Raw genomic sequence first — 113,391 nt, 5'->3', positions numbered from 1 at the left:
GTGCAGGGCCTCGATGTCCCCGTAGGCGACCCGCAGATCCTGAACCTGCAGCATCACACCACCCCCTTGCCCAGGTAGGCTTCCAGCACCCGGGGGTGCTGCTGAATCTCGGCCGGCGCGCCCCGGGCGATGACCTCGCCGAAGTCCAGGACCACCAGCCGCTGGCAGAGGTTCATCACCAGCCCCATCTGGTGTTCGATGAGGAGGACGGTGAGCCCGAAGTCCGCCGCCACGCCCCGGATCAACTCGACCAGGGCGTCCACCTCCGCGGGGTTCATGCCTGCGGCGGGCTCATCCAGCAGCAGCACCTTCGGATGCGTGGCCAGGGCCCGGGCGATCTCCAGCCGCCGCTGGGCGCCGTACGGCAGCGACCCGGCCTGATCCTGCACCCGGTCGGCCAGGTTCATCCGGACCAGCAGGGCCAGCGCTTCCTCCCGCATCTCCCGCTCCCGCCGCCCGAACCGCGGCGTGCGGAAGAGGGCATCCGCCAGGCGGTAGCCGCAGCGGGGGTGCATGGCCGTCAGCACGTTGTCCAGCACCGACATCTCCCGGAACAGCCGGATGTTCTGGAAGGTGCGCGCGATGCCCAGCTGGTTGATGCGGTACGGCGGAAGGCCGTTCAGCACCCGGCCCTCCAGCACGACCTCGCCCTCGGTGGGCGGGAACACCCCGGTGATGACGTTGAAGACCGTGGTCTTCCCGGCTCCGTTGGGGCCGATCAGCCCCACCACCTCACCCCGCTCCAGAGCCAGATCGAGGCCGCTCAGGGCCCGCAGGCCGCCGAAGTGGCGGGAGACCCGCCGGCACTCAAGCAGCGCCATGTCCCGCACCTCCCCGCGAAGCGGCTGCCCGGAACAGCCGGTCCAGGCTGAACTCCCGGCCGCCCATAATTCCCCGGGGCCGGGCGATCATCACCGCGATCAGGATCAGGGCGTAGACGACGCCCCGCAGGTCCAGGAACTGCTGGCCCAGCACGTCGCGCAGCCCCTCCAGCAGGAAGACCCAGCCCACCGCGGTGACCACGGTGCCGGTAAGCGAGCCCAGCCCGCCCAGCACCACCACCAGCAGCACGTCAAACGACTTCAGGAAGTCGAAGCTGCTGGGGTGCAGGAAGCTGTACAGGTGGGCGTAGAGCCCGCCGGCCAGCCCGGCCATGGCACAGCCCAGCACGAAAACCAGTGTCTTGAAGTGCGTCGTGTGAATGCCCATGATGTCGGCGGCCACCTCGTCCTCCCGCACGGCGATGCAGCTCCGTCCGTGGCTGGAGGTGATGAGGTTGCGTGCCGCCAGGATGCTCAGCACGGCCAGCCAGAAGACCCAGTGGAAGGTGGTGAGGCGCGGGATGCCGGCCATTCCCCTCGCGCCGCCCAGCACCGGAGAGAGCTTGTCCGCGTTGTCGAGCACGACCTTCACGATGATGCCGAAGCCCAGCGTCGCGATGCCCAGGTAGTCGGAGCGCAGCCGCAGGATCGGCAGGCCGATGGCGAGGGCCACGAGTCCGGCCGCAGCCGCGCCCGCGGCCAGCGCCAGGGCGAACGTAAGCGGCGTTCCCCCCAGCGTGCGGGTGATGTACGCCGCCACGTAGGCGCCCAGCCCGTAGAAGCCCGCGTGGCCCAGGGAGAACTGGCCGGCGAAGCCGTAGATCAGGCTCAGCCCCACCGCCTGAATCGCCGTGATCAGGGCAAGGTCCATGATCTGGCCCCAGTAGATCCCGATGACGCCCGCCTGCCTCAGCAGGGCCAGCGCCAGGTAGAGCAGCGTCACCGCGGCGGCGGGGATCAGCGTCTGTTTCCGCATCGGTGCCACCTCCCTATACCTTTTCCGGGGCGGTCCTGCCCAGCAGGCCGGTGGGCCGGAAGAGCAGGACCAGGATCAGCAGCGCGAAGGCGATGGCGTCCCGGAAGTCGGTGGTGAGGTAGGCGGCGGTGAGCACCTCGACCTGCCCCATGACCAGCGCGCCCAGCAGCGCACCGGGAATGGACCCGATGCCGCCGAGGACCGCGGCGGTGAACGCCTTCAGGCCGGGCATGATGCCCATGAACGGGTGAATCTGCGGGTACGCCATGGCGAAGAGGGCGCCGGCTGCCGCCGCGAGGGCTGAGCCCAGCGCGAAGGTGAAGCCGATGATGCGGTCGACATCGATGCCCATCAGCCGGGCAGCGTCCATGTCCAGCGAGACCGCCCGCATGGCCTTCCCGGTCTTCGTGCGGTACACCACCACCTGGAGCAAGGCCACCAGCACCAGCACGGTGACCAGGACCAGGACCTGCACGTTGCTCACGCCGACGCCGGCGATCTCCCAGCGCCGCTCCGGCAGAACCCGGGGCACGTTGCGGTAGTCGGAGCCGAAGACGAAACCGAGACTCGTGAAGTACTCGATGAACAGGGACACGCCGATGGCGGTGATGAGCGCCGCGATGCGGGGCGCCCCCTTGGCCCGCAGCGGCCGGTAGGCCAGCCGCTCGATGCCCATGCCCAGCAGCGCGCAGACGAGCATGGCCACCAGGATGGCGACGGGCCAGGGCAGCCCCCAGGACGTGAATCCGAAGTAGGCGACGAACGCGCCGACCATGAACACGTCGCCATGCGCGAAGTTGATCAGCTTGATGATGCCGTAGACCATCGTGTACCCGACCGCGATGAGCGCGTAGACGAAGCCCAGCTGCAGTCCGTTCAGCGTCTGTTCCAAAAGGTGTTCCATCTGCTCGCCCCGTTCTCCTGAAACGCATCCAGGGCCAGCCCGCTCAGACTGGCCCTGGTCCTCTGCGAAGCCTAGTCCACGTTGGTGATGTACTTGTAGCTCCCGTCCGCCTGCACCTGCAGCAGCACCGCGGACTTGATCGGGTTGCCCCACTCGTCGAAGGCCAGCTGTCCGCCCACGGCGGGGAAGTTCTGCGTGGACTGCAGGGCGGCACGGATGGCCTCGCCGTCGGTGCTGCCCGCACGCTCGATGGCGCCCAGGAGCAGCTTGGCCGCATCGTAGCCCAGCGCAGCGAAGGAGTCAGGCTTCTCCCCGTAGCGCTCCTGGAACTTGGTGGCGAAGTTCTGCACGGCCTCACGCTGGTCCTGATCGGAGTAATGGGCGGTGAAGTACCCGCCGGCCAGCGTCTCGAAGTCGAGGTCGGGCGAGTCCCACCCGTCGCCGCCGAGCATGGGCACGTCGATGCCCTTGTCCTGCGCCGCCTTGGCGATCAGCGAGACCCGGCCGTAGTAGTCCGGCAGGTAGAGCACGTCAGGATTGAGCGCGGCGACGTTGGTCATGATGGCCGAGAAGTCGGTGTCGTCGGTGCTGTACGACTGCCAGGCGATGACCTCGCCGCCGCCCGCCTCAAAGGTCTCGCGGAACGCCTCGGCCAGGCCGATGGTGTAGTCGTTGCCCTTATCGTAGAACACCGCGGCCCGCTTCACGCCCAGCTGCTCCACGGCGAAGTTCGCAGCCGCCTGCCCCTGGAACGGGTCGATGAAGCAGGCCCGGAACACGAACGGCTTGCGCGTGCCGTCGTCGTTCACAGTCACCTTGGGCGCCGTGGCCGTGGCCGTGATCATGGGGATCTTGTAGGTGTCGGTGAGCGCGCTCACCGCGATGGCCGGGCCGGAAGTCACCGGGCCGATGATGGCCGCCACGCCGTCCTGCGTCATCATCTTGGTGGCCAGGTTGACCGCCTCGGTTGCGTCGCTGCGGTCGTCACCGGCGATGAGCTCCACGGTCAGGTCACCGACCTTGTAGCCCGCCTCCTCCAACGCCAGTTCCACACCCCGCTTCGCCGACTCGCCGTAGGTCTTGTTGGCACCCGACAGGGGGCCGATCCAGCCGATCTTCACCTTCCTGCTGCCGCCCCCGGAACCGCCGGAAGGGGCACCACCACCGCAAGCCGCAAGCGCAAACAGAGACACCGCCAGGAAACCCGCCAGAATCCGTTTCACGTGTGCTGCCCCTCCTTCTGCTTACGTCGGGTGGTCGATTGTTAATGTTCCTTACATTTCGCCACCCTGACTGTTGGGTATTGAGGAACCCATATTCTCCGGTGGAAGGCGAATTCCTTTCGGCTGGTACAAAAGAATTGCGGTAAAGCATGGGCCGCGCGCTCTTGGCCGCGCGAAAAGCGGTACGCCGCCCGCATCCGCGGGGCGTACCGCCTCAGGTAAGACGATGTTGCGGTCAGCGGCTCTCCCGGGTCCCGGCCGCCTCGAGCAGCTCGGCGATCACCGGCGGCAGCTGGAAGGCCGCGCGGTGAATGGCCGGCGTATACCACCGGGTCGGCCAGGGAGGCGTGCGGAGCCCCTCCCGCAGCGGGTTGTGCTGCTTGGAGCCCAGCATGAAGCAGTGCAGTCCGCTGGGGTACGTGGGGACCACCGCCAGGTAGGGCATGGTGATCGGGAAGATCGTGGAGACCACGCCGTACACATCGCGGATGAGCGCCTTGTGGAAGAACGGCGAGAGCACCTGGGCCACAAACAGCCCGTCTGCCTTCAGGGCGCGGAAGACGTTCTCATAGAACGCCCGGTTGAACAGCCCCGTCGCGGGCCCCACCGGGTCCGACGAATCCACGATGATGACGTCGTACTCGTCGGCGCGGTCGGCGACCCAGGCCAGGCCGTCGCCCACCACCAGGTTGACCTTGGGGTGATCCATGCCGCAGGCGGTCTCGGGCAGGTACTTCCTGCACGCCTCGATGACCGCCCGGTCGATCTCCACCATGTCCACCTTCTGCACCGAATCGTGCCGGCAGACCTCGCGCGCGGTGCCGCCGTCGCCGCCCCCGATGATCAGGACGCGCTCGGGGTTCGGGTGCGTGAACAGCGGGACGTGCGCGATCATCTCGTGGTAGATGAACTCATCGCCGACGGTCGTCTGGACCGCGTCGTCCAGCACCAGGGCGCGGCCGAAGTCTTCCATCTCGACCAGGCGCATCATCTGGTACGGTGTCTGCTCCTCGTGGAGCACCTCCTTCACCCGCCACCGGGTCTGGTAACTGGGGGTCTGCTCCTCGATCAGCCAATCTCCACGGTTCATTCCCATCCTCCTCGTGTGCCACCAACCAGCGGGTTGGCTCCCGTTTCGGCTGCTGTGATTCATGCACTCATATATTGTACCGAAACGAATCAACCCTGTCACGTTCTCCACCAACCCGCACAGACAGGCAAGGTTGGCGGCGCGAACCTGCGCTCAACGTTTGCGGATGTGGCTGATGAGGTGGCGGATCTCCGGCACGATCAGCCGCTCCGCAGCCAGCCGCACCGCACCCCGGGAGCCCGGCACGCAGAAGAGCATCACACGGCCCAGGGCGCCCGCGGCCGCCCGGGACATGACGGCGGCCGAGCCGATCTCCTCATAAGAGAGCATGCGGAACAGTTCGCCGAAGCCCTCCAGCTCCTTGGTGAAGAGCGGGCGGCAGGCCTCGATGGTGACGTCGCGCGGCGTCATGCCCGTACCGCCGTTCACGACGATGAAATCCACCCGCTCGGCAAACTGCAGGACGGTCCGCCGGATGGCTTCCGTTTCGTCCGGCACCAGTGCGTATGCCTCCACGCGGTGACCGGCGCCTGTCAGCAGCTCCCGCAGCAGCTTGCCCGACTCGTCCGTCTCCTCGGTGCGCGTGTCGCTCACGGTGAGGATGCCGGCGGAGAGCTGGGCGACCTCTCTGGCCGCGGCCTCCTTGTGGTCATGAACGCCCACAGCCGTCAACTCCTTCACGTCGGCGGGGCTTTTCCCGTCCGACTTCTTTTGCTAAAGTGATAATGTCAACCTGTTTATCTGCAAACGCACGGGAGGTATGCGCCGATGGCATCGCTTGTCCGCCAGGCCCTGGACCTCGCCCGTTTCACGGGATCGAGCCCGAAAGGGCTCTACTGGGCCTTCCGCCATCCGAACCCCAATGCTCCGCCCCAGACCTATCACCTCTGCCGCCGCTCCGGCAACGGTTGGAAACTTCTCCTGGCAGCCAGCGCGGCCACCGGCGAGGTCCTCTCCTTCTACGTGGAGACGCAGGAGGACCAGCAGGCGGTGGCGGATGCCCTGCGCTGGCTGGGCATCCGGGGCGAGATCGCGCCCGGCGAACCGCCGGTGCTGCGGCTGGCCGCCGGGCAGGAGCTGCCGTCCACGCTGGTCGGCGGGGAGAAGCCCAGAAAGCGGGGCGCCTGAGGCGGGCTCGGGGTCCCTACGCGCCCTCCTGCGCCCAGCGCCGCACCAGGTGGAGCCCCACCTCCACGGCCTTCTCCATCCACTGGGCCGACGCCCACTCCGTGCGGCTGTGGTAGTTCATGCCGCCGGTGAAAAGGTTCGGGCACGGCAGCCCCATCTCCGTCAGCACGGCGCCGTCCGTGCCGCCGCGGATCGGCTTGAGCACCGGCTCCAGGCCCGCGTCCCGCACGGCCCGCAGGGCCAGTTCCAGCACACGGGGGTCCCTGGCGACCCCCGTCTTCATGTTCCGGTAGCCGCCGGTCTGCTTGAGGGCGGTGCGGGCCCCGGGGTACCGCTGCTCCAGTCCGGCCAGCAGCCCCTCCACGATGGCCTGCTTGTGTGCCAGCCCCTCATCGGTGAAGTCGCGCAGCAGGAGCTTCAGCGTGACCTCCTCCACGGACCCGCTGATGCTGTTCACGTGGATGAAGCCCTCATACCCCTGGGTGGTCTCGGGGCGCATCGTCGGCGGAATGGCCATGCAGAACTCCGCGGCCAGGCTGACCGCGTTGATCATGAGGCCCCTGGCCGTGCCGGTATGCGCGTTCCGCCCGCCGATGGTGATCTCCAGGTTCCGGGCGTTGAAGTTCTCGCTCTCCACCTCGCCCAGCGCGCTGCCGTCGAACGTGTAGGCGGCCGTGGCGTTGAACGCGGCCACGTCGAAGCGGCGCACGCCCTTGCCGGTCTCCTCGTCGGGGGTAAAGCCGATGCGGATCGGCCCGCGGGGGAGGTCCGGATCCCGGATGAGCCGGCTGACGATCTCCATGATGATCGCCACCCCGGCCTTGTCGTCCGCGCCCAACAGCGTGGAGCCGTCCGAGGTGATGATGTCGTGGCCGATGCAGCGTGCAAGCGCCGGGTGGTCTTCCGGCCGGATCACCGGCCCCGCGGGCAGGCGGATCTCACCGCCGTCGTAATTCCGGTGCACCAGCGGCTTCACGCCCCGGCCGGGCGTGCCCGGGTACGTGTCGAAGTGGGCCAGGAACCCGATGGCGGGCGCCCCCGGCCGGTTGCCGGGCAGCGTCGCGGTGACGATGGCGTGCTCGTCAACCTTCACGTCCGAGAGCCCCAGCGCCTTCAGCTCCCGCTCCAGCAGCCGGGCCATGTCCCACTGCTCCGGGGTGCTGGGCACCCCCTCCCCGTCGCCTGACGGCGAGTCCACCTGAACGTACCGCAGGAACTTCGCAACCACACCTTCGCTCAGCAGCTGACCCTGGTCTGGAAGATCCATTGCGGAAGCCTCCTTCAGTATCGCGTCTCGTTCATGATTCGCCTTCGTGACCGTTCCATCCCTGCCTGCAGGGGTGCCGGCCTGCGCCCCCGCTGCCGGGAGTCCGGCCGGGGTGCGGGGGTTAGGCCGGCTGTTCGAGCACCTTCCTGAGCGCCTTCAGCACGCGGTTGGGCAGCACCCGGGTGATGAGGTTCGTCCCCTCACGGACCAGCGCCAGCACATCGCCCTCGCCCGGCCACGCCTCCTGCACGACCTCGCGGGGCACGACCTTGGCGATCTGCTCGACCGCCAGCAGCGCGAGCCCCAGGTCGTCGATCTCACCGATCAGCGGAATCGGATCGGGGATCAGGTCGATGGGCGAGACGAAGTACGCGACGGTGGCGCCGGCGATGATCTTGGCCGGGGCCGGCACCCGGGGATCGCGGGCGAGCCGGACCAGCATCACGAAGAAATCGGGCACCGCCAGGAGCCACGGGATGAGCGGCTGGGCCCACTGGGGGGCCTTGGCGGCCGCATACCGCCGCACCTGTTCGCGCAGCTTCTGGTAGAAGCCCTGGTGTTCGGGGATCGACTGCTCCTCATCGCTGGCGACCGGCACCAGCGCCCCGGGCGGGAGGGCCCCCAGCCCGGTGGTGTCGATAGGGAAAGCCATCACGTCGGCCAGCTCCACCACGATTCCGTCCCGGTCCACGTGCAGGCCCTTCAGGCGGAAGCTGACCGGCACGTGCTCCAGTACTTCGCCGAGGTCCAGCCGGTACACGCCGTCCCGGTACTCCCCGGGCAGCGCCTCGAAGGCCTTCTGCAGGGCCTTCTCCTTGACGAAGGCGGGCAGGAGCCCCAGGTTCGTCCAGCTTACCCCCAGCTTTACCAGGCTGCCCGCGGCGGCGAGCACGCTGAACCGCAGGTCGACCGGCACCGCCATCCGCACGGCGTCGACCGGCACCTTCAGCCGCACCAGAATGGCGCCGCTCTCCAGCTCCACCCGCAGGTCCTGAACGGCCCCGGCGGCGAATCCCGCGAGGGCCTCCTCCACGTCGGTCACGCTCAGCGTCAGAGTCACCCCAGTGGCCCGCAGCACGTCAATCCCTCCACTCCCCCAGGCCGTCTCTGGTCGTCAGTGCCCAGGAGGTCCGCTCACCCGCGCCGTCCCGCCACTGCACCTTCCAGGCCCACCATCCCCGGCCCGTGTCCCGGAAGGGGCTGCCCCGCCTCACCCGGGTGAGCTGCACCACCTCGCCGCCGCGGCGGCGCACCTCGTCGGCCAGCAGCTCCCGGTCCCTCCGGGTGCGGATGGTGGTGACGACCAGGATGGCGGTCAGGGCCAGCAGAATTACGACCAGGTAGTTCATTATGCGTCACTCCAGACTGTTAGATTCGCCCGCGCCGACAATGGTTCGGCAGGCCAGGGAGCGCCGTCCAGCGAAATGGGCAATGAAAAGGCTCGACAGGGAGAGAGGAACGTGCACACGCAGCCTTCGCCGCTGAACGGGGTCGCGCTGGTGCTCTACCAGCCGCAGGACGTGGTCAATGTGGCGGCCATCATCCGGGTCATGTCCAACTTCGGCCTCTCCGACCTGCGGCTCGTGGAGCCCGCCGCCTTCGATCCCTACCGCATCGCCGGCATCGCCCATCACACCGAGCCGCTGATCCAGCGCACCCGCCGGTTCCCCACGCTGGAGGCCGCCCTCGCCGACTGCGGCCTGACGCTGGGGACCACCGGAAGGCCCCGGGAGACCGAGCGGCGGGTGTACGCTCCCCGCGAGGCGGCGCCGGAGGTGCTGGAGCGCGCCCGCGCCCAGCGGGTCGCCATCCTCTTCGGTCCGGAGCAGGACGGGCTCCCCAACGCGGCCCTGGACCGGTGCCACGGGGTCATCACGATCCCGACGCACCCCTTCAACCGTTCCCTGAACCTGGCGCAGGCCGCCCTGGTGATCGCCTACGAGCTGTGGATGGCCGCTGTGCAGTTGGACGCTCCCGGACCCGCCGCCCCCGTCACGGCCGGGTCGGCCGGCCAGCCCGCCCCGGCCGGCCCGGCTGTCCCGCTGGCCACCGGGGCGGAGCGGGAGGCGCTGTTCGGCGCCATCGACGGGCTGCTGCAGTCCCTCTACCCCGGCAGCAGCGGTGCCCGCCGCGCACAGGCGGCCGCCCGCCTGCGCGCCCTGCTCATGCGCGCCCAGCCCACGGGCGAGGAGGCGCGGGCCCTCACCAACCTGCTGCGCCACGCGGCCCGGGCCGGCAGGCGCTCCTAGAACATGTTCCCGCTCCGCCCCCGGTCCCCCTGCCTGCCGGGGGGAGGCATGTGCGGGCCCGGGATGGACATACCCTCCTACCAGGGGAGGGTTCTTGCATGTCCACGCTTTCAGTCAGGGTGAGGAACCCGTTCGTGCTGAGGGGATCGCTGGAGGTCGTGCTGGAAGTGGCCCGCATGGACCTGGCCAACGCCGAGATCGAGCAGATCCGGGGCCTGCTGCTCTCGATCCCCAACTCCGTGCGCCCCACGGAGCTGGAGATCCCCCTGCCCGGCGCCCGCGCCGCCCTCCTGGCGGTCCGCTACTTCAACCAGTCCCGCACCCGGCACTGGCTGCGGGAGGAGATGGTAAGCGCCCTCATGGACCTGGAGCGGGCCCTGGAACGCCACCTGCGGGACACGGCCGAAGGGGTGTGACGGCCGGCGCAGGCGCATGCGGCCATGACCCCGGCGGGCCCGGGCACGCGCGGACATACCCTCCCGGCATGAGGAGGGTATGTCCGCACGCATATCGGCCGGGGGCCGGGCTACTGCTCCCGTTGCGCGAGCAGCGCCAGAATCCGCTCCAGGGTCTGTTTCCGCACCCGCTCCATGCCCTCGAAGTCCATGTGGGGAACGTAGCAGCGCTCCAGCTCGTCGTGCCAGGCCTTGGCCTGCCCCAGGAGGTACATCTCCCGCTGGACGGCCGCCTTGTAGGCCGCCTCCGCGCCGGCGGCCGCCTCCGCGTAGGCCGACAGCCTGCCCCGGTCCAGGAAATCTCCGGTGTCGATCACCTGGTCGCCGGGCTGCGGGGCGTATTCGTGGGGCCAGAACGAGGTGATCACCCCCGTGCTCCGGGCCCGCAGGCGCAGGTGGTCGACCCGCTCGGGGTACATGGTGCAGTGGAAGACGTCCAGGTCGACGCCCCGGGCCACCGCGGCGTCGGCCACCCGCTCCGCGATCGTCTTCTTCCCGGTGCCCGGCGGCCCCGTGAGGATGACACGCCGCTGCAGGCCGTCGAACAGCGAACCGAGGAACGTGCGCGCCCCGGCGTACGTGATGGCGGAGGCGAAGAGCCGCCGTGCTCGCCCGAGACGGGCGGGGGGCGCTGCGCCCCCCTCGCCGCCGTCCGCGGGCCCCGCCGCGAGCACCTGCGCGATGAGGGCCTCGGCGGCAGCGTAGACCCGCGTCCGGTCCAGGCACTCCCGGTGGTAGGCCGACCACTCCTCCAGCCAGGCCAGTGCGGCCCGGCGGGCGTCGGCCGCCCGCTGGAACCAGAGCTTGTAGCCCCGGGTCAGGCGGATGATCTCCGCCTTCACAGCGGGCGAGCGCAGCGCCGCCTCGTTCCAGAACTGCCCCAGGTTGATGATCTCCTCCACGGCGCCGGGGAACTGGGGGTCCATCACGTGCGGGGCGGTACCGTCCATCACTGCCGCATCGGCAGCGGGGACGTAGATGGCGTCGATGCCGTCGTTGTCCGCGGAGCAGTGGAAGTACTCCACGTCGTATCCGCGGGACACCAGGTCCGCGGCGATGCGCCGCATGAACGTGGACTTGCCGGTGCCCGGACCGCCCTTCAGGATGAACACCTTGTCGGCGTCGGCCGGCGCGATCTGGTCGTACCGGGAGTAGAACCCCCGCGGGGTGTTGGCCCCGGCGAAGTAGTGAGTCACGGAGCCCGGCTGCGTCATGGTCTCCACACTCCTCTCAGCCACAGGCTGATTCGTAACGGCCTAGCCTATGCGGAAAATGCGACCGCCAGACCTGCCGCTGCAGATCTGGCGGTTGGTTTTCCGCGCCGCTACCGGACGGCCGCTGCGACCTCCTCGATCATCTGGGAGACCGAGACGAGCCCGCCGCCGGAGAGGTACCAGTAGTTGGGGTCGAGGTAGATGATCCTCCCGTTCTGGGCGGCGTTGGTCTGCCGGATCAGGTCGTTGTCCAGCGTGTCCTTGGCCGACTGGCCGCCGCCGGAGACGACCGCAGCCCGGTCGATGACGAAGATGTAGTCGGGGTTCTTCTCCTTCACGTACTCAAAGGAGACCTGCTGGCCGTGCGTGCTCACCTCGATGGTCGGGTCGGCGGCGGGAAAGCCCAGCACGTCGTGGATCAGGGCGTAGCGGGAACCCGGGCCGTAGGCGCTGATGGACTTGTCGTTGGACAGCAGGATCAGCGCCTTCTCGCTGCCGCCGGCGACCTTGGCGCGGACCGCGGCGATCTGGTCTTCGATCTTCTTCAGCTCGGCCGCCACCTGCTCCTCCTTCTGGAAGATGGCGCCGATGCGCTCCATGTTCTGCTTGAAGGACTCCATGTACTGGCTCGTGTCCACGGCCAGGTAGATGGTGGGCGCCAGCTCCGACAGCGCCTCGTAGTGGGTGGAGGTACGGGCCGAGATGATGATCAGGTCGGGGTCGAGGGCGCTCAGGGCCTCGAAGTCGGGCTCCTGGAGCGTGCCGACGTTGGTGTACCGGCTGTGGGTGTACTGGCTGAGATAAGGAGGAACGTTCCCCTGGGGCAGGCCCGCGACTTCGACGCCCAACAGGTCCAGCGTGTCCAGGATGCCGAAGTCGAAGACGACGACCTTCTCGGGGTTCACCGGAACGGGGGTCTCACCCAGCTGGTGGGTGATCAAGATCGTGTCCTGGGTCTCGGGGCGCGGCTCGGCCGTCTGGACGGGGCTGGTGCTGCCGCCGGCGCTGCCGTTGGCATCCGTGCTTGCGACGCCGGCGCACCCGGCCACAGCAAGGGTCAGGGCGAGCAGCGTGCTGACCAGGGAAACCGTGCGCTTCATCAGAGACCACCTCATGCGTTGTTGTAGGGATTTCGGTTCTGCGTTCTGGTGCCTAGAGCCCCGCGGCCTGCTCCCCGGTGAAGTAGATGCACACCCGGCAGCCGCCCACGGTCTCGATGGGGATCTCCATCTCGTAGATCTCGCCCAGCACGTCGGAACGGATCAGTTCGTCGGGCGTGCCCGCGGCCGCCACCCGGCCGTCCTTCAGGGCGACGATCTGGTCGGAGTACGCCGAGGCGAAGTTGACGTCGTGCAGCACCAGCACGACCGTCTTGCCCAGGTCGTCCGCCATCCCGCGCATGATGCGCATGATCTGCACCGCGTGCTTCATGTCCAGGTTGTTCAGGGGCTCATCCAGCAGGACGTACTCCGTGTCCTGCGCGAGCACCATGGCGATGAACGCCCGCTGCCGCTGGCCGCCGCTCAGCTGATCCAGGTACTTGCCGGCGATGTCGTGAAGCTCCAGGTAATTCAGCGCTTCGTCGACGATCTCCCGGTCCTCCCGGGTCAGCCGCCCGTGGCTGTACGGGAACCGGCCGAACTCCACCAGCTCGCGCACCGTCAGCCGGATGTTCAGGTGGTGGGTCTGCTTCAGGATCGCCAGCCGGCGGGCCAGCTCGTCGGAGCGCCACTGGCCGATCTCCCGCCCGTCGATCAGGATCTGCCCGCTGTCCTTGGGCAGCAGCCGCGACATCAGCGAAAGCAGGGTGCTCTTGCCCGCGCCGTTGGGGCCGATGAGCGTGGTCACCTGGCCCTTGGCGATGTCCAGCGAGACGTCCCGGAGAACCTGCTTGGGCCCGAAGGACTTGGAAACGCCACGCACCTTTACCATGCCGTTCTCTCCTTCAATACCAGGTAGAGGAAATAGATGCCGCCGATGAAGTTCACGATCACGCTGACCGGTGTGGTGTAGACGAACACCCGCTCCATGATGAGCTGGGCGCCGACCAGAAACACCACGCTCACCGAAACCGCCGCGGCGATCAGCGGGCCGCGCCGGTAGGTGTCGAGCATGTGGTAGCTCACGTTGGCCACCAGCAGCCCCAGGAAGGTGATCGGGCCTACCAGCGCCGTGGATGCCGCCACCAGGACGGCCACCAGCACCAGCATCCGCCTGATCACGGGCCCGTAGTCCACGCCGAGGTTGACGGCGTGATCGCGGCCCAGCGCGATGGCGTCCAGCGTGCGCACGTACCGCAGACCGTAGAGCATCGCCGGGATCATCAGCCCGCCGCCCAGGAAGAGCAGGTTCGTGTTGACCCGGCTCACGCTGGCAAACAGGCGGGCCTGCAGGCCGCTGTACTCGTTGGGGTCGATGAGCACCTGCAGGAAGGTCGTGAGGCTCCCAAACAGCGTGCCCATCACGATCCCCATCAGCAGCAGGAAGTGGAGGTTGGTGCCATCTTTGCGGAACAGCACCTGGTAGAGCAGGAGGGCAAAGCCGATCATCAGCGTCACGGTGATGAGGAAGTTGATCTGCTGGTCGACGAACTGCAGCGTCGTGGACCCCCAGAAGAAGACCATGATGGTCTGGAACAGCTGGTACACCGAGTCCATGCCGATGATCGACGGGGTCAGGATCCGATTGTTGGTGATGGTCTGGAAGACCACCGTGGAGTAGGCGATGGCCGCGCCGGTGAGCGCGATGGCCAGCACCTTGTGGGTCCGGAGCCGGAGGATGTAGGCGATGTTGCCCCGCAGCGGGACGAACAGGTAGAGGCAGACCACCGTCAGCGCCAGCAGGAAGAGAATGCCGAGGATGATGAGGTTCCGCTTATGCTTCACTGGCTCGCTGTCCCTTCCATAGCAAGTAGAGGAACATCCCGCTGCCGATGACCCCCACCGTCAGCCCGATCGGCACCTCGTACGGGTAGATGAGCAGCCTTCCCACGATGTCGCAGGCCAGCAGGAAGACCGCCCCCACCAGAGCCGTGAGCGGCAGGTTGCGCCGCAGGTGGTCGCCCTGGAAGATGGAGACGAGATTGGGGATGATCAGGCCCAGGAAGGGCAGCATCCCTACGGTGAGAATGACCAGCGCGGACACCAGGGAGACGAGGGCCAGGCCGATGTTGACCACCTGCCGGTAGTTCACCCCGAGGTTGGTGGCGAAGTCCTCCCCCATGCCGGCGATGGTGAACCGGTTGGCGTAGACGTAGGCGGCGATCACCGCCGGCACGGCCAGGTAGAGGAGCTCGTACCGCCCCTTGATCACCAGGGCAAAGTTCCCCTGGAGCCACGTGGTGACGGCCTGGAGCAGGTCGTACCGGTACGCGAAGAACGTCGTGACGGAGCTCACAATACTGCCGAACATCAGGCCCACCAGCGGGATGAAGACGGCGTCCTTCAGCTTCACCCGCTCGAGGATCGTCATGAAGACGTACGTGCCGAGCAGGGCGAAGACCAGGGCGAGGAGCATCTTCTGCATCATCGTGGCCGACCCGAAGAGAATCATCGCCACGAGGATGCCCAGCCGGGCCGAGTCGTCGGTCCCCGCGGTGGTGGGCGACACGAACTTGTTGCGGGAGAGCTGCTGCATGATCAGCCCCGAAACGCCCATGCCGACCCCGGCGAGGATGATTGCCACCGTACGGGGCACCCGGCTGGTCCAGAGGACCATCCACTGGTCGTCGGTCAGCGTGAAGAGCTGAAGGAGGCTGAGCTCCGACACGCCGATGAACAGCGAGGCGATGACGAGCACGACGAGCAATACGGTGAGCAGCGGAATCAGCAGCGATCGCTTCACGGTGTACCCACATCCATCCCGGCTTCGTCCCCTTGCGTGATAGCGAGAATCATTCTCACCGACCCGATGATACCCCATCCCGGCCGGCGGTGAAATGGACCTTCCTGAAAACGACATGGAACTTTCTCATCCCCACGTATCCCCGGCGAGGGCCGGCTCCAGAAGCAGCAGCGTCAGCTGTTCGGCCAGCTCTTCGTAGGCCGACGCATCGTCCTTCCCGGACCACGGGACGGCGAGGCACCTGACCTCCTCCGGCCCCTCCGTCGCGGCGGCCGCGCGGCTCCCCCGCACGGCCTCCGCCCACGCGGCCGCCAGGCCGCTCCGGTCCCCCTCCTCCACCAGGAAGAGGGCCGTGGCGCTCCCATAACCGGTCACTTCTGCCAGCGAGCGCGCGTGAACCTCGCTGAGGCCGCGCACCCCCGCGGCGGGCGTGAACCCGGCCGCGATGTAGAGCAGGTCGCCGAGGCCCGGATGGCGGGAGCCCAGCACCCGGTAGCCGTGAGGAGACACCCCCACCACCACGAACGGCCGGCCCGGGAACCGGTTGTGCACCAGGGACTTCAGGTGGCACAGCCTGCGCTCCATGAGGGTCACCCAGTGGTCCGCCACGGTCTCCAGGCCGAGCGCCTGCCCCAGCGCGCGCACCCCCCGGCTCCAGGAGGTTCCCGGAAGACCGCCGTCCTCGCCTTCCGGGCCCGCAGCGCCGCCCCGGGGGACCGCGCACTGCACGGGCCGGCCGGGTTCATCCGCAGGCGCCGAGAGCCCGAAAATCGCGAGGTCGCCGGCCGGCGCGTCCAGGCGCGGACGGCCCTGCACCTGCCGGACGAAGGCGCTGGGCGCGAGCCCCAGCTCCCGCTTGAACACCCGGCTGAAGTAGAACTCGTCGGCGTAGCCCACCGCGTGGGCTACTTCGGCCACTGACCGGAAGTCGCCGGCCAGGAGCCGCAGGGCTCTGCGCAGCCGCAGCGCCGACAGGTACTTGTGCGGCGTCAGGCCCGTGAGCAGCCGGAACGCCTGGTAGAACCGGTGCGGGCTGACACCCGACGTCCGGGCGATCACCTCGATGCTGTATTCCCGCTCACAGTGGGCGGTCATCTGCCTGCGCACCTGCTCGGCGTAGCTGAGCAGCGAGCCCGGCCCGCGCCGCTGCTGGGCGCCGCTCAGATAGGCGGCCATCAGCTCGTACAGGTGTGCCTGGGCGCGGAAGAACCGGATGAGGGCAGCCGGGCCCGATTCCCGGGCGGACGCGGAACCGGGGGCCCCGTTTGCGCCGGCGGCGGCCAGCGCCTGCAGGGCCAGCTCGACCCCGGGCACGCGCACGGGAACCGGCGGGACCGACCGCGCCAGGCCGCCAGTCCGCCCCTCGCCCTTCGCCTGGAAGTGAAGCAGGCGCACCTCTGCCGCGTGATCGCCGAGGCTGGTGACCCACACCTGCTCGGCCGGGCAGAGCAGCAGCACTTCACCCGGCCCGAGCCTGCAGTTCCACCGGCCGCGCACGCCGTCACCCACCGCCAGCAGGCTGCCGGTCTCGCACCACAGGAACCGGCCGCTCTGGGCCGACGGCACCTCAACCGTGCGCCGTGCACCCAGCGCCAGCCGCTGCTCGCCCAGGTAGCGCAGGCCGGGGGGCCCGAGGGCATCCGCCACCCCGCATCTCCCCTCATCGGGTAAACGTCATACACATTATACGTGATAACGGTTATCATTATCAAGCGAGCCGCGCGGAGCCGCAACGGCAGGCAAAGGCCCGGGCGAGCCTTGCACTCGCCCGGGCCGGCGTCTCTTATGCCCGTTACAGTTGTACAGCGATGGCCGCTACATCCCCGCCAGGGCCACCCGCAGCAGTTCGGTCACCGGTCCGGGCAGGACGCCCGTCACCAGGGTGCCCACGGTGGCGATCACCAGCACGACCTGGGCCGCGGTGCGGGTCGGCGGATGCGGCTCCGCCCCCTCCTCGGGCTGCGGCGCCTCCTTCGTGCGGGTGAAGGCGGTGCCGATGACCTTCAGATAGACGTAGGCGGAAATCCCGGTGGAGAGGATGAGACCGGTCAGCACGATCCAGGCGCTGCCCCGCACGGCGGCAATCGCCAGCAGGAACTTGCCGACGAAGCCGCCGGCGGGCGGGATGCCCACCAGGCCGAAGAAGAGCAGGGCCAGGCAGGCGCCGACCCAGGGGTTCCGGTAGAAGAGCCCCTTCAGATTGGCAATCTGCGAGCCGTCCACCCCGTCCGCCTCCAGGATGCGTACCACGGCGAAGATGCCCATGGTGGCGAAGCCGTAAGCGGCCAGGTAGTACGCGGCGGCGGAGAGCCCGTCGAGCCCCAGGCCCGGGATGGCCATGATCAGGTAGCCGGCGTTGGCGATGCCCGAATAGGCCATCAGCCGCTTCAGATCGCTCTGCCAGATGCCCGCGGTCGCGCCCAGCATCATCGAGGCGAAGGCCAGGATGGAGACGGGCAGCAGGAAGGACGGCTGGTAGGCCTCGGGCACGGCGGCGACCAGGAGGCGGGCCATGGCGGCGAAGGCGGCCGCCTTGGTGCCGATGGACATGAACGCCGTCACGGGCGTGGGCGCGCCCTGGTAGACGTCAGGCGCCCAGATGTGGAACGGCACCAGCGCCATCTTGAAGGCGAGGCCGACGATGGACAGCCCCACGCCCACCTTGTAGTACAGGCCCACCGACCAGGCGCCCTCGCTGGTGAAGGATCGGGCGGCCTCGGCGATGCCGGCCAGCGACATGGTGCCGGTGGCGCCGTAGATCAGGGCGAAGCCGAAGATCAGGAAGGCGGCCGCCACCGAACCCAGGATGAAGTACTTGAAGGCCGCCTCCCGGGCCGCCATGCGCTTCGGCGCGAACGCGATCATCACGTACAGCGCCAGCGACAGCAGTTCGATGCCCAGGAAGATGACCATCAGGTTGCCGGCGCCGCCCAGCATCACCATGCCCATGGCCGCCCAGAGCAGCAGGGCCAGGTATCCGGACTTGTCCTCCTGCGCCCGGCCGTAGGAGAGCAGGACCGCCAGCAGGGCTGCGGTGAGCAGCACCCCGCCGTAGACGGCGGCGAACCGGTCCATCACCAGCATGCCGGCGAACCCCGCCGGGGCGTCGACCCCGGTCCAGAGCGGCACCAGGTACCAGCCGGCCACCAGCACGGCGGCGGCGGCGAAGCCATGCATCGCCCCGTGAATGGTCTCGTACTTGAACAGCAGGTCGAACAGCAGGACCAGCAGCGCCCCGGCGGCCAGCGCCAGGAGCGGCGCCGCTATCGTGAAGTTGAGATCGACAGGCACGCGAGCCCCTCCTTACATGACCACCGGGTGCTTAGACGTAGAGCACGTAGTAGACGACCAGCAGCAGGACGCCGGTGAAGACCGTCAGCGCGTACGAGCGGATCAGCCCGTTCTGCCAGCGGCGCAGCACGTCGCCCAGCCCCCGGGCCGCCGCGCCCAGGCCGTTGACCACGCCGTCGATGCCCCGCGGGTCGAACAGGTTGCCGACGAACTCCGCCAGCGCCCGGGCGGGCTGCACGAAGAGGACGTCGTACAGCGTGTCCACGTAGAACATGTGGTACAGGATGCCCGGCTTGTGCAGCGGATCCAGCTCGACCGCCCGCCGCGCCCCGTCAGGCCGGTAGAGGTACCACGAGACCAGGGCGCCCACCACGGCCACGGCCACCGAGAGGCCCGCCACCACGGGGTTGATGGACTCGTGGTGCAGCTGCAGCGTCGGGAAGGCGGGCTCGAGCGCGGAGAACTGGTAGTGGCCGAAGAAGAGCCAGCCGGAGACCACCGACAGCACGGCCAGGATGCCCACCGTCCACTTCATCGCAGCCGGCGTGGCGTGCTCGTGCCCGTGCCCGTGGGCGTGCGCCTCCTGGGCGGCGGCTGCCGCCTGCTGCGCCCGGCTCCGCTTCTTGCCGACCGGCTTCACCTGCGGCGCGTAGGCGTCGCCCAGGAAGACCAGGCTGAAGAGCCGCACGTTGTAGAACGCCGTCAGCCCGGCAGCCAGAACGGCGATGATGAACAGGGCCCACTGCCCCTGCGCGTACGCCGCGAGCAGGATCTCGTCCTTCGAGAAGAATCCGGCGAACGGCGGGATGCCGATCAGGGCCAGGGCGGCCGCACCGAAGGCGAGGCCGGCGAACTTGTCGCGGTACCAGAGGCCGCCCATGTGCCGGATGTCCTGGTCGCCGTTGAAGTGGTGCACCACGATGCCGGCGGCGAGGAACAGGCACGCCTTGAAGAAGGCATGGGTGAAGAAGTGGAAGTCAGCGGCCACATAGGCGCCGAGGCCGTTGGCCAGGAACATGTAGCCGATCTGCGAGAGGGTCGAGAACGCCAGCACCCGCTTGATGTCGAACTGCCCGGCCGCGACCAGGGCGCCGAACAGGGCGCCGAGGCCGCCGATCCACGCGACGGTCATGGCCGCGCCGCTGGCCACCTCGTAGATCGGGTGGGCACGGGAGACCAGGTAGACGCCGGCCGTCACCATGGTGGCGGCGTGGATCAGGGCAGACACAGGCGTCGGGCCCTCCATGGCGTAGGGCAGCCAGGTGTGCAGCGGCAGCTGCGCGGACTTGGCCACCGCGCCGATCAGCAGCAGGAGGCCGATCAGATTCAGGGCCGCGACGCTGTACTGGCCCCCGGCGATGGCGCCGAACACATCATCGAACTTGAACGAGCCGAAGTTGGCGTAGATGAAGGCGATGCCCGCGAACAGCCCCGCCTCGCCGATGATGTTCATGACGAACGCCTTGATGGAGGCGTGCTGGGCGCCGGGGCGGGTGAAGTAGAAGCCGATCAGCATGTACGAGGCCAGGCCCACGCAGCCCCAGCCGATGGCCATGCCGACGAAGTTGTCCGAGAGCACCAGCAGCGTCATGGCGAAGATGAAGAAGTTCATCTTGGCCATGAAGCGGCCGTAGGACTCATCCTCCCCCATGTACGCGGTGGAGTAGATGTGGATCAGGAGGCCGGCGCCGGTCACCACGAGGGCCCACCAGAGCGACAGCCCGTCGGCCACGAGTCCCAGGTCGAGCAGGCTGCCCCAGGAGGTCAGGCCGGAGCGGATCGGTTCGGCGCCGCCGGCGCCCCAATACTGCAGGGCAACGGCCACCACCATCGCAAAGGAGACGGCGACGGAGCCACAGGCCACCCAGGACACCGCGGTCTTGGACCAGGTGTTCCGGAAGTAGCCCACGATCGCCGCGCTCAGGAGCGGGACGACGACGATGGCCGGCAGCATCCAGGCGAGGTCCATGGTCACACTTCCTTCCCGGGTGGATTAGAGCTTCAGTTCGTTCACTTGGTCCACGTCTGCCTCTGCGCGGCGCCGGAACAGCAGGACGGTCAACGCCAGGCCAATCGCCACCTCCGCCGCCGCCACGGTGATCACGAGGAAGGCCATGATCTGTCCCTCGTAGCCGCCGTGCGCCCGTCCGAAGGCGACGAACAGCAGGTTGGCGGCGTTGAGCATCAGCTCGATCGACATGAGCATGGCCAGCGGGCTGCGCCGCACCAACACGCCGATGCCGCCGAGGGCGAACAGGACGGCGGAGAGGGCGACGTACGCACTCAACGAGAACGCAGGCATGTCCGGCTCTCCCCCTCCCTTACGCCCGGTGGCGGCCGACGAGGATCGTGACCCCGATCACGGCCACCATCAGGATGAATGCCAGCACTTCAAACGGGAACACGTTCGCGGTGAGCAGCTCGTGGCCGAAGGCCTTCACCTGGCCGAAATCCGCGGGCACCTGCGCCCACTCCACCCGGCCCTCGCCGCCGAAGAGGCCGACGATCGCCAGCATGAGCAGCAGGCCGCCGCCGACCGCGAACCCGAGCAGCTTCGCCGAGGTCAGTTGGCCCAGATCCTTCTCCACGGGGTCCCTGCGGACGGTAAGCAGCGCGATGACGAACAGGAACAGGATCATGATGGCGCCGCCGTAGACGATGAGCTGGATCACGGCCAGGAACTCGCTCTGCAGGCTGAGGTACAGGGCCGCCAGCCCCAGGAAGCTGAAGATCGTCGAGACCACCTGGTAGACGGGGGGCTTGGCCAGAATCACCCCGAGGACGCCGGCGATGGCCATGAGCCCTGCGATCACAAACAGCACGTTCATGTGTTCACCGCCTTCCGCCGGAAGGGGGGATAGACGTTCAGGGGCACCTTGAAGCCGGACGGATTCCGGTTCACCAGCTGCTCCTTCTGCAGGATCAGCGACTCACGGGTGAAGTCGGCCAGCTCAAACTCCTGCGTCAGGTGCAGGCACTCGGTCGGGCAGGCTTCCTCGCACATGCCGCAGAAGATGCAGCGCAGAAGGTCCACCTGGTACTTGTACCCGTAGCGCTCGCCGGGGCTGTGCGGGTTGTCGGGGTCGTTCTCCGCCGCCAGCACGGTGATGGCCGCAGCCGGGCAGGCCACCTGGCAGAGCTCGCAGCCCACGCACATCTCGAGGCCATTCTCGTAGGTGCGGAGCTCGTGCCGGCCCCGGAAGCGCGGCGCCCGGGGCCGCTTCACGTACGGATAGTCGATGGTGACCGGCTTGCGGAAGAGGACCTTCAGGGTCGTCGCCATGCCCTTGGCGATCGCCGCAATTCCGTTCAAAGCAGAACACCTCCCCTGCCTGCGGGCTACGCCCGCAGGGCGACGTAGATGGCCGTGCCCACCAGGTTGAGGGCGGCCACCGGGAGCAGCACCTTCCAGCCGAAGACCATCAGCCGGTCGTACCGGAAGCGCGGGAAGGTGCACTTGATCCAGTACAGCACAAACAGCAGGAAGCAGACCTTGATCAGGAACCACACGAAGCCCGGGATCATCGTCAGGCCGAACCACGGGTTGTACCCGCCGAGGAAGAAGGTCGTGGTCAGCACGGCGGAGTTCACCGCGTGGGTCAGCTCGGTCAGGAAGAAGAGGCCGAACCGCATGCCGCCGTAGTCGGTGTGGTAGCCGGCCACCAGCTCCGTCTCGCTCTCGGGCAGGTCGAACGGGGTCCAGCCCGCCTCGGCCAGGCTTGCGATATAGAAGACGATGAAGCCCAGGAACTGCGGGAAGAGGTTGATCATGTTCCGCTGGGCGTCGACGATGTCGAACATGCTCACCGAGCCCGTCCACAGGATGACGCCCAGGAGCGACATCGCCATCGCCAGCTCGTAGGAGATCATCTGCGCGGTGGCCCGCATGGAGCCCAGCAGGCCGTACTTGTTCTGCGAGGCCCAGCCACCCAGGGCGGTGCCGTACACGCCCATGGCCGCGATGGCCAGGATCACCAGCACGCCGGCGTTCGGATCGGCCATCGACGCCCACCACGAGCCGCGGGGCGCCCAGGGGATGACCACCCACACGCCCAGGGCGCAGAAGAAGGCGATGATCGGCGCCAGCCGGTAGATGATCGGGTCGGCCTGCTCGGGGACGATGTCCTCCTTGAAGAGCATCTTGATCACGTCGGCGATGGGCTGCAGCACGCCCCACGGGCCGACCTTGACCGGACCGACCCGGTAGGCGAAGTAGGCCAGGAACTTCCGCATGAACAGCAGGAAGACGGCGACGGTCAGGGTCACGGCGAGTGCGAGGACGACCGCCTTCACGACCAGCACGAGCAGTTCCATCCAGATGTTCATGTCAGTCCGCCACCTCCACGGCCAGCTTCGCCACGGTCACGGCCACCGGGGCGGAGCCTGCGGTGAGCCGGTTGACCGGCGCCTCGCTCAGGCCCCGGATCGCCTGCACCGTGCCGGCGACCACCCGCTTGCTGATCTCCACCGGCAGGGCCAGCTTCTCGTCGCCGGCCGCCAGCTCCACCATATCGCCCTTGGCCAGCCCCAGGCGGGCAGCGTCGTCGGGGTTGAAGAGCGCCGCGGGCTTGGGCTGCACGTGGTTGAACTCGTCGTCAAACCGGGCCGTGGAGCCGCCGGCGTACAGCCGGTCGACCGGCACCAGCCACAGGGCGCTTTCGCCGGCCGCCCCGGCAGGCGCCTCCGGCACCGCCGCGTTCTGGATCAGCGAGACGGGCGCGCCCTTCAGCACGGTCCCGTCCTCCATCTTCGCGACCACCCGGGCGATCTCGGCCGCGGTCTGCGCGGGCGAGGCCGCCAGCTTGATGCCCAGCGCCGCCGCCAGGCCGACCAGGATGTCGCCGTCGGGCTGCGCCTGCCCCTCGGGGCGCTTGGAGATCTTGAAGGTCTGCACCGTGCCGTCCAGCGCGGTGAAGGAACCGGTCTTCTCGCCGAGGGCCGCCGCGGGCAGCACGACGTCGGCGAGGGCCACGGTGTCGTTCAGGAACAGGTCGGTGGCGACCACGAAGGCCTTCTGCAGGGCCGCCTCGACCAGCTTGCGGTCCGGGTAGGTGTTCATCAGGTTGGCGCCGGCCAGGTAGAGGGCGGCAATCCGGCCCTCGGCCGCGGCCCGCAGGATGCCCTCGGTGTCAAGGCCCGCCTCGGTGGGCAGCTGCTTGGCGCCCCACGCCTGGGCCACGGCCTCCCGGCTCCGCTTCTCGGAGACGCTGGCGAAGCCCGGCAGGTACCCGGGCAGGACGCCCATGGCCTCGGCGCCCCGGCTGTTGTGCTGTGCGCCCGGGACCAGCACGGAGACCAGGCTGCCGGCGGACTTCATGGCCCCCAGCAGCTCCAGCAGCGCCTGGCCGGTCCCGGCATGCTCGCCGCCCCAGACCACGGCGACCCGCCTGCCGCTCCTGATCAGGTGGGCCAGCTGCCTGACGGCCTCGGGATCCGCCGCGGACGCGGGGACCTTCTGGCCAGCCACGGCTGCCGCCAAGGCCCGCAGCACGCCTGCGGTCTCACCCGGCCGGAGCTGGATGCGGGCGTGCCGGCCGCGGTAAGTGGGCATGACGGCGCCGATCAGCGCGATCTTCGCCTCCTTGCGGTCGGCCTTCCGCCGGATGCGCAGGTCCATGACCGGCGCGGTCTCGGCCGGGTCAGTGTCGACGATGAGGATCACATCGGCCGCCGAGAGGTCGGTCTGCCGGCCGGTATACGCCCCGACGGAGGCGGCGATCCGGCCGTCGACCCGGTGGTCGATGTTGTTGGTCTTCAGGACGAGCCGAGCGAACTTGGAGAGCAGGTACGCCTCCTCGTTGGCCAGCTTGCCGCCGCCGATCACGCCGAAGCCCTGGCCGCCCTTTTCGGCGGCGACGGCCTTGAACCGCTCGGCGATGACCTGCAGCGCCTCCGTCCAGCTCACGGGCACGAACTCGCCCTCCCGCTTGACCAGCGGGCGGGTAATGCGCTCCCTGTTCTGGAGATACTTGTAGTTGAACCGGCCCCGGTCGCAAAGCCACCCGTTGTCGATGGCGTCATTCTCGCGGGAGGTGACCCGCAGCAGCTCGCCGTGCCGGTACTCCAGGCGGACGTTGCAGCCCACCGGGCAGTGGGTGCAGATCGCGTCGGCCCGGGCGAGGTCCCACGGACGGGCCTTGAACCGGTAGAGGTCGGAGGTCAGCGCGCCCACCGGACAGAGCTCGATGGTGTTGCCGCTGAAGTACGAGTTGTACTCCTGGCCGTCCATCGTGGTGACCGTGTTCAGGTGGCCGCGCTCCTCGAGGATTAGCGTGCCCTCCGTGGCGATCTCGTTGTCAAAGCGGACACACCGGCGGCACAGGATGCACCGCTCGTTGTCCAGGATGATGAAGTTGCCCAGCTCCACCGCCTTGTCCTTGCGGATCTTGGGATCCAGCAGCCGGCTGGTGGTCTGGCCGTAGGCGAAGGTCAGGTCCTGCAGGTCGCACTCGCCGCCCTTGTCACAGACCGGGCAGTCCAGGGGGTGGTTGAGGAGCAGGAACTCCAGCACGCCCCGGCGCAGGTCGCTGACCCGCTGCGTCTGCGTGTGCACCACCATGCCGTCGGTCACCCGCGTCGTGCAGGCGGGCTGCGGCTTGGGGATCTTCTCGATCTCGACCAGGCACATGCGGCAGACGCCCACCGGGTCGAGCTTCGGATGGTAGCAGAAAACCGGGATGTCGATCCCGACCTGCTTGGCCGCCTCCACCAGCAGCGTTCCCTTCGGAACCCGCGCGGTGCGACCATCAATCGTCACGGTGACAAGCTGCTGCTCGCTCACGCCGGCCGCACCTCCTTCACGCGGTTGATGTACCGGTCAAGCTCCTCGGGGAACAGCTTCAGCAGCGAGGCGGGGAAGGCCACCGCGGCGTCGGAGAGGACGCAGATGGTCGTGCCGGCCATCTGGGTCTGCATGTCCGCGATCATCTTCAGGTCGCCCTCGGTGCCGCCGCCTTCCTTGATGCGGGCGAAGACCCGCTCCAGCCAGTGGGTGCCCTCCCGGCACGGCGTGCACTGGCCGCAGGACTCGTGGGAGTAGAACCGCGCCCAGTAGAGGGCCACGTCCACCAGGTCCACCGTGTCGTCGTAGACGATGACCGCCGCGGTGCCCAGCAGCGAACCCGCTGCCGCCACCGACTCGAAGTCCATGGGCACGTCCAGGTGCTCGGGCGTCAGCATGGGCGTCGAGGAGCCGCCGGGCTGCACCGCCTTCAGCTTCCGGCCGGGCCGGAGGCCGCCGGCGATCTCGATGACGTCCCGGAGCTTCACGCCCATGGGCAGCTCGTAGTTGCCCGGGCGCTGCACGCAGCCCGAAACCGTGAAGATCTTCGGCCCGCAGGACTTGGGGTTGTCGGGGTTGGCCGTGATCTTCGTATACCACTCCCAGCCGTTCTTGATGATGTGCGGCACGTTGGAGATGGTCTCCACGTTGTTGATGATGGTCGGGCAGCCGTAGAGGCCCACCACCGCCGGGAACGGGGGCTTCACCCGCGGCTCGCCGCGGCGCCCCTCCAGGGAGTTCAGCAGGGCCGACTCCTCGCCGCAGATGTAGGCGCTGGCGCCCCGGTGCACGGTGATCTCCTGGCTGAAACCGGTGCCCAGGATGTTCTGGCCCACGTAGCCCTTCCTGCGGGCGTCCTCGATGGCCTTCATCAGGATCTCGGCGCCCCGCTTGAACTCGCCGCGGATGTAGATGAACGACTGCGAGATGCGGTTGGCATAGGCGGTGATGATGATCCCCTCGATGAGCTGGTGGGGATTGGCGTAGATCAGGGTGCGGTTGTTGCAGGTGCCGGGCTCAGACTCGTCCGCGTTGACGGTGAGGTACCGGGGCCGGCCGTCGTTGGGCAGGAAGCCCCACTTCACGCCCGCCGGGAAGCCGGCGCCGCCGCGGCCGCGCAGGTTGGCCTTCTTGACCTCCTCCACGATCTCCTGGGGCTCCATGGAGGTAAGGGCCTTGCGGAGCGCCTGGTACCCGCCCTGCGCCTCGTACACATCGATGTTGGTCAGGTCGACCTTCCCGATGCCCTTCGTGAGCACAGGTTCGAACTGCATTACTTCTCTGCCTCCTTAGTTACTCGCCCTTCGCCGGTCCGGAGCCCTCTTCGGCGGACTCGGCTGCAGCGGCACCGGCCGCGGCATCGGGGGCAGACTGGTCAGCGGACTTGGGCGCGGCGTCTGCCACGGCATAGGCGGCGGGCTTGTCGCCGGAGATGGCCGCGGCGTTCTCCGCAGAGGCTTCGGGGTCAGCCCCGCCGGCAGAACCGGCGGCGCCCTCCGCCGGCGCGTCGCCGGAACGGTCGCGGGCCAGCACGGAGGGACCTTCAGGCGCAGGGCCGGACGGCCCGGCTGCTGCCGCAGGGGCGGCTTCCACGCCGGACCCGGCGGCGGCGCCGGAGGCAGGCTCGCCGGCCGGGCCGGGGGACGGGCTCTCCGTGAAGCCCGGCCACTCGTCCTGGCTCTCGCCGTTCATCAGCGGCAGCTTCTCCAGGAACCGGTCCGGACCCTCGCCGGAACGCAGGGCGGCCACCAGGGCGTCAAACTTCTCGGGCGTCACCTTCACCACGTACTCGGTGTCGACGTGGATGACGGGCGCCAGGTCGCAGGCCGCCAGGCACTCGCCGGTCACCTCCAGGGTGATCAGGCCGTCCGGCGTGGTCTCGCCGACCTTGATGCCGAGCGTCTCCTCCATGTGCTTCACCAGCTTGTCGCCGCCGGCCAGCAGGTGGCAGGCCATGTTGCCGCACACCGTGATCAGGTACTTGCCGACGGGCTGGCGCTTGAACATGGTGTAGAACGAGCAGACCGAGTGCACATACGACGGCGTGACGCCGCAGATCTCGGCCACGGCCTCGATGTCGGACTGGGCGACGAAGCGGCCCTCCCGCTCGCGCATGGCGAGGTGCAGGAGCGGCAGGATGGCCGACTGTTCCCGGCCCTCGGGGTAGCGGCGGAGAATCGCCTCCACCTCGTCCTTGCAGGTCTCGGGCCAGCGGGGCGGGTGCACCTCCACGACCAGGGCCTTCTTCTCCTGCTCAGCCATTCAGCGGTCCACCTCCCCGAAGATGGGATCGATGGTGGCGATGGCGCCGACCATGTCGGAGAGCAGGTAGCCCTCCAGCAGCACGGGCAGCGAGTAGACGGCGTAGAACGAGGGCGGACGGACCCGCACCCGCATCGGCTTGTTGCCGCCGTCGGAGACCACGTAGAACCCGATCTCGCCCCGCGGCGACTCCAGCGCCACGTACACCTCGCCGGCCGGCACATCGAAGCCGTAATGCACCAGCTTGAAGTGGTGAATCAGGGCTTCCATGGAGTGCTTGACCTCCTGCTTGGGCGGCAGGACCAGCTTCCGGTCGTCGATGATGTGCCGGTCGTCCCACGGGAGGTTGTCCAGCGCCTGCCGGACGATCTTCAGCGACTCGAACATCTCGTCGAAGGTGATCGCGACCCGGGACCAGGAGTCGCCGTCGGTGTACACGGGCACGTCGAAGTCGTAGTTTTCGTAACCCAGATACGGGTAGTACTTGCGCACGTCGTAGTCCGAGCCGGTCACCCGCAGGTTGCGGCCGGTGAGGCCGTAGCGCAGGGCCTGCTCGTAGGTGATGACGCTCACGCCCTTGGCCCGGTCCACGAAGATCGGGTTGTTGAGCATGACGTCCTTCAGTTCCTGAATGCGGCTGGGTGCGATCTTCAGGAAGTCCTCGACCATCTCCTTGAAGTTGTGCGGCAGGTCGTAGGCCAGGCCGCCCACCCGCATGTAGCTGGGGTTCATGCGCTGGCCAGTGGTGTGCTCGAAGATGTCGAGGATGCGGTCGCGCAGCTCAAACGCCCAGAAGATGGGCGTGCCGATGTTGCCGTAGTCGAGGCCGCCGGTACCCAGGCCCACCAGGTGGGAGGCGATGCGGTTCAGCTCCAGGAGGATGACGCGGGTCACCCGGGCCTTCTCGGGGATGCGGTCCTCGATGCCCAGGAGCTTCTCCACGGCCATGACGTAGCCGGTGTTGTTGGCGATCGGCGACAGGTAGTCCATCCGGTCCATGACCGTGGTCGCCTGGTTCCAGGTGAGGTGCTCGGCCGTCTTCTCGATGCCGGTGTGCAGGAAGCCGGTCTCGGGCTCCGCCTTGACCACGGTCTCGCCCTCCAGCTCCAGCTTCACCCGCAGGACACCGTGCGTCGCAGGGTGATGCGGGCCGATGGAGAGGGTCATGCGCTCGGGGCGCTGCTCCTCCAGGTGCAGGTCTTCTGCCATGCTCACCCTACTCTCCTTCCTTGGCGGGCTCCGACTCGACGAAGGGGTGGTACCGGTTCTCGTCGGCGGGCAGCTCGAGGTTGATGAGGGCGCGCGGGCCGCGCAGCGGGTAGTCGCGCCGCAGCGGGTGGCCCTCCCAGTCATCGGGGTTCAGGATGCGGGTCAGGTTCGGATGGTTTACGATGTTCAGGCCGAACTGGTCCCAGATCTCCCGCTCCGCGGCGTTGGCCATCTCCCAGATGTGGCTCAGGGTGTGGACGGGCTCCTTCTCCGTCAGCTTCACCCGCACCCGGATCATCCCGAGCCCCTTCTCGCCCCGGGGATCCTTCTCGGGCATCTCCCGCAGGTGGTAGACCAGCTCGAAGCGCGGCTCCCGCTTGGGGTAGTAGTCGGCCGCGGTGATGTCGACCAGCATGTGAAAGCCCCGCGCCTTCAGCCACCGGGCGACCGGCTCGTGCACGTCGCTGGCCACGTAGACCTGGGGGATCAGGTCGTTGGTCGGGGGAATCTGCTCGACCTTGCCGGGAAAGGCCTCCATCAGGGCGGGGATGACCTCGTTGTTCACGCGCTCGCGGGCGGCAGCCACCCGCTCATGCATCGCATTAGCCACGGACGATGATGCCTCCCCTCGGGTCATCCTTGCGGATGCGGTCACGCAGCTTCTGCACCGCGTAGATCACCGCTTCGGGCGTCGGCGGGCAGCCGGGAACGTAGATGTCCACCGGGAGCATGTTGTCGACGCCCTGCATGATCGCGTAGTTGTCGAAGATGCCGCCGGTGGAGGCGCACGCGCCGAACGCGACGACCCACTTGGGCTCCAGCATCTGGCTGTACACCCGCTTGATGACGGGGGCCATCTTGTTGGAGACGCGGCCGGAAACGAACATCAGGTCCGCCTGGCGGGGAGAGGCACGGAAAGCCTCGGAGCCGAACCGGGCAATGTCGTACCGCGGGCCCGAGGCCAGGTTCATCATCTCGATCGCACAGCAGGCCAGACCGAACGTGAGCGGCCAGATGGAGTTGGACTGCGCCCAGCGCAGGAAAGAGTCAACCGTGGTGGTCAGGAAGCCACCCTGGTCCTTGAACACGCCGTCCGCGCTCATTGCCAGTTGAAGCCTCCCTTCTTCCAGACGTAGGCGTACCCGATGGCCAGAACCGCCATGAAGGTTATCATCTCCACGAGTCCAAAGACGCCCAGATCACGCAGGTTCACGGCCCAGGGGTAGAACGACGCCGCCTCGACGTCGAAGATCACGAACAGCATGGCCACGAGGTAGAACTTCACCGGGAAGCGCCCTGCGAACGGAGCCGTCGGATGCCCGGATTCGTACGGCTGCAGCTTGTACGGTTCGGGCCTCTTCCGCCCGAAACTGGTGCCCAGGACGCTCATGGCCGCGGCAAACACCAGCGCGACCAGCAGGTAGATGAGCAGGGGCAGGTAGGGATGCATGCGCCAGCCTCCTTCTGGTGACAATAAAAACAAAAGGATCTAACGCGGGAGCTTGTGAACCCCGGCACGAAGTCGGTCCAGATCGAGGTCGTGGCCTGGTACAGGTCAAAAGTAGGACCGACTCTTCCTAGACAGTATACCAAAGTGCCATATCAAATGTCATCCGCTATGTGAATCCGTTCCCAAGTAAAAAACGGGCGTGGCGCCCGCCGTGACCGCAGGGGCTCGCCATCCGACCGGAACACACACATTCCTGAACCATCGCGTACATGATCCATCTTACCGTTAATGCCCAATAACATTCAAGTTCAATCGTCCCTCCAAGTCAACCAGCGCGACGAGCCCCTGATAAAGCCGGTCCACCCAGGTCGCCCGCGGCATCGGCTCGGCGGCCACCAGTTCCACCCGCCGCCGGCCCTCCCCCGGCGTACTGACCCACGCCCGTCCGACCACCTGCCCTTGCTGCAGCGGCGCCCGCAGCGAACCCTGCAGTTCCACCTCCACCTTCGGCACCGCGCCCGTCTTCCGGGGCACCACCACGGCCAGGTCCTCGCGGAAGGCCACCGGCACGGCCCGCCGCTTGCCGCCCCGCACCGGCAGGTGCAGCACCACCTCGTCCGCCCGGCCGAGCCTCGCCAGGGCGAAGTTCCGGAACCCCCATTCCAGCAGGGTCGCCGACTCCCGCCACCGGTTGGAGGCATTCAGCACCACCGAGATCAGCTTCTGCTCGTCGCGGGTGGCGCTGGCGATCAGGCAGGGGCCGGCTGCCCCCGTGGTGCCAGTCTTCACCCCGTCTGCGCCGGGCAGGCCGCCCCGCAGGAGCCGGTTGGTGTTGTAGAGGACCACCTTGCGTCCCAGCTCCTCGTAGGTCAGTTCCTTCTCGGGGGTCGCCACGATCTGGGCGAACAGCGGGTTCTGCAGGGCCGCCCGGGTGATGACGGCCAGATCGTAGGCGGTGCTGAGATGGTCGGGGTGGGTGAGCCCGTGGGGGTTGACGAAGTGGCTGTTCCTGGCGCCGAGCTGCCGGGCCCGGTCGTTCATCAGCACGGCGAAATCCTCCACCGATCCGGCGATGGCCTCGGCGATGGCCACCGCGGCGTCGTTGCCTGAACGGAGCAGCAGCCCGTACACCAGGTCGTGGAGGGTATGCACCTCGCCCTCCCGCAGGTACATGGAGCTGCCCGGCGTATGCGCCGCCCGGCGCGAGATGGTCACCTTGGCGTCCAGGTCGCCCCGTTCCAGGGCGATCAGGCCCGTCAGCACCTTCGTCGTGCTGGCGGGATGCAGCCGCGCGTGCGCGTTGTGTTCCCAGAGCACCTCGCCGGTGGCGGCGTCCATCAGGATGGCGCCGTGGGCCCAGAGCTGAGGCGGCGCCTCCACCACGTCGCGGTAGTGCTCCACCAGCGGGACCCGGGCCATGGCCGACTGTGCGAGCGGCACGGGGGCCGCTGCGGCCTGTGCGCCCCAGCACATCAGCTGAAGCAGCGCCGCGACGGCCCGCAGCATGCGCTTCACGACGCAACACCTCCACGGGGTATTATGGGAAGTCGGCGCCGCCGCTATCCGCGCATCCTTCCGTTCACCGTTCTCGCCAGTCGCTGCCCCGGCGACGCGAAAGATCCGGCCGCGCAGGCCGGATCTGCACATGGTGCCATTTAGTCTTGCGTTTCCGTGCGGAACTGCAGAATGTACGGGCCGCCTTCCAGCCCGGGATCGAAGGGCTCACCGTTGATCACCAGATCGACGCCCTGCAGGTGACCGATGTTGATCTCGATCTCGCGGCCTTCGAACTCGACGGGCTCCGTCGGTTTCCCGTCATAGACCGTCGCACCGTCCACCGTCCAGGCCATCCAGACGGGCGGCCCGGTGAAACCCTCCAGCCGGACCTTGATCGGGCTCGCGGAGACGGTGAACAGGTACGTCTGGTTTCTCGGGCCCAGCGGCCCCGTCATGTTCACCTGAAGCGCCGGGGGCTGCGGCGGTTCGGACGCCGGCCCGGGTTTCGCGTCCGGCTCCGGGTCAGGCTGCGGGTCCGGCTCAGGTTCCGGGTCCGTCACGGCGGACCCGGGCTCCTGCGCGGCCGGATCGGGCGGCGAGGGCGGGGCGGCGGCCTGCCGGCCCCAGAGCCAGTAGCCGGCGGCCGCAACGGGCAGGATGAGGATCAGGGCCACCATCAGGCGCCGGACGAAGTACACACCGGGCCCCGGTCCGCCGCGGCGGCGTTTGGAACGGCTCCGACCGGACCGGCGGGGCAGCGATACGAAGGCCGGCTGGCGGGGCTCGGCGTGGGGACGGGCGGCAGCGACGGCGGCTTCCGGCTCGGCGCCGGAACCTTCGGCCGCCCGGCCGTCGGAGGGAGCATCCTCCGCGGCCGGCCGGGCCTTGCGCGCCTTGTACTCCTCAACCAGGGCATCGCCGTCCAGGCCGAGGAAGTTGCCGTAGCTCCGGAGAAAGCCCTTCACGTAGACCTCCCCGGGAATGAGGACCGTCCGCCCCGTCTCCAGCGCTTCCAGGTACTTCTTGCGGATGCGGGTCTCCTCTTCCACTTCCTCCAGCGTGATCCCCTTGGCCAACCGGGCCGCCTTCAGGCGCCGGCCGATCTCCTCCATATCATCAACCTCCCGTGCGGAGACGACCCCGGGTGGTATTCTCTGACTCCAGTTGCACCCATCTTCTCCAGCAACGGGCGAAATCCCTCCCGCCCTGTCACAGCTTTGTGAATAGGAGCGCCAGGCGGAAGGATCACGGCTCCGGCACGACAACCCCGCCGGCCGCGGCGATCCGCTCCAGCCCCTGGCGGTGGCTCTCCTCGTCGTAGGAGTCGACGAACCGCTCGTCGACCGTGACGCGGAAGCCCGCCGCCACCGCGGACTCCGTCGCCGCCAGCACGCACACCGGGGTGATGAGGCCGGTGACGATGGCCTCCTCCACCCCCTGTTCCTTCAGGTACTCGAGCACCTCGGCCCCCGTGCGGCCCACCAGCGCCGCGGGGCCCTTCATGACGCAGCCGTCCACCAGGCGGTAGGTGGGCTTCTGGATCAGGATCAGGTCGTCGCCCAGCCGCTCAAACGCCGCCGCGATGACGGCCGTGGGCTGCCACCCCGGCGTGCCGTACTCGCAGTGGGGCGGGTAGATCTTCAGCTCCTCCCGATAGGCCTCGTAGGCTCTGTCCATGTAGGCTTCGAAGCGGTCCTGCCCCAGCGTCTCCTGCAGCATGCGCCGGTAGGTCACCAGGTGTTCGGGGTGGTGCAGCGGCGGGTGGGTATCCACCGTAGCCACCACCAGCCCGCCCGCGCCGTGCACCTCGGCGATGAGGTCGGCGATGCGCTGCATCTTCGGGTCCGACCGCCCGAAGCTGGTCAGACTGCCCTGCTCGTCGTTGAAATCGACCTGGGTGTCGATCACAAAAAGCGCTCGCTTGGCCATCGGGGCCCTCCTTTCTGTCTCCGGCCGGCCGCGCGGCTCCGCTTACGGATGCAGGCGGTTCAGCAGGCGCGGGAAGGGGATGGTCTCGCGCACGTGGTCGAGGCCGCAGATCCAGGCCACGGTCCGCTCAACGCCCAGGCCGAAACCGGAGTGCGGGACCGAGCCGAACCGGCGCAGGTCGTAGTACCAGCCGTAGGTCTCCATGTCCAGGCCGTGCTCCTCGAAGCGGCGCTTCAGCAGCTCCGGGTCGTGAATGCGCTCGGAGCCGCCGATGATCTCGCCGTAGCCCTCGGGAGCCAGCAGGTCCGCGCCCAGGACGACCTCGGGGTTCTCGGGGTCAGGCTGCATGTAGAAAGCCTTGACCTTCACCGGGAACTTCTCGACGAAGACCGGCTTCTCAAACTGCTGCGTGAGCACCGTCTCATGGGGGGCGCCGAAGTCCTCGCCCCACTCGATGGGCTCCCAGTCATCCCCGGGCCGGTGCAGCTTCTTCAGCATCTCCACGGCCTCGGTGTACGTGATCCGCGGGAAGGGAGGCTCCACCTTCTCCAGCAGTGCGGTGTCGCGGCCCAGGGTCTTCAGCTCCGAAGCCCGGCGCTCCAGCACCCGCTTGACGACGTAGCTGACCATCTCCTCCTGCAGCTTCAGGTTGTCCTCGTGGGTGAAGTAGGCGGCCTCCGGCTCCACCATCCAGAACTCGATCAGGTGGCGGCGGGTCTTGGACTTCTCGGCCCGGAAGGTGGGACCGAAGGTGTAGACCCGGCCCAGCGCCATGGCGGTCGCCTCGACGTGAAGCTGGCCCGACTGGCTGAGGTAGGCCGGCTCATCATTGACGTACGTCGTCTCAAACAGGTTCGCGCCGCCCTCGGCCGCCGTGCCCATCAGGATGGGCGACTCGGTCAGGACGAAGCCGTTGTCCTGCAGGAACTGGTGGATCGCCATGGTGATCTCGTTGCGGATGCGCAGGATCGCCACCTGGCGGGAGGAGCGCACCCAGAGGTGCCGGTGGTCCATCAGGAACTCCGTCCCGTGCTCCTTCTTGGTGATGGGATACTCCTCGGCGATCTGCACAATCTGCAGGTCCTGCACGCCGATCTCGTACCCGCCGGGCGCGCGCTCGTCCTTGCGCACGGTCCCCCGGATGACGATCGAGGACTCCTGCGTCAGCCGCTTGCCGGCCTCGAAGATCTCGGGCGGCACGTCCCGGATGAACAGCACCGCCTGACAGACGCCCGTCCCGTCGCGGAAGATGATGAACTGGATCTTGCCCGAACTCCGGTAGTTCTGCACCCAGCCGCGCAGCTCCACCGTCTGGCCTTCGTACTGCGGCAGCTCACGAACGGTTACCCATTTCATGACAGCTGTTCCTCCTGCATGGCATCAACGTCACTCCTGATGATACCACGCGTGACGCAGATCTGGAAAATGATTTGGGAACGCACGGCAGCCACGCCCCCTGTGGACCCCTCACTCCAGCGTCAGCGTGGCGATGCCCAGCGCGCCTTCGCCCGCGTGCGCCGCCAGGGCCGGCCCGGCCTCGGCCACCAGCGCCTCTGCGCAGCGGAACCGGCCGCCGATCTCCTGCAGCAGGCTGTGCGCCGCCGCCTCGGCGTTGGTGTGTACCACGGCCAGGTGCACTTCCCGCCCGCCTGCCCCTGCCTCGGCGAGGGCCACCATCTGCTCCACCGCCTGGCGCCAGCCCCGCACGGTGCGCACCACGTCGATCCGGGACTGCCCGACGTAGAGCACCGGCTTGATGGCCAGCAGGCCGGCCACCAGCGACTGGCTCAGCGATACCCGGCCGGACCGGCGAAGCTGGGTCAGCTGCGGGATCGCTGCGAACAGCGCGGCCCTCTCCCTCAGCCGCGCCACCATCTGCCGGAGCTCCGTCAGGGTCGCACCCTGCCTAGCGGCCCGCGCGGCCGCCAGCACCTGCAGGCCCATGCCCATCGATGTGGAGCCCGAGTCCACCACCGTCACCGCACCGGCGGGCAGGGCCGCGGCCGCCATGCGTGCCGCGTTGATCAGCCCCGATTTGGTCTCCATGATGTGAATCGACAGCACCGGCTCACCGCCGCGGCTGAGGCTGCGGTAGAGCTCCTCGAACTCGGCAGGGGACGGCGTCGAGGTGGTGGGCGGCGGCTCAGACGACAGCAGCTCGTAGAACCGGCCGGCCTCCTCCACGCCGCCGGTGAAGACCGTCGATCCGAAGTGGACGGGCACGGGGACCACCGTGATGGACAGCGCCTCGCACAGGTCTGGCGGGATTCCTGCGCTGCTGTCGGTGACGATGCGAATCAAAACCGGACCCCCAATTCGCTGCCAGGTCTTGCCGGCAGGTTTCCTCCTGCTTCGACAGCGATGCGGTTCTTCCTGCAGTGTGCCTCCCGCGCCGGTCGTTCACACAGCCAGACCCGGCAGCCGCCGATCCGTCCGCCCGGGAATTTGCCGCGTCCTGCAAATGAATGGAGTCAAAACTAGAAGATAGGTTATAATCAAGACAACATATGGAGTCGCGGAGGAGGGATGCCCATGTCCCACCTGCACGAACCGGAACGGCGGCGTTCGGCCCGGCGCGAGTGGCGCCGGCGGGAGGCCCGGCGCAGGCGCTACGCCCGCAGGCGGGCCGTGGCGCTGCTGACGCTGGCCGGACTGCTCGTGGGGCTGGGCTTCGGCGTGCGGTGGGCCGTCATCCGCATTCGCCAGGCGGTGGCGCCCCCGGCGGACGCCCCCGCCGCGACCGAACCGGGCGACGCGCACCCCGACATCCTGCCGTTCACGCCCGCCCAGGTGCTCACGGTACCAGATCTCACCGGCGACGGCGTCCCCGAGCGGGTCGCGGTCTCGCCCAGCGAGGCCGGCCGGATGCAGCTGGCGCTCTACACGGAATCCGGCAAGGATGCCGCGCTGCTGGGGCAGACGGTCACCGTGCCCGAAGGGACCGTCGAAGTGACAGACCTTCCCCGTGCGCAGGGCGTGGTGGTCTGGCGCGGCACGCTGCCCGGCGGGGGCGACCCCGCGGCGGTCTCCGTGGGCGGGGAGCCCGCCCTGGAAGCCCGGGGCGGCGAGCCCTTCTTCCGGGCCTGGCAGCCCGACCCCGACCACGGATTGGTGCCCGCCGACTACTACGCGGCGCTGGCGCCCCTCACCCCGCCCGAACCCACGGTGATCCTCGTGGACAAGGGGCTGAACGTGCTCTGGTATTACGAGGACGGCGAGCTGGTCCAGACCGCCCGGGTCTCCACCGGAAGCCACATCGACGGCCCGGCCCCGTCCGCCCTCAACTGGGAGGAAAACCGGCTGACCCCCACCGGCCGGTTCACGGTCATCCACATGGCGCCGGGAGTGCCGTATTATAAGGAGGGCATCGACGCCCTGGACCCCGCCAACCCCCTGGGCACACGCTGGATCGGCTTCAGCGTGTTCGAGGGCGACGGCGGACAGCTCTGGGCCATCCACGGCACCAACGCCCCCGAGGCGCTGGGCCGGTGGAACTCCGAGGGATCGGTGGTCATGAGCAATGGCGAGGTGGAGCAGCTCTACGACCGGGTAGAGCTGGGCACGCCGGTCATCATCGTGAACAGCCTGGAAGGTTCGTAGGCTCGGCCTCACGCACCGGCGACCGCCTGCACGAGGCGGTCGCCGGTGCGCGTCGGTTCACTCGCCGCCGGGCTGAGCCTCCGGTCCGCCCGGGCCGTCTCCGTCCTGCGCCGGGCCCGAGGTTCTGCCCGGGCCGGGTCCGCTCTGCGCGCCCCCGGCTCCCGCGCCCGGCGGCCTGCGCCGGCCCTGGGCTGCCCGCACGATGAGCCAGATCAGCAGGGCGATGATGCCGCCCAGGAGGACCAGGAAGAGCAGACCGGGGATCAGCGCCACGAGCCAGATCAGCAGCTCCTGGGCCGCGGCGATGGTGGCGTTCCACGAGAAGAGGAAGGCGTCGCGCATGCGCTCACCCAGGGTCTGGGGGCTCCGCGACGGTGCGGGCACACCGGGCTCGTACAGGCTGATGGAGATGGTGCTGAAGGCCACCTGGTTGGCGAGGAAGTTGTAGCGGCCCTTCAGCGACTCCAGGTCGGCGGTCACCCGGGCGATCTCCCGCTCCAGCTCGATCATCTCCGTGACCGAGCCGCTGCGCTCGTACAGCTTGTTCAGCTGGGCCAGGTGCGCCTCCGCGGTCTCGATGCGCGCCTCCAGGTCCAGGTACTCCTCCGTGACATCGTTGGTCCACTGGTGCAGGCTGTGCACCTCGCCCAGACTGCGCAGCAGATCCAGCAGCGAGCCGTAGGCGCCGGCCGGCACCCGCACCCGCATCGTCACGCGGCGGCCCTGTTCGCGGGTCCCCGACATCTGGTTGTCCTGGACGTACCCGCCCGCCCTCTCCAGGGCGTCGCGAATGGCCCCGAGCGCCTCATCCACGTCCTTGACGCTGAGCTCGACCTCAGCGTTCTGGATGATCTTCCGGTCCAGCGCGGGCGCAACGGTTCCGCCGGTAAGGCTGCCGCTGTCGGCTGCGCCGGATCCCTCGCCGGGAGACGGTGCCGGGCTCTCCGCCGCCGGAGCGCTGGGCGCGACGCCCGCGGCGCCCCGCCCACCCGGGCTGCCGCCGGACCGGGACGCATCGTTCTGTGCTGCGCCGCATCCGCTGAGGGTCAGGGCCAGGACCAACAGGAGCGCGATCCAGATGCTTCTCTTTCTCATCGGCGGGCAACCCCTCTCTGTGCATATGCCTCCGCCAGATAGACGCTTCAGGCCCGGCCGCCGTTTCTCCGGCCCCTGCGCCCCCCCCCGGCTGGCCTTTCCCGGGCACGAGAAAAGTGGTGCGCGATCCGCGCACCACCTCCGCGCCCGGCGCCTGCACGGCGCTCGCCGCCTGCACCGGCTTCATCGCCTGCACGGCCGTCGGCTCCTGCACGGCCTTCGACACCTGCTCCGGCGTCAGCGCCGACACCCCGTCAGCTCCTGCACCGACGCCAGCGCCTATACCGGCGTCACCGGCCGCTTCTTGGCCGGCCAGTTCTGCTGTCGGGTCTCGTAGAAGGCGAACCGGGCCAGCAGTTCCTCCCGGATCCGCTCGAAGGGGACGATCGCGTCGACGATCAGCTCCGACGCCAGCCGGTAGATGTCGATGTCCCGCTGGTACTCCGCCCGCAGCCTGGCCACGTAGGTCGGCCGCTCCTCGGGCGGCAGTTCGGCGATCTTATTGGCGTAAACGGCGTTGACCGCGGCCTCCGGCCCCATGACCGCGATGGACGCCGTCGGCAAGGCCAGAGTGCAGTCCGGCTCAAAGGCGGGCCCGGCCATGGCGTAGAGACCGGCGCCGTAGGCCTTGCGCACCACCAGGCAGATCTTCGGCACCGACGCCTCGCTGACCGCGGCGATGAACTTGGCCCCGTGCCGGATGATGCCCTGCCGCTCCACCTTCGTCCCGATCATGAACCCGGGCACGTCTGCCAGGAACAGCAGCGGGATCTCGAACGCGTCGCAGAGCCAGATGAACCGGGCGGCCTTGTCGGCCGAGTCGACGAAGAGCACGCCGCCCTTCACCCGGGGCTGGTTGGCCACGATCCCCACGACGCGGCCGCCGATGCGGGCGAAGCCCGTGATCAGCTCAGGGGCGAAACGCTTCTTGATCTCAAACCAGGAGCCCTCGTCGATGATCCGGTCGATCAGCTCGTACATGTCGAAGGCGGCGTTCTGGTTGACCGGGACGATCTCCTCCAGCGAACGCCCGGGCTTCGGGTCCGCCGGCGCCGCCGCGGCCGGCCGCTCGCCCGTGCGCTGCGGGAAGTAGCTGAGGTAGCGGCGGGCGAGCTGGATGGCCTCCTCCTCCGTCTCGCAGAGCACGTCGCCGCAGCCGGAGACCGCGGTGTGCATCTCCGCGCCGCCCATCTCCTCCAGCGTCACCTTCTCGCCGATCACCATCTCGGCCATGCGGGGCGAACCCAGGTACATGGAGGCGTTGCCCTTCACCATGAAGACCACGTCGCAGAAGGCCGGAATGTACGCGCCGCCGGCCGCGCTGGGGCCGAACAGCAGGCAGATCTGCGGCACCAGCCCGCTCAGCCGCACCTCGTTGTAGAAGATGCGGCCGGCGTGCCGGCGGCCCGGGAACATCTCCACCTGGTCGGTGATGCGCGCGCCCGCAGAATCCACCAGGTAGAAGATCGGAATCCGCAGGCGCTCGGCCGTCTCCTGGATCCGCAGGATCTTCTCCACCGTGCGGGCCCCCCACGATCCCGCCTTGACGGTGGAGTCGTTGGCCATGACCGCCACCGGACGGCCGTCGATCCGCCCCAGACCGGTGATGACGCCGTCTGCCGGCAGGTCCTCGGCCATGCAGTTCGCGAACAGGCCGTCCTCCACGAAGGAACCCTCGTCCAGAAGCAGCCGGATCCGCTCCCGGGCGAACAGCTTGCCCCGGGCCTTGGCCTGCTCGTGGTACTTGGGTGCGCCTCCCTGCTTGATCCGCGCCTCCCGCGCCCTCAGCTCCGCATCCAGGCTCATCGCCCTCTCCCCCTCTGCCGATTCTGCTGTGTGCCCGCCGGCGCCCGGTTCGGGATCCTGCCGGGCTAGCGCAGCGCCCGCAGGGCCCGCTCGATGGCCTCGATCCCCTCCGTCTCCGCGGCCAGGGCGCGATCCAGGCAGCCGGCCACCTCGACGCGCCGCTCCGCCAGCGCCTCCCCGGGGTAGGGCACGAGCGCCTCCGCCTCCCCCAGGGCCCCGGCCGCGCGCCGGTAGGCCTCCGCCGCCCGGCCCAGCGACGCCGCCTCCGGATACCGGCCGGCCAGCTCCGCCAGGTACGCGGCGGCATCCGTGCGGGCCGCGTGCAGCACACGGAGGTTGTAGCTGTGGCCCCGGCCAGGTTCGGGCCCGTGCAGCGGCAGGCTGGTCGTGGCCAGCGTCGTCCGCCAGAACCGGTAGGCCTGCCGCCCGTGCTGCAGCCACAGGTCGCGCGCCGGCGGCGCCCAGAAGTGGTCGACGGCGAACCGGAGCGAGGCGACCTCCGCCGCCCGCCGGTCGAAATCCGGACGCATGTCCAGCAGCGTGATCACCTCGGCCCGGGTGAACGCCGCATGGGCCGCGGGCGGCCAGTCCGCCACGTCCATCCACCGGGGCACATCCGGCGCTTCCGGGGTCAGGCAGGCCCACCGGTCCCCGTCGACCCCCACCACCAGGCCGTACTCCTCGGACGCGAGCAGATCGTAGACGATCGCCGGCCGCCCGCCCTCCACGGCCCGCGCTACCCGCCCGATCACCTCCGCGCGCACGTCCGCGTAGTCCGGGTCGGACGGGCGGGCGGCCACCCGCTTGAACCAGACCCCCAGCCGCTCCCAGAGCGGGATGACCTCGTGGAAGTTCAGGGTGTGCGGGGCCGAAGGCGACACCACCAGGTCCAGCGTCAGCCGGAAGGCGTGACCGGTGACGCCGGCGAGGTAGGCGGGTTCCAGCCGGCGCCCCGCGTGGGCCAGCAGTCCGCCCAGCGCGCCCAGCAGCGTGATCCGGTGCTCCATCAAGGCGACGTCGTTCAGCAGCAACGTTCTCCCTCCGCTTGTGCAGCGCTCTCATTCACCCCGGAACGCCGGTGGGCGCCGTTCAGCAAAGGCCCGCAGCCCCTCCAGCCGGTCCCGGGTCGGCACAATCGACCGGTACTCCTGCCACTCGGCGGCCAGGGCCGCCGCCAGGCCGGGGCCGGCGTCGATGGCCCGCTTGGCGGCCCGCACGGCCAGCGGCGCCTGCCTGGCGATCTCCTCCGCCAGGGCCCGGGCGGCCTCCAGCAGCTCGGCCCGCGGGACCACCCGGTTCACCAGGCCGAGCGCCAGGGCTTCGTCCGCGCGCAGGCGCCGGGCGGTGAAGATCAGCTCTTTGGCCCGCGCCGGCCCGACCAGCGCGGGCAGCCGTGCGCAGCCGCCGGCGCCGGGGATGATGCCCCAGCCCACCTCGGTGAGGCCCATCTGGGCGTCGTCCGCAGCCAGCCGGATGTCGCAGGCGAGCGCCAGCTCCAGCCCGCCGCCGAAGGCCATGCCGTGGATGGCGGCGATGACCGGCATCGGCAGCTGGGCGACGCTGTTCACGGCCGAGCGCAGGGCGTGCACCGTCTCCAGCACCGCCGGCTCGTCCATCCCCTGCCGCTCCTTCAGGTCGGCGCCGCTGCAGAAGGACTTCGCCTCCCCGCCGTGCACGATCACCGCCCGCACGGAGGGATCCGCCGCGAGCTGATGGGCTGCCGCCTGCAGATCCTGCACGACCTGCCGGGAGAGCGCGTTGTGCCGCCCGGGGTTGTGGAGGGCCAGCCATACGATTGCCCCTTCCCGGGTCAAACGCACTTTCTCCATCCTCACCCCTCCTCCTCACGGCCGACGGGCCGCCGCGGCGTCAGCCCGAACCCCCGGAAGGCCCGCAGCGCGCCCAGGGTGACCTCCACCCGGCCGCCATCCCCGTCACCTGGCGGGGCCGGCCAGCCGCCGTCGGGCTCCTGCAGACCGGAGAGGTGCTGCAGCAGCTCCACCGCCAGGCCCAGGTGGCGCGCCGCCAGCCCCAGTTCGACGAAGGTGGCAAGCCACAGGCCCAGGTCGGCCGCCGACAGCACCCGGCCCCGCAGGTGCGCGTACACCGCATCCGCCGGCTGTCCGCCCGGGCCGGTCTCCGGGAGCCGGCCCCACAGCGCCGCCGCGAGGACGAGCGCCGGGCTGTCCGCCCGGTCCAGGTCCCCGTCCAGCGCGGTCCGCAGCCATCTGGCGCCGCGCACGATGGGATCGGGGTGGTCGGACTCCATCACCAGCAGCGTGTACGCCGCCCGCGCCGTGAGGATCGCCTGCGCCGGCCGGTCCGGGGCTGCCCCGGACTCCAGCCATGACCCGTCCACCTGCTGGGACCGGCGCAGGAAGGAGACGGCCCGCCCGGCCATCGGCGACCCGGCCAGGGGCGGGATGTCCCGCAGCCAGGACAGGACGGCGCAGGTCGCCGCCACGGAGGACTCGCCGGGGGCGGCCAGCCCGAAACCGGCCGCGGCGCCGGCCGGGAAGCCGCCGTCGGGGTTCTGCATCCCCTCCAGCGCCCTCACCACTGCGCGGTCCGGCTGCTCCCTGCCCAGGATCCCCTCCAGGCGTGCTGCATCCACAGCGTTCCCGTGGGCCAGGACGAAAGCCCTGGCCCGTGCCGCGTCGATCTGCGGAAGTGCCACAAAGAGTTACTCCTCTACCGTGATCTCCATGCGCAGCAGGGCGGCGGCGAAGGTCTTGCCCAGGTTGTCGCTGCGCAGCGACCGGGGAGCGCCGCCGCCCAGTGCGCCGTGTACCACGAATTTCAACGCCTGGACGTTGGGCACCTCCCACCGCTCGACCGGGCCGGTGGCAACCGGCCGGAAGTACTCGGCCACCCGTTCCTTGGTGACGTGCTTGCGGATGATCTCCCAGGCCGCGTCGTCGTTGGCGAACAGGGAAATGTCCGAGGCGTCGCCCTTGTCGCCCGAGCGGGCGTGGCAGATGTCGATCAGCCGGATCCGCCTGGCCACCGGCTACACCTCCTCCACCTGGATCTGTACATAGGGTTCGATCAGCTCCCGCGGGATGAGGGTCGACCACAGACCCATCAGCTCCCGGGGCTGCGGCGTGCCCGCGACGGCAGAGGCCGTGGGCGGGCCGGAGAGGAGCAGCGGCGGGAACTCCCGGGCCAGGATCTCGCAGTCCTTCTTGTTCCGGGTGCGGATGGCGATGCGCAGCCGCACCTCGTTGACCTGGTCCTCGTCCGCCGGCTCGGGGGCGAGGGCGCCCCACAGGGAGTTGATGCCGATGTACTCCTCGTGGATCTCCTCGGGCCGGACCCCCTGCATCTCCAGCCGGGCCCGGATAATCTGCGCCGCCCGCTTGGCCTTGCTGTAGGCCTTCGGCCAACTGAACGAGATGTAGCCTTCCCCCATCCAGCCGTCCGCGTACCCCAGCAGGGCCTTGAGCGTCGGCGGCGCCGGCCGGCCCTTGGTGCCGCTCACCCGGACACGGTTCTCGCCCACCTGCTCGATCCGCGTGGTGGTCAGGTCGCAGATCACATCCGGGGTGATATAGGTGGTGGGGTCGTGGATCTCGTAGAGGAATTGCTCCTTCACGCTCTTCAGGTCCACCCGGCCGCCGGTGCCCGGCGGCTTGGTGAGCACGAAGGACCCGTCCTCGCTGACCTCGGCGACGGGGAAGCCGATGCGGTGCAGATCGGGGATGTCCTCCCAGCCCACCTGGTAGTTGCCGCCGCTCACCTGGCCGGAGCACTCCATCAGGTGGCCGAGGACGATCCCCTGGGCCAGCCGGTCCCAGTCGTCCCGGGCCCAGCCGAACTCGTGGATCAGCGGCCCCAGGAACTGGGCGGTGTCGGTGGTGCGGCCGGTGATCACCACGTCTGCCCCGGTGGCCAGGGCGTCGGCCACCACCTGCGCCCCCAGGTAGACCGAGGCGAAGAGCACCCGGTCCCGGATGTCCCCCAGGGCCTGACCCGTCTCCCTGTCTGCGAAGGTGACCCCCTGCGCCGCCAGCTCGTCCAGCCGGTCGTAGATATCGTCGCCCGTGACGCAGGCCACCTTCAGCCGGAGCCCCAGCTCCCGGGCGACGTCGGCCACCGCCCGGGCTGCGCCCCGGGGGTTGATGCCGCCGGCGTTGGTGATCAGCCGGATGCCCCTCTCCTTCGCGATGGGCAGGAGGTTGCGCATCATGGGGACCACGTCGCGGGTGTAGCCCGCGGTGGGGTCCTTGCGCCGCCCCTTCTCCAGGATGGCCAGCGTCAGCTCAGCCAGCGTGTCGAAGCTGATGTACTTCACGTCGCCGTAGCGGGCCACGTCCAGCACCGGCAGGAGCGAATCGCCGTAGAACCCCTGCCCGGCGCCGATGCGAACGGTGCGCAAAGGCTTCCCCTCCCCTCAGCCGAGCTCGACCACCACGTCGCCCTCGTTGACGAAGTCGCCCTCGCCCACCTTCACCGCCGTCACGGTGCCGCCCACCTCGGCGGTGATAGGGATCTCCATCTTCATCGACTCGAGGATCACCACGTCCTGGCCGGGGCTCACCGCATCGCCCGGCTTCACCAGCACCTTCCAGACCGTCCCCGCCATGCTCGCCCTGATCACTGCTTTTCCTCCTCCTTTGCCTGTCTTGCGTGCTGCGCCATCCGCGCCGGATTCGGCGCTGCTCCGCCTCGTAGCCGGATGTCGTCGCCCGGTACGGGTCGCCTCGGGCAGGCCGAGCCGCTCCCGCACGGCCGCCTCCAGCCGGGAGACCCGCTCGCCCAGCCGCCAGACGCCACGCCCTAACACCCCACTTGCCGGGCGATCACCAGCCGCTGGATCTCGCTGGTGCCCTCGCCGATCTCGGTCAGCTTCGCGTCCCGCCAGAAGCGGGAGACCGGCAGATCCTCCATGTAGCCCGCGCCGCCGTGGATCTGGATTGCCTGGTTCGCGGCCCGCACCGCCGTCTCGGAGGCGAAGAGCTTCGCCATCGCCGCCTCCTTGGTGAACGGGCGCCCCTGGTCCTTCAGCCAGGCCGCCTTCAGCACCATGTTCCGGGCCAGCTCGATCTCCATCGCCATGTCCGCCAGCTTGAACTGGATGGCCTGGAACCTGGAGATGGACTGGCCGAACTGCACCCGCTGCCGGGCGTAGGCCAGGGCCGCGTCGAAAGCCGCCTGGGCGATGCCCACCGCCATCGCGCCGATGGAGATCCGCCCGCCGTCCAGCGTCACCATGAACTGCCGGAAGCCCTCCCCCTCACGGCCCAGCAGGGCGTCGGCCGGCAGCCGCACGTTCTCGAAGAACAGCGGCCGCGTGTCGGACGAGCGCAGGCCCATCTTGTCGTACGCCGGCCCGATGGTGAACCCCGGGGTCGGGTTGGGCACGATGAAGGCGCTGATCCCCCGGTGCCCCTGCCCGGGCTGGGTGACGGCGGTGCACACGATGTAGCCGCAGTAGTTGGCGTTGGTGATGAAGATCTTGGCGCCGTTCAGCACCCACCCGTTGCCGTCCCGGACCGCCGTGGTCTTGGTGGCGGCCGAGTCGGACCCGGCGCCGGGCTCGGTCAGGCCGAAGGAGGCCAGGTACTCGCCCCGGGCCGCCCCCGGCAGCCAGCGCTCCTTCTGTTCCTCGGTGCCGAAGTAGTAGACCGGCCCCATGCCGATGGAGCAGTGCGCCGCCAGGGTGATGCCCAGCGACCCGTCCACCCGGCTGATCTCCTCCACCGCCAGGGCATAGGCCACCGTATCCCCGCCCGTCCCCCCGTACTTCTCCGGGAAGGGGATGCCCATCAGCCCCAGCTCGCCCATCTTGCGCACCAGCTCGACCGGGAACCTGCCGGTCTTGTCCCGTTCCGCCGCGCCGGGGGCGACCTCGCCCTCGGCGAACTCGCGCGCCAGGTTGCGGATCATCTGCTGTTCCTGGCTCAGGTCGAAGTTCAGGCTCATCCCACCGCCCCTTCCTTTCCCCCACGCAGTGGTGGCGACAGAACCGTTGGCCTTGTGTTTACTGTTCGCTTATTCGCACTCTCCGCAACGGATTCCTGCCGCATGTGACAAAATATGCGCTGTCGGCAGAAAAACGTCACATCACATGACCGGGGGCCGGTCCGCATAAGGTCTCTTGGAAGTGAGTGCACGGGAGGGAGTCGCATGGCAGTCATTCAGCCGCCTGGCCTGGCCGTCGCCAGGCTGACGGAACTGAGACCGGCCCGGTCCCACCGCTACCACGACGGCAAGCCGATGGAAGGGTTCTGCCTCATCACCTCCGACTCGGGGTTCAGCCGGGTGACGCTGCACGTGGAGAATGGACAGACCCTGACCGACCGCTCGGGCAGCGGTGGGTTCTACTACGAGGGCTGGCTGGTGGGTCCGGCAGGCGTGGTGAGCCTGGGCGCGTTCAACCTGGGGCCCGACGGCCGGGGGAGCGCCACCCGGGTCGTCGCCGCGTCGCAGGTCCAGCCCGGGCGGGCGGAGCAGGTGCGGGTCACGGTGGAGCCTTTCGGCGGCAGCCGGGCCGGGGCCATCGCCGTGCTGGAGGGGAAACTGATCTGGCTCGACGCGCCGTCCCCCGCCCTGCAGCCGGGAGCGGCCGCGCCGTTCACGCCCTTCGGCCCGCCAGCCAGCCAACTGCCCGGTCAGCCTGCCGGCAGCTTCGCCGGACCTGCCGACGGGCCCGCAGGCGGCGCGGGCAGCACCGGTTCGGTAAGCCCATTCACCGGCGACTTCGCGGGGTCCGCCGCGGCCCCGTCCGCCGGGTTCACCGCGCCCGATCCGGCTAACCAGGCGGCAACGGGTGTGGCCGTCCTGCCGCCGCAGGACGCGCCCGGCGCCTCCGCCGCCGGTGGCTCCCCCGCCGCCCCGGCCGGCCAGCCAGAAGGCGGCGCCGCACCCGGGCAGGCCCCGCCGGCGGACCGCGCAGCCGGGGGCGGAGCGCCCGCCGCCCAGACGGAGGCGGAGCCCCCGGCGGCGGAGTCCGGCGAACCCAGCCCCGGCGGCCCGGGGCAGGAAGCGGACGCGCAGGCGCCGGCTGCCGGTGCGGCCGCGCCGCAGCCTGTCCCGCGCCACGTCAATCCCCTGTCGGTGCAGGTCCAGCTGGTGCAGCGCCACCCGATGACGCCGCGGGCAACCGGGACCGCCACGCTCAACCTGCGCCGCGGCCACCTCACGCTCGCCCTGCGGGGGCTGCCCAGCCCGACCGCGCTGGGGCGGGACCAGAAGAGCGGACGTCCGTTCAACGCGTACCGCGTCTGGCTGATCAATCAGAAGACCCACATGCGCACGCCGGTCGGCTACTGCGAGCGGGTCTGGGGCGAGAACTTCCGGTTCGAGGCCGACGGTCTGCCACTGAACCGCAGCGACACCATCCTGATCACCGCCGAAGACCGCTCCGTCGCCACGTCCACCGGCCATCCGGCCCCGCAGGTGCTGATCGGCTCCTACGATCCCCGAATCTGACCGCCATATGGAAGTGACTGCACGCAGGGGAATGGGCAGGCGGCATTGAATCACCCCACGGGGTGATTCACAGTGAAACGGAGCCTGCCCATCCTGCTGCTTCTGCTGCTGCTCGCCGGCTGCGCCGGACGGGCGTCGGAGCCTGCGGCGCCGACACCGCCGGAATCCACAGAACAGCCGCCGGCGCCCCCTGATTCCGCCCCCCCGGAGCCCGGGCCGCCGAACGAACCGGATCCGGAACCGACGCTCGCGTCGCCCCCGCTGACCACCGAACCCGTCTGGCTGCTCGCACCGTCAGCCGATGCCCTCTGGGCGGGGCCGGTGTCCGTCGTGGTCGAGAACTCGCCCAGCGCACGGCCCCAGGCCGGGCTGGCCGAGGCCGACCTGGTGGTCGAGACCCTGACCGAAGCCGAGATCACGCGGTTCTTCACCCTGTACTGGTCCGCACCGGCAGGAAAGATCGGCCCCGTCCGCAGCGCCCGCCAGGGGTTCGTCGACATGGCCGACGCCTACAACACGCCCTTCGCCCACTCCGGCGGCAGCGTCGAAGCCCTGGCCATGCTCAGGGCCGCGTGGGGCCCCCGCAACCTGGATGAGATCTACACCGCAGGGGGCTACTTCTTCCGCACCGCCGACCGGGAGCCCCCGCACAACCTCTACACCGGCACCGATCTGCTCGGGCAGGCGATCGTCGACCGCGGCATCCAGATGACGCCCGTGCCCACCACGGCGCGCGCCGAGGCCGTCCCCGCCGTCGGCGGGACCACGGCGGTGGACATCTACTGGCACCGGCTGAACCAGGCCCGCTGGGTGTGGGAGGACGGCCGCTACGTGCGCTACACCGACGGCGTCCGCCACCTGGGCGAGGACGGAGCGCCCCTCACCGCGGTGAACCTGCTCTTCCTGGAGGTGGGCGGCGTCAACCGGGGCGTGGACCTCGGCTGGACCCTCTACCTCTGGGACGGCGGCCCGGCGACGGTGCTGGTGGCCGGCCACCGGTACGAAGGCACGTGGCGGCTGGAACCCGGCGGGTTCGTGCTCTACCCGGCGGAGGGCGGGGAGCTGCCGCTCCTGGCCCCCGGCCCCACCTGGGCCCATCTGATCACCGACGAGTCCGATTTCACCCTGGAATAGGCGCCATCATCCCGGGCCGCCGGCGTATACTCCTGTGACGCGACCTGGCGGACGGAGGGATGGAGCCCATGCCGCGACTCAAACCGTTCCGGCCGGAGGAGCTGACCGCCATCCTGCAGCGGATGGTCAGCGACCTGCCCGGCACGATCGGCGTCCACGTGACCGACCTGATGACCGGCCGTTCGGCCGGCGTCAACCCGATGACGGAGTTCTACGCCGCGAGCACCATCAAGGTCCCCATCGCCATGGCCGTCCTCTGGCTGGCGGACCGGGGAAGGCTCAGCCTGGACGAGACCATCGCCTACCGGCCTGAGGACTACCAGGCGGGCACCGGCATTCTGCAGGCGACGATCCGCCCCGGCGACGAGGTGCCCATCCGGCGGCTGCTGGAGCTGATGATCACCGTCTCGGACAACATCGCCCGCAACATGCTGGAGCGGTTCATCGGCAGCGGAACCATCCGGAACTACATGCTCTCGCTGGGCGTCGCCCCGGCTTACGACCCGCTGGAGACGCCCGTCACCCCCTACGGGATGAACCAGGTGCTCATCGCCCTGGATACCGGCCGCTCCGGTCTCTCACCGGCGTCGACCCGCATGCTCCTGCGCTGGATGGAAGAGGCGGTGTTCCGCCGGCGCATCCCCCGCTACCTGCCGGAGTCCGCGGTGGCGGCCACCAAGGTCGGCAGCCGCGAAGACGAGTTCCACGACATCGGCCTCGTCTACGCCCCCGACCGTTCCTTCGCCATTTCGGTGTTCACGAAGGGGATGACGGAGGCGCAGGCCGAGGAGGCCATCGCCCGGATCGCCGAGGCGGTGTACGAGTACATGGATTCGCTCACCCGGCCGGGGTAGCCCGCGGTTCCGGGGTCCGGTCCCGAATCGGCATCTCCGCCCTCTCCCGGTCACTGCCGGGAGAGGGCGGCTCTGTGGCAGGGCTCTTGGGCGGAACAGGGCTGGCGGCTCACACCGCCAGCCCCGCCAGCATGACGCCGATGGTACGGCTCCAGATGGGCCAGAACTGGGTCATGGGCAGGGGATTCACCCCGCGCCCGACCTCGATGGTGAAGCCCGGGCGCCGCCAGTCCTGGATGAACCAGTCCTTGTACCCGGCCCAGCTCTGCAGATAGCGCACCGGCCGGTAGCCCGAGATGTCCGCGAACAGGTGAACGATCTGCTCCGACTCCGGCGGCTCCAGCCCCTCATAGCCCCAGTAGATCTCCTCGCCCTGGCTGTGCCAGGCGATGACCAGCCGGAAGTCGTGGGCGCGGGTGAACTCGGCCAGCGCGATCGCCTCGGGCTCGGTCAGGGGCCCTGTGCCCGAGTAGTTGCGGGGGGCCGGGCTGCGCGGCCCCCGGGCCGCTTCCCGCTCCCAGTCCGCGGGAAACTGGTTGTTCAGATCCACGCCGCGGGCGTTGGCCGCCCACGTGCGGAAGTTGGTGGAGCCGCCGTTGGCCTGGATCAGCAGGTCGTAGTACGGGTTGTCGCGGCTGACCCCTTCCAGGGAGATCTCCACGCCGTCGGGGTTGACCATGGGCACAATGTAGAGGGAGGTCTGCTCCCACAGCGCGGGCACGTCGAAGTTCCCGATGCGCTCCCCCCGCTCCCGGGCGCGGGCGTAGACCTCGATGAACTTCATCATCAGCACCGCGGTGATCCATTCCTCGCCGTGGATCGCCGCGTTGTAGTGGACCTCCTTCGGCCCCGTGCCCAGCCGCACCACCGGGATCTCCCTGCCCAGCACGCTGCGGCCAATGCTGCTGACCCCGATGAAGGGGTAGCGCTGCCGGAGCCGCTCCAGGTCGGCCATCATCTCGTCGTAGCCGTAGTCCTCCCTGGGCACGACGATCGCCTGCCCGCTGTTCACCGCCGGGATGACCAGCCGCTGCCCGATGCGCAGCCGGTAGGGGTCGATGCCCGGGTTCGCCTGCATCAGCGCCGCCACCGTGGTGCCGAAGGCCTGAGCGATGGCCCAGAGCGTATCCCCGGGCTGCACGATGTACTGCTGCGGAGGCCGCGGGGGGATGTAGAGCACCATCCCGGGCCAGATGATGTTCGGGTCCTCGACCTGGGGGTTGGCGGCCGCCAGCGCCTCGACGCTGACGCGGTGCCGCTGCGCGATGCGGTAGAAGGTATCTCCCGGCTGGACGACGTACTGGCCCGCGCCCGGCACCGTCAGCCGCTGGCCCACGTAGATCAGGTTCGGGTTCTGCAGCTGCGGATTGGCGGCGAGGAGCTGGGGCAGGCTGATGCCGAAGCGGCTGGCGATGGCCCAGAGCGTGTCGCCGGGCTGGACCATGTAGGACACACTCAGTCCCCTCCTCTCGGGTGTCGCTTAGATACTATGCGACCGGCGGGTGGGGGGTCCCATCCCGGCACGAACCCATTTGACACGGTCACGGAACAGTGCTAAATAGTATGTTCATAAGAAGTTGTCGGGCGCATCACCGAAAGGATGGGATCGCATGCGGCGCCGTATTGGAATTGGGGACCTTGCTGCCACCGGCATTCTGACCGCTCTGGCGCTGATGATCCCCATCGTGTTCACGTTCCTGCGGATCACGATTCCGCCCTTCTTCACCGCCACGCTGATGTCGCACGTGCCCAGCATGCTGGCGATGCTCATGGGGCCGTTCGCCGCCGTCGGCGTCGGGCTGGGGTCAGCGCTGGGCTTCACGGTCTTCGTCGGACCCGCCATCGGCGCCCGGGCACTGTCGCACGCCCTGTTTGCCTGGGTGGGCAACATCGCCTGGAACCGGGGCCTGCCGCTCTGGCTGGTGCTGCTGATCGCCCTTCCCGTCCACGCCGTGTTCGAGATGGCGGTGGTCTGGCTCCTGGGCGGCAACCTGGCCATGGCCCTGACCACCCTGATCGGCACGGCCATCCACCACTGCATGGACGGCGTGGTCGCGCTCGGCCTCGTTGCGGCGCTGCGGCGGAGCGGCGTCCGCTGGTTCGAACAGACGGCGCACTAGCTGACAGAAGGAGCGTCCCCGCCCGTTTGGGCGGGGACGCTTCTTCTTGCCATCTATCCGAGAAGGACGGCGGCGATGGCCAGGAGCGAGAATGCGACGCTGAGGTACCCGTTGACGTTGAAGAACGCCGTGTCGACCCGGCTCATGTCCTTCGGAGAGATGATGCTGTGCTCGTAGTGCAGCAGCCCGGCCACCAGGGCCCAGGCGGCCAGGTAGATCCAGGTGGCCGCCGGCCACGCCGAAGGCGACCACAGCGGCGCGGGCAGCAGCCCCATCGCCGCGCCCAGCGCTCCGGCCAGGATCACCACCCCGAAGTGCAGCGCCCGGGCGATCCGCAGCGCCGGGGCGAGCCCGAAGCGGGCCGGAATGGAGTGCACCCCGTTGGTGCGGTCCGCCTCCATGTCCTGCGTGCCGTAGATGATGTCGAAGCCGGCGTTCCAGAGGGTGATCAGCGCGACCAGGATCAGGATCTCGGTTCCCACGGCGCCGCGCACCGCCACGTAGGCCCCGAACGCCCCCCATGAGACGCTCAGGCCGAGCCACAGATGGCATAGCCAGGTGAACCGCTTGGTGAACGGGTAGATGGTGAACGTGAGCACGGCCAGCGGGAACAGCTTCATGGCCAGAGGGTGCAGGTTGACCGCCGCCACCAGGAGCAGAACCAGCGCGACGGCCACGTAAGCCCACACCTCACCCCGCCCGATCTTCCCGGCCGGGATGTGGCGCATGGCCGTGCGCGGCGTCTTCCGGTCGATCTCCGCGTCGAAGAGGCGGTTCATGCCCATCGCGGCCGTGCGGGCCCCGATCATGGCCACCGTGATCCAGAACAGCTGCCGCCACGACGGCCACCCGTCCGCCGCCAGGAAGGCCCCGAGATAGGCAAAGGGCAGGTTCAGCACAGTGTGCTCGAACTTGACCAGCTCAGCGAACGTCCTGACCTTCTTCAGGCTGGATACCACCATGTGCGCCGCCCCTCCCCGCGGCTAGAAGCCGTACTCCTTCCAGCGGGCGGTGACCCGCTCCTTGATCTCAGGCGCCATCTCGATCTCCTCGGGCCAGGGGCGGGGGTGCCCCTCCTCGGGCCACTTGCGGGTGGCGTCGATGCCCATCTTGGAGCCGTACCGCCAGACGGGCGCGGCATGGTCCAGGTCGTCCACGGGGCCCTCGGCGAAGAAGATGTCCCGCTTGGGGTCAATGTTGCCCGATACGTACCAGAAGACTTCGCTGTAGTTGTTGAGGTCGATGTGCTCGTCCACCACGACGATGCACTTGGCCAGCATCATCAGTCCCAGGCCCCAGAGGCCGTGCACGACCTTGCGGGCGTGGCCCGGGTACCGCTTCTTGATCTTGACCAGCACGCAGTTGTGGAACGTGCCCTCCACCGGCATGTTGTAGTCGATGATCTCGGGCATGAAGATCTGCAGCAGCGGCAGGAAGATGCGCTCGGTGGCCTTGCCCAGGTAGGCGTCCTCCTGCGGCGGCTTGCCCACCACCGTGGCCGGGTAGATGGCGTCCCGCCGGTGGGTGATGGCGGTCACGTGGAAGACGGGATAGGGATCCACCGGGCTGTAGAAGCCGGTATGGTCGCCAAAGGGCCCCTCCGGACGCAGGGGCTCCGACGTGTCCACGTAACCCTCCAGGATGAAATCGGCGTGGGCCGGGACTTCGAGGTCGATGGTCTTGCACTTGACCAGCTCCACCGGCTCGCCCCGGAGGAACCCGGCGAACATCAGCTCCGGGATCACCGGAGGCAGCGGCGCGCTCCCGCTGTAGATCGTGGCCGGATCGCCGCCCAGCGCGACGGCCACAGGCATGCGGGTGCCCCGGTACGCATCGAAGTGGCGCTGGCCGTCCTTGTGCTTGTGCCAGTGCATCCCGGTGGTGCGCCTGTCGTAGACCTGCATCCGGTACATGCCGATGTTGCGGCCGCCGGTCACGGGGTCGCGGGTGATCACGTTGGTCAGGGTGATGAACGGCCCGCCGTCCTTGGGCCAGGTGGTGAGAACCGGCAGCTTGTAGAGGTCGACGTCGTCGCCGGTCAGCACCACCTCCTGGCAGGGCGCGCGGCTGACCATGCGGGGCGCGGTGGCCTTCGCCACGTCCAGCAGCTTCAGCCCCTGGCCCAGCTTGTCGAACAGGCCCCCGCCCGGGCCCGGCAGTTTCATGAGCTCGCGGATGCGGTCGCCGATCTCGTCCAGGTGGTTCACACCCAGCGCCAGGCAGATGCGCTCCATGGAGCCCAGGGTGTTGGTCAGCACTGGGAACTGCGAGCCCTCGACGTTCTCGAACAGCAGCGCCGGGCCGCCGCCGGGCATCTTCGACACCCGGTCGGTGATCTCGGCGATCTCCAGGTAGGGGCTCACCGGCGCCTTGATGCGCTTCAGCCAGCCCCGCCGTTCACACGCGGCGATAAACTCGTGGAGGTCGCGGAAGGCCACTGGGCTTCAACTCCTCGCCTGAACCTTGGCACAAGTCGCCCTCCAATGTAGCCAGGGCCGGCGGCGGCGTCAACGCCTGGGGTTCAGGCTGTCCGTTCCCGGACACGGGTTGGCCGCGCAGGCGGATCATCTCCAACGCACAGCCAGGCTGCCGGGCAACGGCGTGAAGCCGTCCCCCGGCAGCCTGGGCGGCAGCGGGTCCGCCGGGGCCACCGGCCCCGTACATTGCTCCTTACTCCTCCCCCGTCGAGGCCACTTCCTGGCGCGCCCCGGTGTCGCCGAACAGCTCCTGCCACTGGGGCATGGTCAGGAACACCTCCCGGGGCTTCGACCCCTGGTGCGGGCCGATGAAACCCCGCTCCTCCATCATATCGATCAGCCGGGCGGCCTTCGTGTAGTTGCACCGCAGGCGCCGCTGCAGCAGCGAGACCGACGCCTGGCCGTGCTCCACCACGATGCGGCACGCTTCGGGGAACGCCTCCTCCAGGGCAGAGGTCGGCTCCCGGTCGCCCGATCCGTGGCCGCGGCGGGAGGTGACCTCCACCTCCACTTCCCTGGCCGTGTAGGTGGGCTGCCCCTGGGCCTTCACAAACTTGACGATCTGATCGATCTCCCGCTCGTGGATGAAGGCCCCCTGCACCCGGATGGCCTTCGAGTGCCCGGCCGGGTGGTACAGCATGTCGCCCTTGCCCAGCAGCCGCTCCGCACCGGCGTAGTCGAGAATCACCCGGGAGTCCACCTGGGACGACACGGCGAAGGCGATGCGCGACGGGATGTTGGCCTTGATCAGGCCGGTGATGACGTCGACCCGCGGCGACTGGGTGGCGATGACCAGGTGGATGCCGCAGGCCCGGGCCATCTGTGCGAGCCGGCAGATGCTGTCCTCCACGTCGACGGGCGCGACCATCATGAGGTCGGCCAGCTCGTCCACGAAGATGACGACGTAGGGCATCGGCTGCCGCGGGTGGTCGGGATCGGGGCCGGGATCGTCGCGCACCAGCTGGTTGTACTGCGTGATGTTGCGCACGCCCAGCGCGGCGAAGAGCTCGTACCGGCTCTCCATCTCCTTGACGGCGCCCTTCAGGTAGCCGGCGGCCTGCTTCGCATCGGTGATCACCGGCGCCATGAGGTGCGGAATGCCGTTGTAGATGGACAACTCGACCATCTTCGGGTCGATCATCATCATCTTGACCTCATCGGGCCGTGCCTTGAACAGCAGGGAGCAGATGATGGTGTTCATGCAGACCGACTTGCCGGATCCGGTGGAGCCGGCGATCAGGAGGTGGGGCATCTTGGCCAGGTCCCCGACGACCGGGTTGCCCGCCTGGTCCTTGCCGAAGGCGACCGAGAGCTTGGCCGTCGCGTTCAGCCACGCGGGCGTCTCCATCACCTCCCGCAGGTGGACGGGGAGCCGCACCTTGTTGGGCACCTCGATCCCGACGGCGGACTTGCCCGGGATCGGCGCCTCGATGCGGATCTCTTCCGCCGCCAGCGCGAGGGCCAGATCGTCGGCCAGCGAGGTGAACTTGTTCACGCGCACGCCGGGACCCGGCTGCAGTTCGTACCGGGTCACCGAAGGGCCGGGGCTGATCTCAATCACCCGGGCTTCCACGCCGAACGAGGCCAGGGTGCGCTCCAGCAGCTGCGCCCGGGCCAGGTGGTCCTGATGGCTCTGCTGCCCCTTGTGCTGCGGTTTCGACAGCAGCGAGACAGGCGGGAGCTGGTACGACTGGCCCAGCCGGTCGGGGTCGATGGCCAGCTGGCCCTTCTCGCCCTCCACCAGCGGCACGGCCTGGACCGCTGCTCCCGCGGCGGCATCGCGGCCGGCGGCCGGGCCGGCCCCCGAACCCTTCCCGGCGGTCCCGGCTGCACCGGCTGGGCCCCCGGCGGCCGCGGCGGGGCCGGGCACGGCGGCTCCCGCCCCGCCGTCCGCATCCCCGGAAGCGATCCCCGGCGGTTCCGGCACCCTCACGCCCTCGTCGGCCTGCCGGATCAGGGGCGCGCCGTGCGCCGCCCCGGCCAGATGCCCTTCGGCCGCTTCACCAGGCTCCTGCTTCAGGTCGCCGATCGTGTTCAGCTCCTCGCTCGCCGCCAGCCGCCTGCGGCGGGGCTTTTCTTCCGCCAGCGCCTCTGCCTCCCCCGGCTGCGGTTTGACCAGTTCCACGAAGTCGTCCGCCACCTCCCGCGCGCCGCGGGCGCCGGCGACGAAGCGGGCTTTCAGCCACTCCAGCACCGCGCCCAGCGAGAGGCCCGTGTTGAGCACCAGCCCGATCAAGGCCGCCGTGGCCACGAACACCCAGCGCCCCGCCTCGCCAAACGCGCGCGTGAGCGGAACGGCCAGCGCGAGCCCGACCAGCCCGCCGCCCAGGCCCCGCCGGGCGTTCTCCAGGTCGCCGCCGCCCGGCACGTGGCCCTGCGTCACCAGCTGGACGACCAGTTCAAAGGCCAGCAGGAGCAGCACGAACCCCCAGGCCTGCCGCCCCCACTGAAACGGACGTCGGTGGTAGCGCAGATAGATCAGGTAGAGCCCGACCCAGACCAGCAGGGTCGATAGCACCCAGGCGCCCAGCTCGCCCGCCAGGGCCCTGAGGCCGAGGCTGAGCAGGTCGCCCAGCGCCCCTCCTCCCTTGCCGGCCAGCGAAAGCAGGAACCACGCCCCCGTGGCGGTGAGCAGCAGGCCGCGGACCTCCTGGTGGAGGCCCGTCCCACCGGGGTTCTCCTTGCCCGCTTTCCCGGCCGACCGTCGCTGCGCCACACTCGACCCCTCCGAATCTCCAAAGGTTGGATAACATGGTTTCATTATACCACACACCAAAGGGCCGGTGCGCATCGCTGCGACCGGCCCGGCTGTACGCTACCCGTTTTCCGCCGCTTTCTGACACTCTGCGCAGACGCCGTAGAACTTGGCGACGTGCTCGGTGATCTGGAATCCCGTCTTCTCGTAAATGGTCGCCTCCAGCTTCACCAGGAGGTCGTCCTCGAACTCCGTGATCTTCCCGCACCGCTGGCAGACGAGGTGATGGTGATGCTGGTTGTCCTCGTCGCGCACCTCGTACCGGGCACGGCCGTCGCCGAAGTCCACCTTCTTCAGGACCTCGATCTCCTCCAGCAGCTCCAGCGTGCGGTACACGGTGGCGATGCCGTTGCTCGGGTGCGTCTCCCGCAGCATGGCAAAGACATCGTCGGCGGAGAGGTGGCGCCCTCTGTTCATCAGGAAGATGGCGATGATTGCCCAGCGCTGGGGCGTCAGCTTATGGCCGCGCTCCAGCAGTCTGGCATAAATGTCCTTAAGCATCAGGGCCATTCAGCTCACCTCTTTCTCCAGCCCTTCCCCTGCTCAGTTCGGGCGAAGCACGCTGGATTCCTTCTCCCTGCCGTTCTATTTCCCATGGTAAACGAGAATCATTCTAAATACAAGGCCCACCCGCGAGAAAGACCAGGCCCGCTGACCTGGTCTTGTCGGCTAGCCCGGACCCAGCATGACCTTCGCACCGGGCTGGAAGCGGGCATCGAGATAGTCCTGCGCCTGTCCCGAGATCAGGCGCACCACGGTGCCCCAGCCATCCGCCCCCGGCGCCACCTGCACGAGCCGGCCGTCCACGACCGCCTCCCGCAGCGGTGGCGCCGCGGGGGTCAGGCCCTCCAGGACCCACTCCGCCGGAACCACCGACCAGAGCACGCACGGCCCGCACTCCGTCACTGGACCACCTCCTGCCGGTCCTGCTTCCGTTCGGCGATGAGCCGGTTGAGCCGGGCCACCGCGTCCGAAAGCCCGCCCACTTCGTCGATGAGCCCTTCCCGGACCGCGTCCGGCCCCACCACCACCGTCCCCACATCCCGGGCCAGCTCGCCGGTGCGGAACATCAGCTCCCGGAACCGCTCCTCGCTGATCCGGGAGTTGTTGACCACGAAACGGATGACCCGGTCCTGCATCTTGTCCATGTACTCGTAGGTCTGGGGAACCCCGATCACCAGGCCGGTCAGCCGGATGGGGTGGATGGTCATCGTGGCGGTGGAGGCGATGAAGGAGTACGTGGTGCTGACCGCAATCGGCACACCGATGGAGTGCCCGCCGCCCAGCACCAGCGAGACCGAGGGTTTCGACAGGCTGGCGATCATCTCCGCGATGGCCAGGCCGGCCTCCACGTCGCCGCCCACCGTGTTCAGCACCAGGAGCAGCCCTTCGATCTCCGGGCTCTGCTCGACGGCCACCAGCTGCGGGATGATGTGCTCGTACTTGGTGGTCTTGTTGTGGGGCGGCAGGGTCACGTGGCCCTCGACCTGTCCGATGATGGTCAGCAGGTGGATGTTGGGCGAGACCTTCGGCAGCCGCGTGGTGCCGATGGCCTCCAGGTTCTCCAGTGCGGGGTTCCTGGACAGGCCGTTGAGCGCCGGAGAGGGCGCCGGCGGCTGCTCCGGCCCGGGCGCTGAGGGGTCGGGGCCCGGCGACACGCCGGGGATGTGCGGCGGCCGGGGGCCTTGGTCGTTGAAGAACATCGGTCACACTCCTCCGGGGGTAGTATCCGCCTTCCGGCCAGACGGCATCCGCCGCCCCGCGCCGGCGCCCGGCGCGAGCCGCAGGGGCCCGCCGCGGCCTACCAGAGGGTGCCCGTTGCCCGCGCCACGTCGTTCAGGTCCCGGATGACGGCGCTCAGCTCGACGTCCTTCTGCCGGGCAAGGTCCCTGAGCCGCGAACCGGATGCCGTGCTGATGCCCTCCTTGCCGAAGTGCTTGGCCAGGACGGTGCGGGCCTCCGGCATCTGGGCGATGATCTCCGACGGGGTCCACTCGCGGAAGTTGGGCATGCGCAAGCCCCCCTCCTGAAATGCAGATTGGGGCGAGGTCCGCCTCGCCCCAATAGAATGCCCGGTTTTCGTCAACCACAGACGCCCGGACGGACGACGGGGTGACCGCCCCGTAGGGCCACCGCCGCGCCCGGCCTGCCCCTCCGCTAGATCTCGATGATGATCGGCAGGATCATCGGGCGGCGGTGGGTCTTCTCGTAGAGGTACTTGGACAGCACGTCCCGGATGGAGCTCTTCAGGACCGCCCACTCGGGCACGCCCCGCTTGATCTGCTCGGCCAGCGTCCGCCTGACCCGTTCCTTCGCCTCGTCCAGCAGCCCTTCCGACTCCCGGACGTAGACAAACCCCCGGCTGACCATGTCGGGCCCGCCGACGATGATGCCCTCTTCCCGGTCCACCGCGACGACCACGATGAGAATGCCTTCCTGGGCCAGCTGTTTGCGGTCCCGCAGCACGATGTTGCCCACATCGCCGACCCCCAGGCCGTCCACCAGCACCTGGCCCGAGGTCACCTTGCCGGCGATCTGGGCGGAGTTGCGGGTGAACTCGAAGACCGTGCCGTTTTCGCCGATCAGGATGTTCTCGCTGGGGATGCCGCACGCCTCGGCCAGCTGCTTGTGCTTCAGCAGCATGCGGTACTCGCCGTGAATCGGCACGAAGAACTTGGGCCGGGTCAGGTTGATCATCAGCTTCTGTTCTTCCTGGCTGCCGTGGCCGGAGACGTGCACGCCTGCGCTGCGGTCGTAGATCACCTCGGCCCCGCGCCGGTAGAGGTTGTTGATCGTCCGGGCGACGGACTTCTCATTCCCCGGAATGGCGGTGGCCGCGAAGAGCACGGTGTCGCCGGGGAAGAGCTCGATGGACTTGTGGTCGTTGACCGCCATGCGGCTCAGGGCGGCCATGGGCTCGCCCTGCGAACCCGTGGTCAGGATCACCTGGTTCTGCAGCGGCACCCGGCGCAGCTCATCGACCGACACGATGGTGCCCTCGGGCACGTTCAGGTATCCCAGCTCCAGCGCGATCTTCACGGTGTTCTCCATGGAACGGCCGACGACGGCGACCTTCTTGCCCATCTCGGCGGCCAGTTCGATGGCCTGCTGCAGCCGGTGCACGTTGGAGGCGAAGGTGGCCATGAGGATGCGGCCCTTGGCCTCCCGGAAGACCCGCTCCATGTTCGGGCGGACGGACCGCTCCGACGGGGTGTACCCCGGCCGCTCGGCGTTGGTGGAGTCGGACAGCAGCGCCAGGACGCCCTTCCTCCCCAGCTCGGTGAGCCGTCGGTAGTCGGCGAATTCCCCGTCGATGGGCGTCTGGTCGAACTTGAAGTCTCCGGTGTGCAGAATCGTTCCCACGGGTGTGCTGACGGCGATCGCACAAGCGTCGGGAATCGAGTGGTTGACCCGGATGAACTCGCAGGTGAACGGGCCGAGCTTCACCTGATCGCCGGCCCGGACCGCCCTCGACTCGGCCGGCAGCTTCATCCCCATCTCCGCCAGCTTGCCCTCGATCAGGCCCAGGGTCAGGCGGGTCGCATAGACCGGAATCTCCATGTTGCGCAGGAGATAGGAGACGGCGCCGATGTGGTCTTCGTGACCGTGCGTGATCAGGATCCCGCGGACCTTGTCCCGGTTCTCCAGGAGGTAGGTGAAATCCGGAATCACGATATCGATGCCCAGCATCTCCTCCTCCGGGAACGCAAGACCGGCATCGATGACGATGATGTCGTCGCCGTACTGGATGACCATGCAGTTCTTGCCGATCTCGCCCAGCCCTCCCAGAGGGATGACATACAGTTTCTCAGTTTTCCCGCGGTGACGCGCCAAACGCAATAGTTCCCCCTTTAGTGGACCCCTCCGGGGGTCCGTTCTGTGATGATTGCACAGCAAAACAAACCCCCGTCATCCTGGCAATAAAAGCCCTACCGCGGCGCCCTGCGCCGAGGCTGAGAGGGGTGCAGGAGGAAGAGCAACCGCAGGGGTTGAGGCAGCCGTGGCCGCAACGCACCACCGCCGTCCCGGTGCGAGGGGCCGTGCTCACCAGCCGCCCTTCTCTTCTCCTGTTTCGCCGTTCAACAGACCTTCCTTCGGATTATACCCAAAAGCCTATGCGCTTACAAGCGAAGGTGCCATAAATGGCAGACGAGCCGACCGCACCACCGTGGCGCGGTCGGCTCGATGAGGTTGCCGGCTAAGAGGTTCGCTGCTGCAAGAACTCCACTCCTGCTCCACCCCCACGTGGATCTCCTGCCCTCCAGAGCGGAACCAGACGCCGCCCCGCCCACGGAGGTTCTCAGACGTCGGGATCTCCGGCATCCCGAGCAGCCCTGTGTAGAACCCCCTGGCTTCGGCCTCGCACCCCGGCGGCGCGGCGATCAGGATGTGGTGCAGCCCGAGGATCACGCTCGTCACCCCCGATGCGCGGCCTTGAACCCGACCACGATCGCCTTGTGCAGCACGAACCCGTCCCCGGTGATGCCGAACCGGTCCCGCGCGGCAGCGGGCGCCGCGGCCAGCCGGGACCGCACCTCCCGTGCGGCATCCGGCGGCGTGGACGCTCGGGAGAGCCAGTCCTCCCGGTCCACCCAGGTCGTGAACCGGTGGGCCACGCGAAACGCCAGGCCGGCCTGTTCCACGAAGCGCCGCCACTCCGCGATGCGGTGCGCCCGGTGGTGGCTCGGATCTCGCAGCCGCTCCAGCTCGTTGATGAACCGATCGAGTTCCGGCTCCTCAGGGGCCACGTTGTCCACCACCACAAGCCGGCCGCCGGGGCGCAGCACCCGGGCGGCCTCCCGGCAGAAGCGATCCACCGCGGGAAAGTGGTGCGCGGCGATGCGGCACGTCACCACGTCGAAGCTGGCCGCCGGGAAGGGGAGCGCTTCCGCGTCTGCCTCCATGAACGTCACGTTGCCGATCCCCCGCCGCTCCGCCTGCTCCCGTGCGACCGCCAGCATCTCGGGCGTGAGGTCGACGCCCACCACCCGGCGCGCGCAGGGCGCCAGCGCGAGGGCGGTGTGGCCTGTGGCCGTGGCCACGTCCAGCACCTCCTCCGCGCCGGTGAGCCCGGCCACCTCCGGCAGCAGGGCCAGGTCGGCCCCCGCCGCGTGAATGGCACTGGTGAGATACCGGGAAGCCGCCTCGCCGAACTGCCGGCGCACCTGCTGCTTGACCAGGCCGTCCTGTGCGTTCGTCATCCAGTCGCCCACCTCCGCCACTACGTTAGCACGCAGCGGCCGGTCTGCATACTGCCGGATCGGCATAGGGGTATGCATCGGTCCCCCATCTCGGACCGGTCACTGCACCCGCCCCAGTGGCCTGTGTGCGGCCAGATCCAGCACGACCTCGTACTGCCCGGCAAGCGGACGGTAACCGAGTCTCCGGTTCACCGCCAGCATGGGGGCGTTCAGAGAGTCGTTTCCCGTGCGCATGTATGGGGCCCCGTGCCTGCGCGCAGCCCGGATGGCCAACAGCTTCAGCGCCAGAGCGATGCGGCGCCCGCGGTAGGCGCGGTCGACGAGGGTGTGATTGGTATACACGTGATCCTGGTGCGCCACCAGCTGCGTGACCCCAACCAACTGCTCGCCGTCGGCGGCCACGAATACCCAGTCCGGGCGGGCGCCCTCCCCTTCGATGAGCACCCGACGCCAGGTATCGAAGGTCATGAAGGACTGCGCCTCGTAACCGGGGATATCGATCATGGTCGCCTCATAAAGCCGATAGAGGGCCTGCAGCGCCTGGGGGGCTTCAGCCAGGGTGAAGAAGCGGATCCCCCTCTGGACTACCCCCTCCACCACGCCGTCGAACGCGGCTTCGTCGAAACCGACCAAGTCCAGGGCGGAGTCGAAGGCGTGCCGCTTCACGGCGTACCCCCGACGCTGCACCCATGCCAGAGACTCTGCGTCGGTATCGGACACCTCGCCTACCAACCGGCGGCCCCCCTGGTCATCACAGAATCGCTCGATCGCCTTCAGCAGGGCACTCCCGGCGCCCTGGCGGCGGGACGCCGGGTGCGTGGCCACGTTAACGTAGAACTTGCCTGCCGCGGTGTTGGGAAAGCGATAGGCTTCGGCGAAACCCAGCAGCCGCCCTCCCTCGTCCCTGGCGGCCACCAGGTGCGCGATGGATCCCTCAGGCCACCGGGCCCGCTCTCCGGCGAGCTCGGCCGAGGTGGTCCGGAAAGGGCGGACAGCGTTCAGGATCGCGGCGATGGGGGCGTAATCCGCGGGTTGAGTGCAGATCAGCGGCTGAATGTCCATATTCTGTGTCAACTCCTCGTGAGATCGTCACGGCGATATTAGACGCTCCCGAGGTGGCGAGAGTTTCGACGCAATTCCTTCCAGACGATGAGGACATCTGGTACATCCCGCTCCATCGGCGAGGGCGGAACACGCTTCACGGCGCGAACGGTGCGCAGGGTCCGGAGCATTTGACGCTTAGTGAAAAGTTATGTATAATTTGGGTTCGTATGGGCCGCCCGGAGAGGCGGCTTGCAGCATCATGGCCGGAGGTGTTTCGGTGGTCGAGGGTTTGCGGCGGAGGGTGTTTGGTCTGGTGGGGCCCCGTCTGATCAAGACAGGGATTGCGGTCAGCCTGGCCTGCGGGCTGATGTCCCTCGTGGATCCGACGAAGGGGCTGGTGGGAGCTGGCGTTTCGGCCGCGCTGATGATCGCGCCGGACGAGCACGTGGGCCGGCAGTGGGCCCGCAACCAGTTCCTGGCTGCATTCCTCGGGGTCCTCACGGGCGCCGTGGCCGGCTGGCTGCTGGGCTACGCACCGTGGTTCACCGGCCCGGTGGTGATGGTGGTCATCCTCCTCTACACCCGACTCGGCTACCCGGCTGCGGCCATCGGCGGGGTGACCAACGCCCTCTTCATCCTGGAGCACGCCGACCGGGGCTTCCTGTTCGCCGCGTTCCGGTTCACGTCTTCGGTAGTGGGGCTCGTCATCGGCTGGCTGGTGAACCGGTACGTGCTGCCCTACACGCCCCCGGCGGCTCAGCAGCCTGAGGCGCCTGCAGGGACGGCAGCGCCGGCGCAGACGGCCGGAGCGGACGAGCCGGATGAGCAGATCGAGGAAGCGGTCTAGGGTGACGGGCAGCGCCGAGTGCGCTGCCCGCAGCGCTATATGGGAGGGACCGGCCGTGACCCAGATGCGGTACTATCGACCGGATGACGACCCCGCCCTACAGCACCTCCTCCGGCAGATCTGGGGCGGGAATTCGCGGGCGCTGCGATACTACCGCTTCGGCCCGAGCACTTCGACTGGTACCCTGCATGCTGCGGCCGGCGCCGGCGAGCTCCGGCAGCGGGGCCCTGTCGACCAGCGCCTCGGCTTCCTTCATCACATGGGTGGTCAGGAAGACCGTCACGCCCATCCGGTTGGCCTCCCGAATGCTGTTCCACGGCGCGGGCCGCCTGAACCGGCCGGGGGTGCGGCGCCGATGCCGCACCGAAAAGATCGGCGATGAGCAGGAGAAGCGCAAGAACCCCGCATCGCCCCCGACATCGACCCCTGCCCCCTGGCGGAGATCGTTGTAAGGGCCGCGCGAGTCAACCTGCTGCCTCTCCTGCAACGGCCTCTCTTGCTTCGGGTCCGGGCCTGACGGCCACCTGATCACAAGAAAAAAGACGGTCTCGCCACTTTCGGCGGGACCGCCTTCCTTGAGCTCTGTGACACACAGCCAGGTTATCTAGCTTGTTCTCTCAGCGGGGGCGTCACACCGCCGACCGCCCGGTGCACACGGCGCACGGGCACGGCGCACCACTCACGGCTTACGGCTCACAGTACACTGCTCACTGCTCACAGCCCACAGTTCACCGCTCACCGCTCACTGCTCACTGCTCACAGCTCACCGCTCACCGCTCACCGCTCACCGCTCACCGCTCACTGCTCACCGCTCACAGCCCACCGCTCACGGCTCACAGCTCACCGCTCACTGCTCACTGCTCACAGCCCACAGCTCACCGCTCACTGCTCACTGCTCACTGCTCACAGCCCACAGCTCACCGCTCACTGCTCACAGCCCACAGCTCACCGCTCACTGCTCACCGCCCGCCGCCCGTTACAGCACATCCGCCTGCGCCAGCACCTGCCGCAGGGCCTCCTCCTGCTCCTCCGTGGCGTCCACCAACGGCAGGCGCACGGGGCCCACCGGGAAGCCGGTCAGCTTCAGCGCCGCCTTCACCAGGATCGGGTTGGTGACCGCGAACAGCCCCCGGAAGACCGGCAGCAGCCGGCGGTGCCAGGCGGCCGCCTGCGCGGTGTCTCCCTTCAGGAAGGCGTCGATCAGCTCCCGCATCTGCGGGCCCACCACGTGCGCGGCGACGCTGATGATGCCGTAAGCCCCCACCGTGAGGTACGGCAGCAGGTTGGCGTCCTCGCCCGACCAGACCCGGAAGCCCTCGGGCGCGTCCGCCAGGATGTCGGCCAGCTGCCCCACGTCGGCGCACTCCTTGATGCCGATGATGTTCGGCACATCGCGGGCGAGCCGCAGGGTGGTCGCGGGCAGCATGTTGACCGAGGTGCGGGACGGGACGTTGTACGGGATGCACGGCAGGTCCACCGCCTCGGCCACCGTCCGGAAGTGCCGGTAGAGCCCTTCCTGCGGGGGCTTGTTGTAGTACGGCGTGACCAGCATCAGCCCGTGGACGCCCGTCCGCGCGGCCTCCCGGGAAAAGCGAACTGTCTCCGCTGTGTTGTACGACCCGGTCCCGGCGATCACCGACACCCGGTCGCCCACCGCGTCCACGATGGTTTCAAACAGGCGAAGCTTCTCCTCCTTCGACAGCGTGGGCGATTCCCCGGTGGTGCCGGAGACCACCAGGCCCTCGGACCCCGCTGCCACCAGGTGTTTCGCCAGCTCCGCCGCCCGCTTGTAGTCCACCGCACCGTCGGGAGTCATCGGAGTCACCATGGCGGTCAGGAGCCGTCCAAAGGTAGGCACGGGAATCCCTCCTCAAGTGATAAGAGACGTTCGCCGAATGACACTTTCACAGAATGCGCCGTGCGCCGCCGGCGTCCCCCGTCGTTCCTGCCGGCGGGCACTTCACCCCCGGCCCAGTTCGAAGGCGTCGTGCAGGGCCTGCACCGCCCGCTGCACGTCGGCGGCGGGCACCAGGCACGAGATGGTCACGTGGGAGTCGGCGGTCTGCCAGATGGGCACCTCGGCGGCGTAGAGCGCTTCGGCCACCGTGGCCATCACCCCGGGGCGGCCCCGCATGCCGGAGCCCACCACGGTCACCTTGGCGCAGCCGTGCCGCACCTGCAAATCCACCAGGCCCAGTTCCGTCAGGATCATCTCGGCCTGCGCGGCCCGCGCCTCCGGAATCGTGAAGGCGCTCGACTCCAGGGAGACCGAGATCAGATCCACCGAGATGCCGGCGTTGGCGAGCCGCCGGAAGAGCCGGGGCGTCGCCCAGTCCCGCCCGGTCTTGACGACCACCTGGGCGAGCCCGACCACGTGGGTCACGGCCGTGACGATGCGGTCGGAGAACGGCTCGCTCCAGATGACGCCGGCCTCGGCGCTGTACGTGATGAGCGTTCCCGGCCCGTCGCTGAAGGTGGAGCGCACTCGGATCGGCACCCGGTGCTGCATCGCGATCTCGACCGCCCGGGGGTGCACCACCTTCGCCCCGTAGTGGGCCATCTGGGCGATCTCGTCGTAGGTGGTGACTGAGAGGGTCCGGGCCTCCGCCACCAGGCGGGGATCCGCGGTCTTCACGCCGTCGACGTCGGTGTAGATCTCCACCACCTCCGCCCGCAGGGCCCCGCCCAGGGCCGCGGCGGTGGTGTCGGACCCGCCCCGGCCGAGCGTGGTGACCTCGCCGGCGGCGTTCACCCCCTGGAAGCCGGCCACCACCACGACCAGCCCCTCGCGCAGCCGGCTGAGCACCGGGGCCGGGTCCACCTTCACGATCTGGGCCGAACCGTACTGATCATCGGTCTGAATGCCCGCCTGGCCGCCGGTGAGGGCCACGGCGGGGAGGCCCGCGGCGGTGAGCGTCGCGGCCATGAGTACGCTGGAGATGATCTCGCCGCAGGAGAGCAGCAGGTCCATGTCGCGGGGCGCCAGCTCCGGCGCCGCCGAGCGCGCCAGCTCAATCAGCGTGTCGGTGGCGTAGGGGTCGCCCTGGCGCCCCATGGCCGAGACGACGACGACCGTCGCATAGCCGTCATCCACGGCCTGCCGCACGCGGCGGACGACTGCCTCGCGCCCCTCCGGCGTGGCGACGGAGGTGCCGCCGAACTTCTGAACGATGATCCGCATGCCGAGCCGCCGTCACTCCTTTCCGGTATGAAGCGAACCCGGCACGGGCGCAGCCTAGATCAGCTGCATCTCCAGGAGCTTCTCTGCGATCTGTACCGCGTTGGTGGCCGCGCCCTTGCGCAGGTTGTCGCTGACGATCCAGAGCCACAGCCCCTTTTCATTGGTCAGGTCCTCGCGAATGCGGCCCACCAGCGTATCGTCGGTGCCGGCTGCGTCGATGGCCGTGGGGAAGACAAACTGCATCGGGTCGTCGACCACCCGCACGCCGGGGAAGCGGCTGAGGGCCTCCCGCGCCTCGGCAGGGGTCACCTTCCGCTCGAACTCCACCAGCACCGACTCGGAATGGCCGACGAAGACCGGCACACGCGTACAGGTCATGGTGACCGGCAGATCCGGGAGGCCCATGATCTTGCGCGTCTCCGCCGAAAGCTTCAGCTCTTCGGTCGTGTACAGGTTCTCCGTGAAGGTCTCGGCGTACGGCAGCACGTTGAACGCGATCTGCCGCTTGTAGACGGTATGCGGCAGCTCCCCCTCGTGCCCCTCGGCCCAGAGCCGGGTCTGCTGCTCCAGCTCCTCGATGGCCTCCTTGCCGGTGCCCGACACCGCCTGCATGGTGGTGACGATCACCCGGGTCATCGGCGACAGGTCGTGCAGCGGCTTCAGGGCCATCACCAGGCCGATGGTGGTGCAGTTGGGGCTGGAGATGATGCCCTTGTGCCAGCGCAGGTCCTCGGGGTTGACCTCGGGCACGACCAGGGGCACGTTGGGGTCCATCCGCCAGGTCGAGGACTTGTCGATGACGACCGCGCCCGCGCGGGCGGCCGCCGGCGCGAGCTCCCGGGAGAGCGAGCCGGTCGCGGCGAAGAAGACCAGATCCATGCCGGCAAACGCCTCAGGGGTGGCTTCCTGGACGGTGATGCGCTCCCCCCGGAAGGTGACGGCGGAACCGGCACTCCGGCTGCTCGCCAGGGGCAGCAGCTTGCCGACCGGGAAGTTGCGGGCCTCCAGCAGGGCGAGGAGCTCCTGGCCGACGGCGCCGGTGGCGCCGACCACAGCGACGTTCTTCATGCGGATCCTTCCTTTCCTCGGATTCCTGTGCCCGTCCGCCAGGGGCCCGCCCGGCCCGGCTATGCCTCCTTCGGCCCCAGGAGCAGCGGCTGCACCTGCCTGCCCTCCATCGCCGCGAGGATGGTGGGCACCAGGTAGTTCTCGATGTCGGCGTCAATCGAGGTGGGCTTGCCAACCGGATTGTCCTGGCGGAAGGGCACGAAATAGATGTTCCTGGCCACCAGCAGGGTGCCAAGGTTGCGAGCGTTCATGCCCAGGCCGTCGTTGGTGGTGACGGCCAGGACCACAGGCCGGTGGTTGCGCATCTGGGCCTTGGCGGCCATGCACACCGGCGTGTCGTTGATGGCGTTGGCCAGCTTGGCCATGGTGTTGCCCGTGCAGGGCATGATCACGAGACAGTCCAGCTTCACCTGCGGCCCGAAGGGCTCCACCTCGGGGATCGTCATCAGCGGCAGGCGGCCGGTGATCTGCTCGATCTGGGTGATCCAGTCATCAGGTTTCCCGAACCGGGTCTCGGTCGTCCGCACGTTGGCGGAGATGATCGGGATGATCTCCGCCCCCTCGTCCCGCAGCACCCGGAGCTGCGTCATCGCCCGGGCCAGATTGCAGTGAGAGGCGGACATCGCCACCCCGATCAGCCTGCCGGCGAGCTGCTGCACGCTCATCGCTCTCCCTCCATGGCGTCGGTCCGTCGGAGGTGGCGAACGACGAGCTCGGCGATGATGCGCCCCGCGGTCACCGGGGCGACGATGCCCGGCAGCCCGGGCGCCAGCCGGGCGGTGAGCCCCAGCTCCCGCGCGGCCTCGAAGTCGGTGCCGCCCGGCGCGGAAGCGACGTCGATGATCACCGCGTGGCGGGGGGCGCGGCTCAGCACTTCCCGCGTCAGGACCGGAGCCGGCACCGTGTTGAAGATGATGTCCGCCTCCGCCACGGCATCGGGCATCCGGGCCCATTCCACCGGCCGGTGGCCGGCTGCCCAGATACGGGCCTGGTCCAGCTCGCTGCGGGCGGCCACGGAGACGTCGCTCATCAGTCCCCTGAGCAGCAGGGCGATGGCCCGGCCGGTCCGGCCGAAACCCAGGACCAGCGAGCGGCTGCCGAAAATCGTGAAGCGGGTGGACTCCATCGCCATCTGGATGGCCCCCTCGGCCGAGGGGATGGAGTTCCAAGTCGCGAAGTGGTCCGACTCCCGGTACTCGATCAGCGGCAGCCCGGCCTCCTCGCACAGCCTGTTCAGGTGCGGGTTGCTGAGGCCGACGAACACCGGTGCGCCGCGGGCGACACGGCGCAGACCGTCCAGGTCGATCACGCAGGGCGGCACATCGCCCTCGGTGTACACGGTGCCATCCGGGCTGACCCCCTGCACAGGCAGGATGACGACCTGCGCGCCCGTGAGGGCGTCGGCGCCGGAGGTGCAGACCTCCACGCCGGCAAACCGGTCCTCCCACTCCAGGCCCGCCACGCGGACCCGTGCGCCGGCCCGGAGCAGGAAGTGCACCGCCTCCGCCATGCGCCGGTCCCCGCCGAGGACGGCGATCTGCTTGCCGTACACGCTCATCCAGCCAGTCCTCCAATCCTACCGAACCTCATCCCATTCTATGGATGCGGCTCAGGCAGGGTGCGGCGGGGCAGGCCGGCCGCAGGCAGGGCGCCGCCCACGGCGTCGGGGCAGGTCGCCCGGAAGCGGGGTGCGATCAGCCCCGGGGGAAAGCGACCTCCTCCAGGTCGAAGGCGACCCGTTTCTCCCGGAGCACCCAGCGGCAGGTCATCAGCACGCCGGGCACGTAAGCCTCCCGGGTCGGGGCGTCGTGCCGGATGGTCAGGGTCTGCCCCGGCCCGCCGAAGATGACCTCCTGGTGCGCCACCAGGCCGGGCAGCCGCACGCTGTGGACCGGCACCTCCGGGGCCGAGAGATCGCCCCGGCCGCGCTCCAGGCGCGCTTTCGTGCGCAGTGCGGTGCCCGACGGCGCGTCCAGCTTGGTCTTGTGGTGCATCTCGATGATCTCCACGTCCGGGAAGAACCGGTGCGCCTCCTCGGCGAAGCGCATGAGCAGCATCATGCCCACCGCGTAGTTGGCGATGAAGGCGCCGCCCAGCCCGCGTTTTCGACAGGACTCCGCCCACGCCTCGGTCTCACCGGGATGGAAGCCGGTCGTCCCCACCACCGGGGCGATGCCGGCCTCAATCGCCGCGGGGATGGTGCGCCGTGCCGCCTCGGCGAGGGAGAAGTCGATCAGCACGTCTGCCCGGCCGCCGGCGGCCAGGAAGGCCTCCACCGAGTCGTGGACCACCGGTCCGGGCCGCCCGCCCAGGTTCACCCGCTCGGCGAGCGGGCGGCCGGCGCCCTGCCGGGCGATCGCGCCCACAAGCTCAAACCCCGGCTCCTGCGTGAGCGCCCGGGCCAGCACCTGCCCCACCTTGCCCGTTGCGCCTGCGAGCACTGCGCGAATTGGCTGCAACCTTCTCACCTCTGCATCGGAATGGCTGAATAGGTAATACAAAACGGCTTGCGAACAAGGCCCAACCGGGGCTTGATCGCGAGCCGCTCCATTTGGCTACGGTATGATGACCGGCCCGTACAGTGGTTATACAATACCGCTGCCGGTACGCCCTGTCAATACGTCTCCCGCAATGCCACATGGACGGTGATCGACCCCAGTTGCGTCTCCAGGGGGATCACCAGCCGTTTGATGGAAAGCGTGGAGATGGCCGTGCCCTTGCCGACCACGACCGAAGGGGGCGCAATCTTGCACGGGTAACCCGCGGCCTCGAGCTCGCCGGAGGCGAGGCCGGTGATCACGTTACCCAGTTCGGCTACGGCGGATTCGCACATCTCGTCAAAGACGGGGATCTCCTCCCCCGTCATCGCGGAGACCAGCTTGCGCCCGGTCTCCTCGCTCATCCCATAGAGCACCAGGCCCTGTGCGCGGCCGACCACGCCGATGAGGACCGTGACCTCATCGGACTCCAGCGGCGAGTCCTCCAGGCGCACCTGGCCCTGCACGACCTCCATGCCCGTCTCCGTCTGCAGCACCTGTCCGGCCGATACCAGGAAGGGGTTGACAAACTCAGCCTTCACCTACGTGTTCCATCCCTTCTGCACTGATCGCCGCACCCCGCGGACGCCGCTACTTTTCCGCCCGGTAGAAGAACGGGGAGGCGCTGGCGAAGCCCAGTTCCCTGGCCTTGAGAAGACTTTCCGTTCCGCCGACGAAGAGAATGCCTCCGGGTTTCAGTGCGGCGTGGAACTTGCGGTAGAGCTCATCCTTGGCCTCTTCGGTAAAGTAGATCACCACGTTCCGGCAAAGGATGAGGTCCAGATCCCTGGGGAACGGGTCCGACAGCAGGTTGTGCTGCTCAAACCGCACCCGTGCCTTCAGCCGGTCGCTGACGGCGAAGCCGTCTTCCACCGGCGTGAAGTACTTCGCCCTGCGGGCCGGCGAGACGTTCTTGATGTCCTTCTCCTGGTAGATGCCTGCCCGGGCGACCCTGAGAATTTCCGCGTCCAGGTCGGTGGCCCAGATCTGGTGCCGCCCGTACGGATCGATCTCGTCGAGCAGCATCGCCACCGAGTAAGGCTCCGCGCCGTTGGCGCAGCCTGCGCTCCAGATTCGCAGCACAGGATTTCTTTTCAACAACTCCGGCAGAATGACCTGCTTCAGTTCCTCAAACTTATCGGGGTTGCGCAGCCACTCGGACACGTTAATCGTCAGAAAATCCTGGAACTCCTTCACCCGCGCAGGCGCCGTCTGAAGCAGGCGGGCATAGGCGGCCAGGTCGCTGACGCCGGCCCGCCGCATGATGGTCTGAAGCCGGCGCTCCATCTGCGTACCCTTATAACAGTCCAGGTCGATCCCGGTCAGCTGGAGCACCGTCCGCCGAAACACCGGGTAGCCCGGCAGGTTCACGATTAACCCTCTCCCACAGCGCGCGTAATCGCGTCAGCAATACGATGTACGGGCAGGACCTCCTGGGCCGCCCCCATCTCCACCACGACCCGCGGCATCCCGTAGACGACGCAGGTCGAGGCGTCCTCGGCAATGGTCCATCCACCGGCCTTCCGCAGCCGGGCCATCCCCTTGGCCCCGTCGTACCCCATGCCGGTGAGGATCACGCCGACCAGCCGCTCTTTCCAGACCGGCACCACAGATTCGAAGGTCACGTCGACCGCAGGGCGCACGCCGTGCACGGGCGGCCCCTGGTCCAGTGCGATCCGCCCGTCGGCGTCCACCGTCATGTGATAGCCGCCCGGCGCCACCAGCACCAGCCCGGCCCGCACCCGGTCCCCGGCCTCCGCCTCCTTGACGACGATAGGCGACAGCTCATCCAGCCGCTGGGCCAGCGACCGCGTGAATCCGGGCGGCATGTGCTGGACCACCAGCACGCCGGCCGGCAGGTCGGCCGGAAGCCGGGGGATGATCTGGTGCAGCGCGCCCGGTCCGCCGGTCGAACAGCCGATGACCACCAGCCGGCGCGGGGGCTGCTCTCCCGCAGCCATCTGCCGCCGCAGGCCCGAGAGTGCCTGCATCTTCTCTCTCGCCGAGAAGGCGGGCGCCGCCGGCGCCGTACTCCGCACGCGCGGCGTCGCCGTGGCCGCCGCCTTCACCTTGGCCACCAGCTCGTCCCGGGTCACGTGCATGTTCAGCGAAATGGAGCCCGACGGCTTGGCCACGAAGTCGACCGCGCCCAGGGCCAGAGCCCGGATGGTGGCCTCCGCCCCCTCCCGGGTGTGGCTCGAAACCATCACCACCGGCGTCGGGCGCCGAGCCATGATCTCCCTGAGGGTGCCGAAGCCGTCGAGCCGGGGCATTTCGATGTCGAGGGTGACCACGTCCGGCTGCAGCTCCAGCACCTTCTCCAGGCCGTCCTGCCCGTCGCGGGCCGTGCCGACGACGGTGATCAGGGGATCGGACTCCAGAAGCTCGGTCAGCACTTTCCGCATGAAGGCGGAGTCGTCGACCACCAGGACGCGGATCGGACGCTGCATGCGATCGCGCATCTCCTTACTGGCCCACGAACTTCCTGACGGTCGACAGGATTTTCTCGGGCTCAAAGGGCTTGACGACAAAGTCCTTCGCGCCCGCCTTGATCGCCTCGATGACCATCGTCTGCTGCCCGAGAGCCGAGACCATGACCACCTTCGCGTCGGGATCCAGGTTCTTGATCTCCCGGGTCGCCGTGATGCCGTCCATAACCGGCATGGTAATATCCATCAGCACAAGATCGGGCTTGTAGCTCTGATACATGGCGATGGCCTCCTGGCCGTTCTCGGCCTCGGCCACCTCGAACCCATGCTCAGTGAGCAGCTTCGAGCAACGCATACGCATAAAGGCAGCGTCGTCGACCAGAAGAATCTTGGGCATTCGGTTCCCTCCTGCGCGTTTTGAGACCCATTACAACTCACGTTCGCCGCGCCCCACTGTGCTGACGAGTACGCGACCCGTGTCGACGAACAGCTGGAGCGTGCGTCCGTGCGTCCCGCCCGTATCCTCGGCAGCCAGCCTGATCTGATGCCTGGCCAGGGCCGCCCGCACCGCTTCGATGTTCCGGGCGCCGATGTCCAGCCTCGGGTTCGACCCGGCCAGCCTCAGCATGCGGGCTCCCCCCGCCGCCTTGGCGACCAGACGGGACAGAGAGGCACCGGCGTCAACGAGCGCTGCCAGAGCCGCCTCAACCCCGGTGTCCGCAAACTTGCCGGGAGGCGCCTCGCGCCCCCTGCCCATGCTGCTGTCGGGCAGCACGACGTGTACCATGGCCCCGATCCGCACGACCGGATCGTAAAGGGCCAGCCCCACACAGGATCCCAAACCATAGCAGACCAGCACCTGATCAGGCTGATGAGCAACTTTCAACTCCCCGAGCCCCACCGCTTCCATCTGGTGACCGATCATCGGGTCGCCTCGAGCGTGGTGATGAGCCGGGCCATGGACTCGGTGTTGGGCATGAGCAGGAAGTGGCCCGGCACGGCGCCGTTGAAGGCGGTGGCGATCACCAGCGCCTCATCGCCGCTGACCAGCAGGTCGGTGGCGACGGTCTCCAGAATGGCCCCGGCCATGTCCTCGACCAGGAGCGGGGGCGTCGGCCGCACTTCCAGGCCGGAGCGGTCGGCGATGGCGTTGATGAAGGCGGATCCGCAGATGTTGCCGACCTCCTGCAGGGCAGACCGGCCCAGTTCGTCCAGTTCCCGGCAGGTGCCCGGCGCATGGCCGAGCAGCAGATCCACCATCGCCCGCGCCTCCTTCGGCTGGAAGAGCACGATCACATGGCCTTGAAGCTCGCCCTCGATGCCGACGTACACTGCCGTCACCACAGCGCCCGGGCCGCCGGCCACGCCCGGAAGCGCCCTCAGGGGCAGGAAGGAAAGTTGCGGCGCATCGAGCCTGATCTCGCCTGTCGTCATCTGGGAAAGCGATCTTGAACTTTCCGCCAGTGCCTGGGTGACCAGGTCCTCCAGGGCCTTCCACTGGCCGGGCTGCAGCTTCATCTGCCCTCCCCCTACTGCGCTGCCATCTCCAGCCGGCCCGCCTCACCCTGGACCGAGTTGACCAGGCTGGATACGTCAAGAATGATTGCCACGTCACCGTCGCCCATGATGGTCGCCCCCGAAATGCCGGGGATCTCGCCGATGAACCGGCCCAGGGGCTTGATCACCACGTCGCCCTCACCGATGAGGGAGTCGACCACCAAGCCGATCTGCCGGCCCATCACGGCGACGATCACGACGAAGATCTCCTCGGGCTCCTCCGTGCCCTCGGGCCGCTTCAGGCCGAAGGTCTCCGCCAGCCTGAGCAGGGGGATGACCTCGCCCCGCTTGACGATGACCTCCCGCTGGCGCACGGTCTGGATCGCGCTGGTGGGGATCCGGTCGGTCTCGACCACGGATCCCAGCGGGATGCAGTACGTCGTGCCCACCAGCTCCACCTGCAGCGCCCGGATGATGGCCAGCGTGAGCGGCAGCTTCACCCGGAACTCCGTACCCTGGCCCACGGTGCTGCGGATCTCCACCGAGCCGTTGATCCGCTCGATGTTCTTCTGCACCACGTCGAGCCCTACGCCGCGCCCGGAGATGTCGGACACCTGCTTGGCCGTGGAGAACCCGGGCGCCCAGATGAGGTTGATGGCCTCCGGGTCGGACAGCCGCCGGGCCGCCTCCTCGGAGAGGATGCCCTTGCGCACGGCGCTGGCCCGGATCTTCTCCGGATCCACGCCCCGGCCGTCGTCGCGCACCGAGATGATGATGTGGTTCTCCTCGTGGAACGCTTCCAGGATCACCGTGCCGGCCGCCGGCTTGCCCGCTGCCAACCGCTCCTCCGCCGGCTCGATGCCGTGGTCGACGGCGTTGCGGAGCAGGTGCATCAGCGGGTCGCCGATCTCCTCGATGACGGAGCGGTCCAGTTCGGTCTCCTCGCCCCGCACGATGAAGTGGATCTCCTTGCCAGCCTTCTGGGCGATGTCGCGGATCATCCGCGGGAACTTCCGGAAGAGGTTCTCCACCGGAATCATCCGGGCCCGCTGAATCTCCTCCTGCAGGTTGCTCGTCAGCCGGCCCAGCTGCGCCAGCGCCGAGGACATGACCTGCGAGAGCTCATCGCCTTCCCGCTCCACCTCCAGCCGGCTCAGCACCTGCTGCAGGCGGGTCCGTTCGATGACCAGCTCGCCCACGGTGTTCATGAGGTTGTCCAGCACATCGACGTCCACCCGCACCGTGCGCAGGCCGCTGCGGGTCGTGCGCATGGATGCGGCGCCGTTGTCGGCGGGGGGCGCCGCCCCGTTTGCCGGGGCAGCGACGGCCATGGCCGCGGCGGCGACCTCGTCAGCCGGGGACGGTCCCGCCGGCGCTGCGGCGGCCGTCGCCGCGGGGGCCGGCGGCTGATAGGGCCCCAGCGCCCGGACGGCGATCTCGGGGACCTCCTGCAGGACCTCCCGCACCCGCTGCAGGCTCTCGCCGGTCACGAAGAGGAGCTTCAGGTCGGTGCCGACCTTGTCGTTCTCCACTTCCTCCTGGGTGGGCACCGAGAGGAGGATCTCGCCGATGTCGCCCACCGCCAGCAGCGCCTGAAACGCCCGTACCGCAGGCATTGCGGCCTCCGGCGACAGGTCCACCTGCGCCTGCAGCACCTGCAGTCCCCTGTCCCGGGCCTCCTTCACCCTGGCCTCCTGCTCCGCGGTGAGGGCGGGGAGTTCCACCGCGCCTTCCGCCGGGACAGGCGCCGCGGGCGCCGGCGCAGCCTCCGCCCCTTCCAGCGCCGCCAGTTCACGCATGAGCGCGCCGGTGTCCACGGCGGCTGCCTCGCCGGTCGCGATCTCGTCCTTGAAGATCTTCAGCGCGTCCAGGCACCGGAACAGCGTGTCCACGAGCGGCGTGGTCACGCTGGCCTTGCCCTTCCGCAGCCGGTCCAGCACGTTCTCCATGGCATGGGTCAGCTCGGCCATCCGCTGATGCCCCAGCGTGGCGGAAGAGCCCTTGAGCGTGTGCGCCGCCCGGAAGATGTCCTGGATGATCTCCGGGTCCGGATCCGCCGCCTCGCTCTCCAGGCGGAGGATACCGGCCTCCATGGTCTGGAGCAGCTCCTCCGCCTCGTCGAGAAAGACCCGGATGTCCTCTGCGGTGATGTCAAAACCAGCGCCCATCTGTGGCTATCCCTCCCGGTCTACTGAGCGACGGGTGTCCTGCGCTCCTCGCGCACCAGGATCCGCCGGAGGTCCAGCAGGGTGATCAGGCGGTCCTTCAGCTTGGCCACGCCGAGCACATGCTCCCGGTCAATCTGGGAGAGCAGCGAGGACGGGGGCTCCACGGCCTCCGCCGGCACCCTGGCCACCTCCTCCACCGAGTCCACGACCATGCCCACCTGATCGCCGTCGACCTCACCGATGGCGATGCGCGTCGCCTTCGTCGCCGCCCTCATGGGCAGACCGAGCCGGCGGCGGAGGTCGATGACGGGGATGACCCGGCCGCGGAGGTTGATCACGCCCAGCACGTAGTCCGGGGTCCGGGGCACGTAGGTCACCCGCTGAAGGGGCACCACCTCGCGCACGACGGCAATGTCGGCTCCATAATACTCGTTGTCCAGCTGAAAGACAACGATCTGGTTGATCGCCTGCTGTTCACGCAGCTCCTGGACCACCTGCAACCCTCCTCACACCTGACCGCGTCCACTAGTGCAGCGCCGTTTCCAGCACCCGGGCCGGGTCCAGCACCACCACCAGGCGGTTCTCCCCGAGCTGCAGGATGCCCTCCACCACGGCCTCACCCAGCCCGCCGAGACCCGAGAGCAGCGGCGAAGGGGGCGACAGCTTCCCCTCGGCCACGCTCTCCACGGCCACGACGTCATCCACGATGAGCCCCGCGCTCTGCCCGGACAGCTCCAGGACGATGATCCGCCGGTCCGCCTCGGCGCGCCCGCATGTCAGGCCGAAACGCCGGCTCAGATCGACGACCGGCAGCACTTCGCCGCGTACGGAAATGACCCCTTCCACATACGGCGGGGCCTCGGGTACCGGTGTCGGCGCCGCCCAGGTGAGGATCTCCCTCACCCCCGAAATCGGCAGGGCGTATTCCTGTCCACCGAGGGTAAAGATGACCACCTTCTCCTCTGCCGCCGATACCCGTTCCATGGCTGTACCTCCGTTCGCGCGGCCCGACCGCGAATAACACTAGCATGACTAAAATATGTAAGCCTTGCTTCAACACACTGGGAGTGAAATCCTGCTACAAGCGCGAGGAGTTTCCCTCTGCCTGCCCGGTCCCCGCCCGCGCCCACCTGCGGCGGATGAGCGCCACCGAAAGCCGGTCGATCTCCTGGCTGATGGGCAGGAGACCGGTGAGCTGGCGCGGCGTCAGCGCGCCCTGCATCTCCTGGTGAAGCTGCTGCCGCAGCTCCTCGATGCGTGTCCGCGTCTCCCGCTCAAGCTCCGTGCCAACCTCCATACAGGCTCCCCTCCTACACCCGGCCCGTCGAACCGATGCCGCCGACCCGCTGCCCCCCCGGCTGGTCACCGGCGACGGTCAGATAGTTGACGAAGATTCCCTGCGCCACCCGCTCGCCCCGGGCGATGGTCACCGGCTCCGTGCCCAGGTTGACGAGCGCGACGAGGATGTGCCCCTCGTTGTCGGGGTTGTCCGCGTAATCGGCATCGATGACGCCGATGCCGTTGGCCAGGGCGAGCCGGCGCTTCACCGCCAGGCTCGACCGCACGGCCAGCAGCAGGACCTCCCCCTCGCCCATGTATGCCTTCAGCCCCGTGGGAACCAGGGCCACCTGCCCGGGTTGCACGGTGACCTCCTCGGCCGCCTCCAGGTCGTACCCCGCCGAGTGGCGGGTCTTGCGCTGGGGCAGCCGCACCCGGCCCTCATACGCGCGCACCGGCGCAAATCGGCGCTCAGTCATACAGAACCTCCCCGTAGCGTGCAAAGTCGTGCTGCATGGTGCAGGGCACCACGGCGGCCATCACGCGGCACTCCTCCACGAAGAGCCGGTGCGCCAGCTCGTTCACCTGCTCGAGGGTGACCGCATCCACGTGCGCGATCACCTCGTCGGGGCTGTACACGTACCCCCGGGTCAGCTCTCCCCGCCCCAGCCGGCTCATCCGGCTGGACGTGGACTCCAGCCCCAGCATCAGCTGTCCCTTCAGCTGCTCGCGCGCCTCGTCCAGCTCCGCCTGGGTCACGCCCTGCGTGCCCAGCTCCGTCAGCAGGCCGACGACCAGCTCCAGGGTCGCATCCACCATGCGGGGCGAGACGCCGGCGTAGACCCCGAAGGAGCCGGCGTTCCGGTACGCGGAGTGATGCGAGTACACCGAGTAGGCCAGTCCCCGCTTCTCCCGCACCTCCTGGAAGAGGCGGCTGGAGCTCGACCCGCCCACGATGGCGTTCAGGACGTAAAGGGCGTAGATGTTGGGATCGGTGAGCGGCAGCGCGGCGGTGCCCAGCACCAGGTGCGCCTGCTCGATCTGCTTCTGCCGGACCACGACCGCGGGGGCCTGCGGCTCCGGAGGGGCCCCGGGCACCGGCCGCTCCCCGGTCGCGGGCGCCACGTCCCCGAACCGCTCGGCCACCATCTCCACCACCCGCTCGTGCTCCAGGTGGCCCGCGGCGGCCACCACCATGTTGCCCGGCACGTAGTGGCGGGCCTTGTAGGCGAGGATCTCGTCGCGGGTCATCGCCTGCACCCGCTCCGCCGTGCCCACGATCGGCCGCCCGAGGGCGTGGCCGCGCCAGAGCGCCCCGGCGAACAGGTCGTGCACCAGGTCGTCGGGGACGTCGTCGTACATCTTGATCTCCTCGCAGATGACGTCCTTCTCCCTGGCGAGGTCGTCGGGGTCGAAGCGGGAGCTGAGGAGCATGTCGGCCAGGACGTCGAGGGCGACCGGCAGGTGCTCATCCAGCACCCGCGCGTAGTAGCAGGTGTACTCCTTCGCCGTGAACGCGTTCAGGGCGCCGCCCCGGCCGTCGATCGCCCGGGCGATCTCCAGCGCGGTGCGCCGCTCCGTCCCCTTGAAGAGCATGTGCTCGATCAGATGCGAAACGCCCATCTCCGCGGGCGTCTCGTAGAGGCTGCCCGTGCCGACCCACACGCCCACCGCCGCAGACCGCACGTGTCCCATGGACTCGGTGACCACCCGCAGGCCGTTGGGCAGCGTCGTCTTCCGATAAAAGGCCACTCGCCTACCCTCCCGCAAAGGCACAGAGGGGGGCCGAAGCCCCCCTCGCGTCCTACGGAGCGACGGGCTCTACCGACCCTGCCTGCCGTGACCGGGCCTGCCCCCGCCCGGCCGGCCGCCCCCCGCCTTCTGGGGGCCCGGCTTGCCCGGGCCGGGTTTCCCCTGACCCTGGCGGGCAGCTTCAGGGGACACCGGCCGCCCGGACGGCTGGGAAGACCCCTGCTTGGGCATGGCGTCCCTGATGGAGAGGTTGATGCGCCCGAGCCGGTCGATCTCGGTGACCTTCACGGTCACCTCGTCGCCGATGTTGACCACGTCCTCGACCCGGTTGACCCGCTTGTCCGACAGCTCGCTGATGTGCACCAGCCCCTCCTTGCCCGGGAGGATTTCGACGAACGCACCGAACTGCATGAGGCGGGTCACCCGGCCGGTGTAGACCATGCCGGGCTCGGGGTCCTTCACCAGGTTCTCGATCATCTGCCGGGCCCTCTCGCCCGCCTCCAGGTTGACGGCGGCGATGTAGATCGTGCCGTCGTCCATGATGTCGATCTCGACCTTGGTGTGGCCCACCTTGGTCTCCTCGATGATCTTGTTGATGGTCGAGCCGCCCTTGCCGATGACGTCCCGGATCTTGTCAGGATGGATCTTCATCGTGATGATGCGCGGGGCGTAGGGCGAGAGCTCCTTGCGCGGCTCGGGGATGCAGGCCAGCATCTTCTCCATGATGAACATCCGGCCCTCGCGCGCCTGGGTCAGGGCTTTCTCCAGGATCTCGCGGCTGGTGCCGGAGATCTTCATGTCCATCTGCAGGGCGGTGACGCCCTTCTTCGTGCCGGCCACCTTGAAGTCCATGTCGCCCAGGGCGTCCTCGATGCCCTGGATGTCGGTCAGCACCGCGTACCGGCCGGTCTCGGGATCCTCCACCAGGCCCATGGCCACGCCCGCGACCGGCGCCTTGATGGGCACGCCGGCCGCCATCAGGGCCAGGGTCGAGCCGCAGACCGAGGCCATCGACGACGACCCGTTGGACTCCAGGACCTCGGACACGACCCGGATGGTGTACGGGAACTCCTCCTCGGACGGGATCACCGGCTCCAGGGCCCGCTCGGCCAGGGCGCCGTGCCCGATCTCCCGGCGGCCCGGACCGCGCAGGGGACGGGTCTCGCCGACGGAGTACGGCGGGAAGTTGTAGTGGTGCATGAACCGCTTGGTCTCTTCCAGCGTCAGGTCGTCCAGCTTCTGCATGTCGCCCAGGGTGCCCAGGGTGCAGATCGAGAGCACCTGGGTCTGGCCGCGCTGGAACAGGCCGGAGCCGTGGGGCCGGGGAAGGAGGTCGACCGCGCACTCGATGGGCCGGATCTCGGCGAGGCCTCGCCCGTCGGGACGGATGCCTTCCTCGATGATGGCCCGGCGCACCTCCTCCTTCAGCACCTTCTTCAGGAGGTAGGCGATGTGCTTCTCCGAGTCGGGGAACTGCTCGGCCAGCTCGGCCTGGACGGCCTCGCCCACCGCGGCGACGGCCTCTTCCCGGGCCAGCTTGTCCGGGTTGCGCACCGCCTCCCGCAGCCGCACGGTCGCGGCCTCCCGCACCGCCTGCTCCAGCTCGGGCGGCGGCGTGAAGAGCTGCACCTCCCGCTTCGGCTTGCCCACCTCGGCCTGCATGCGCTTGATGGTGGGGATGATGGTGTTCCGGATCACCTCGTGGCCGAAGAGGATAGCCTCGAGCATGGTCTCCTCGGGCACCTCTTTGGCCCCGGCCTCCACCATGAGCACGGCCTGCTCCGTGGCGGCCACGACCAGGTGCATCTCGGAGCGTTCCTGCTGGTCTGCCGTGGGGTTGATGACGAACTCGCCGTCCACCAGCCCCACGATCACGCCCCCGATCGGCCCCTCGAAGGGGATGTCGGAGATGGTGAGGGCCGCCGACGCCCCGATCATGCCCATGATCTCCACGGGATGGTCGGGGTCCACCGACAACACGGTGCAGATCACCTGCACGTCGTTGCGGAAGCCCTCAGGAAAGAGCGGCCGGATCGGCCGGTCCGTCAGCCGGGCCCAGAGGATCGCCTTGCTGGTGGGCCGGCCCTCACGCCGGAACCAGTTGCCGGGGATGCGGCCCACCGAGTACATGCGCTCCTCGTAGTCCACGGTCAGCGGAAAGAAGTCAATGCCTTCTCTGGGGGCGGCGCTGGCTACAGCCGTGCACAGCACCACGCTCTCCCCGTACTTCACCAGCACCGACCCGCCGGCTTGTTTGGCCAGGCGGCCGGTCTCGAGGGTCATCGTGCGGCCCCCGAGTTCCATCGAAAACGATGCGGTCACGTTGGTCCTCCTTCTGTGCCCAGGACCGTCTGGTGCACCGGGCGCGTCCCTCGCCGGCCGCACCTGCGGCCGCGCGCGCCCGTCGCCGCTACCCAGCGGCTTCTCCCTTTGGCACTTTTTCTCCTAACCCATCTGGTTTCCACACTTTGACTAGCATCTCCTTCCTACGGAAGGAAATATGAGTGGTAGGCGCGCGGAGCTGCCACCGCCGGCTGCCCGGGGCGCCGTCGCGCGCCAAAGAGCCTGCCCGTCTCGCCGAGGGCGAGCGCGCAGGCTCTCTTTCCGCCCCGCTCGCGTGCACGGGTTCTTTCCCCGCCTACCGGGCGTTCCGGAACAGGGCCTCGGTCCATTCACGCAGGGGCGCCACCCACCGCTCCACGATCGCGCTGGGTTCGGCCCCGGTGACCGCGTCGTGGATCTTCAGGCCCAGCAACGTGAGCCCGCCGGCGGCGACGATGAGCATCGCCGCCACCGCCGCCACCTGCCCCAGCACCCACCGCCACTGGGGCGTGCGCCGCCGTGCCTCGCCAGGCGCCGCGCCGGCAGCCACAGAGGGAAGGTCCGCCGCCGCGGCCTGCAGCACCCGGTCCACCGCCGCGGGCACCGGACTCAGGTCCAGACTCGCCGGCAGGCTGCGCAGCCGCTGCAGGAGCGTCTCGACCTCGTGCACCTCCGCGCTGCAGTGGGGGCAGCGCTCCGCATGGGCGGCCAGGGCGGGGGGCAGGGTCAGCACCCCCTCGATCATGGCCGCGTCCACCTGCTGGCGCACCCGGTCGCAGGCGCCGCCGATCACGTAAGGTCTCACTGCACACCCTCCTTTTCGGATGAGGCGAGGGCCGTGCGCAGTCTCGCCATGCTGGCATGCAGCCGTGACTTCACCGTTCCCTCGGGCACCGCCATCACCTGGGCGATCTGAGGGATGGTGAGGTCCTGGAAGAAGCGGAGCACCACCGTGGTCCGCTGTTCCGGCGAGAGCAGCTGCAGCGCCTCCAGCAGCTCCCAGTCCGTCTCGGGCGCGGCGTAGCTGCCGGGCGTGTCCGCGGCAGCCAGGCCGGTCGGAACGGACCGACAGCGCCTCCGGCCGAGGTCGTAACAGGTGTTGATCAGGATGCGGTTCAACCAGGCCGGCCCCGCCGCGGGGTCGGCCAGGGAGTCGAAATACCGGAAGGCCTTCAGCCCGGCCTCCTGCAGGGCATCGGCGGCGTCGTGGGGGTTGCCGAGGATGCCCAGGGCCGTGCGGTAAAGGCGGGGCGCCATCTGGGAAAACAGGGCCGCAAAGGCCTCCCGGCGCTCGGCGTCCGTTCTGGCCACAGGTACACCACCTCTACCTACAAGACCGGCCGCCGGCCCCAAATCGTTCGGAAAACAGCGAGACCGAACCCCTTGGATTCGGTCTCGCGCTTCTTTGCTCGCTTCAGCGGATGACGGTCCGGATGTTCAGCCGCTCGATCAGCTTGGCGTACCGCTCCGGGGAGATCTTGTTCAGGTAGACGAGCAGTGCGCGACGCTGGCCGACCATCTTCAGCAGACCCCGGCGGGAGTGGTGATCCTTCTTGTGTACCCGCAGGTGCTCGGTGAGCTCGTTGATCCGGTGGGTCAGCAGCGCCACCTGGACCTCGGGCGACCCGGTGTCGGTCTCATGGGTCTTGAACTCGTTGATGATCCTCTGCTTCTCTTCCTGAGACAGCGGCACGGAAATTCAACCTCCTCCTGATCTGGGAAACGCCGGTGACCCAGTAAACCGCCGGAGTCAGCGGCAGACCGAGTCGCCGGTTGTTCGACGACGATAAGTGTATCACACCCCGGGCGGGCGGGCAAGCGCATCGTCGGGCGAATCGGGGTTCGGAAGCCGCGCCGACGCGTAGAGCGCGGCCACCTCTTCCGCCGTCAGCGGGCGGGCTGCGCCCCGGGGCAGGTCCCCCAGGCGCAGCGGGCCCATCGCGATGCGCTTGAGGTAGACGACCCGCTTGCCCCGGGCGGCGAACATCCGCCGCACCTGATGGTACTTGCCTTCATGGATCGTCACGAGCCCCTCCTGCAGCCCGGTGATCTCCAGGCGCGCCGGAAGGGTCACATAGCCATCCTGCAGGGCGATGCCCCGGGCGAAGGCCTCCTGATCCGCCGGCTCCAGGGGCTGGTCCACCCGGGCCAGGTACTGCTTGGGCTGGTGCCAGCGCGGCGCGAGCAGCCGGTGGGCCAGCGCGCCGTCGGTGGTCAGCAGCAGGAGCCCCTCGGTGTCCTTGTCCAGCCGGCCCACGGGCACCAGATCCCCGCGGCGCAGCTCCTCCGGCAGCACGTCCATCACCGTGGCCTGCCGGGAATCGGCCGTCGCGGTGATCACCCCGGACGGCTTGTGCAGCAGCACGTGAAAGTGCTGCTGAAAGCGCACCGGCCCGCCGTCCACCGCCACCGCCTGCGCCCTGGGGTCCACCTGGGCGCCGGGGTCGGTGACCACGGCCCCGTCCACGGTCACCCGTCCGGCCTTCAGCAGGGCCCGGATCTCCTTGCGGCTCCCGAACCCCATGTGCGCCAGCAGCCGGTCCAGCCGCACCCTGCCCATCACGGCCGGGCCTCCGTCCAGCGGGCCAGGAACGCGCGCGCCGCCCGCTCGTCCTCGCGGAGCTGCGCCACCAGGGCCTCCAGGCTCGGGAACGTGCGCTCCGGCCGCATGGGCGCCAGCAACTCCACCTGGACCTCCTGCCCGTACAGGTCGCCGCTGAAGTCAAACAGATGGGCCTCGCACCGCAACTGCGTGCCGCCGACCGTCGGGCGCATCCCCAGGTTCAGCATGGCCCCGTACACCGGACCGGTGCGGGGAGCGACGGTGGCCGGGGGCTGCAGCTTTCTCGGCTCCCCCAGCACCGTGACCCGGGCGGTGTAGACGCCGTTCGGCGGCAGGAGCCTTCCCGAGTCCAGCTGAATGTTGGCCGTCGGGTAGCCGAGCAGCCGGCCCCGCTTGTCGCCGTGGACCACAATCCCCCGGAACGCATACGGCCGGCCCAGCAGCTGGGCTGCGGCCTGGATGCGCCCCTTGGCCACGGCGAACCGCACCTCCGTGGAGGAGACGTTCTCGCCGTCCACCCGCACGGGCTGGAAGATGTGCACCGGAATGCCCAGGGGCGCGCAGAGCTGGCGCATGGTCTCGGCCGTCCCCTTGCCCCCCCGGCCGAACGTGTTGTTGAAGCCGACCATCACCTGCTGGGCCCGCAGCCGGCCCACCAGCACCTGGTGAACAAACGCCTCCGGCGTGAGGTTCGCGAAATCCTGGTCAAAGGGCAGCGCCAGGTGGACGTCGACGCCCATCTGGGCCATCAGTTCGGCGCGCTCCTCCAGGGTCATCAGCATCGGGGGCGCCACCTCCGGGCGCAGCACCTGCATCGGCAGGGGGTGAAAACCGACGGCCACGGACTGCCCCCCCACCCGGCGGGCCTCCGCAACCAGCGCCCGCAGGATGGCCTGGTGGGCCAGGTGCACGCCGTCCCACTTTCCGATAGCGATGATGTTGCCCGTACCCCGGACCGGGACGTCCTCGATGCGTGTTACCAGTTCCATGTCTCTACCTCATGATGGCATTATGAAAACACTTTCCGGAGCCGCAGACCTCCCCTGACGGCTTCCGCCAGCGCGAGCAGGTCGCCGTCCTCCGTCACGACCGCCACGACGGAGCCATCCGGATGCGCGACCCGAACCCGGGGGGCCACGCCGTGAAGCACCCGTGCGGCCACCTGCCCGGCGACCTTCACCCGGGGCATGTCCCCCAGGGCCGCGGCCGGCGGCAGAAGCGGCGCCTTCCCGGCGGCCAGCTCCTCCAGGGTGGCGGCGTCGGCCAGCCGGAACTGCCCCGAGCGCGTCCGCACCAGGTAGGAGAGGTGCGCGCCCACCCGCAGGAGCTGACCCAGGTCGTGGGCCAGGGTGCGCACGTAGGTGCCCTTCGAGCACACCACATCCACGTAGGCGACCGGCCTGGGCCCGGGCCGGAAATCCAGCAGCTGCAGCCGGTGGATGAACACCTGCCGGGGCTCCCGCTGCACCTCGACGCCCTCGCGGGCCAGCTCATACAGCCGCCGGCCGCCCACCTTCACCGCACTGACCATCGGGGGCACCTGCTCGATGGGACCGTGAAAGCGCGTGAGGGCGTAGGCGATGTCGCCGCGGGTCAGGTGCGAGGCGTCGGCCTCCGCCACCACCTCGCCAAAACTGTCCTGGGTGTCGGTCGCCGCCCCGAAGGTGATCTCCGCGCGGTATGCCTTGTCGGCCCCGGCGATGTACTCCGCCAGGCGGGTGGCCCGCCCGACGCATACCGGCAGGACCCCGGCCACGCCGGGATCCAGCGTCCCCGTATGGCCGACCTTCTTCACGCCCAAGGTCCGGCGGACGAACGCCACCACGTCATGCGACGTCATCCCCGGCGGCTTCAGGAGGTTGAGCACTCCGTCGGCCGGGGGACGCGCACCGCTGTCCTGCCGCGCCATCGTCACAGCACCGCCCTCACCGCGGACACGACCTGCGCCACCGCGTCCTCGATCGGCACGTTGTGCAAGGTGCAGCCGGCGGCGCGCGCGTGGCCGCCGCCGCCGAAGCGCTGGGCCACCGCACCCACGTCGACGGTGCGGCGGGAGCGGAGGTTCACGCGCACCGCGCCCTCCGCCGTCTCCTTGAACAGGATGCCGACCTCGACCCCGGCGACCGAGCGGGCGTAGTTCACGATGCCCTCCACGTCATGGTCCGTCGCCCCGGCCTCGGCCAGCAGCCTGCGGGTGACCACCATCCACGCGATGCGTCCGCCCTGGTCCAGCTGCAGGGTCTGCAGGGCGCGGGCCAGCAGGGCCAGGCGGGAGAGCGGCTCTGTCTCAAAGATCGCCTGGGCCACGTCATAGGGACGGGCGCCCAGCTCGATCAGCTCGGCGGCCACCCGGTGCGTGCCCGGCCCCGTGGAGTCGTACCGGAAACCGCCCGTGTCGGTCACGAGGGACGTATACAGGCACAAGGCCGTCTCGGCGTCGATGGGCGCGCCGATCTCCCGCAGGATGCGGAACGCCAGCTCACCCACCGCTGCGGCCGAGAAGTCCAGATAGTTGTAGTCGGCGAACGACGTGTTGGTCACGTGGTGATCCACATTCAGCGTCGTGCGGCCGCGCCGCACCGCGGGCAGGGCTTCGCCCACCCGCTCCAGGTCGCCGCAGTCCAGGAAGCAGGAAAGGTCCCATTCCCCCTCCACCTCCTGCCACGGCACGCGGTACACGTCCCAGCCGGGCAGGAAGTGAAACATGGGCGGGATGGGATCCGCCCCCACCAGGATGGCCTCCTTGCCCATCTGCCGGAGGGCGCGGATCATGCCCAGCGTCGACCCGATGGAGTCGCCGTCGGGCTGGACGTGCATGAAAAAGAGGATACGCTGCGCCTGGGCGATCATCCGGCTCGCCGCCCTGAGGTCGACCTGCAGGTTACTCACCCTCTTCCCGGCCGCTCCGCTGCTGTTCCTCTCGCACCTGGACCAGCAGCTGCGCGATGCGCTGCCCGTGCTCGATCGACTCGTCCAGGGCGAAGTGCAGCTCGGGCATGTACCGGAGCTGCAGCCGTTTCGCCAGTTCGCTGCGCAGGAACCCCGTGGCGGACGCGAGCCCGGCCATGGTGTCCTTCTTCTGCTGCTCGTTGCCCAGCACGGAGACGTACACCTTCGCGTGCCGGATGTCACGCGAGACCTCCACCTTGACGATCGAGGCGAACCCGATGCGCGGGTCCTTCACCTCGTCGCGCAGGAGCTGGGCCAGTTCGTCGCGCATCTGCTCGCCCACACGGACGGCGCGCGAGTTCCCTGCCATGGGGAACACACCTCCCGCAGGACCCCTTCAACGGGGCCCTCTTGTCAAGCGAAGGCCGGTGGCGCTGCCACCGGCCTTCGCCGGATTCGTCACCGGGCTAGCCGGCCTTGACCTCCTGAAGCTCGTAAGCCTCGAGAATGTCGCCGCGCTTGAAGTCGTTGAAGTTGGTGAGGGTAATGCCGCATTCGTAACCCTCGGCCACTTCCTTGACCTCGTCCTTGAACCGGCGCAGCGCGTTGATCTCGCCGTCCCACACGACCACGCCGTCGCGGATGAGCCGGTACCGGGCGCTGCGGGTGACCTTGCCCTGGATGACCATGCATCCGGCGGCCACGCCGACCTTGGGCACCTTGAAGGTCTCCCGCACCTCGGCCTTGCCCAGGATGACCTCTTCGATCTTGGGCTTGAGCATGCCCTTCATGGCGGCCTCGATATCGTTGACGATGTCGTAGATGACGCTGTACGTGCGGATATCGATGCCGTGCTCGTCCGCCGCGCGCGAGGCCCGGTCGTCAGGACGCACGTTGAAGCCGATGATGATGGCCTTGGAGGCGACCGCCAGCATGACGTCGGACTCCGAGATGGCGCCGACACCCGTGTGGATGATCTTGACCTGGACCTCTTCGTTCCGCAGCTTCTCCAGCTGGCCGCGGATGGCCTCGACGGAGCCGTGCACGTCGCCCTTGACGATGACGTTCAGGTCCTTCATCTCGCCCTGGGCGACCTGGCTCATGAAGTCGTCCAGCGAGATGGCCTTCTGGGCCTGCCGCTCCGCCTGGGCCTTGGCAATGCGCTTCTCCGCGATGCTGCGGGCCGTCTTCTCGTCCGGCGTCACGCGGAACACGTCGCCGGCCTGCGGCACGGAGTCGAAGCCCAGCACCCGCACCGGCGTGGACGGGCCGGCCGACTTCAGCTTGCGGCCGCGGTGGTCGAACATCGCGCGCACCCGGCCCCAGGCGCTGCCGGCCACGAACACGTCGCCGGTGTTGAGCGTGCCCGCCTGCACCAGCACGGTGGCCACCGGGCCCCGCGACTTGTCCAGTGCGGCCTCCAGGATGGTGCCCGCCGCCGGCTTGTCGGGATTCGCCTTCAGCTCGGATACCTCTGCCAATACCAGGATATTCTCCAGCAGCAGGTCCAGGTTGGTCTTCTGCTTGGCGGACACCGGTACCATAATGGTGTCGCCGCCCCACTCCTCAGGCACCAGCCCGTACTGGGTGAGGTCCTGCATGACCCGCTGCGGGTTGGCCGTCTCCTTGTCGATCTTGTTGATCGCGACCAGGATGGGCACGTTGGCGGCCTTGGCGTGGTTGATCGACTCCACCGTCTGCGGCATGACCGAATCATCCGCCGCGACGACCAGCACGGCGATGTCGGTCACGTTCGCGCCGCGGGCGCGCATGGCCGTGAAGGCCTCGTGGCCCGGGGTGTCGAGGAAGGTGATCTTCCGGCCGTTCAGCTCCACCTCGTAGGCGCCGATGTGCTGCGTGATGCCGCCGGCCTCGCCGGCCGCCACCTTCGCCTGCCGGATCGCGTCCAGCAGCGAGGTCTTGCCGTGGTCCACGTGGCCCATGATGGTGACCACCGGGTGCCGCGGCTTCTTCAGCTCCTCCGGCTCGTCGGGATCCTCGACCCGGTCGTAGATCTCCGTGATGTCTTCCTTCTGCTCGACCGTCGCCTCGACGCCGAACTCCGAAGCCACCAGCACGCAGGTGTCGACGTCCAGCTCCTGGTTGATGGTCGCCATGATGCCGAAACCGGTGAGCAGCGTCTTGATGACCTCTGCCGCCGTCACCCCCATCGCGTGGGCCAGGTCCTTCACCGACATGGGCCCCGTCACGGTGATGGGCTTCAGGTTGCGCCGCTCGGCAGAGGCGCTCTTCCGCCTGACCCGCTGCGCGAACAGCTTCTCCTCAGCGGGCTGGGAGGATGCGTGCTCCCGGCGATCGTACACGGCGCCGCGCCGCTTGTCGCCGCCCTGCCCGGTGCGCGGCTTGCCCTCGCTGGACTTCGCCTGCTCGGCCACCTTGGGATCCAGCTTCGGGATGGCCAGGGGCGCGCCCCGGCGGCCAGGCCGCTGCGGCAGCCCGAGGCCCCCGGGTCTGCCGGCCCCGGGCTTGGGCTTCTGCGGCAGGCCGAGCCCGCCCGCAGGGCGTGCGCCCGGCCGGGGCCCGGCCGGCTTGACGGGCAGTCCGATGCCCGAGCCCGCGGGCCGCGCCGCCTCAGCCGGCTTGTCGCCCGGCTTCGAAGGCAGACCGATCCCCGGCTTCGCGGACGCCGCGGGCCTGGCCGGCACGCCGGAGCCCGCGGAGGCGGCCTTCGCAGGCTGGCCGGGTCCGGCCGGAACCGGCCGGCTCGGTCCGGACGGCTGCGCGGACGCCGCCGGCGGCTCCTCGCGGCGCTCCGCAGCCGGCGCCTGCCGCTTCGCCGCAGCCGCGGCGTCGGATCCGGCCTCGGGTTCACGGGCCGGCTTCGCCGCGGCGCTGGCCGCAGGCGCTTCCGCTGCAGGCGCGGCGCTGGTGGCCGCCTTCTGCTCCGCCTGCGCCCGCCCGGCAGCCTCTTCAGGCGGGCCTGCATCGGCCCCTGCGGGCTTGGCCCCGGCGCGCGCGGCTGGCGCGGCGGGCGCTTCCGCGCGAGCGCGATCCGTCACAGGGGCAGCGGCGGCTGCGGCCGGCGCCTTTTCCGCCGGACGCCGCTCCGCTGCGGGCGGCACCTCCGCAGCCGGGCGGCCTGACGCAGCGGGCCTCGCGCCGCCGGGCCGCAGCTCAGCCGCCGGCCGTTCGGCCAGCGGGCGTTCGGCCAGCGGGCGCTCCGCCAGCGGCCGCCGTTCGGTGAGCGGACGGCGGTCCCGCTTCTCGGCGACGGGCCGCTTCGGGCGGGTGCCGGCGCCGAAGAAGTCCTCGAGCAGCGAAGCCTTCGCCGGATTCGCCTCGCGCGTCGGCTTCTGCTGGGCCGCCGGCTTCGCGGCCTTCGCGGCAGACTTGGCAGCACCGCCCCCTTCCTGGGCGCCGGTGCGCCTGACCGCGTCGGTCACCTTCTCAGCTGTCTTCTGGTCGATGGTGCTCATATGGTTTTTCACATCCACGTTCAAAGATTGAAGGACCTCCAGTATGCGTTTGGAGTCCACTCCCAACTCTCTAGCGAGTTCGAATACGCGAAGCCTGGGCTCCAACGGATCACCCCCGTCCTGTCACCGGCGCCAGGCCTTCCCGCTGGAGGATCCCGAGGATCCCCCGGGTGAAATCGCGGGACCGGACGACCACGACCGCACGCGCGGCCTTCCCGATCGCCTTGCCCAGGGTTTCCCGGGTGCCCACGACGTAACACGGGGCCCCGGCTTCCGCAGCCAGGTGGGCAAACTTGGCGCGGGTTCGTTCGCTGGCGTCCCCGGCGACCAGCACCAGGTGGGCGTGTCCGCGCCGCAGCGCCTGTTCGGCGGCCAGATCTCCGGAGACCAGCTGCCCTGCCCGCTGGCAGAGCCCGAGCATCGAGTGCAGCGGCGGCGAGATCACGTCGCCTTCACCGTCCCCATCTGCGCCTCGAGCTGGGCCCAGACCTCGTCGGAGATCGGCTGCTCCAGCGACCGTTCCAGGCGCTTGCCTTTCACCGCCTTGGCCAGACACTCGCTGTCCGGGCAGAGGTAAGCGCCGCGCCCGGGGCGCTTGCCGGAGGGAGAGGTGTCGAGCTCGATGGCGCCTTCGGGCGTGCGCACGACCCGGATCAGTTCCTTCTTGGGGCGCATCTGCCCGCAGCCGACACACATGCGCTGGGGAACCTTCTTCACCTTGGGCTGCCGCCCTCTGGCCATCGTCACCACCTCCCTTCATGGCCCGACCGGACACGGGGCGTGCCCGGAATTAACCGACGTCGTCCTCGCCTCCATCCTCCCAGCCGCCGGACTGCGCCTGCGACTCGGACTTGATGTCGATCTTCCAGCCGGTCAGCTTGGCCGCCAGCCGGGCGTTCTGCCCTTCCTTGCCGATGGCCAGCGAAAGCTGGTAGTCCGGCACAATCACCCGCGCCGTCCGGGTCGCCTCGTCGCAGATCACCTGCGTGACCTTGGCCGGCGAGAGCGCCTTGGCCACGAACACCTCGGGATCGGGGGACCACTCCACCACGTCGATCTTCTCGCCCTGCAGCTCATCGACGATGTTCTGCACCCGCTGCCCCTTCTGCCCCACGCAGGCCCCGACGGGGTCGACGTTCGGCTCCCGGGCCATCACCGCGATCTTCGAGCGGGAGCCGGCTTCGCGCGCGATGCCCTTGATCTCGACCGTGCCGTCGTGAATCTCGGGCACTTCCAGTTCGAACAGCCGCTTCAGGAGGCCTGGGTGGGTCCGGGAGACCGCGATGGCCGGCCCCTTCGTGGTGCGCTTGACTTCAATCACATAGGCCTTGATCCGCTGGTTCTCCACGTACCGCTCACCGGGAATCTGCTCGTTGGAGATGAGCACGGCCTCCACGCCCCGGGCCAGCTCCAGGTAGACCGTCCGGGTCTTGGGGTCCTGGCGCTGGACCAGGCCGGTGACGATCTCGCCCTCACGGCTGGAGTATTCCTCGTAGATCATGCCGCGCTCGGCCTCGCGGATGCGCTGCACCACCACCTGTTTGGCGGTCTGCGCGGCGATGCGGCCGAAGTCGCGCGGGGTGACCTCCACCTCGAACACGTCGCCCAGCTGCAAGTTCGGGTTCTTCATCCGAGCCTCCTCGAGACTGACCTGCAGCCGCGGGTCGGTCACCTCTTCCACGATCTCCTTCTGTGCGTACACCCGGTACTCGCCGGTCTTGTCATCGAAGAAGACCCGCACGTTCTGCGCCGCCCCGAAGTTGCGGCGGTAGGCGGAAATCAGCGCCGCCTCAATCGCCTCGATCAGGACCTCCCGCGAGATGCCCCGTTCACGCACCAGGTCATCCAGCGCCTCGAGAATCTCGGCTTTCATCCCTCAAGTCCCCTCTCAAACTCCTATAACTCAACGTAAAGGCGGGCGCTTGCCACCTGTTTGCGGTCGATGGCGATGGTCTGCCCCGCCGCCTTCCCCTCGGTCAGGGTCAGGGTCACCCGGCCGTCCACCAGCCCCTGCAACTCACCCACAAACGACTTCTGCCCGTCCACGGGGGCGTAGGTGGTGACCACCACCTTGTGCCCCGCGTAGCGGGCGAAGTCTGCCTCGCGCTTTAAGGGCCGGTCCAGCCCGGGCGAAGAGACCTCGAAGAAATCGTACGGTGGATTGGGAAGGATTTCGTCCAACCGGGCGTCGACCACTCGGCTCAGCGCCTCGCAGTCGTCGAACCCAACCCCGCCCTCCTTGTCGATATAGACCCGAAGGTAGCGATACGCTCCTTCCTTGACCAGCTCGACGCCCACCAACTCCAGCCCCAGCGCCGCCGCGTGGGGGGCCGCCAGTTGCTCCACCATCTCCTCGAGACGCTTTCCGCTCTTCGCCAAACAGGACCAGACCTCCGATCACACCGGGCCATGCAGCCCGGCGACATGCCTTCAACACTACTACTCTGTCCCGATCGCAGGCACCAAATGAGCCGGCTCGCACCGGCTCGTGGCGAACCCGCACTGCAGGGAACCGTCGGACGTTGAAAAGAGTGGGTTGACACCCACTCCTTAGGACACGGAACAGCTACCTCGTTGCTCATAATAGCACACAATGCCGCCCGTGACAAGGGATGACGGGCCTACTTTCGCCCAAGTCGGTCATCAATCGTCAGCGGGGGAATGCGCCGCTTGAGTTCACCGACGAACTCGGCGGGAGAACGGAGGTAGACCGCCGGAACCGGGACGAAGGTGATCCTCTTCCCCGGATTGCGCTGCCGGAAGGTGTCCAGCATCTCCCGTGCCACGGGGTGGACCCCCTTCTCCGGCAGCTCCCGGCCGACGTCGACCCCCCGCAGCACCAGCCAGATGACGGGGAAAAGCGGGTTCCGCCCGCCCCGCACCACCATGCCCAGCTTGTCCAGGGGAATCACCGTGATCCGCCCGGCGTCCCGCACCCGGATCTCGCGCGGGGTGAGCTCCAGGCTGAACGCCCAGCCCGACGACACGAACCAGGAGAGCACGCCGACGAACACGCCGTAGAGCACGAAGAACACCGTGCCCAGGGGACCTGTGAAGATCGGACTCAGGAGCACGACCACCGCGGCGGCGCCGATGAGCAGCGCTCCGTAGAGGATCTTCTGCACCAGTGTCAGGCCGAACTGCATACCTGCCGCCTTCTTCGTCTCTGCTGTCATCCGCTGCGGCGGCCCGGTGCCGTACGGGCCGCCGCCACACCTCCATCACCTGCGAGTATTGTGCGTTCGGTAGACTTCGTAGAGCCCGGCGGCCAGTTCGTCGATGACCGCCCGCTCCCTGAGGGCCCGGCTCCACCGCCGGGGCACGGCCCCGGGGCCGTACGCCGCGCCGGCCAGACCGCCGGCCACCGCGCCGACGGTGTCGGCATCATCCCCTAGATTCACCGCGGCGACGATGCATTCCTCCAGGGAGTCCGTCCGGAGCAGCGCCCAGAACGCGGCCTCCAGCGTCTCGATTACGTAGCCTCCGGACCGGATCTGTTCCACAGGCCGGTCGGCCAGGCCGTCGAGCCGCCGGGCCAGGTCGGCGAGCGCCGCCTGCACCTCCGGTTCAGCCCCCGGCAGCGGCGCCAGGCCGGCCGCCAGGGCCTCCGTCGGTGAGGCCCCGTCCAGCAGCGCATTGGCGGCGCGGTGGTAGACGGCGATCGCCGCGTCGGACTCGGGGTGCGGGTGGGTCATCCGCCCGATGCGGATGGCCTGGGCCGGGTCCGGCCCGTAGGCCAGCGCGGCGGGAAGTGTCCGCATCAGCGCGCCGTTGCCGGCCGCCCACTGGCCCAGCTCCGCCTGCACGTGGGCCGTGGCCGCCGCCCATGACCCGAGCCGCAGGTAGGCGGCGATGGCCGTGCGGCAGGTGTTCCCCACGTCCGGCGGGTCGGACTGGAACCAGGCGACGAAATGGCGCCCCACCGCATCGACCGGGTCGCCGGGATTCTCCAGGATCCCCCGGCCGACTGCCACCGCCATGGCCGTGTCGTCCGTCCACGCACCGGCCGGGAACCCGAAGGGGCCGCCGCCCACGATCTCCCGGTGCCCGCCGGGGTAGCGGGCCCGGATCGCCTCCCGGCTCATGAACTCCACCGTGCAGCCCAGGGCGTCGGCCACCGCCTGGCCGAGCAGCGCGCCCAGGCCGCGGCCGGCGCGCGTGAGGCTGAGCTTGCGCTGCGCCTCGAACCCCTCCCGGTCCAGCCACGTCAGCCTCCCCTGGATGACGTGCCAGGCGGGAAGGCTCATCAGCCGGAGGAACGGGAAATAGGCGTCGCCCAGCCCCCGCTCCGCCGCCACCAGCACCGCGGCCTCGATGCAGAGCAGGTCCCCCGGCGCCATGCCGGAAGGCAGGCCGGCCTCGATCTGGTCGAAGGGCCGCGGCTGCCAGGCAGCGTGCGGGTTCCGGTAGCCGATGTCGACCATGCGGACGAAGGTGCGGTCCAGCTCCATGGCCTCGGCAGGGCTCAGCCCGTCGTACAGCGCGAGGGCGGCCCGCCAGTCGGGGGGCTCATCCCACCCGGTCCGGGAGGACTCCAGGGCCTGCAGGATCCGCTGTTCCCAGTCCAACTAGCGGCGCCCTCCCTTCAGCTCGGCAAAGGGTCCGAGCACGATGACGCCTGCGCCGAGCACCATGGCCACGCCGTACACCCGCTCTGACAGCTTGTGCCACCGGTTGTACTCCACCCGCACGGGATCGGTCTCGGCATACGTCTGAATGGGCTGGGGCGGCTGCGCCCGTTCCATCTGCGGGAAGATGTAGAGCCAGGTGGTCAGCGCCAGCCCCAGGCAGCCCAGGAGGAGCACGAGCCGCGCCTTGTTGACGCCGCCCTTCAGCCGGGGCAGCAGGGTCAGCAGCGCGGCCGCCCCCAGCAGCAGCCCGGCGTTGTTGAGCAGGTAGATGATGTCGCCCGCCAGGTCGCCGGCCGACTGCCGGTCGGGGCCGAAGGCCTCGAAGATCTTGGGGGCGGACAGGGCGAAGCCGGCCGCTGCGCCGACCCAGAGTCCCATCAACAGTTGGGTCGCGGCCTCCAGGACTCTCATCCTCCGCATACCTCCTCCAGGACATGCGCCACGCCGTCTTGGTCGCAGGGCGGAGCCACCCGGTCCGCCGCCGCCCGAACGTGGGGCGCGGCGTTGCCCATCGCCACCCCCAGCCCCACGTAGCGCAGCATCGTCAGGTCGTTATCCGAGTCGCCGAACGCGATCATCGCCTCAGGAGGAATGTCCAGACGCTCGCCGAGGACCTTGAGGCCGCTCGCCTTGGAGATGCCGGCCGCGGTTACCTCCAGGTTGTCCGCCCCTGAGGAGGTGACCTCCACCCCCTGCACTTCCCGGCGGATCTCCGCCGCGACGGCCGGCAGCATGTCCGGATCGCCGAACATCATCAGCTTCAGCACCGGCGGCCGGTCGGGCGCCGCCGCCCACCGGGAGAGGCGGGGCACCAGGCGGGTCCGGTTCTCGCCCCAGAGCCGCGCGACAGCCCGCGCCGCCTGCAGCGCCTGCACCCCGGTGCGCAGCCAGGCGTAGGCGTTCTTCAGATGTGCGACCGGCTGGTCCAGCACCATCCCCTCCGGGGTGTAGCAGTGCATGAGGAGGCCGGCCCGCCTCCCCAGGGCCAGGGTCTTCAACAAAGCGTCGGTGGGAATGCCGCACTGGTGAAGTATCCGTCCGCCGTCGTCCAGCACGCCGGCGCCGTTGCAGCAGACCACGGGCCCGCCGCCGATCTCCCGGCTGATGCGCAGCGCGGACTGAGGCGTGCGCCCCGTGGCGATGACCGTGATCGCGCCGCGCCGCCGAGCGGCCGCCAGGGCCGCGAGCGTGCGGGGGGACACCTGGTGACGAGCGCAGAACAGCGTGCCGTCCACGTCGAGGGCAATCAACCGGTACTGCAAGCGAACACCCCGCCACGACGAGACACTCTGCACAATGCTAACCCTTTCCTGCCGGCGGCGCAATCCCCGCCCGCTACACACGTTCGAGCTCCGCGACCAGCGCCGCCCGCAGGGCTGCCATATCGCCCCGCCACCCCGCCTTCACCAGCGACGTCATGAACTCCCGGTGGCTGCGGCCGCGCCGGTAGTCGGGCTCCCGGGACGGGTGGGGCAGGTACCGGGCGATCTCGTCCAGATCCGGGTCCACCAGCAGCGAGCCCTGATACAGGGCCACCTGCCGGTTCGCGTACAGGCTGGAGCCCAGCACCTTCAGGTCGTCCACCGCCACGTCGCCCATCCCCCGCACCGCCGCGCCCCGCAGCCCCTGGCTCCGCAGGGCGCGGGCCACCGCCTCGGCGACGGGGCCGATCCACTGGGTGGCAAACTGCCGCCTGGGCGCCTCGTACGCCGCGGTGATCACCAGGCATCCCGGGGTGAGCACCACGGCCCCGCCCCCGCCGCGGCGGCGGTACACCGGCACGCCGTCGGCGGCGCAGCGTGCGAGGTCCACGTCGGTCTCGGGCGTGCCGGCGCCCAGCACGGCCTCCGTGCGCTCGGGCTCCCACAGCCAGATGAAGGGGCCCTCCCGTTGAAACCGCTCCAGGGCAACGGCGTCGTAAGGCAGGGGTTGGATCTGCATGATGGTCCTCCTGCATGGTGTGTGCCTCGCGCGCCCGGGGCAGCGAGGTGAGCGGTGACTGCCCTTCAGAACCCGAACACCAGCTGGTTGCCCTCGGGCAGGCCCTGCAGGCACCCGTGGTTCTCCAGCAGCTCCATGACAGCCTTGTTGAGCCGGGCGCGGTTCTTCAGGTCTTCCTTCGAATGGAACTCGCCCTGCGCCCGGGCCTCCACGATGGCCTGCGCGGCGCTGTCGCCCAGACCGGGCAGCGCGTTGAACGGGCAGAGCAGGGTGTTCTCCCCGTCGATCAGGTACCGGGTGGCCTCCGAGCGGTAGAGATCGACCCGCTTGAACCGGATGCCCCGCAGGAAGGCCTCCTCCACCAGCTCGTACTCGGTGAGGGAGTCCTTCTCCTTGGGGGTGGCGTCCTTGCCCTTGGCCTCGATTTCCTGCACGTACCGCCGCACGGCCTCGGGCCCCTGCACCAGCAGGTTGGCGTCGACCGACCCGGCCCGCACGCTCAGGTAGGCGGCGTAGAAGAGCAGCGGCTCGTGCACCTTGAACCAGGCGATGCGCAGGCAGGAGAGCACGTACGCGGCGGCGTGGGCCTTGGGGAACATGTACTTGATCTGCTTGCAGGACCAGATGTACCAGTCAGGCACGTTGCACGCCCGCATGGTCTCTTCCATCTCGGGGGTGAGCCCCCGGCCCTTGCGCACCGACTCCATGATCTTGAAGGCCGTGGCGGGCTCGACGCCCCAGTAGATCAGCTGCACCATGATGTCGTCGCGGCAGCCGATGACTTCCTGGAAGGGGATGCCCTGCTTCACCAGCTCCTGGGCATTGTTGGTCCACACGTCCGTGCCGTGGGAGAGGCCGGAGATGCGCACCAGGTCCGAGAAGTTGCGGGGACTGGTCTCCATGAGCATCTGCCGCACGAAGCGCGTGCCCATCTCGGGCAGGACGATGGTGCCCAGGTCGAACTGGAGCTTGCCATCTTCGATGCCCAGCACCCGGTTGCCCCCGGGGCTGAACAGGGCCAGCACCTGCGGGTCGTCCACCGGCACCTTCCTGACGTCGAAGTCGGGGTTGCCCGTCTTCTCCCGGTACAGGTCCTGCAGCATCTTCAGCATGGTCGGGTCGTCGTGGCCGAGGATGTCCAGCTTCATCAAGGCCTGCTCGAAGGAGTGGTAGTCGAAGTGGGTCGTCTTCACGCCGGACTTCCGGTCGTCGGCCGGGTACTGAACCGGCGTGACCTCCTCGATGTCCATCCCCACCGGGCAGACCACCATGCCCCCGGGGTGCTGGCCGGTGGTGCGCTTCACGCCGGCCAGCCCCTGGGCGAGATACCCGATGTGCGCCTCCCGCACCCCGGTGATGTTGTTCTCCTCCAGCCAGCCCCGGACCATGCCGTAGGCCGTCTTCTCGGCAATGGTGCCCACCGTGCCCGCCTTGAAGACGTACTTCTCGCCGCCCAGCAGCTCCTCGGAGTACTTCTGGATGCGGCCCTGCACCTCGCCGGAGAAGTTCAGGTCGATGTCGGGCACCTTGTCGCCCTTGAAGCCCAGGAAGGTCTCGAAGGGGATGTCCTGCCCGTCCCGGTCCAGGTCCGTGCCGCAGCGGGGGCAGGGCTTGCGCGGCAGGTCGAAGCCCGATCCGGTCTTGCCGTCGTCGTGCCACTCCAGGTACTTGCACTGGGGGCAGATGTAGTGGGGCGGCAGGGCGTTGACCTCGGTGATGTCCATCGCCCAGGCGACGAAGGACGAGCCCACCGAGCCGCGGGAGCCCACCAGGTAGCCCAGCTCCAGCGACTTCTTCACCAGCAGGTGCGAAATGTAGTAGGACACGGCGAAGCCGTTGCCGATGATCGCGTCCAGCTCGCGCTGCAGCCGCTGGGCGATCTTCTCGGGCACCGGGTCGCCGTAGACCCGCTTTACCTTCTCCCACGAGAGCCGCCGGGTCTCCTCCTCCGACCCTTCCAGCACCGGCGGGAACAGCTTGTCCGGAACCGGCTTCACCGGCTCGATCAGCTCCGCGATCTGGTTCGGGTTCGCGATGACCACCTCGTAGGCGGCCTCCTCGCCCAGGTAGGCGAACTCGTCCAGCATCTCCCGGGTGGTGCGCAGGTAGAAGGGCGCGTCGTACTCGTCGCGGAAGCCGATGCCGCCCTTCAGGATGCGGCGGAAGATCTGCTGGTGGGGGTCCAGGAAGTGCGCATCCGACACCGCGCAGACCGGCTTGCCCAGCTTCTTCCCCAGCTCGTAGATCCGCCGGTTGAGGGAGAGCAGCTGTTCCTCGGAGTTGACCTGGCCGGACTCCAGCAGGAAGGAGAGGCAGTCCCGGGGCAGGATCTCCAGGTAGTCATACCAGGAGGCCAGCTGCTCCAGCTCGTCGTCCGGCACGCCCCGGAGCAGCGCATCGAACAGGTGGCCGCCGTAGGTGGCCGAGCCGATCAGGAGCCCCTCCCGGTACTTCTCCAGTTCGGTGCGCGGCACGCGCGGGGTGCGGTTGAAGTACTCGATGTGCGAGAGGCTGATCAGCTTGTAGAGGTTCTTCATGCCGGCCTGGGTCCTGACCAGACAGGTGGCGTGGTACGGCCGGAGCTGCTCGGCGTTGATGCCCTTGCTCAGGGAGTTGAGGTCCGCGACGGTCGCCACGCCCTCGGCGCGCTCCAGCAGCTTCACCAGCACCAGCGCGGCGGTCCGCGCATCGGCGTCGGCCCGGTGGTGGTCCACCAGGGGCACCTGCAGCTCCTTGGTGAGCGCCGCCAGGCTGTGGCTCCGCATGTGGGGCATCACCGCGCGGGCCAGCGTCAGCGTGTCCAGCACGGGATTGTCAAACGCCTCGCCCAGGTACTTCTGCCGGTGGTAGCGCAGGAACGAGTAGTCGAACTGCGCGTTGTGCGCCACGACCACCGCGTCGCCCACGAAGTCGAAGAACTCCCGCAGGGCCACCGCCGGCTCCGGGGCGTCTTCCAGCATCTCGGGCGTGATGTTGGTGAGCTTCTGCACTTCGGGCGGGACCGGCTTGGTGGGGCGCACGAAGCGCTGGAACGTCTCCAGGATCTCTCCGCCCCGGCAGCGCACGGCGCCCAGCTCGATGATGTCGTCGCCGATGGGCGAGAAGCCCGTCGTCTCGATATCCAGCACCACGAACTCCGCCTCGGTGAGCGGCAGGTCCGCGGGCGGCCGCTGCACTACCGCCGCCCCGTCGTCGACCAGGAAGAGCTCACAGCCGTAGATGATCCGGAAGTCTTCAGGCACCTTCACGCCGCTGGCAGCGGGGAACGCCTGCACGACGCCGTGGTCGGTGATGGCCACCGCCTTGTGGCCCCACCTGACCGCCGTCTTCACCAGCTCCGCCGGATCGATCAGGGCGTCCATGGCCGACATGGTGGTGTGCGCGTGCAGCTCCACCCGCTTCAGCGGCCCTTCATAGGTGTCCTCACGGGCCGGCCGCCTGCCCACCACGACGTCGTCGGCCAGCATCGTCAGCTCGCCGGAGAACTTGTCCAGCTGCACGTTGCCCCGGATCTTCACCCACGTCCCGTTCTTCAGGGTCGCCAGGTAGTCGGGTTCCTTCTGCGGATCCCGGAAGAGCTTCACCGGCAGCGTGTCGCCGAGATCCCCGGATTCGGCCCGCAGCAGGTCGCACACCCCGAAGGAGATGAGCTGCCGGCCGCTTTTCAGGTCGCGGCTCTCGAGGCCGATGACCTCCCCCTCGATGACCACCCGGTTCTCCTCTTCGGTGATGGTCCGGATGGGCCGGACCGGCGCGTCCGCCGGGATGGCCCGGCCCCTGAGCAGCCCCTCCGACGGCGGGGGCGCCGCCGCGGCCTCCTTCTTGCCGAAGGCCGACTGCCGCTGCATCCACTGCTCGAAGTACGCATCGGCAAAGCCCGGGTCTTCGATGGGCGGTTCGGGCAGGGGCACCCCTTCCTCGACCTCGGCGAAGGGGTCCTCGGGCACCGCAGCGGCGGCCTCCGCCTGCTCAGTCCGCGGGGCCGGGCGCGCCGTCACCCGCACCTGCAGCGCACAGCCGGTCTCCCGCCGGACCAGCCGCTCCAGGACGGGGATCACCCCGCGCTGCTCCACCACCTCCGCCTGAGCGGCGGTGGGCAGCTCGAGGACCAGGTTCCGGGCTTCCACCCGCCAGACGGCCTTCTCCAGGATCCCGTTGACCAGCGGCAGGGCCTGCTTCAGCTGGATCAGAATCTCGGACCACGCCTCCCCCACACGCTCGGCCGGATCTGCCTGGGGGTCGGGCTCCCGCACCGGCACCACCGTCACCGAGGCGGCCAGGCCCCCCAGACACTGCTCGGCCACAGCGTCCGCCAGCACCCGGCGGTCGTCCAGGGCCAGCCGCACCGGGCTGGCCAGGTGGACGGCGACGCTGCGCCTGCGCCGGTTCACCTCCACGCGCACCGGACGGGCGCCCTGGAGAAAGGCCTGAACCTGCGGGGGCAGCTGGGCGAGATCGATGAGCGCGAGCCAGTCGGACTGCGATGACATGTGGGCGGCTCACCTCGTAGCGCAAAGATTTGCGCCGCAACACCCCTGAGGGGGGCGCGGCGGCCACGAGAAACCGACGAGCGCCCTGGTGGACCCAGTGCGCCCGCGGGCCTTCTCTAAATGTCTTCTTCAGTCACCGAGATGACCCCTTCCCGGGCCATCAAATCGCCGATGAGGGCGGTCATGTCCGCGTTGCGCCCGTCCGGCTTCACCGTGAAGCGGATCTCGATGGTGCCCGGCAGGGGACCGGAGCGCATCGCGACGTTCTTGATGGTGTAGCCCCAGCGGCCGCAGGTGGAGGCGACGACGCCCAGCTGACCGGGCGAGTCGGTCACCTGGACCACCAGCGACCGGTACGCCGTGTGGGAGAAGAAGCGGTTCTCCACCTCCGACAACGTCTTCAGGGTCAGCATCACCAGGATGACGGCCACGAAGGTCTGCACGTAGAAGCCGGCGCCCACCGCCAGGCCCATGGCCGACACGACCCAGAGCGAGGCCGCGGTGGTAAGGCCGCGAACCGTCGCCCCCTCCCGCATGATCGTGCCGGCGCCCAGGAAGCCGATGCCGCTGACCACCTGTGCCGCGATGCGCCCGGGGTCGCCGTTGCCGAAGCCCGATGCGAGCACGATGTCGTACATGCCGAGCGAGACCTTCATGAGGAGGGCCGACCCCACACAGACCAGCACGTGCGTGCGCAGGCCGGCGGGCCGGTTGTGGGCCTCACGCTCCAGCCCGACCACGCCGCCGGCCAGCGCGGCGACGAGCAGGGGGATCAGGTTGTCGATCAGCTGCTGACCGAACGTATAGAGGTTCACCTGAATGAAGTGCAGATCGAGCAATGTCATTATCCCTTCTGTACGTATTTCAGGATTTCGTAGTACATCTTCAGCCGGGCCGCGGCGCCTTTGACCAGGCCCAGCTTCTCCTCCTTCATCCGGTGGCTCATCTCTTCCAGCACGACCTCGACCACGCGGCAGCCGTGCTGCTTCACGTACTTGGTGAGCGCGACCTCGATGCCGAACCGGGCCTGGTCGGCGTCGGGCTCCTCCGCGAACATGTCCGCCAGGAGTTCCCGCCTTACCGCCCGCTGGCCCGACAGGTATGGGGCGACCAGCTGCGCCAGGTCGGTCGCGACCCGGCCGTCGCCGAAGACGCCAATGCTCATGTCGGCCTCTCCGGCCAGGACCGGCTGCAGCAGGTCCCGCAGGTGGCCGGGGCTGAGGCCGATCAAGTCCGCGTCCAGAAAGAGCAGCACCGGGGCCGTCGTCGCGTCGAAGCCCGTCTTCATCGCGGCCGCCTTGCCCCGGTTTTCCGTATGTTCGATGACGGTCGCTCCCGCTGCTCGGGCCCGGATGGCTGTTTCGTCCGTCGAGCCGTCGCTCACCACGATGACCTCGGTGATCTCCGGCACCTGCGTACAGGCGGAGACCACAGATCCGATGGTCGCCTCTTCATTGTAAGCGGGGATCACCGCCGCGACTCTCATAAGCCAGTTGACCTCCGATTGGAGCAGACCGGGTTCAAAGCCTGCGCGGCCATGGGAACCGGTTTTCCTGGGGTAAAGTATTCCGTACACCGAGACCTATTTCCTCCTCCGATCGGTACCGGTTGCTAGACTGCCCCGTCACAGGCGGCCCTACCCACATGATGCGGGGCAGTCCCCCCTCTTGGTAAGACTGCCCCCGGCAAGGCCAACCCGTCAAACCGCGCGACCGGACGGTCACTCGACCACCAGCCGGCCACGCATGCCCCTCAGGTAGTGCCCGTCCACATGGCACTCGTAGCTGTACATGCCGGGCTTCTCCACCGTGAAGGTGCCCTCCGCGCTGCGCCCCGGCTCCACAGGCCCGATGACCACGTTCAGCTCCGGAATGCGGAACTCGTGCGGCACCCGCCCCCGGTTCTCCAGCCGGACGGCGATCGGCCTGCCCGCCTTCGCCCGCAGCTCATCCGGGCTGAAGCGGTACTCCCGCGCCGCCACGGTGAACCGCTGAACCGGCCCGGGAGCGCGGCCCATGGCCTGGACGGCCTCGTCCAGGGCGTCGCGGATCACCGCCACCTCCCGGGCGACATCCTCCTCCGACAGGATGCCGCTGAGGAGCAGCCCCCGGATGGCGCTGCCGGCATTGGCCATGCGCGCAGCCAGGCCCGGATCCTCTGCGCGGACGGCGGGCAGCACCGTGTCCAGGGCTTCGGCGAACCGGTCGAACGCCCGGCGGAACCGTTCCAGGTCGTCGGAGCCCGCGGCCGCCACCAGGTCGGGCGCCGCGGCCCGCACGGCCTCCACCTGCTGCCGGAACGAGGGCGCACCGGCGTCAGCCGCCAGGGCCCGACCCGTCAGAACGGCCAGCAGCGCCACCGCGGTCATCGCTGCCATGGCCCTTCGCAACCCCTGCTTCACATGCCTTCCTCCCCGACATGTCGGTCTGCGGTGCCCGGTCACAGTATCTCCCGCCGCGGCGGAAAGGAATCGGTACTTCCGCCGGCGCCGGGGCGTAATATGCGGCAAAAACCCCGGAACGGGGGTCCCGGGGGTGTGCGCGTGGTTCGTCTGGCACAGGCCGTATTCAAGGGAGGCGGCGTAAAGGGCATCGCCCTGGTGGGCGGACTTGCGGTCGCGGAGGAGCTGGGCTGGCGCTGGCGTGCGGTGGCCGGCACCTCCGCCGGCGCGCTGGTGGCCGCCCTGGTCGCCGCGGGTTACCGGGCCGGCGCGCTCAGGGAGATCATCCACGGACTCGACCTGCGCAGCTTCGGCGACGCCTCCGGGTTCAAGGTCGCCAGCCTGCTGCTCCATGAAGGCATCTTCAAGGGGGAGAAGCTGCTGGCCGAGGTGGACCGGCTGCTGTCCCAGCGGCTCGGGCGGCCGCGGGTGACGTTCCGCGACCTGCCGATCGCCTGCCAGATCGTGGCGACCGACCTGACCCACCGGCGCATGCTGGTGTTTCCCCACGACCTGGGCCGCCCGCCCTACTCGCTGGACGATCCCTACGACTTCCCGGTGGCCGACGCCGTCCGCGCCTCCACGGCCATCCCTTTCTTCTTTCAACCGTACCGGCTGGAGCTGCCGGGCGGGGTCCGGGCGACCCTGGTGGACGGCGGCCTGCTCTCCAACTTCCCGGTGCATCTCTTCCAGCCCGTGGGCGGCCCGGCCTGCGTGCCCACGTTCGGCTTCGACCTGCGCGGCGGAGACGGCGAGCCGCAGCCGACCAACACGCCCCTCGAGCTGGTCCAGGCCATGGTGAACACGATCCTCAGCGCCCGGGACCTGAGCGATCTGGAGAACCAGGACTACGTCCGCACGATCCCCATCGACACCTCGCCCTACCGCACCACGCAGTTCGACATTGACGCCGAGGGGAAGGAAGACCTCTACAGGCGCGGAAGAGCAGCCGCGGAGGCCTTCTTCGCCGACCCGGCCACCCAGATCTGGCTGCAGCAGTTCGCCGTCCGCCGTGCACTGCGGCCCATGCGTTCCGCTCTCAGAATATAATCTGTCAGCGAAAAGGAATATCAGAATCGTCTGTGTAATCATTATTGCCACATATATCGTTACAGTCTTGGGGTAGGGCGGTGACACCAGCGGCAAAGGGGGGTTGAACGGATGTCGGAGAAGGAGCGCCTGGAGGCTCTGGAGGCCGAGATGGAGGCCGTTGAGGAGCTGCCCGCGGAGGAGTCCCCGTTCCTCGTGAAGCGGCAGTTCCTGATCAACTGGATCCTGAGCTAGCCTGAGCGGTCAACATCATCCTCCCTGGGAAAGGAGGGATACGGATGTCCGAGAAGGAGCGCCTGGAGGCTCTGGAGGCCGAGATGGAGGCCGTTGAGGAGCTGCCCGCGGAGGAGTCCCCGTTCCTCGTGAAGCGGCAGTTCCTGATCAACTGGATCCTGAGCTAAGTGAGAACTGAACCGAACAGAGCGGCACCGCCCTACCCCGTCTTCATTATGCAGGAGGCGCCATGAGGCTGACGATTGCCTGTTGGGAAGCCGCGGTGCAGGTCGAGGGTGCGGACGACGCCGTGTCCGCACACCTCGCCGCAGACTTCGGCCCGTTTCTGACGCCCCCGTCCCTCCCTTCTGACGACCGGCCGGCAGAAATGGTACGGCTCCGCCTGTCCGCCGCGGATGGCGGCGACTGGAGCCATCTGCTGCCCGCCGGGGCCGAGCTGATCCTCACCGATCCGGCCGTGCCCATGAGCCAATGGTATGCCGGCGACCGGGAGTTTCTGCTCTGGCCGGGCCGCTGCGCGGTCGTGCGGTCGCCTGAGCGCCTGGAGACGGACATCTGCTGCCGGAGCGGGGTCGATCCGTACCCGCTGGTCCGTTCGGAGGTCACCCAGGCGCTGCGGCGGGCGCTCAACCGCTCCGGCCGCTGGGTGGTGCACGCGGGGCTGCTCTGGAGCCCCGAAAGCGGACAGGCCCTCCTCGTGCCGGCGCACAAGGGGGCCGGGAAGACCTCCGCATGCCTGCTGGGCGCGGCGGCGGGCATGCAGATCGTCACGGACGAGATGACGGTGCTCCGGCCGGAAAGCCTGACCGCAAGCGGGCTTCCCAGGCGCATGGGGCTCACCGGGGACACCGTCGCACGCTTCTTCCCCGATTCCGATCCCGAACAGTGGCCGCTGTTCGTCTCACCGCTGGACGGCCGGCAGAAGCGGCTGGTCCGCCCGCCGAGCCTGGTCTCCGGCGATCCGCCCGCCGTCACCCTGACGGGCATCCTGATACCCGGCATCTGGCGGAGCGGCCGGGCGTCCATCGAGCCCGTTCCGCCGGCCGAGGCCCGCCTGACCCTCTACCAGGCGGCTGCCGCCAACGCCGCGCCTCCCGAGGCGATCTACGCCCGTGCGGGCGAGTGGGCGCGTCAGCTTCCCGCCTGGCGCTACCTCATGGGTCAGGACACGGCACAGAACCGGTCCGCGCTGGCGGCGTGGCTCGACACCCTGGCCGCCGCCTGACGGCCACCCGCAACCAGAGGAGGAACCGTTCATGCCCGAACTCACCCTGCCGCTTGAAGAAGCCGCCGCGGCGGCGCTGCCCCGCCTGGAGCACGAGGCGATCGCCGTCCTGGCGTACGGGTCAGCCGTGGAGGACCTGGCCACGCCAGCGTCGGACCTGGACCTCCTGGCCGTCACCCGCTCGGTGCGCAGCCTCCAGATCATCGAGGACGGGCCGGTGCCCGTCCACGTCGAGTACCTCCCCCTCTCCGAACTGGAGTCGGAGCTGGAGAACCTGGACTGGTTGTTCCGCATGCGCCTCTACGACGTCCAGTTCACCGCCGCCCGCCTGCGCCGCGCCGTGGTGCTCGCGGACCCTGAAGGCGTCGGCCGGTCGCTGGTGGAGCGGGCGCAAAGCTACCGGCCGTCGGAGCTGACCCTGAACAAGTTCCGGGCTCAGGCCCGCTCGCTCTACCACGACGCCGTCGGCGCCTACCGGGCAGGCCACTACGATCACGCCGTGCTGCTTGGGCGCCTGGCCGCCCAAATCATGACGGTCCACGATCTGCTGTGCGCCGGCGAGCTCAACGTCGGCCTCAAGTGGCAGCACCGGTGGGCGGAGCGGCACCTCCGGGAGGCGGCGCCCGAGCGCTGGGTGCTGTACCGAAGGGCCCTGGGCCTGGGCGATGCGGAGTCGGAGCCCGCGGCGCGGGTGACGCTGCGGGCGTGCCACGCCCTCATTGCGGGGAGGCGGGAGCCGTGACCCTGCGGCCGGACCCCTGGGTGGTGCCGGTGGAGACCGCCGAGGGCGTGTTCGCCTACCACCAGGTCACGGGGCGGCTCCACAAGCTGAGCCCGGCCGGTGCGCTTCTCCTCCGGAGCCTCGCCGCCCCGGACCCGGAGGCGGCCTTTGCAGCCCTGCTCGGCGTGTCCCCTGAGGACGCGCGGCGCCAGTTCACGGCGCTCGGCGACCAGCTGGCAGCCAGGGGTCTCTGCGAGCGGACCTGAACCGCCCCTGCGAAGGAGGGTCTTCCATGCGGCTGTCGATCCACGGCATTCCCTGCGAAGTGGGCGGCGACCCGGCCTTCGTGGAGGCGGTGGCCAGGGAGCACCGGCCGTATCTCGCCGAGCGCGTGGAGCCGCCGGAGGTCTCCATCCGGGGCGCGCTGGGCGACCTGCCGGACCTGCCCGAAGGGGCGGTGCTCGCCGACCGGGCCGGCGACTTCGACCGCTGGTCCAAGGGCGATGAGGACTGGTACTGTTCGCCGGGCGCCGTCTGGCATCGGCGGCCGGATGGCGACCGGGTGTGCCTGACGGGAGCCGCGCGGGATCCGGGCGCCCTGCTGGAGCTCGCCCGGGTGCTGCTGGAGTCGGCGGTGGCGGACCGGCTGGAGCGCCGGGGATTCGTCCCGCTGCACGCCGCGGCCGTCGCCCTGGACGGAAGCGGGCTGCTCTTTCTCGGTGAATCCGGCCACGGCAAGAGCACGCTGGCCGCCGCGCTCTGCCGGCAGTACGGCGCCGCCTTCATCGGCGATGACACCGTCTTCCTGGACCCCGACGGGCTGCTTTATGGGTACCTGCCGCACGTGGCCGTGTACGCGCCCGACGCGCCGGATGCGTTCACCTACACGGGCGGCGTCCGCCGCAGGCTGATCCCCCCCGGGGAGGTCGGGGCGGTGGCGGACAGGCCCGTTCCCCCGGCGGCGGTTTTCCTGCTCCGCCGCGTGCGGGCCGACCGCTCGCGGGTCCACCCCGTCGGTGCACGCACGGCCTTTGCGCTGCTCGCACCGGCCGCAGCCGACGGGGTCAAGCCTTTCTTCCAGCCCGAGGGCGTCCGGGCCGGACGCATCTCCCGAAGGCTGTCCGCCCTGCACGGGCTGCTGGAAAGGGCGCCGGCCTACCTCCTGCAGGCCGGCCAGAATCCGGCGGAGGTGAGCCAGACCGTTCTGCAGGCGCTGGCGCGGCCAGGGGACCGCGCAGGCGCCGCAGCATCCAAGTAAAGGAGGGATTCGCCCATGGCCAGGGTTCTGCTGATCAATCCCAAGACGAACAGGACCGTGACCATCGGAGGGCGCGTCGTGGATGCGTATGCCACGCACCCGCCCATCGGACTCGCGTACATCGCCGCCGTGCTCCTCCGGCACGGCCATGAGGTCCGCATCGAGGACGTGGGCCTCACGCTCGCCCCCAACGCGGAGGTGATCGCCCTGGCCGAGGCGTACCGGCCGGACATCGTGGGCTTCACCGCCTACGCGCTCAACTACAACAACGCCCTGCAGCTCTGCCGGGAGCTGAAGCAGGTCCTGCCGGACGCCAAGTACGTCATGGGCGGTCCCCAGGCCTCCTTCCTGCCGAAGGAGACCCTCAACGACAGCCCGATGGACGCCGTGGTGCTGTTCGAGGGCGAATACACCATGCTGGAACTGGTGGAGCACTTCGCCCACGGAAGGGGCCGCCTGGAGGACATCCTCGGCATCGCCTACGGCCGGGGCGACGACTTCCGCATCAACCCCCTGCGCCCCTTCATCGACCGGCTCGACGACCTCCCCCTCCCGGCGCGCCACCTCCTGAACCTGCTGGATTACCCTGTACCCGGAACCGTCATCACGGGCCGGGGCTGCGAGGCCAACTGCATCTTCTGCAACGCCAACGCCCTCTCCGGCCGGGCCGCCCGCCACCGCGACCCCGACCTGGTCTTCGCCGAGATCAAGGAGCTGGTGGAAACCTACGGGTTGAAGAAGCTGGACCTCATCGACGACACGGTGACCTGCGACCGGGCGAAGATCACCCGCATCTGCCAGCTCATCAAGGAGCACAACCTGGACATCGTCTGGGCGTGCGAGTCCCGGGTGGACGAGGTCGACGAGGAGCTGCTCAGGATCATGTACGACGGCGGCTGCCGGCAGATCCACTACGGCGTGGAGTCGGGCAACGAAGAGGTGATCCGCCGCATCGGCAAGGGCATCAACCTGACGCAGGTGCGCCAGGCGGTGCAGGCGGCGGTGAAGGTGGGCATGAAGGTGGTCTGCTCATTCATCGTCGGCCACCCGCGCGACACCCGCGAGACGGTGATGGAGACCATCCTCTTCGCCCGGGAGCTGCGCAGCATGGGCACCGAGAAGGCCAAGGTCATCACGCCGTTCGGCATCCTGACGCCCTACCCCGGATCCAAGATCCAGATCGCCGCCGAGCGCCTGGGGCTGAAGATCCTCCATCGGGACTGGGACCGCTACACCCTGGACCAGGTGGTCATCGAGCACAAGAACCTCACCGCGGAGGAGCTGAAGCGCTTCTGGTCACTGGCCATGCGGGAGTACGACCACGCGCCGGCCACGCAGGTGCGCTTCGCGGCCGGTGATTGGGCATGATCGCCGAGCAGGTCAGCACCCGCACCCTGGAGCCGGGGGTGACGCTCTGCACGGCCCGCCTCCCTTACGCCGCCACAGTCAGCGTGGGCGTCTGGGTCGGCGCCGGATCCCGCCACGAACCGGCGCACATGGCCGGCGGCCACCACTTCCTGGAGCACATGCTCTTCCGCGGCACCAGCCGGTCGGACGGCCCCGCCCTGGCCCGGCGCATGGACGAGCTGGGCGGCCGGGCCAACGCCTTCACCACGAAGGAGGCCACCTGCTACTACATGGATTTGCTGCCGGAGGACCTTCCCGAGGGCCTCTCCCTCCTGGTGGAGATGGTCACCACCCCCACCCTGGAGGAATCCGCGGTCGAGATCGAGCGGAAGATCATCCGGCAGGAGATGCGCACCGCCGCCGACAACCCTGCGGACCAGGCGCGCGAGCTCTGCCTGAAGGCGTGCTGGGGCGAGCACCCGCTCGCCCGGCCCATCCTGGGCTACCCCGAGACCGTCGATGCGCTGGATGCCGCGGCCCTCCGGCGCCTGCACCGGCTGGGCTACACACCGGAAAACACCGTGGTGGCCGTGGCAGGGGCGCTCGACGAGGAGGCCGTGGCCGACCTGGCGGCCAGGGCGTTCCGGGAGGTCCCGTCGTCAGCGGGGCGGACCGGCCGGGGCGAGCCGCCGGCCTTCTGCCCGTCCCTGGCCGTGGAGGAGCGGCCGCTGGGGCAGGCCCATCTCTGCCTGGCGGCCCCGGGGGTGGCCGCCACCTCTGCCGACCTGCCCGCGGTCACGCTGCTGGCCGCCGTCCTGGCGGGCGGCACCGGCTCCCGGCTCTTCCAGGAGATGCGGGAGAAGCGGGGCTGGGCGTACCGGCTGGACAGCGCCGCACTGGTCAACACGGATGCGGGCCTCCTGCCGGTCTACATGGCCGTTGACCCGAAGCACGCACCCGAAGCGGTGGCGCTGGTCCGGCTCGCGTTCCTGCAGCTGGCCGGGGGGGACATACGGCCCGAGGAGGTGGAACGCGCGCGGAAGCGGGCGATCCGGCGGGTCATCATGGGGGCCGAAACGCCCAGGGCACATATGTTCAGGCTGGGGCGCCGGGGCCTGGGCCTCGGGCGGAGCGAACCGCCGGAGAGGCTGGCGGCCGAGCTGGCACGGCTCACCCCGGCGGACCTGCGGGAGTGCGCCGCACGGCTGCTCAGCCCGGATCGGCTGGCGCTGGGCGCCGTGGGCCCCGTCCGGGAGGAGCCCCTGGCCGAAATCCTTCTGGGAGGTTGACCATGCAGCAGACGAGTGGGATCAACGGGTTCGTGGTGGGTCTGCTCAACGGGGGCGGCGCGATCCTCGCCGTGGCCGCCGCGCTGCTCGCACTGCGCGCGGTGGCCGTGGCGCCCCTGCCGGAGAACATGGATCCCGACTACCTCACCTACACCAACCCCCTGCTGATGCTGGTGGTCGTGGCCCTGGAGGAGCTGGTCTTCCGCGGCTTCCTGGTCGGCTGGGTGTCCAGCAAGACCTCGGTTCCGGTGGGCGTCCTGCTCTCCGTCGCCCTGTTCTACCTGGCCCACATTCCCAACGGGCAGCAGACGGTGCTGACCTTCGTCAACTTCGTCCTTTTTTCCCTGGCGGCCTGCGTCTTCTACCTCCGGCTCGGCCTCTGGGCCGCGATCGGCTTCCACTACGGCTGGAACCTGGTGCAGTGGACCCTCCTGGGGTTCCCGATGTACGGCACCTTCGGAGGGCGCTTCTTCACCCTGCAGCCGGTTGCGGCGGACTGGCTCACCGGCGCGAGCTACGGCCCTGAGAGCAGCCTGATCACCACGCTGGTGCTCGCCGCGGGCCTGGCGCTGTGGTTCCGGAAATGGTGGTGAATGCAATGCCCGCGCGTGCCGGCCGGCTCCGCCCGATCCTGCGGCCCCTGGTGCTCACCTACATGGCCGGCCACATCGTCAGCGTCTTCGGCGACATCTCGCTGTTCCTGGCCATCAACTGGCTGGTGTATGAGAAGACGGGCAGCGCCACCGCCGTCTCGGTGGCGGCGATGCTGGAGGCGCTTCCGATCCTGCTGCTCGGCGCGCCGGCCGGCGCCCTGGTCGACCGGTACGACCGGCGCGTCCTGCTCATCATCTGCGACCTGACGCGCCTGGGCGCCGTGCTCACCGTCGCGCTGCTGCACGAGCGGCTCGGGCTTTACGCGCTCTATGCCCTCATCCTCACCGAGAACCTGGCCAGCACGGTCTTCATGCCTGCCCGCAGCGCCATGCTGCCCAGTTTGCTCCCGCGCGAGTCCATCGCCCTGGCCAACTCGGTGATGGGCTTCACCCGGCAGGGGGTCCAGATCGCCGCTTTCGGGCTGGGGGGACTGCTGCTGCCGGTGCTGGGGTTCCGGGGCGTCGCGCTCATCGACGCCGGCACCTTCGCCTTCTCCCTCTTCACGCTGCTGGTGCTCCTGCGAAAGGCGGGACCCCAGCGGCGGTACAACCGGGGCCGCTCCTACGGCCGCACGTTGCTGGAGGGGTTCCAGTTCGCCTGGCAGACCCGCTGGGTGCGCATGCTGCTCCTCACCTTCGCCGCCGCCAGCTTCGCCACCGCGCCGGTCTTCACCCTGACCCCGGTGTACGCGGAGCGGGTGCTGGGCGGCGGCGCGTCGACTTACGGCCTGCTCCAGGCCTGCCTGATGGGCGGGCTGCTGGCGGGCAACCTGGCGGGAGGCCTGCTCGAGCGGGCCGGCCTCGGCCGGCTGCTGATCGGCGGCATCACCGGGATGGGCGCCGGCCTGCTGCTGGCCGCCGACTCTCAGGCGCTCTGGGCCGGGGCGGCGATGTACGGCATCGTCGGCGCCGCCATGGCCATGATCAACATCGCCGCCTTCTCCCTCCTGCAGACCCGGGTGCCTCCCCGCCAGCAGGGCCGCACCTTCAGCCTGCTGACCAGCGTCTCCGCCGGTGCCACCCCGTTCACGCTGG

General features: G+C 69.1%; 116 protein-coding genes (2 of these 116 running past the window's edge). 20 read left to right on the top strand and 96 right to left on the bottom strand.

Annotation, left to right across the window (positions count from 1 at the left end; genetic code table 11):
• From ACZ5UM_RS13245 to ACZ5UM_RS13215, 7 genes are all read right to left on the bottom strand, one after another.
• Positions 1–54 carry the start of an ABC transporter ATP-binding protein gene (locus ACZ5UM_RS13245; protein ID WP_464844768.1) on the bottom strand. Its footprint begins 666 nt before the window's first position, so 54 of the gene's 720 nt are visible here — the first part of the coding sequence; its start codon is at positions 52–54; its stop codon lies beyond the left edge, outside the window.
• Entirely contained in the window at positions 54–821 is a 768-nt protein-coding gene (locus tag ACZ5UM_RS13240) for an ABC transporter ATP-binding protein (protein ID WP_464844767.1), read from the bottom strand. Before ACZ5UM_RS13240 ends, ACZ5UM_RS13245 begins: the two co-directional genes overlap by 1 nt.
• Positions 808–1,797 carry a branched-chain amino acid ABC transporter permease gene (locus tag ACZ5UM_RS13235; protein WP_464844765.1) on the bottom strand — a complete coding sequence of 330 codons (990 nt, stop codon included), beginning with the start codon at positions 1,795–1,797 and terminating at the stop codon, positions 808–810. The genes ACZ5UM_RS13240 and ACZ5UM_RS13235 overlap by 14 nt, the downstream gene beginning before the upstream one ends.
• 13 nt (positions 1,798–1,810) lie before the next feature.
• Positions 1,811–2,701 (bottom strand): branched-chain amino acid ABC transporter permease, encoded by an 891-nt coding sequence (locus tag ACZ5UM_RS13230; RefSeq protein WP_464844764.1) that lies wholly within the window; start codon positions 2,699–2,701, stop codon positions 1,811–1,813.
• Between the two features lie 71 nt (positions 2,702–2,772).
• Entirely contained in the window at positions 2,773–3,924 is a 1,152-nt protein-coding gene (locus ACZ5UM_RS13225; RefSeq protein WP_464844763.1) for an ABC transporter substrate-binding protein, read from the bottom strand.
• Between the two features lie 235 nt (positions 3,925–4,159).
• On the bottom strand, positions 4,160–5,014 hold the full coding sequence (gene speE / locus ACZ5UM_RS13220; RefSeq protein WP_464844762.1) for a polyamine aminopropyltransferase: 855 nt from the start codon (positions 5,012–5,014) through the stop codon (positions 4,160–4,162).
• A 153-nt stretch (positions 5,015–5,167) separates the two neighbouring features.
• Positions 5,168–5,677, bottom strand: a complete 510-nt coding sequence (locus tag ACZ5UM_RS13215; protein WP_464844760.1) for a MogA/MoaB family molybdenum cofactor biosynthesis protein — start codon at positions 5,675–5,677, stop codon at positions 5,168–5,170.
• Positions 5,678–5,782: 105 nt separating this feature from the next.
• Between ACZ5UM_RS13215 and ACZ5UM_RS13210 the strand changes: the two genes are divergently transcribed.
• Positions 5,783–6,142: a hypothetical protein gene (locus ACZ5UM_RS13210; RefSeq protein ID WP_464844759.1), complete on the top strand. Its 360-nt coding sequence runs from the start codon at positions 5,783–5,785 to the stop codon at positions 6,140–6,142.
• A gap of 16 nt (positions 6,143–6,158) precedes the next feature.
• On the opposite strand, the gene pepT is transcribed toward ACZ5UM_RS13210, so the two are convergent.
• From pepT to ACZ5UM_RS13195, 3 genes are all read right to left on the bottom strand, one after another.
• On the bottom strand, positions 6,159–7,409 hold the full coding sequence (pepT, locus tag ACZ5UM_RS13205) for a peptidase T (protein WP_464844758.1): 1,251 nt from the start codon (positions 7,407–7,409) through the stop codon (positions 6,159–6,161).
• A gap of 121 nt (positions 7,410–7,530) precedes the next feature.
• Positions 7,531–8,487, bottom strand: a complete 957-nt coding sequence (locus tag ACZ5UM_RS13200; protein ID WP_464844757.1) for a YkvA family protein — start codon at positions 8,485–8,487, stop codon at positions 7,531–7,533.
• Between the two features lies 1 nt (position 8,488).
• Positions 8,489–8,758, bottom strand: a complete 270-nt coding sequence (locus ACZ5UM_RS13195; protein ID WP_464844756.1) for a hypothetical protein — start codon at positions 8,756–8,758, stop codon at positions 8,489–8,491.
• 111 nt (positions 8,759–8,869) lie between these two features.
• Here ACZ5UM_RS13195 and ACZ5UM_RS13190 point away from each other — a divergent pair, with 111 nt between their 5' ends.
• Together ACZ5UM_RS13190 and ACZ5UM_RS13185 are read left to right on the top strand one after the other, a co-directional pair.
• The gene (locus ACZ5UM_RS13190) at positions 8,870–9,658 is read left to right on the top strand and encodes an RNA methyltransferase (RefSeq protein WP_464844755.1); all 789 of its coding nucleotides are present in this window, start codon (positions 8,870–8,872) and stop codon (positions 9,656–9,658) included.
• Between the two features lie 98 nt (positions 9,659–9,756).
• Positions 9,757–10,074: a hypothetical protein gene (locus tag ACZ5UM_RS13185; RefSeq protein WP_464844753.1), complete on the top strand. Its 318-nt coding sequence runs from the start codon at positions 9,757–9,759 to the stop codon at positions 10,072–10,074.
• A 110-nt stretch (positions 10,075–10,184) separates the two neighbouring features.
• Here ACZ5UM_RS13185 and ACZ5UM_RS13180 read toward each other — a convergent pair whose 3' ends face one another.
• The 24 genes from ACZ5UM_RS13180 to ACZ5UM_RS13065 form a co-directional block, all read right to left on the bottom strand.
• On the bottom strand, positions 10,185–11,327 hold the full coding sequence (locus ACZ5UM_RS13180) for a PRK06851 family protein (RefSeq protein ID WP_464844752.1): 1,143 nt from the start codon (positions 11,325–11,327) through the stop codon (positions 10,185–10,187).
• A gap of 110 nt (positions 11,328–11,437) precedes the next feature.
• Positions 11,438–12,427 carry a siderophore ABC transporter substrate-binding protein gene (locus tag ACZ5UM_RS13175; RefSeq protein ID WP_464844750.1) on the bottom strand — a complete coding sequence of 330 codons (990 nt, stop codon included), beginning with the start codon at positions 12,425–12,427 and terminating at the stop codon, positions 11,438–11,440.
• Positions 12,428–12,479: 52 nt separating this feature from the next.
• Positions 12,480–13,259 (bottom strand): iron ABC transporter ATP-binding protein, encoded by a 780-nt coding sequence (locus tag ACZ5UM_RS13170; protein WP_464844749.1) that lies wholly within the window; start codon positions 13,257–13,259, stop codon positions 12,480–12,482.
• Positions 13,253–14,212: an iron chelate uptake ABC transporter family permease subunit gene (locus ACZ5UM_RS13165; protein WP_464844747.1), complete on the bottom strand. Its 960-nt coding sequence runs from the start codon at positions 14,210–14,212 to the stop codon at positions 13,253–13,255. Before ACZ5UM_RS13165 ends, ACZ5UM_RS13170 begins: the two co-directional genes overlap by 7 nt.
• Positions 14,202–15,170 (bottom strand): ABC transporter permease, encoded by a 969-nt coding sequence (locus ACZ5UM_RS13160; protein WP_464844745.1) that lies wholly within the window; start codon positions 15,168–15,170, stop codon positions 14,202–14,204. Before ACZ5UM_RS13160 ends, ACZ5UM_RS13165 begins: the two co-directional genes overlap by 11 nt.
• 126 nt (positions 15,171–15,296) lie before the next feature.
• Entirely contained in the window at positions 15,297–16,817 is a 1,521-nt protein-coding gene (locus ACZ5UM_RS13155) for a helix-turn-helix domain-containing protein (protein WP_464844743.1), read from the bottom strand.
• 168 nt (positions 16,818–16,985) lie between these two features.
• Positions 16,986–18,461, bottom strand: a complete 1,476-nt coding sequence (locus ACZ5UM_RS13150) for an NADH-quinone oxidoreductase subunit N (protein WP_464844742.1) — start codon at positions 18,459–18,461, stop codon at positions 16,986–16,988.
• A gap of 31 nt (positions 18,462–18,492) precedes the next feature.
• Positions 18,493–20,430, bottom strand: coding sequence for an NADH-quinone oxidoreductase subunit L (gene nuoL, locus ACZ5UM_RS13145; protein ID WP_464844741.1), 1,938 nt, complete (start codon positions 20,428–20,430; stop codon positions 18,493–18,495).
• A 24-nt stretch (positions 20,431–20,454) separates the two neighbouring features.
• Complete coding sequence (nuoK, locus tag ACZ5UM_RS13140; RefSeq protein WP_464844739.1) at positions 20,455–20,763, bottom strand: NADH-quinone oxidoreductase subunit NuoK; 309 nt, start codon at positions 20,761–20,763, stop codon at positions 20,455–20,457.
• Positions 20,764–20,782: 19 nt separating this feature from the next.
• Positions 20,783–21,289: an NADH-quinone oxidoreductase subunit J family protein gene (locus tag ACZ5UM_RS13135; RefSeq protein ID WP_464844738.1), complete on the bottom strand. Its 507-nt coding sequence runs from the start codon at positions 21,287–21,289 to the stop codon at positions 20,783–20,785.
• Entirely contained in the window at positions 21,286–21,774 is a 489-nt protein-coding gene (gene nuoI / locus ACZ5UM_RS13130; RefSeq protein WP_464844737.1) for an NADH-quinone oxidoreductase subunit NuoI, read from the bottom strand. The genes ACZ5UM_RS13135 and nuoI overlap by 4 nt, the downstream gene beginning before the upstream one ends.
• Before the next feature lie 26 nt (positions 21,775–21,800).
• A complete protein-coding gene (gene nuoH / locus ACZ5UM_RS13125; RefSeq protein ID WP_464844736.1) occupies positions 21,801–22,787 on the bottom strand; it encodes an NADH-quinone oxidoreductase subunit NuoH in 987 nt (328 codons plus the stop codon).
• A gap of 1 nt (position 22,788) precedes the next feature.
• Entirely contained in the window at positions 22,789–25,242 is a 2,454-nt protein-coding gene (gene nuoG / locus ACZ5UM_RS13120; protein ID WP_464844735.1) for an NADH-quinone oxidoreductase subunit NuoG, read from the bottom strand.
• The gene (nuoF, locus tag ACZ5UM_RS13115; RefSeq protein ID WP_464844734.1) at positions 25,239–26,516 is read right to left on the bottom strand and encodes an NADH-quinone oxidoreductase subunit NuoF; all 1,278 of its coding nucleotides are present in this window, start codon (positions 26,514–26,516) and stop codon (positions 25,239–25,241) included. Before nuoF ends, nuoG begins: the two co-directional genes overlap by 4 nt.
• Positions 26,517–26,535: 19 nt before the next feature.
• Positions 26,536–27,504: an NADH-quinone oxidoreductase subunit NuoE family protein gene (locus tag ACZ5UM_RS13110; protein WP_464844733.1), complete on the bottom strand. Its 969-nt coding sequence runs from the start codon at positions 27,502–27,504 to the stop codon at positions 26,536–26,538.
• Positions 27,505–28,713, bottom strand: coding sequence for an NADH dehydrogenase (quinone) subunit D (gene nuoD / locus ACZ5UM_RS13105; protein WP_464844732.1), 1,209 nt, complete (start codon positions 28,711–28,713; stop codon positions 27,505–27,507).
• A gap of 7 nt (positions 28,714–28,720) precedes the next feature.
• Positions 28,721–29,323 (bottom strand): NADH-quinone oxidoreductase subunit C, encoded by a 603-nt coding sequence (locus ACZ5UM_RS13100; protein WP_464844730.1) that lies wholly within the window; start codon positions 29,321–29,323, stop codon positions 28,721–28,723.
• Complete coding sequence (locus ACZ5UM_RS13095) at positions 29,316–29,816, bottom strand: NADH-quinone oxidoreductase subunit B (RefSeq protein ID WP_464844729.1); 501 nt, start codon at positions 29,814–29,816, stop codon at positions 29,316–29,318. Before ACZ5UM_RS13095 ends, ACZ5UM_RS13100 begins: the two co-directional genes overlap by 8 nt.
• The gene (locus ACZ5UM_RS13090; RefSeq protein ID WP_464844728.1) at positions 29,813–30,163 is read right to left on the bottom strand and encodes an NADH-quinone oxidoreductase subunit A; all 351 of its coding nucleotides are present in this window, start codon (positions 30,161–30,163) and stop codon (positions 29,813–29,815) included. The genes ACZ5UM_RS13095 and ACZ5UM_RS13090 overlap by 4 nt, the downstream gene beginning before the upstream one ends.
• Before the next feature lie 285 nt (positions 30,164–30,448).
• On the bottom strand, positions 30,449–31,669 hold the full coding sequence (locus tag ACZ5UM_RS13085; RefSeq protein ID WP_464848378.1) for a D-alanyl-D-alanine carboxypeptidase family protein: 1,221 nt from the start codon (positions 31,667–31,669) through the stop codon (positions 30,449–30,451).
• Between the two features lie 149 nt (positions 31,670–31,818).
• Positions 31,819–32,772: a helix-turn-helix domain-containing protein gene (locus ACZ5UM_RS13080; protein WP_464844727.1), complete on the bottom strand. Its 954-nt coding sequence runs from the start codon at positions 32,770–32,772 to the stop codon at positions 31,819–31,821.
• Positions 32,773–32,905: 133 nt separating this feature from the next.
• On the bottom strand, positions 32,906–33,589 hold the full coding sequence (locus ACZ5UM_RS13075) for a cysteine hydrolase family protein (protein WP_464844726.1): 684 nt from the start codon (positions 33,587–33,589) through the stop codon (positions 32,906–32,908).
• 42 nt (positions 33,590–33,631) lie between these two features.
• Positions 33,632–34,945 carry an asparagine--tRNA ligase gene (gene asnS, locus ACZ5UM_RS13070; protein ID WP_464844724.1) on the bottom strand — a complete coding sequence of 438 codons (1,314 nt, stop codon included), beginning with the start codon at positions 34,943–34,945 and terminating at the stop codon, positions 33,632–33,634.
• A 111-nt stretch (positions 34,946–35,056) separates the two neighbouring features.
• Positions 35,057–35,890, bottom strand: coding sequence for a DegV family protein (locus ACZ5UM_RS13065; protein WP_464844723.1), 834 nt, complete (start codon positions 35,888–35,890; stop codon positions 35,057–35,059).
• Positions 35,891–36,121: 231 nt separating this feature from the next.
• On the opposite strand from ACZ5UM_RS13065, the gene ACZ5UM_RS13060 reads away from it, so the two are divergent.
• A complete protein-coding gene (locus ACZ5UM_RS13060; protein ID WP_464844721.1) occupies positions 36,122–37,189 on the top strand; it encodes a L,D-transpeptidase in 1,068 nt (355 codons plus the stop codon).
• A gap of 57 nt (positions 37,190–37,246) precedes the next feature.
• On the opposite strand, the gene ACZ5UM_RS13055 is transcribed toward ACZ5UM_RS13060, so the two are convergent.
• From ACZ5UM_RS13055 to ACZ5UM_RS13015, 9 genes are all read right to left on the bottom strand, one after another.
• The gene (locus ACZ5UM_RS13055) at positions 37,247–38,284 is read right to left on the bottom strand and encodes a DUF4349 domain-containing protein (RefSeq protein ID WP_464844719.1); all 1,038 of its coding nucleotides are present in this window, start codon (positions 38,282–38,284) and stop codon (positions 37,247–37,249) included.
• A 279-nt stretch (positions 38,285–38,563) separates the two neighbouring features.
• On the bottom strand, positions 38,564–40,090 hold the full coding sequence (locus ACZ5UM_RS13050; protein ID WP_464844718.1) for an acyl-CoA carboxylase subunit beta: 1,527 nt from the start codon (positions 40,088–40,090) through the stop codon (positions 38,564–38,566).
• Positions 40,091–40,155: 65 nt separating this feature from the next.
• The gene (locus ACZ5UM_RS13045) at positions 40,156–41,121 is read right to left on the bottom strand and encodes a hypothetical protein (protein WP_464844716.1); all 966 of its coding nucleotides are present in this window, start codon (positions 41,119–41,121) and stop codon (positions 40,156–40,158) included.
• Between the two features lie 27 nt (positions 41,122–41,148).
• The gene (locus tag ACZ5UM_RS13040) at positions 41,149–41,919 is read right to left on the bottom strand and encodes an enoyl-CoA hydratase-related protein (protein WP_464844715.1); all 771 of its coding nucleotides are present in this window, start codon (positions 41,917–41,919) and stop codon (positions 41,149–41,151) included.
• A 2-nt stretch (positions 41,920–41,921) separates the two neighbouring features.
• On the bottom strand, positions 41,922–42,767 hold the full coding sequence (locus ACZ5UM_RS13035; protein WP_464844713.1) for a hypothetical protein: 846 nt from the start codon (positions 42,765–42,767) through the stop codon (positions 41,922–41,924).
• Positions 42,768–42,773: 6 nt separating this feature from the next.
• A complete protein-coding gene (locus ACZ5UM_RS13030; RefSeq protein WP_464844711.1) occupies positions 42,774–43,097 on the bottom strand; it encodes an AtuA-related protein in 324 nt (107 codons plus the stop codon).
• A 3-nt stretch (positions 43,098–43,100) separates the two neighbouring features.
• Positions 43,101–44,468 (bottom strand): acyclic terpene utilization AtuA family protein, encoded by a 1,368-nt coding sequence (locus ACZ5UM_RS13025; protein WP_464844710.1) that lies wholly within the window; start codon positions 44,466–44,468, stop codon positions 43,101–43,103.
• Positions 44,469–44,483: 15 nt separating this feature from the next.
• Complete coding sequence (locus ACZ5UM_RS13020; protein ID WP_464844709.1) at positions 44,484–44,690, bottom strand: acetyl-CoA carboxylase biotin carboxyl carrier protein subunit; 207 nt, start codon at positions 44,688–44,690, stop codon at positions 44,484–44,486.
• A gap of 179 nt (positions 44,691–44,869) precedes the next feature.
• Entirely contained in the window at positions 44,870–46,015 is a 1,146-nt protein-coding gene (locus ACZ5UM_RS13015; protein WP_464844707.1) for an acyl-CoA dehydrogenase family protein, read from the bottom strand.
• A 204-nt stretch (positions 46,016–46,219) separates the two neighbouring features.
• Here ACZ5UM_RS13015 and ACZ5UM_RS13010 point away from each other — a divergent pair, with 204 nt between their 5' ends.
• The 3 genes from ACZ5UM_RS13010 to ACZ5UM_RS13000 all read left to right on the top strand — a co-directional run bounded on the left by ACZ5UM_RS13010 (position 46,220) and on the right by ACZ5UM_RS13000 (position 49,512).
• Entirely contained in the window at positions 46,220–47,524 is a 1,305-nt protein-coding gene (locus ACZ5UM_RS13010; RefSeq protein WP_464844706.1) for a hypothetical protein, read from the top strand.
• Positions 47,525–47,596: 72 nt separating this feature from the next.
• A complete protein-coding gene (locus tag ACZ5UM_RS13005) occupies positions 47,597–48,658 on the top strand; it encodes a DUF3048 domain-containing protein (protein ID WP_464844704.1) in 1,062 nt (353 codons plus the stop codon).
• Positions 48,659–48,726: 68 nt separating this feature from the next.
• Positions 48,727–49,512 carry a serine hydrolase gene (locus tag ACZ5UM_RS13000; RefSeq protein WP_464844703.1) on the top strand — a complete coding sequence of 262 codons (786 nt, stop codon included), beginning with the start codon at positions 48,727–48,729 and terminating at the stop codon, positions 49,510–49,512.
• Positions 49,513–49,621: 109 nt separating this feature from the next.
• Here the strand turns inward: ACZ5UM_RS13000 and ACZ5UM_RS12995 are convergent, their stop codons facing one another.
• Positions 49,622–50,956, bottom strand: coding sequence for a LysM peptidoglycan-binding domain-containing protein (locus tag ACZ5UM_RS12995; RefSeq protein WP_464848377.1), 1,335 nt, complete (start codon positions 50,954–50,956; stop codon positions 49,622–49,624).
• Between the two features lie 166 nt (positions 50,957–51,122).
• Between ACZ5UM_RS12995 and ACZ5UM_RS12990 the strand changes: the two genes are divergently transcribed.
• Positions 51,123–51,632: a hypothetical protein gene (locus ACZ5UM_RS12990; protein WP_464844701.1), complete on the top strand. Its 510-nt coding sequence runs from the start codon at positions 51,123–51,125 to the stop codon at positions 51,630–51,632.
• Between the two features lie 53 nt (positions 51,633–51,685).
• On the opposite strand, the gene ACZ5UM_RS12985 is transcribed toward ACZ5UM_RS12990, so the two are convergent.
• From ACZ5UM_RS12985 to ACZ5UM_RS12940, 10 genes are all read right to left on the bottom strand, one after another.
• Positions 51,686–52,594, bottom strand: coding sequence for a UbiA-like polyprenyltransferase (locus ACZ5UM_RS12985; RefSeq protein WP_464844700.1), 909 nt, complete (start codon positions 52,592–52,594; stop codon positions 51,686–51,688).
• A gap of 21 nt (positions 52,595–52,615) precedes the next feature.
• Complete coding sequence (locus tag ACZ5UM_RS12980; RefSeq protein WP_464844698.1) at positions 52,616–54,070, bottom strand: menaquinone biosynthesis decarboxylase; 1,455 nt, start codon at positions 54,068–54,070, stop codon at positions 52,616–52,618.
• 232 nt (positions 54,071–54,302) lie between these two features.
• A complete protein-coding gene (locus ACZ5UM_RS12975) occupies positions 54,303–56,825 on the bottom strand; it encodes an FtsK/SpoIIIE family DNA translocase (RefSeq protein ID WP_464844696.1) in 2,523 nt (840 codons plus the stop codon).
• Positions 56,826–56,924: 99 nt separating this feature from the next.
• Positions 56,925–57,374 (bottom strand): Fur family transcriptional regulator, encoded by a 450-nt coding sequence (locus tag ACZ5UM_RS12970; protein ID WP_464844694.1) that lies wholly within the window; start codon positions 57,372–57,374, stop codon positions 56,925–56,927.
• 159 nt (positions 57,375–57,533) lie between these two features.
• The gene (locus ACZ5UM_RS12965) at positions 57,534–57,770 is read right to left on the bottom strand and encodes a YlzJ-like family protein (RefSeq protein WP_464844693.1); all 237 of its coding nucleotides are present in this window, start codon (positions 57,768–57,770) and stop codon (positions 57,534–57,536) included.
• Positions 57,767–58,567: a ClpP family protease gene (locus ACZ5UM_RS12960; protein ID WP_464844691.1), complete on the bottom strand. Its 801-nt coding sequence runs from the start codon at positions 58,565–58,567 to the stop codon at positions 57,767–57,769. Before ACZ5UM_RS12960 ends, ACZ5UM_RS12965 begins: the two co-directional genes overlap by 4 nt.
• 98 nt (positions 58,568–58,665) lie before the next feature.
• The gene (locus tag ACZ5UM_RS12955) at positions 58,666–58,875 is read right to left on the bottom strand and encodes a hypothetical protein (RefSeq protein WP_464844689.1); all 210 of its coding nucleotides are present in this window, start codon (positions 58,873–58,875) and stop codon (positions 58,666–58,668) included.
• A gap of 146 nt (positions 58,876–59,021) precedes the next feature.
• The gene (locus ACZ5UM_RS12950; RefSeq protein ID WP_464844688.1) at positions 59,022–60,698 is read right to left on the bottom strand and encodes a ribonuclease J; all 1,677 of its coding nucleotides are present in this window, start codon (positions 60,696–60,698) and stop codon (positions 59,022–59,024) included.
• 581 nt (positions 60,699–61,279) lie between these two features.
• On the bottom strand, positions 61,280–62,065 hold the full coding sequence (locus tag ACZ5UM_RS12945; RefSeq protein WP_464844686.1) for a class I SAM-dependent methyltransferase: 786 nt from the start codon (positions 62,063–62,065) through the stop codon (positions 61,280–61,282).
• Between the two features lie 99 nt (positions 62,066–62,164).
• Positions 62,165–63,127, bottom strand: a complete 963-nt coding sequence (locus ACZ5UM_RS12940; protein ID WP_464844684.1) for an N-acetyltransferase family protein — start codon at positions 63,125–63,127, stop codon at positions 62,165–62,167.
• 259 nt (positions 63,128–63,386) lie between these two features.
• Here ACZ5UM_RS12940 and ACZ5UM_RS12935 point away from each other — a divergent pair, with 259 nt between their 5' ends.
• On the top strand, positions 63,387–63,956 hold the full coding sequence (locus ACZ5UM_RS12935) for an FUSC family protein (protein WP_464844682.1): 570 nt from the start codon (positions 63,387–63,389) through the stop codon (positions 63,954–63,956).
• A 97-nt stretch (positions 63,957–64,053) separates the two neighbouring features.
• Here the strand turns inward: ACZ5UM_RS12935 and ACZ5UM_RS12930 are convergent, their stop codons facing one another.
• From ACZ5UM_RS12930 to ACZ5UM_RS12725, 42 genes are all read right to left on the bottom strand, one after another.
• The gene (locus ACZ5UM_RS12930; RefSeq protein ID WP_464844681.1) at positions 64,054–64,245 is read right to left on the bottom strand and encodes a hypothetical protein; all 192 of its coding nucleotides are present in this window, start codon (positions 64,243–64,245) and stop codon (positions 64,054–64,056) included.
• 687 nt (positions 64,246–64,932) lie between these two features.
• Positions 64,933–65,814 (bottom strand): 4-hydroxy-tetrahydrodipicolinate synthase, encoded by an 882-nt coding sequence (gene dapA / locus ACZ5UM_RS12925; RefSeq protein WP_464844680.1) that lies wholly within the window; start codon positions 65,812–65,814, stop codon positions 64,933–64,935.
• A 102-nt stretch (positions 65,815–65,916) separates the two neighbouring features.
• A complete protein-coding gene (dapG, locus tag ACZ5UM_RS12920) occupies positions 65,917–67,137 on the bottom strand; it encodes an aspartate kinase (protein WP_464844678.1) in 1,221 nt (406 codons plus the stop codon).
• A 54-nt stretch (positions 67,138–67,191) separates the two neighbouring features.
• Positions 67,192–68,205 carry an aspartate-semialdehyde dehydrogenase gene (locus ACZ5UM_RS12915; RefSeq protein WP_464844676.1) on the bottom strand — a complete coding sequence of 338 codons (1,014 nt, stop codon included), beginning with the start codon at positions 68,203–68,205 and terminating at the stop codon, positions 67,192–67,194.
• A gap of 59 nt (positions 68,206–68,264) precedes the next feature.
• A complete protein-coding gene (gene dpaB / locus ACZ5UM_RS12910; protein WP_464844675.1) occupies positions 68,265–68,870 on the bottom strand; it encodes a dipicolinate synthase subunit B in 606 nt (201 codons plus the stop codon).
• Positions 68,867–69,763, bottom strand: a complete 897-nt coding sequence (dpaA, locus tag ACZ5UM_RS12905) for a dipicolinic acid synthetase subunit A (protein WP_464844674.1) — start codon at positions 69,761–69,763, stop codon at positions 68,867–68,869. Before dpaA ends, dpaB begins: the two co-directional genes overlap by 4 nt.
• Before the next feature lie 136 nt (positions 69,764–69,899).
• On the bottom strand, positions 69,900–70,664 hold the full coding sequence (gene dapB / locus ACZ5UM_RS12900; protein WP_464844672.1) for a 4-hydroxy-tetrahydrodipicolinate reductase: 765 nt from the start codon (positions 70,662–70,664) through the stop codon (positions 69,900–69,902).
• Between the two features lie 155 nt (positions 70,665–70,819).
• Positions 70,820–71,284 (bottom strand): chemotaxis protein CheX, encoded by a 465-nt coding sequence (locus ACZ5UM_RS12895; RefSeq protein WP_464844670.1) that lies wholly within the window; start codon positions 71,282–71,284, stop codon positions 70,820–70,822.
• 49 nt (positions 71,285–71,333) lie between these two features.
• A complete protein-coding gene (locus ACZ5UM_RS12890; protein WP_464844668.1) occupies positions 71,334–72,113 on the bottom strand; it encodes a CheR family methyltransferase in 780 nt (259 codons plus the stop codon).
• Positions 72,114–72,115: 2 nt separating this feature from the next.
• A complete protein-coding gene (locus ACZ5UM_RS12885; protein WP_464844666.1) occupies positions 72,116–73,204 on the bottom strand; it encodes a protein-glutamate methylesterase/protein-glutamine glutaminase in 1,089 nt (362 codons plus the stop codon).
• Positions 73,205–73,208: 4 nt separating this feature from the next.
• Positions 73,209–73,568: a response regulator gene (locus ACZ5UM_RS12880; protein ID WP_464844665.1), complete on the bottom strand. Its 360-nt coding sequence runs from the start codon at positions 73,566–73,568 to the stop codon at positions 73,209–73,211.
• A gap of 30 nt (positions 73,569–73,598) precedes the next feature.
• Positions 73,599–74,096: a chemotaxis protein CheD gene (locus ACZ5UM_RS12875; RefSeq protein ID WP_464844664.1), complete on the bottom strand. Its 498-nt coding sequence runs from the start codon at positions 74,094–74,096 to the stop codon at positions 73,599–73,601.
• The gene (locus ACZ5UM_RS12870) at positions 74,093–74,689 is read right to left on the bottom strand and encodes a chemotaxis protein CheC (RefSeq protein WP_464844663.1); all 597 of its coding nucleotides are present in this window, start codon (positions 74,687–74,689) and stop codon (positions 74,093–74,095) included. The genes ACZ5UM_RS12875 and ACZ5UM_RS12870 overlap by 4 nt, the downstream gene beginning before the upstream one ends.
• A gap of 11 nt (positions 74,690–74,700) precedes the next feature.
• On the bottom strand, positions 74,701–76,836 hold the full coding sequence (locus ACZ5UM_RS12865; protein WP_464844662.1) for a chemotaxis protein CheA: 2,136 nt from the start codon (positions 76,834–76,836) through the stop codon (positions 74,701–74,703).
• A gap of 20 nt (positions 76,837–76,856) precedes the next feature.
• A complete protein-coding gene (locus ACZ5UM_RS12860; RefSeq protein WP_464844661.1) occupies positions 76,857–77,330 on the bottom strand; it encodes a chemotaxis protein CheW in 474 nt (157 codons plus the stop codon).
• Between the two features lie 31 nt (positions 77,331–77,361).
• Entirely contained in the window at positions 77,362–77,820 is a 459-nt protein-coding gene (locus ACZ5UM_RS12855) for a chemotaxis protein CheW (protein ID WP_464844659.1), read from the bottom strand.
• Between the two features lie 94 nt (positions 77,821–77,914).
• Positions 77,915–78,133: a hypothetical protein gene (locus tag ACZ5UM_RS12850; RefSeq protein WP_464844657.1), complete on the bottom strand. Its 219-nt coding sequence runs from the start codon at positions 78,131–78,133 to the stop codon at positions 77,915–77,917.
• Positions 78,134–78,146: 13 nt separating this feature from the next.
• On the bottom strand, positions 78,147–78,593 hold the full coding sequence (dut, locus tag ACZ5UM_RS12845) for a dUTP diphosphatase (protein WP_464844656.1): 447 nt from the start codon (positions 78,591–78,593) through the stop codon (positions 78,147–78,149).
• Positions 78,586–79,866: a M16 family metallopeptidase gene (locus tag ACZ5UM_RS12840; protein ID WP_464844655.1), complete on the bottom strand. Its 1,281-nt coding sequence runs from the start codon at positions 79,864–79,866 to the stop codon at positions 78,586–78,588. The genes dut and ACZ5UM_RS12840 overlap by 8 nt, the downstream gene beginning before the upstream one ends.
• Before the next feature lie 69 nt (positions 79,867–79,935).
• Complete coding sequence (pnp, locus tag ACZ5UM_RS12835) at positions 79,936–82,170, bottom strand: polyribonucleotide nucleotidyltransferase (RefSeq protein WP_464848376.1); 2,235 nt, start codon at positions 82,168–82,170, stop codon at positions 79,936–79,938.
• Between the two features lie 334 nt (positions 82,171–82,504).
• Positions 82,505–82,993 (bottom strand): hypothetical protein, encoded by a 489-nt coding sequence (locus tag ACZ5UM_RS12830; RefSeq protein WP_464844654.1) that lies wholly within the window; start codon positions 82,991–82,993, stop codon positions 82,505–82,507.
• Positions 82,990–83,499: an RNA polymerase sigma factor gene (locus tag ACZ5UM_RS12825; protein WP_464844652.1), complete on the bottom strand. Its 510-nt coding sequence runs from the start codon at positions 83,497–83,499 to the stop codon at positions 82,990–82,992. The genes ACZ5UM_RS12830 and ACZ5UM_RS12825 overlap by 4 nt, the downstream gene beginning before the upstream one ends.
• A gap of 103 nt (positions 83,500–83,602) precedes the next feature.
• A complete protein-coding gene (rpsO, locus tag ACZ5UM_RS12820; RefSeq protein WP_464844651.1) occupies positions 83,603–83,881 on the bottom strand; it encodes a 30S ribosomal protein S15 in 279 nt (92 codons plus the stop codon).
• A gap of 102 nt (positions 83,882–83,983) precedes the next feature.
• Complete coding sequence (locus ACZ5UM_RS12815) at positions 83,984–84,748, bottom strand: pseudouridine synthase (protein ID WP_464848375.1); 765 nt, start codon at positions 84,746–84,748, stop codon at positions 83,984–83,986.
• Positions 84,748–85,740 carry a bifunctional riboflavin kinase/FAD synthetase gene (locus ACZ5UM_RS12810; protein ID WP_464844650.1) on the bottom strand — a complete coding sequence of 331 codons (993 nt, stop codon included), beginning with the start codon at positions 85,738–85,740 and terminating at the stop codon, positions 84,748–84,750. Before ACZ5UM_RS12810 ends, ACZ5UM_RS12815 begins: the two co-directional genes overlap by 1 nt.
• A gap of 20 nt (positions 85,741–85,760) precedes the next feature.
• Positions 85,761–86,660 carry a tRNA pseudouridine(55) synthase TruB gene (truB, locus tag ACZ5UM_RS12805; protein ID WP_464848374.1) on the bottom strand — a complete coding sequence of 300 codons (900 nt, stop codon included), beginning with the start codon at positions 86,658–86,660 and terminating at the stop codon, positions 85,761–85,763.
• 2 nt (positions 86,661–86,662) lie between these two features.
• Positions 86,663–87,640, bottom strand: coding sequence for a DHH family phosphoesterase (locus ACZ5UM_RS12800; protein ID WP_464844648.1), 978 nt, complete (start codon positions 87,638–87,640; stop codon positions 86,663–86,665).
• Positions 87,633–88,010 (bottom strand): 30S ribosome-binding factor RbfA, encoded by a 378-nt coding sequence (gene rbfA, locus ACZ5UM_RS12795; protein ID WP_464844647.1) that lies wholly within the window; start codon positions 88,008–88,010, stop codon positions 87,633–87,635. Before rbfA ends, ACZ5UM_RS12800 begins: the two co-directional genes overlap by 8 nt.
• Positions 88,011–88,107: 97 nt before the next feature.
• On the bottom strand, positions 88,108–91,182 hold the full coding sequence (gene infB, locus ACZ5UM_RS12790; RefSeq protein ID WP_464844646.1) for a translation initiation factor IF-2: 3,075 nt from the start codon (positions 91,180–91,182) through the stop codon (positions 88,108–88,110).
• A 4-nt stretch (positions 91,183–91,186) separates the two neighbouring features.
• A complete protein-coding gene (locus ACZ5UM_RS12785; RefSeq protein WP_464844645.1) occupies positions 91,187–91,522 on the bottom strand; it encodes a L7Ae/L30e/S12e/Gadd45 family ribosomal protein in 336 nt (111 codons plus the stop codon).
• Positions 91,519–91,818 (bottom strand): RNase P modulator RnpM, encoded by a 300-nt coding sequence (gene rnpM / locus ACZ5UM_RS12780; RefSeq protein ID WP_464844644.1) that lies wholly within the window; start codon positions 91,816–91,818, stop codon positions 91,519–91,521. The genes ACZ5UM_RS12785 and rnpM overlap by 4 nt, the downstream gene beginning before the upstream one ends.
• 49 nt (positions 91,819–91,867) lie before the next feature.
• On the bottom strand, positions 91,868–92,950 hold the full coding sequence (gene nusA / locus ACZ5UM_RS12775) for a transcription termination factor NusA (RefSeq protein ID WP_464844643.1): 1,083 nt from the start codon (positions 92,948–92,950) through the stop codon (positions 91,868–91,870).
• Positions 92,951–92,973: 23 nt separating this feature from the next.
• Positions 92,974–93,456 (bottom strand): ribosome maturation factor RimP, encoded by a 483-nt coding sequence (locus ACZ5UM_RS12770; protein WP_464844642.1) that lies wholly within the window; start codon positions 93,454–93,456, stop codon positions 92,974–92,976.
• A 242-nt stretch (positions 93,457–93,698) separates the two neighbouring features.
• Complete coding sequence (locus ACZ5UM_RS12765; RefSeq protein WP_464844641.1) at positions 93,699–94,223, bottom strand: hypothetical protein; 525 nt, start codon at positions 94,221–94,223, stop codon at positions 93,699–93,701.
• A 75-nt stretch (positions 94,224–94,298) separates the two neighbouring features.
• Positions 94,299–95,645 carry an ADP-ribosylglycohydrolase family protein gene (locus ACZ5UM_RS12760; protein WP_464844639.1) on the bottom strand — a complete coding sequence of 449 codons (1,347 nt, stop codon included), beginning with the start codon at positions 95,643–95,645 and terminating at the stop codon, positions 94,299–94,301.
• The gene (locus tag ACZ5UM_RS12755) at positions 95,646–96,119 is read right to left on the bottom strand and encodes a DUF4149 domain-containing protein (protein ID WP_464844638.1); all 474 of its coding nucleotides are present in this window, start codon (positions 96,117–96,119) and stop codon (positions 95,646–95,648) included.
• Positions 96,116–96,970: a Cof-type HAD-IIB family hydrolase gene (locus ACZ5UM_RS12750; protein ID WP_464844636.1), complete on the bottom strand. Its 855-nt coding sequence runs from the start codon at positions 96,968–96,970 to the stop codon at positions 96,116–96,118. The genes ACZ5UM_RS12755 and ACZ5UM_RS12750 overlap by 4 nt, the downstream gene beginning before the upstream one ends.
• A gap of 73 nt (positions 96,971–97,043) precedes the next feature.
• The gene (locus ACZ5UM_RS12745; RefSeq protein WP_464844634.1) at positions 97,044–97,649 is read right to left on the bottom strand and encodes a lipoyl protein ligase domain-containing protein; all 606 of its coding nucleotides are present in this window, start codon (positions 97,647–97,649) and stop codon (positions 97,044–97,046) included.
• A 65-nt stretch (positions 97,650–97,714) separates the two neighbouring features.
• The gene (locus tag ACZ5UM_RS12740; protein WP_464844632.1) at positions 97,715–102,139 is read right to left on the bottom strand and encodes a PolC-type DNA polymerase III; all 4,425 of its coding nucleotides are present in this window, start codon (positions 102,137–102,139) and stop codon (positions 97,715–97,717) included.
• A 116-nt stretch (positions 102,140–102,255) separates the two neighbouring features.
• Entirely contained in the window at positions 102,256–102,978 is a 723-nt protein-coding gene (locus tag ACZ5UM_RS12735; RefSeq protein ID WP_464844630.1) for an MgtC/SapB family protein, read from the bottom strand.
• Between the two features lie 5 nt (positions 102,979–102,983).
• On the bottom strand, positions 102,984–103,625 hold the full coding sequence (locus ACZ5UM_RS12730) for a glycosyltransferase family 2 protein (protein ID WP_464844628.1): 642 nt from the start codon (positions 103,623–103,625) through the stop codon (positions 102,984–102,986).
• A gap of 234 nt (positions 103,626–103,859) precedes the next feature.
• Positions 103,860–104,540, bottom strand: a complete 681-nt coding sequence (locus tag ACZ5UM_RS12725; RefSeq protein WP_464844626.1) for a cupredoxin domain-containing protein — start codon at positions 104,538–104,540, stop codon at positions 103,860–103,862.
• 141 nt (positions 104,541–104,681) lie between these two features.
• Between ACZ5UM_RS12725 and ACZ5UM_RS12720 the strand changes: the two genes are divergently transcribed.
• From ACZ5UM_RS12720 to ACZ5UM_RS12670, 11 genes are all read left to right on the top strand, one after another.
• Entirely contained in the window at positions 104,682–105,629 is a 948-nt protein-coding gene (locus ACZ5UM_RS12720) for a patatin-like phospholipase family protein (RefSeq protein ID WP_464844624.1), read from the top strand.
• A gap of 111 nt (positions 105,630–105,740) precedes the next feature.
• Positions 105,741–105,863 carry a hypothetical protein gene (locus ACZ5UM_RS12715; protein WP_464844622.1) on the top strand — a complete coding sequence of 41 codons (123 nt, stop codon included), beginning with the start codon at positions 105,741–105,743 and terminating at the stop codon, positions 105,861–105,863.
• A 44-nt stretch (positions 105,864–105,907) separates the two neighbouring features.
• Positions 105,908–106,030 (top strand): hypothetical protein, encoded by a 123-nt coding sequence (locus tag ACZ5UM_RS12710; protein WP_464844622.1) that lies wholly within the window; start codon positions 105,908–105,910, stop codon positions 106,028–106,030.
• A 62-nt stretch (positions 106,031–106,092) separates the two neighbouring features.
• The gene (locus ACZ5UM_RS12705) at positions 106,093–107,088 is read left to right on the top strand and encodes a hypothetical protein (RefSeq protein ID WP_464844620.1); all 996 of its coding nucleotides are present in this window, start codon (positions 106,093–106,095) and stop codon (positions 107,086–107,088) included.
• 31 nt (positions 107,089–107,119) lie between these two features.
• The gene (locus ACZ5UM_RS12700; RefSeq protein ID WP_464844619.1) at positions 107,120–107,830 is read left to right on the top strand and encodes a hypothetical protein; all 711 of its coding nucleotides are present in this window, start codon (positions 107,120–107,122) and stop codon (positions 107,828–107,830) included.
• Positions 107,827–108,075: a PqqD family protein gene (locus ACZ5UM_RS12695; protein ID WP_464844617.1), complete on the top strand. Its 249-nt coding sequence runs from the start codon at positions 107,827–107,829 to the stop codon at positions 108,073–108,075. Before ACZ5UM_RS12700 ends, ACZ5UM_RS12695 begins: the two co-directional genes overlap by 4 nt.
• A 26-nt stretch (positions 108,076–108,101) precedes the next feature.
• Positions 108,102–109,067: a hypothetical protein gene (locus tag ACZ5UM_RS12690; protein ID WP_464844615.1), complete on the top strand. Its 966-nt coding sequence runs from the start codon at positions 108,102–108,104 to the stop codon at positions 109,065–109,067.
• A gap of 15 nt (positions 109,068–109,082) precedes the next feature.
• Positions 109,083–110,435, top strand: a complete 1,353-nt coding sequence (locus tag ACZ5UM_RS12685; protein WP_464844613.1) for a B12-binding domain-containing radical SAM protein — start codon at positions 109,083–109,085, stop codon at positions 110,433–110,435.
• Positions 110,432–111,703: a M16 family metallopeptidase gene (locus tag ACZ5UM_RS12680; RefSeq protein WP_464844612.1), complete on the top strand. Its 1,272-nt coding sequence runs from the start codon at positions 110,432–110,434 to the stop codon at positions 111,701–111,703. Before ACZ5UM_RS12685 ends, ACZ5UM_RS12680 begins: the two co-directional genes overlap by 4 nt.
• A gap of 2 nt (positions 111,704–111,705) precedes the next feature.
• Entirely contained in the window at positions 111,706–112,296 is a 591-nt protein-coding gene (locus ACZ5UM_RS12675) for a lysostaphin resistance A-like protein (RefSeq protein WP_464844611.1), read from the top strand.
• Positions 112,297–112,301: 5 nt separating this feature from the next.
• Positions 112,302–113,391, top strand: the 5' portion of a protein-coding gene (locus ACZ5UM_RS12670; RefSeq protein ID WP_464844610.1) for an MFS transporter. It continues 164 nt past the right edge of the window; the window shows 1,090 of its 1,254 coding nt (coding positions 1–1,090); it begins with the start codon at positions 112,302–112,304; the stop codon falls past the right edge of the window.

This window comes from Symbiobacterium ostreiconchae (genome assembly GCF_055396975.1).
Note: the sequence above shows the minus strand (reverse complement) of the source record. Positions and strands in the feature narration are given on the sequence as shown.

Coding starts and splice junctions, on each gene's coding strand:
- ACZ5UM_RS12815 (WP_464848375.1), bottom strand. CDS start 84,748: ATGGGCAGGGTGCGGCTGGACCGGCTGCTGGCGCACATGGGGTTCGGG.
- ACZ5UM_RS13210 (WP_464844759.1), top strand. CDS start 5,783: ATGGCATCGCTTGTCCGCCAGGCCCTGGACCTCGCCCGTTTCACGGGA.
- ACZ5UM_RS13240 (WP_464844767.1), bottom strand. CDS start 821: ATGGCGCTGCTTGAGTGCCGGCGGGTCTCCCGCCACTTCGGCGGCCTG.
- ACZ5UM_RS12865 (WP_464844662.1), bottom strand. CDS start 76,836: ATGGGCGCTGGTTTTGACATCACCGCAGAGGACATCCGGGTCTTTCTC.
- ACZ5UM_RS12680 (WP_464844612.1), top strand. CDS start 110,432: ATGATCGCCGAGCAGGTCAGCACCCGCACCCTGGAGCCGGGGGTGACG.
- ACZ5UM_RS13175 (WP_464844750.1), bottom strand. CDS start 12,427: ATGAAGCGCACGGTTTCCCTGGTCAGCACGCTGCTCGCCCTGACCCTT.
- ACZ5UM_RS13040 (WP_464844715.1), bottom strand. CDS start 41,919: ATGGAGAAAGTGCGTTTGACCCGGGAAGGGGCAATCGTATGGCTGGCC.
- ACZ5UM_RS13195 (WP_464844756.1), bottom strand. CDS start 8,758: ATGAACTACCTGGTCGTAATTCTGCTGGCCCTGACCGCCATCCTGGTC.
- ACZ5UM_RS12755 (WP_464844638.1), bottom strand. CDS start 96,119: ATGAGAGTCCTGGAGGCCGCGACCCAACTGTTGATGGGACTCTGGGTC.
- ACZ5UM_RS13085 (WP_464848378.1), bottom strand. CDS start 31,669: ATGCTGCGGGCCGTCGCGGCGCTGCTTCAGCTGATGTGCTGGGGCGCA.
- ACZ5UM_RS12705 (WP_464844620.1), top strand. CDS start 106,093: ATGAGGCTGACGATTGCCTGTTGGGAAGCCGCGGTGCAGGTCGAGGGT.
- nuoD (WP_464844732.1), bottom strand. CDS start 28,713: ATGGCAGAAGACCTGCACCTGGAGGAGCAGCGCCCCGAGCGCATGACC.
- ACZ5UM_RS13230 (WP_464844764.1), bottom strand. CDS start 2,701: ATGGAACACCTTTTGGAACAGACGCTGAACGGACTGCAGCTGGGCTTC.
- ACZ5UM_RS12955 (WP_464844689.1), bottom strand. CDS start 58,875: ATGCCCAACTTCCGCGAGTGGACCCCGTCGGAGATCATCGCCCAGATG.
- ACZ5UM_RS12915 (WP_464844676.1), bottom strand. CDS start 68,205: ATGAAGAACGTCGCTGTGGTCGGCGCCACCGGCGCCGTCGGCCAGGAG.
- dpaB (WP_464844675.1), bottom strand. CDS start 68,870: ATGAGCGTGCAGCAGCTCGCCGGCAGGCTGATCGGGGTGGCGATGTCC.
- ACZ5UM_RS12740 (WP_464844632.1), bottom strand. CDS start 102,139: ATGTCATCGCAGTCCGACTGGCTCGCGCTCATCGATCTCGCCCAGCTG.
- speE (WP_464844762.1), bottom strand. CDS start 5,014: ATGAACCGTGGAGATTGGCTGATCGAGGAGCAGACCCCCAGTTACCAG.
- truB (WP_464848374.1), bottom strand. CDS start 86,660: ATGGCGCGGCAGGACAGCGGTGCGCGTCCCCCGGCCGACGGAGTGCTC.
- ACZ5UM_RS13015 (WP_464844707.1), bottom strand. CDS start 46,015: ATGAGCCTGAACTTCGACCTGAGCCAGGAACAGCAGATGATCCGCAAC.
- ACZ5UM_RS13055 (WP_464844719.1), bottom strand. CDS start 38,284: ATGAGAAAGAGAAGCATCTGGATCGCGCTCCTGTTGGTCCTGGCCCTG.
- ACZ5UM_RS12765 (WP_464844641.1), bottom strand. CDS start 94,223: ATGCAGTTCGGCCTGACACTGGTGCAGAAGATCCTCTACGGAGCGCTG.
- ACZ5UM_RS12855 (WP_464844659.1), bottom strand. CDS start 77,820: ATGGAACGGGTATCGGCGGCAGAGGAGAAGGTGGTCATCTTTACCCTC.
- ACZ5UM_RS13010 (WP_464844706.1), top strand. CDS start 46,220: ATGGCAGTCATTCAGCCGCCTGGCCTGGCCGTCGCCAGGCTGACGGAA.
- ACZ5UM_RS12690 (WP_464844615.1), top strand. CDS start 108,102: ATGCGGCTGTCGATCCACGGCATTCCCTGCGAAGTGGGCGGCGACCCG.
- ACZ5UM_RS13180 (WP_464844752.1), bottom strand. CDS start 11,327: ATGACGCAGCCGGGCTCCGTGACTCACTACTTCGCCGGGGCCAACACC.
- ACZ5UM_RS12930 (WP_464844681.1), bottom strand. CDS start 64,245: ATGGGCGTGACGGTCTTCCTGACCACCCATGTGATGAAGGAAGCCGAG.
- ACZ5UM_RS12730 (WP_464844628.1), bottom strand. CDS start 103,625: ATGAGAGTCGCGGCGGTGATCCCCGCTTACAATGAAGAGGCGACCATC.
- nuoL (WP_464844741.1), bottom strand. CDS start 20,430: ATGGACCTCGCCTGGATGCTGCCGGCCATCGTCGTCGTCCCGCTCCTG.
- ACZ5UM_RS12850 (WP_464844657.1), bottom strand. CDS start 78,133: ATGGAGGTTGGCACGGAGCTTGAGCGGGAGACGCGGACACGCATCGAG.
- ACZ5UM_RS13110 (WP_464844733.1), bottom strand. CDS start 27,504: ATGGCTGAGCAGGAGAAGAAGGCCCTGGTCGTGGAGGTGCACCCGCCC.
- rbfA (WP_464844647.1), bottom strand. CDS start 88,010: ATGGCAGGGAACTCGCGCGCCGTCCGTGTGGGCGAGCAGATGCGCGAC.
- dut (WP_464844656.1), bottom strand. CDS start 78,593: ATGACTGAGCGCCGATTTGCGCCGGTGCGCGCGTATGAGGGCCGGGTG.
- nusA (WP_464844643.1), bottom strand. CDS start 92,950: ATGAAAGCCGAGATTCTCGAGGCGCTGGATGACCTGGTGCGTGAACGG.
- ACZ5UM_RS13185 (WP_464844753.1), top strand. CDS start 9,757: ATGTCCACGCTTTCAGTCAGGGTGAGGAACCCGTTCGTGCTGAGGGGA.
- ACZ5UM_RS13000 (WP_464844703.1), top strand. CDS start 48,727: ATGCCGCGACTCAAACCGTTCCGGCCGGAGGAGCTGACCGCCATCCTG.
- ACZ5UM_RS12700 (WP_464844619.1), top strand. CDS start 107,120: ATGCCCGAACTCACCCTGCCGCTTGAAGAAGCCGCCGCGGCGGCGCTG.
- ACZ5UM_RS12995 (WP_464848377.1), bottom strand. CDS start 50,956: ATGGTCCAGCCCGGCGACACGCTCTGGGCCATCGCCAGCCGCTTCGGC.
- ACZ5UM_RS12685 (WP_464844613.1), top strand. CDS start 109,083: ATGGCCAGGGTTCTGCTGATCAATCCCAAGACGAACAGGACCGTGACC.
- rnpM (WP_464844644.1), bottom strand. CDS start 91,818: ATGGCCAGAGGGCGGCAGCCCAAGGTGAAGAAGGTTCCCCAGCGCATG.
- ACZ5UM_RS13060 (WP_464844721.1), top strand. CDS start 36,122: ATGTCCCACCTGCACGAACCGGAACGGCGGCGTTCGGCCCGGCGCGAG.
- asnS (WP_464844724.1), bottom strand. CDS start 34,945: ATGAAATGGGTAACCGTTCGTGAGCTGCCGCAGTACGAAGGCCAGACG.
- ACZ5UM_RS13090 (WP_464844728.1), bottom strand. CDS start 30,163: ATGCATCCCTACCTGCCCCTGCTCATCTACCTGCTGGTCGCGCTGGTG.
- ACZ5UM_RS12715 (WP_464844622.1), top strand. CDS start 105,741: ATGTCGGAGAAGGAGCGCCTGGAGGCTCTGGAGGCCGAGATGGAGGCC.
- nuoK (WP_464844739.1), bottom strand. CDS start 20,763: ATGCCTGCGTTCTCGTTGAGTGCGTACGTCGCCCTCTCCGCCGTCCTG.
- ACZ5UM_RS12940 (WP_464844684.1), bottom strand. CDS start 63,127: ATGGACATTCAGCCGCTGATCTGCACTCAACCCGCGGATTACGCCCCC.
- ACZ5UM_RS12960 (WP_464844691.1), bottom strand. CDS start 58,567: ATGTTCTTCAACGACCAAGGCCCCCGGCCGCCGCACATCCCCGGCGTG.
- ACZ5UM_RS12880 (WP_464844665.1), bottom strand. CDS start 73,568: ATGCCCAAGATTCTTCTGGTCGACGACGCTGCCTTTATGCGTATGCGT.
- dpaA (WP_464844674.1), bottom strand. CDS start 69,763: ATGAGCGTGTACGGCAAGCAGATCGCCGTCCTCGGCGGGGACCGGCGC.
- ACZ5UM_RS12810 (WP_464844650.1), bottom strand. CDS start 85,740: ATGGAACTGGTAACACGCATCGAGGACGTCCCGGTCCGGGGTACGGGC.
- nuoF (WP_464844734.1), bottom strand. CDS start 26,516: ATGCAGTTCGAACCTGTGCTCACGAAGGGCATCGGGAAGGTCGACCTG.
- pepT (WP_464844758.1), bottom strand. CDS start 7,409: ATGGATCTTCCAGACCAGGGTCAGCTGCTGAGCGAAGGTGTGGTTGCG.
- nuoH (WP_464844736.1), bottom strand. CDS start 22,787: ATGAACATCTGGATGGAACTGCTCGTGCTGGTCGTGAAGGCGGTCGTC.
- ACZ5UM_RS13235 (WP_464844765.1), bottom strand. CDS start 1,797: ATGCGGAAACAGACGCTGATCCCCGCCGCCGCGGTGACGCTGCTCTAC.
- ACZ5UM_RS12945 (WP_464844686.1), bottom strand. CDS start 62,065: ATGACGAACGCACAGGACGGCCTGGTCAAGCAGCAGGTGCGCCGGCAG.
- ACZ5UM_RS12710 (WP_464844622.1), top strand. CDS start 105,908: ATGTCCGAGAAGGAGCGCCTGGAGGCTCTGGAGGCCGAGATGGAGGCC.
- ACZ5UM_RS13135 (WP_464844738.1), bottom strand. CDS start 21,289: ATGAACGTGCTGTTTGTGATCGCAGGGCTCATGGCCATCGCCGGCGTC.
- ACZ5UM_RS13170 (WP_464844749.1), bottom strand. CDS start 13,259: ATGGTAAAGGTGCGTGGCGTTTCCAAGTCCTTCGGGCCCAAGCAGGTT.
- ACZ5UM_RS12985 (WP_464844700.1), bottom strand. CDS start 52,594: ATGGTGGTATCCAGCCTGAAGAAGGTCAGGACGTTCGCTGAGCTGGTC.
- ACZ5UM_RS12675 (WP_464844611.1), top strand. CDS start 111,706: ATGCAGCAGACGAGTGGGATCAACGGGTTCGTGGTGGGTCTGCTCAAC.
- ACZ5UM_RS12885 (WP_464844666.1), bottom strand. CDS start 73,204: ATGCGCGATCGCATGCAGCGTCCGATCCGCGTCCTGGTGGTCGACGAC.
- ACZ5UM_RS13050 (WP_464844718.1), bottom strand. CDS start 40,090: ATGAGCCTGGATGCGGAGCTGAGGGCGCGGGAGGCGCGGATCAAGCAG.
- ACZ5UM_RS12970 (WP_464844694.1), bottom strand. CDS start 57,374: ATGGCCCTGATGCTTAAGGACATTTATGCCAGACTGCTGGAGCGCGGC.
- ACZ5UM_RS12990 (WP_464844701.1), top strand. CDS start 51,123: ATGCGGCGCCGTATTGGAATTGGGGACCTTGCTGCCACCGGCATTCTG.
- dapG (WP_464844678.1), bottom strand. CDS start 67,137: ATGCGGATCATCGTTCAGAAGTTCGGCGGCACCTCCGTCGCCACGCCG.
- ACZ5UM_RS12875 (WP_464844664.1), bottom strand. CDS start 74,096: ATGATCGGTCACCAGATGGAAGCGGTGGGGCTCGGGGAGTTGAAAGTT.
- ACZ5UM_RS12870 (WP_464844663.1), bottom strand. CDS start 74,689: ATGAAGCTGCAGCCCGGCCAGTGGAAGGCCCTGGAGGACCTGGTCACC.
- pnp (WP_464848376.1), bottom strand. CDS start 82,170: ATGGAACTCGGGGGCCGCACGATGACCCTCGAGACCGGCCGCCTGGCC.
- ACZ5UM_RS13075 (WP_464844726.1), bottom strand. CDS start 33,589: ATGGCCAAGCGAGCGCTTTTTGTGATCGACACCCAGGTCGATTTCAAC.
- ACZ5UM_RS13080 (WP_464844727.1), bottom strand. CDS start 32,772: ATGGAGGAGATCGGCCGGCGCCTGAAGGCGGCCCGGTTGGCCAAGGGG.
- ACZ5UM_RS13095 (WP_464844729.1), bottom strand. CDS start 29,816: ATGAGCGCGGACGGCGTGTTCAAGGACCAGGGTGGCTTCCTGACCACC.
- ACZ5UM_RS12745 (WP_464844634.1), bottom strand. CDS start 97,649: ATGCAGATCCAACCCCTGCCTTACGACGCCGTTGCCCTGGAGCGGTTT.